Consider the following 115343-nt stretch of genomic DNA (forward strand, 5'->3'; position numbering starts at 1 on the left):
GGCCACCGAAACAATTCGGAAAACCTCATGGCCTTCATAGGAAAGAAGTTCTTTAACTTCCAGAGAGGCGGTTCCCGCATCGATACCCGACCAGGAAACCGAAAAAATCATTTTTTCCCCAACCCCAAAGGGAAGCGTCCGAGGTATTTTGGGTCTAGACCCATTGGTTTCTTCTGGATTTGCGGGTACAACAACCCGGGCTTCAAGAACAGATTTTCTTTCTGAAATAGGCGGATCAAACAAGCTTTGGGTAAATCCGGGCGAAACAGGACCTGAAATAATTCCACAACAAAGGACGGTAAGGATGGTACGAATTCTTAACATAGAACGTGATCCTCCTCTGCCTTAAAATTTTCAGTAGGTTCCGTTTGAGCTAAGGTTTTAACTTATATTACTCTACAAAATCTGTCAAGTAAGGAATTTCAATAGGTATCTGTATCAATCTAGCAGGTGGCCAAAAAGGCCAATTTCCTGAGAAATCCTCAATTCGTGTATCAATAAAGAATGTATTACTAAATCATGACAGACTCATTTCAACGACTCGAAGAAGTCTGATAATCTCTCCGACTTTTATATTGACAAAAACCTGGAAATGCCCTATTATCGGATTACCTTTTTAATTGCGCACTTTGTTACCTTACTGAATAATTTATAACCTTTTAGATTAAAAGGAGAGATGACTACCATGATTAAGAAGCCTTATTTTCTTGCTGGTTTTGTTCTACTGGCTCTTGTTTCCAACGTAGGCCTGGTTTTGGCTCAAACCCCTCCTGAAACTCCTTCCTGGAACGTAAATTATGAAACTTCCTACTATGGAGATACCCTACGGCTTCCTTATCCGCCTCCGGTACCTTATTCCCACATAGACCCTTCTGCCAAAGTATATCCGGAACCTTATCCTTGGCCATCTCGAGGTTGTTATCCTTCGCCGTGTTATCCACCAGGACCTTATGAGGGTCGGGGATATTTTAGTGAAAGAGGACTTTATAGCTATGGACTCAATCTTGTCTACAGCCACAGATGCGGGGAAGCCCTTCGGGTTTTTAGAGATTTTCTTTACTACTATCCTTACTCCAGTCTGGCAGATAACGCCGTTTATTGGACCGGCGAGTGTTATTATTATATGAAAAATTACCATCGCGCTATTCGCGAATTTGATAAGGTTATTCGGCGTATAGGAGGAAACAAAGTACCCGATGCCATGCTAAAAAAAGGCTATTCGTATCTCTCCTTGGGAAGGTATGACGCTGCCTTTAGAACTCTGGAAGATCTTATTTACCGCTATCCCCGGTCTCGACCGGCCTATCTGGCCAGAATGACTTTAAACCGCTATTATGGGGGATATTATCCTTATTACGGCAGATACTCCTATTACTTTCCACCTTCTTATTGTCGTCCTTGTTATGGTTACTATTAACTTTTGTAATAACAAGAAGTTAGCTAAAGGAGCGACGGGAACCTATTAAAGACAGGCAAGACACCTGTGTTCCCTGGTAAGGTGAAGGGGACGAAGCCATCTCTTCCCTCTTACTCCTCATCGAATTCCTATCGATTTTCCAGTACTTTCCTTGGGAGAGGGGGATAGGAATGGGGACCACAAACTATGCCGCTCTGTCTTTCCCATATATGAGGGCCAGGAAATTCCCTACCACTGGAGATGGGTTCTTTTAGTGGAGATAGATTAGTAAGTCCGCGAAATAGGGGGTACGGTAACGAGGATCCCGAATACTTACCCCTTATCCTTTAAATGGGAGATACGTTCTTTGGCCTTTTGAATTAGTTCTTCATCCTCGGAAGAAGTAATAATCTTTTCGTAGAGCTTGAGGGCATCGGTTTCTTTACCCAATTCTTCATTGATCCTTGCAACCTGGAATTGGGCCTGGATCACCCAATTTTTATAAGAGGAGTACATATACATCACTTTAGAGAATTCCCCCAGGGCTTTTTCAAGGTTACCCAAAGTTACATAACACTCTCCAGCTCTAAACAGAGCCTCCACTACCAGATCACTATCCCATCGGCTCTCTTCAACTTTTTCAAAAGCATTGACGGCCTCTGAGCATTTACCCAGCCGGGTGAGGGCATATCCCAATCTCAAATTGGTTTCGACATAAGTGGGATCTTGGGGATATTCCTCCGCGGCTCTCCGAAGGATCTCGGCAGCTTCCTGATATCGTTCGGTTTTGATTAACGACGTACCCCAACTTAATAAGACCTGGGGAGCTAACTTATATTTTGGAGCTTCCGATAAGACCTTCTGATACAGCTCAGCAGCTTTTGTGTAATCGGATAACTTAAAGTAAGAAGTTGCAGCGCCATACAAAGCATCGGCCCGGTACTCACTTTGGGGATACTGCTGAATCAATTTCTGAAATTCTTGAACTGCATTTTGATAATCATTCAGTTTAAAATAACACCAACCTATCCGGTATTGAGCATCATCCGCCCATTGGCTTTGACCGTATTTTTCGACAACCTGGCGATAAGCCTGCAAGGCCGAGGAATAATCTTCTTTCTGTAAATACTGTTCTCCCAATTGATATTGAACTGAAGCACTGAGAGGTTGATCGGGATATTTTTGCAGGAACTTTTGGGATGCCTCTATATAAGCATTCAGATCGCCCATTTTATAGTAGGTCAGTCCCAATCCATATTGGGCATCTATAGCTTCTGGGCTATCTGGAGCCGTTTCTATGATCCTTTGGTAATATTTCACGGCCTCTGCATACTCCTCCAGGTTATAATACGCATCGGCTATCTTTAAGAGAGAATTAGGTACCAACTCGCTCTGGGGATACTGATCCACCAGAGTTTGAAAAGAAGAAATAGCCTGACGAAAATTCCCCTTTCTAAAGTGAACCCATCCTAAAAGATTATAAGCATCGTCGACAAGATCGTCTTTGGAATGTTCCTGGATAAGCTGAGTGAGGGGGATAATGGCCCGATCATACTCTTCGTTTTTATAAAAGGCATAGCCCATTCGGTAAAGAGCACTTCCTGCCAGGGGATTTTGAGGGTATAAGTCCAATGCTTTTTGATAACTCTGGATAGCCTGGGAATACTGATTCCGGTTAAAGTAGGCATCTCCCATACGGAACAAGGATTCTGCTGCAAACTCACTATCTTTATATTGGGTAAAAACCTTTTCAAATTCTATTAGAGCCTGGTCCCACTTCTCTTGTTTATAGTAAGACCAGGCAATACCATACTGAGCCGCCGCTGCCAGTGAGCTTTGGGGAAATTTGGTCAACAGGGTTTGATAAGCTTTTAAAGCTTCCGGGTATTTTTTCTGATTAAAGTAAGTCTCTCCAAGCCAATAATAAATTCGATCAGCATAACCGGGTTCAAGCGTATCCGGAGAAGCCGCTAATTGAGATAATTCCTGGGCAGCTTTATCATAGTCTTTAAGATAAAAGTAAACCAGGCCTATTCGGAACAGCGTGTCCTGCTTCATTTTCTTATCCGGTTTAAGATCCAGGACTTTTTGATAGTAGGTTAATGCTTTTTGATACTCGTTTAAATTAAAAAGGCTTTCTCCGCTCATAAAATAAACAGAAGGAAGGTAAGAACTATTGGGGTAGAGGCTGGCCAGCTTCTGATAACCTTCCAGAGCTCGGGAGTAGTCCTTCTCCTGGAAATAAATCTGGCTTAATTGAAACTGAGCTTCTTCAGCATAGGAAGAGTTCGGGTATTGGGCAAGTAACTGATTTAAGGTTTTAATTGCCTCAGGAGTTTTCCCCATTTCGGCCTGTAAACTCCCTATTTGATAGAGGGTTGAGGGAATCAGCTCACTTTGAGGGAATTGACTCAGCAGTTCTTCAAAGGTAGAAAGGGCAGGCTCCAGTTTCTTCAAATTTAAATAACTCCACCCAATTCCATAGAGGGCGTTATCCTGGAAGTCTGACGACGCGGTGGGGGTTGATAGAAACCGTTTATAGGACTCGATGGCACGGTTGAAATCATTGAGATGGTAATAACTTTCTGCCAGCCAGAATGAGGCTTCACCTACATATTTATCTGAAGGGTAATTTTGAAGGTACTTTTCGTACGCTTCCGCAGCTTCCCGATACTGACCTGAATAAAATAGACTTTTGGCGATATTATAACTGGATGAAGGAACTAATTTGCTATGGGGAAATTTAGACAGAACCGTTCGAAAGTAGGTCAATGCCCCAGGGTAATCTTTAAGTTCCAGGCGACACCAGGCCAAGGAGTAATAAGCATAATCCCCTAATTCATGGTCGGGGAAGCTATCTACAAATTTTTTAAAAACATCCGATGCCTCCTGAAATTTGCCTTGCTTAAAGAGAGATTCCCCAAGCCAATAAGAAGCGTCTTTCTTTTTTTCACTTTGAGGGTAGGCCTCTAGGAGGCGTTGAAAGGTCGAAGCAGCCCCGGCATAATCTTCCAAAAGAAATTGAGACCGACCCAGTTTGTATAACGCCTGATCGGGGATATGGATGGCAGGATCCATTTTTTGCTTACTACTTTCAGCTTTCTGAAAACCTGCAAGGGCGGCTTGATAGGCTTTGATGGCTTCTGAATATCGTTTTTGAGCAAAATCACATTCCCCCATAAGAAATTGAACATAAGGGGCCCGAGGACTTTTAGGAAATTTATTTAAAAATTTTTGAGCCTGATCTTTTGCAGAATCGAAAAGACCGTCTTTATAAAGACCGCCCAGAATGGTATAAACTTCATCTTCGGTTTCAGCGGCCCATACGCTAACACTCAAAAAAAGGAAAAAGAGAATACCTCCTAGGACTTTACCGGATGTCATATTATTCTAGAATATCCAGATACCGCCGCGCATTGTTAGCCAGCTCACTTCCCTCGGGAGCCAATTTTAAAACCTCTTTAAATTGTTTAATAGCTTCTTCTCTTTCACCCAATTTCATATAAGCAAGTCCCAGATTGGAGTAGGGTTCCACGTAATTGGGATTGATCTCAACGGCCCGTTTAAATTTCTTGATGGCTTCATGGACCCGATTAAGACGAAAAAGAGCCACCCCATATTTATTCACGGCCCAATCAAAATCCGGGTAAAGATTGGTCGCGATCCGAAATTCTTCCAAAGCTTCCACCAAATCTCCTTTTTCCAATAAGGCATATCCGATATTGTAATGAGCCAGGGCCGGGGTTCGATATAGTGGATCACTTAGAGCAATGCGATACTCTTTAATAGCCCGGTCCCACATTCCCATTCGGGAATAGGCGGCACCTAAATTATTATGGGCTTCTACAAAATCCCCATTCAACTGGATCGCTTTCTGAAAATTCTGCGCTGCGGTATCAAATTTCTCTTCTCCAAAATAAACAAGACCTATAGCATTATAGATCTTGGGGTCGTGGGGATAAAGCGTTTTAGCTTTTTCTAAAGCGGCCAGGGCGTCTATCAGTTTTCCCCGATTCAGCAAAGATACCCCTAAATCGTAGTGCGCCTCGGCCTGTGCTCGTTGTTCTTCGACTTTTATTTGAGAGGCACAGCCTGTTATGATCAACGTTACAAAAATAGCCGGATAAACTACTAAAACTTTAACGATCATCCTAACCCTCCTCTCACAGTACTATACCGTCTAAACGCGCTACATTAATACTCTTACAGCCCTTACCTTAATTTTTACAGAACTCAACCGAATTTGTCAATAAAGTTTGTTGATAAATTTATCCCTTTTGGTTTAAAGCTTGCATATCTGATCTGGTCTAGATTTACTCGCCTTTGTGATCTTGACAAATCTTGACAAGGGTGAATCTCTTGAAGTAAGAATATTAAGAACCAGGCAAATACGTCAACGGCTTTTTGGACAGGATTGGACTTCTTTATGGAGTTAACAAAGCTTTTGAAGGAACTGAAAGAGGCCTTGTACCAAATCTACCGGAAAACTTTTGTGGTGTTTACCTCCATGGCTCTTATGCCAGGCAAGGGGAGGACCTGGAATCGGATATAAAGTTGCCATTGTCTAACCAGAGATGAGAAAAACCAGACGCATTTTCCTTGACGTTTTGACCTGCTGCCTGTATGTTAAGTAAGCGTTTAGTTGTGGGGGAGCCCTTATGAATACTCCAAAGAGAGCCCTTATTAGTGTTTCCAATAAACAAGGAATTGTAGAGTTTGCTCAAGCCCTTGATCAAATGGGATTTGACTTGATTTCTACAGGCGGAACGGCCACGCTGTTGTCAGAGTTCGGGCTTTCCGTGAAGCGGGTCTCGGATTTAACCCATTTTCCGGAAATCTTGAATGGCAGAGTTAAAACACTTCATCCTATGATCCACGGGGGGATTCTGGCGAACCTGGAAGACCCTCAGCATGTTAAGGAAATCTCGGAGCAGGGAATTTTACCTATTTCTCTGGTGGTAGTTAACTTGTATCCCTTTCGGGAAACCGTATCAAAACCGGCCGTTACTTTGGAGGAAGCTATTGAAAACATTGATATTGGGGGGCCGACTCTTCTTCGTGCAGCGGCAAAAAATTACCGAAATGTTACCGTCATCTGTGATCCCCGGGATTATGGAAAGGTTTTGAATGAACTTAAGCAGCATTCTGGAACGGTAAGTCTGGAAACCCGGTTTAAATTGGCCTATAAAGCTTTTGCCCATACGGCTTCTTATGATATCACCATTACCCGCTATCTTTCTTCCACCCTTACCTTTCCCGACTATTGGTTTTTGGATCTGGAGAAGGTACAAGATCTCCGTTATGGTGAAAATCCTCATCAGCGGGCGGCCCTTTACAGAGATTTATCTGTTGCAGGCCCTTCTCTAACCAAGGCCCGGCAACTTCAAGGAAAGGAGTTATCTTTCAATAATATTTTTGACCTGAATGCCGCCCTGGAATTAATTTTAGAGTTCACGTCGGAAGGAGAATTATTCCAACCGGCGGCAGCCATTATTAAACATACAAATCCCTGTGGTGTTGCTCTGGGACAGTCTCTTGCTGAAGCATATCGTCGTGCCAGGTCTTGTGATCCGGTTTCGGCTTTTGGGGGGATTGTGGCCTTAAATACCACCGTAGATGTAGAAACGGCTCAAGAACTGACCTCAACCTTTATCGAGGCGGTCATTGCTCCGGCGTTTGAGGAAGCAGCCCTGGCTGTTTTACAGAAGAAAAAAAATCTAAGGGTGCTCTGCTTGGATTTTTCTACTCTGGCCGGGGAAAAGTATGACGTTAAAAAAGTTTCAGGAGGTGTACTGATCCAGGAAAAAGATGTCTTAGATTTAAACCCTCAGGAACTTAAAGTAGTGACTAAGCGTCAGCCAACTCCTCAAGAGATGAAAGGATTACGGTTTGCCTGGAAAGTGGTAAAACACGTTAAATCCAACGGCATTGTGTATGCTACTGAAACCGAGACGGTAGGTATCGGGGCCGGACAGATGAGCCGGGTAGATGCTTCTAGAATAGCGATTATGAAAGCACAACGGTCGCTTCAAGGAACCGTTGTGGCATCTGACGCCTTTTTCCCATTTCGGGACGGGGTCGACGCAGCCGCAGAAGTAGGGGCTACGGCGATCATTCAGCCGGGAGGGTCTCTACGGGATCCTGAGGTTATTGCCGCAGCTGATGAACATGGAATGGCCATGGTTTTTACACAGGTTCGGCACTTTAAACATTAGGGTAAGGGTTCGTCGTCTTTCGTCCGTCGTTGAAGGTTTAGAAGGATGGGTTATTAACAACGGATAATGGAGGATGGACAACGGACGTTTATGGCTCCACATACCAAGCAAGATGTACAAATCGATGTAAAAGGTGGGTTTGTTAAATCCCTAGAAGATGGAAAAGTTCTCATACGAGCTCTGGGGTTTGAGATAGTTATTCGGATTGTATCGATCGGTCATACCTGTTTAAGACCTATCCAGATAGAGCTGGAAAATGTTGCAGGCAATCGGGTTCAAGTATTAGAAAAAGACCAGCTTATAAGCCCCCTAGAGCGAAGCCCTCGAAGTATTTGTTTTCAGGTAATACCCGGAATTAAGAAAGAGATAGTTGTTAAGACGGAGCTTCCTGAAGAAGATATTCGCTTTATCATCTTCGGAGATAATCATGCCGTTCTTCCTAATTTACGGGAAATTGTTGAGACTGCAAATCGGAATCAGGTCCATTTTGTAGTGCCCAATGGAGACCTGGTTCACAGCGGACGTGTAGAAGAATACCATGAGATCTTGAAGGAACTTAATCGGCTGGAAATGCCTTTTTTTACATCCATCGGGAATCATGATAAACGAGTTCGAAACGGGAGAAAAAACTATAAAAGCTTTTTGGGTCCTTTTTATTATGCCTTTGATTACGGGGAAGTTCATTTCATAGTCCTGGATAGCTCCAGGAAACGGGGGATTGATCGATTCCAGTATAGATGGCTAGAACGGGAGTTGGAGGCTTCTCGTGGAAAGCGGATTATCGTTTTTCTACACCGCCCGGCTTTTTGTCCAGGATATGGATACGCCTGTTTTTCAGATCCTTTTAATACCAGAAAGTTTGTAGATCTCATGGAGAAATACCGGGTTGAGGCTGTTTTTAGCTCTCACATTCATATTTATGAGAACTTTACCCGAAACGGGGTTCGCTATTTTGTGACAGGGGGAGGGGGGGGCGTCCTCTGGCAGACCAGCACTTTCCATCACTATCTGCAGGTTTTTGTTAAAAAAACCGGTATCCACGTAGAGGTTATCAAACTGCCGACTCCAGAAGCCCGGTTAAAAGAACGCCTAAAAGAAGGAATTAAGTTCAATCTGGAGTTTCATCTGAAGAAAAAACGCCAAATGCGAGCCCAGAGGCGAAAGAAATACTTGGAGTGGTTAGGACTTACTCTAGCTGGCGTAGGAATCCTTGGATTAAGAAGATTAAGAAGACGTCTTCCTATTCCTAAAAAATAAAGGGTGGTTATTTCCATATCTTCTCAATGGTCATAATTTCAGATGCCGTAGGATAAAGCCAAAGCATTTTGCTATCGGAAGCCATCACGGAGCATTCGGAATTTTTTTCGCTGGGATGACAACCCGGTTGATGAGTCAGGCCTAAAGCGTGGTACAGCTCGTGTTTTGTAACCGCTACCATGGCCGATTTTATTTTCTCCACAGGTTCTTTAAACTCCAAAACTTTATTATACCCTATCACGGTTAGATCCGAAAGTCCAAAAATAAAGGACTGAGGGTGTGCAACCAGGCATTCGATATAGTCATATTTATCATCTTCATACGTTGGATCGAGTCCCCAAAGTTTCCATTCTTTATCTACGATGAGGGTTATGCCAGGGTGCGTTCGGATCAAATTCAGAAGGGTTCGGCCTCGGGGTGATCCCTGTACAGCCTTTAAGTAGAAAGAGTCGTTATAAAGACCCAAAAACAGGTCTGCACCTTCTGTCCATTCTACCACAGATAGAGGAACGGCCGAGGTAAAAAGAATTTCTCGATCCAGCTCGGAGATGGCAGATTTAAAAATGTTATGGACATTTATCTGATAAACCTTCTCCTCCATTTTAAACTCTCGCATGGGAGGCCCCAGGAGAAACACACTAATCTGCCCTTGAGACTTCCACTTATGAATTCTCCCCAGAGGCATTTCTTGAGCGGAGAGGATGGAAGAATAAAAGCCCAGGATTAAAAGGATTATCCCAACCATTTTTATAAGATGTTTCATACCTTTACCCCCTAAGAAAACCCGATTCTAATTCTTCTCTGTATCCTTTTTATACTTTTTCAGATCCTTAAAGGATACAAAAACTCTAGAGGATACAAAGACTCTCCTGACAGGTTTGCCTTTAAATATATTTTATACCTTTTAGCTCGACAACGGTAAATCAGGTTTTAACCTTAAAAGCTCCATAGGAACCACTGGTTTGTAGCCACTAAGCCTGTAGGAGCGGCCTATGAAATTCTGGCATGGTTTTGATACCCGGTTTACTCCTCTGAAGCTAAAAGATCCGGGGGTGAGACTCTGTTGGCTACAAATAGACTGTCCTGCCGGTACTTTTTCGGTAATTTAACAGGGTTGAGTTAGATAGATCTATATTTTTGGGCCAGTCTCTGAAAATCTTCCCAGGCTTCCCGTTTTTTAGAGGGATCCCTGAGCAAGTAAGCCGGATGAAAAGTTGGTAACACGTCAGCATCCAGGGCTTCATATTTAAGCCATTTTCCTCGGATTTTGGTGATGCTTTCCTTTATCCCCAGTAAAGCCTTTAAGGCTGGAGATCCAAGCGTACAGATAATCTTTGGCTTGAGGAGTTTAAGTTGCGCAACCAAAAACGGATTACAGGCATTTATTTCGGCCTGGGTAGGGGTTTTATTATTGGGTGGTCGGCACTTAATCGCATTGCAAATATAAACTTCCTTTCTGGTTAAGTTGATGGATTGCAGCATCTTATTCAAAAGCATTCCAGACTTACCAACAAAAGGAATCCCCTGTCGATCTTCTTCTTCTCCAGGAGCTTCTCCGATAAAGACCAGTTTAGCTTGAGGATTACCATCTCCAAAAACTACCCGGGCATGACTGCAACGGGAACACCGAAACTTTTTAATATGGTCTTCAAGCTCCGAAAGGGAAGTAAACTCTTGCACAGGTAAATTGAATAAATCTCTATCGGCCATGTAAACAAGCTCCTAAGTTAAGCATCATAAGATTAAGGGTTACCGAACCTTGCTCGAACAACCACCGATTCTGGATCCCATAAGCTTCTTTCTCTCGCAGGGTCCAGCTTTCACAATCGCTTTTCCCATCGAATTTCCCACTTACCTGCTGAACATAATGCACAAGCTCGTGGAGCAAGACGCTACGCGCCAAAACACTTCCCTTTAGATCTAAAGTATCATCGAGATAAATTTCATTGGTTTCCAATGAAAACCATCCCAGAATTTGACAAGGCTTATGACAGGCCTTTTCCTCCAGAACCGCATGGGGAACCAGATGGACTATGGGGAGTTGCTCAGGAATAGGATACCCGCCTAATAGTTTGATCGATGAAAGCAAGATTAAGATCAATTCGTTCATACCAATACCTTTTGTTTAAGATTATATCACGTTTCATTTCTTCTTTATAACTTTTTTGTAAGTATGCAAGTGAAATGCCACAACTTATCCTGGGGAAGCTTATGCTGGATTAAGAACCTTTTTATTGATAAAAACAAAAACCCGTTTTCCTAAAGAAAACGGGTTTCTTTCTCTTGGACTCGAAGTATAAGAGTCTCTATCTACCTAGGAAACAGTTTCCTACAACCCTTGGGCTATCTTTACTAAAACTCATCCCCAGGCAATCTGGATTCTTTCCTATCTTAATGTCAGGAGATAGGCCAGAAGGTCGTTCAACTGCTGTTCGTTCAACAATTCAGAGTAATTATTTGGCATCAACGAGGTTTTGGATATGATCGTTTGTTGGATTTCGCCTTTGGGAATTGCCTGAAGTTTTCCATCTGCCGTTGCCAATTCCACCGAAGAATCGTCTTCAGCTTTCTTAATTCCGGTTATATTTCGTCCGTCTTTGGTTGTAATAACCGTGGTCTCGAAACCGGATACGATGACGGCACTGGGTTTTAAAATAGATTCACGAATATAGTCCGGAGATCGGCGACCTATTTTAGAAAGAACAGGTCCCACTTCACCGCCCTTTTCCTTAGCGATATGGCAATTGGCACAAGCCTCAGCTCCCAGGATCTGGGTATCGAAGAATATTTTTTCTCCGGCAGCCGGGTCTCCCTTCACAGCGGGGGTTTCAGGGGCTGGAGCGATACCTGCGGCTCCAGAGGTTTTGGTTGCCACATGTCCTTGGGGCCAATTCTTAGGTATATCCCATTGAGTTTCATCGGGCCTTCCCGGGGGAAGAATTCCTTCAGATCTGGCCCTTACGTAAAGATAGACATCCCGAATTTTTTCATCATCTAATAACGTTGCCCAGGCGGGCATTCCCTTCGGGACTCTCCCCTCTTTAACGGTTTTGAAAAACTCCTCATCGGTCAGTACTTTAACAGATTCCCTCAAATTCGGTGCCAGAAAACTCCCCAGGGCATCCACCCCATGGCATCGGTAGCAGTAAACATGCCAAAACTTCCATCCGGTATAGATCTTCTGATAGAGTTCTGGAGAAGATTCTTTAGCCTGCTGGGCAGCAGCTTCTGGAATAGGTTGGAACTGGCCGATGAAAAATCCTAAAATCCAAACAATCGTTGTAAGAATCAGGATGTTTTGTGGCATTGCCGGATATACCCTTTCAAAGGGACATGTGGAACCTTGATCGGCTGCTCGTTTACCTGTCATTGTGTATTCTCCTTTCCATCAATAAGTGGAACACCGTAATCCTCTAGAATTTTTCGGATCTCAGTTTTTTTCTTATCGAGTATCTCTTCTAATTTTGCTTTCAATTCTTTATCTGACTTTCTAACCCCTATGGAAATATCATAAACAAAGGGTTGGCTATCGGGGCCCCCATCCAGGAGTGGGACTATTTCGATAGGTATGGGTTGTTTTTTTGCAAAATAACCTGCAATAGCGCCCCATACAATGGCTACATCCAGTTTACCGGCGGCTAGATCGTCGATAATCTTTCCCGGATAATTCTCCTGGGGGTCATAAAACACTTCATAGCCCACCACGTTTTTGGTAATTCCTCGTTCACTCAGCGCGATATGAGGTGGGGTATTAACGTAAACGCCGATTTTAACCTCCTTGAGAATCGGATCATCCAGAGATTTAATCTGGAAACCTTTATTTTTTGGATAGGCAATTACATAACTGGTGCGATAATAAGGCTTGGTCCAGAGGACTGGATCATACCCTTTGGGGATTCCCATAACGATATCACACATTTTGGTTCCCAGGGTGGTTCTGATAAATCCGCGTCGTTGGGGCCACCAATAATAAGTCGGCGATTCGCCTAGTTCTTTTGCCATCAATTCGGCAATTTTATTTTCAAATCCCTCCAATTTTTGGTTGGAATAAGGTAGGTTATCTGGATCGGCGCAAACCCGAAATCCACCCTTTGCCGGACCCTGCAGGTTCTGATTTATCCATTCTTCTACGGTCCATGCCTTTGGCGCTAATAAAGGTAACAAAATAACCACCATGAGTATCCCTACAGGGTTTAACTTTTTTTTATTTTTAGTTTTCAATTTAAACAACTTCTCCACTTCCAAAAACGCCATCACCCCGCCGAAGCGAGGTGATGATCTGACATATTGTAGGATGAATTTTGAAAGTTCATCCTACAATACGTAGCAGGAAAAATAATTTTTACCTTATTGTTTCTTCTCCTCAGCGGGTTGAGCTTGTGCCGGCTGAGCTGAAGCGGTTTGTGTATCCGGCAGCGAGAATACGGTTAACACCCCACCCAGTGTTGTTACCTTATCTACATCTCCGAAGGCTCCCAGAGCTCCTAATCCTGCCGTAGGATCTTCTGCACCTATTCCAGCAGCAATTCCAATTCCGGCCCATCCACCGACCCCGGAGAGGATAGCAACGTACTGTTTACCGTCAGGACCTACATAGGTCATGGGGTTACCGATGATACCGGATGGAGTTTTGAATTTCCAGAGAACCTCACCGGTCTTTGCATTAACCGCTTTTAACCAGCCTTCCATAGTACCATAGAAAACGACATCCCCGGCAGTAACCAAAGCACCTCCATAAGCTGCCAGGTTCTCTTTAATTTCCCAGACCTTTTCACCCTTGGTGGGATCCCAGGCTATCAAAGCACCTCGGTGACCCCCTGGTCCAGGATACATACGCACAATGGCTCCCACATAGGGTTGGCCCTCTGAATATTTAACCTCAACCCCTTCATAGTCCATACAGATATTATTGGTAGGAACATAGACAAGACCTGTCTGGGGTGAGTAAGCGGCAGGTTGTTGATCTTTGAATCCAATAGCTGCAGGACAGATATCCTTGGTATTGCCTTTCGAGCTGGTCCTCTTAGCAGGATCTTCGATAGGTCGACCGGTATTCAAGTCTATACCTTTGGCCCAGTTAACCGGTCCATAGGGTTTTGCTACAATCAGTTTACCGTTGGTACGATCAATGGTATATCCAAATCCATTACGATCAAAATGCATCAGCGCCTTAACGGTCTTATCCCCGATTTTAAGATCGGCAAGGATATTTTCGTTTACTCCATCATAATCCCAGGCATCATGGGGGGTCATCTGATAAGCCCATTTGGCCATACCGGTATCTGGATTGCGGGCGAAAATCGTCATGGACCACTTGTTATCACCCGGTCGCTGATCCGGATTCCAGGTCCCAGGATTCCCGGTGCTGTAGTATAAAAGGTTCAACTCGGGATCATAGGAATACCAACCCCAGGTGGTACCGCCTCCCCGTTTCCACTCATCCCCTTGCCAGGTTGTTACACCCAGATCTTTACCTTGATGATCTGGATAAGGGGCAACAAAATCGGGACCGATCAACACATCAGAATCGGGACCTGCGCTGTAAGCACGCCAAACCTGTCGACCGGTAGCCACATCATTGGCGGTTACAAAACCACGGACTCCAAATTCACCTCCGCTGATCCCGCTAATGACGACGTTCTTAATGACGAGGGGAGCTCCGGTCATCGTCATTCCTTTCTTGAAATCACCCTGCTGGACCCGCCAAATCTCCTTTCCGGTCTTTGCATCCAGAGCCACCGTAGTCGCATCGAGGGTATTCAAGAAAATCATCCCGTGCCCATAGGCTAGCCCCCGATTTACAACATCACAGCAGGCAATCGGGATTACCGCCGGGTCTTGAGTCGGAGTATATTTCCATTTGATGGGCGCTCCTTCCTTGGTTAAGTCCAGAGCATAGACATGATTTGGAAAAGCGGTGTGAACATACATGGTATCCCCAATGACCAGCGGGGCACCTTCATGTCCTCTTAAGACCCCTGTGGAAAATGTCCAGGCAACCCTTAGATTTTTAACGTTTTCAGTGGTAATCTGCTTCAGGGGACTGAAACGGGTGTTGGCATAGTCTCTGGCCGGCATTACCCATTGCTTTTCATCCTGGGACATCTTGATAAGCTCTTCACTCCCATACACCAAACTAGGTAATAACACCCATGCTACCACTAATATAACCCATAACCGTTTTACCATACTCATAATCCCTCCTTCTTCAGATTAAGGACTATGAACCCCGACCTTTGCAGGATCATAACCTTGCTTTCACCCTTATCTGATAGAGTATGTAGCATCTTACCCGAAAGATACCTTGACTCTTTACCCTTCAAAAGAAATTTGTGCTATGATCCACCTCCTTTCTTAGAAAGGATTTACATCATCTGGCTAGAAAACCCACTTCAACTTCCTAAACTTTCTTTTATTAGGTTAGGACCCGGAATTAATTAGGATTAATTGGTCAAAAGAAACCGATTTTTGTAGAACAACTTCTAAGGAACGCAATTTTATAATAAGATACAATTCAAAACTGTCAAGACAAAAAATGCTGTTTTGGAGGATAAAAGAAAGCTAAAGACAAGAGATGCCGAGGGCCGGACTCGAACCGGCACGGGTTTTAGGCCCGGGGGATTTTAAGTCCCCTGCGTCTACCAATTCCGCCACCCCGGCAAGGGAAGTAAAGTACCGACTGAAAGGCTTTTACCCATCATCCGGTACTATTTAAGGCGGGAACGGGATTTGAACCCGTGAATAACGGTTTTGCAGACCGTCGCCTTAGACCACTTGGCTATCCCGCCGAAATCAAAAAGAGCAAAAAAAATGGAGCGGGAAACGGGATTCGAACCCGCGACACTCGCCTTGGCAAGGCGATGCTCTACCAGCTGAGCTATTCCCGCACCATATCTATCTTTAATCTAAAACTCACAGGAATAAATTACAAGATGAAAATGGCTTTGTCAATTGAAAATCAAACGAAAAATGAAAGTGCACCCGGCGGCCAGATCCCTATCCAAGAGGCCTTCCCTGGTTATCAAAGAGGGCAGCCCCGAAGGGTATACTCCCCCCTCCGCCCGTCCTTGCCGGACTTCTTCGATAGCTCCCTGTAACAGGGCCTTGTAATCAACCTTGTTCCCTACGCATTTTTTTCCTTTCAAGTTCCGAAGTATCGATCCCCAAAATCACCCAAACCCGGTACGATAAACTTCTGGGCATTGAGGTGATCATCAATGGCTGCCGTTACAATAGATACATCTGGATAGTGCTTTTGGATACGATCAATTCCTTCCCGGGCTGCTACAATACAAACCAAGGTGATTTGCCGGGCTCCTTTCTCTTTAAGGACAGCTACTGTTTCATCAAGCGACCCTCCCGTAGCCAGCATCGGATCCAACACGATCACCTGATGCGACGCAAAGAGTTTGGGAAGTTTCTGGTAATATTCCCGTGCCTGGGCTGTCTTCTCATCGCGTTCAAGCCCCATGAATCCTACTAACATGGCCGGCAGAAAGTCTTGAATGGCAAAAAGCATGGCAAGACCCGCTCGAAGTACGGGCACAACCACCACCTCTTCCTGAAGCTTTTTCCCCTCCATAGGAGCCAGCGGCGTCTCTATAGGTTCCGGGATTACTTTCAATTGTTTTGTCGCCTCAACCAACAGAATCTTTGAGATGATGCTGGCATGCCGACGAAACTCGGTCGTAGTCGTGTGTTTATTTCGTAAGATCGTCAAGGAATGTTCAACCAACGGATGTGAAACTTTGGTAAGTTTTTCCATAGAAACCATGAAAAAATGTTGTCTAACAAATAAAGTTCTTTTAAACTCTTAGTATAAAATGCCTCTCCGAGTCAAGGAGAAACCTCGATTTTAACAAAACTCTAAGCTGACCTCTATTTTTTAGAATTTGTTTTTTTACTTGCTTAGGGTGGTTTATAGGTTCCAGGAGGTATTATATTTTATTACATAAGAACCGGCTTTTCAGCCTTTTATATTCATGGGAATGTTTGGTTTTTAGATTAAGGATTCAATCCTATGGAACATGTTTACGTTTCAGATATTGCCAAATACGAAGGTCAAGAAGTAATCCTCAAGGGATGGCTTTATAATAAGCGTTCGAGCGGAAAACTCCACTTTTTACAGTTAAGGGATGGAACCGGAATTATCCAGTGTGTTGTCTTTAAGGGGGATGTTCCGGAAGAAATATTCAATTTAGCAGATAAAATTACCCAGGAGTCCTCCATCATTATCCAGGGAGTGGTCCGGGCGGATAAACGATCCCCCATCGGTTATGAGATAGGGGTAAAGGACTTAAAGGTTGTTCAGATGGCGGAGGACTATCCCATCACCCCCAAGGAGCATGGGGTCGCTTTTCTGATGGAACATCGGCATTTATGGCTTCGTTCCACCCGGCAACATGCGATTCTGCGAATCCGAAGTGAGATTATTAAGGCTTGTCGATCCTATCTGGATGATAACGGATTTATCCTGATTGATGCGCCCATTTTTACCCCGGCCGCCTGTGAGGGGACGACCACCTTATTTGAGACGGATTATTTCGGAGAAAAGGCTTACCTGACGCAGAGTGGACAACTCTATATGGAAGCTGCTGCCATGGCATTTGGCCGGGTGTACTGTTTCGGCCCCACATTCCGTGCAGAAAAATCCAAAACCCGACGGCATCTTACAGAGTTCTGGATGGTAGAGCCGGAAATGGCCTATTACGATCTCAATGATGATATGGATCTGGCAGAAAGTTTGCTTGAACATATTGTCAAACAGGTTCTTAAAAATAAACGACGGGAGTTGGAAACCCTGGAGCGAGATATTTCTGCGCTGGAAAAAATCGAGAAACCCTTCCCGAGGATTACCTATACGGAAGCTGTTGAGATTTTAAATAAAAAAGGTATGGCTATGACCTGGGGGGATGATTTTGGAGGAGATGAAGAAACGGTGCTATCCAAGGAATTTGAAAAACCCGTCCTGGTCCATCGATACCCTCTTCAATGTAAGGCGTTTTATATGAAAGCAGATCCGCAAGATCCGAGACTGGCTCTGTGTGTAGATGTCTTGGCACCGGAAGGCTATGGAGAGATCATCGGTGGAGGGCAGCGGGAAGATGATCTGAAAACGTTGGAGCAAAAGATTCGAGAGCATAACCTTCCCATGGAAGCTTTTAAATGGTACTTGGATTTACGCCGTTATGGATCGGTCCCCCATGCTGGATTTGGACTTGGAATTGAACGAACGGTCGCCTGGATCTGTGGATTACATCACGTCAGAGAAACCATTCCCTTCCCCAGGCTTATGGAAAGAATCACCCCTTAAACTGAATAAGCAATGAGCGGTGGGTAATGGACCGAAGCCTTAAAGGCCATTACCTATTGCCCACTGCCTGATAACCTTGCCTTCCCATGCGGAAATCGTTCTCAGGTTGATTTTAGCAGCTATTCTCGGTGGAATTGTAGGCTTAGAAAGAGAGCGACGCCATCAACCTGCCGGGTTTCGAACCCATATGATTTTATGTTTGGGTTCTACTCTGGCTATGATGGTTTCCATCCACGTCGCCCATACCGCCTATGTGAACGGGCCTCCTTATCCAGATCCGGCCCGGATTGCGGCCCAGGTCGTGAGTGGTATAGGTTTTCTGGGGGCAGGAGCCATCCTCAGATTGGGAGTCTCTGTTAAAGGATTGACAACCGCTACGAGTCTCTGGACTATGGCCGGAATAGGCCTGGCCATTGGAAGTGGATTTTATTTCGGGGGTTCCATTGCTACGGTCATTATAATTATTGCCCTGAGTGCCATGAGCAGAGTGGAAAAGGATTTATTCGGAAGTAAAGGAAACAAAATTTTAATCTTCACCGCAGAAGACCGTCCCAACTTGATACCGAAGGTAGAGGAAATCCTGCGTAAGCATAAGATTCATATCAATACCTTGAAAATTAACAGGAATCCCAATGGACTTTTAAATGTTCAGATCGAAATGCGATTACTCGAGGAACGACAAATTTCCCATTTCTCCGATGAACTCCTCGCCCTGGGGAGGATCTCAGAGTTGGAGATTCGTTAAAAAACCCCTCCCGGTTAGTCCTCCTCTTCTGGAAGGTTCTCTTTTAGAGATCGAAGTTCTTCCCACAGTTTTTTCTGCCTTCGAGCCAGGCTATACACATACCCAAATAAGACAACCCAAACCACGGTATATCCTGCAAAAAGAAAAGGAAATTTATCCATTGCTCCTTCTTCTCAGTTAGATCTCTCCTTGAGGGTCTCAACGTTTTGTTTAATTTCTTCGATTTCATCCTTGAGCTTCTCCAGGGAGATCCTTTGAGCCATGAGGTAAATATAAAACAGTGTAAAAGCTAACAGGCAAACCATTAAGGTTAAAGCCATCTCAAGAGCTAAACCGGAGGACCCGGGTTCCCCTCCAATCACCGGTTTGGGATGAATCGTCCGCCACCAGCGGGTAGACATATAGACCAAGGGTACATCCAGAAAAGCCAGAATTCCAAATACGGCGGTAAATCGAGAGGTCTTGGAACTCTCGCTGCTCGAACGTAACATCAAATAGGCCACATACATCAGCCAGAGGATAAGGGTGGTAGTTAACCGGGGATCCCAGGTCCACCAGACATTCCAGACCGGTCTCGCCCAAATGGGACCGGTTAATAAAACCAGAGAGCAGAAAACAACCCCAATTTCTGCGGAAGCATAAGCAATACGGTCCCATTTCCGTTCCCGTCGCCAGAGATAGAGGGAACTTGAAACGGCCACCACAAAAAAAGCTAGAAAAGAAGTCCAAGCCGACGGCAAATGAAAGTAAAAAATACGCTGAACGATTCCCATTTTCTGTTCGGTTGGGGCATACATAAAAATGAGATAAAGACCCACCGTCATGGTAAGAAAGGTCGCCCAACCCAGGAGATCCACCGGCGTATATCGAGGCGTTGATTTCATTTACTTACTCCTCTACAACAAACTCGAAAGTAAGAAAAGAAGCTACTAAAAAAATGATATCAAAGGCTATCAATAAATGGAGCCAGGAGGTGATGTCGGATAGAGGTTTCTGAGCTAAAATTCGGTCTGTTGCCTTAACCGCTCCGATTATAACAGGAACTACCACAGGAAACAGTAAGACCGGAAGCATCACCTCTCGGGTTTTGGTATGAATAGACATAGCTGAAAATAAGGTCCCTACCGAAATGAATCCAAGGGTGCTCAGTAAAATAACCAGACCTAGCCCGGGAAGCAAGCTCAACAGGTTCAGATTGAAAAAAACCATAAAGATAGGAAGCGCTATCAGCTCCACAACACTCATGAATAAAAGGCTTCCCAACATTTTACCCAGATAGATAACACCCCGGTCAACTGGGCACAGAAGTAATCCCTGGAAAGCTTCATTTTCTCGCTCCAGGATAAAAGACCGATTTAATCCAAGTACTCCTGCAAAGGTGAAGGCAATCCATAACGCTCCTGGAAGAGTCGTCTGAGGATCTGCACCCGGGTCGAGGGCGAAGTTAAAGATAACGATAACCAACAGCGTAAAGATAAACGTGGAAGAAAAGATCTCCCGGGTTCGCCACTCAGCCTTTACATCTTTCCAGGTAATGAACCAAACCTTCTGAAAGAAACCCATGAAAATTTTATTCCTAAAGAGCTATGGGAGTGTGAGGGTGCGGGAGTATGGGAGTATGGAAGTATGAAGGTAAATTCTCCTATACCTTCACATACTTTCACTCCCCTACTTCCACACTCCCACCCCCTCACCCTTTCATCACCTTCCGTTATCGAGCTTGTTCAACCCAGTAAAAGTAGGTTTTCCCGAAATCCTGGGTATCTATTTTCTGAATCGGTTCTAGATAAACCAATTTTCCCCTGACCAGAATACCCACCATATCCGATACTTCGAGTCCTTGAGAGATACTATGGGTAGTCATGATAACGGTCCTTTCCCGGGTGTGAACGGTCTGCAAGAGATCGCGGAGCATCTCAGCGGCATGGAGATCTAATCCGGTGTAAGGTTCATCCAGAAACATCACGGCGGGATCATGGAGAATGGCCCTAGCAATGGATAACCGCTGCTGCATGCCTCGGGAGTAAGTTCTTACCAGATCGTGCATACGGTCCTTTAAGCCTACATCTTCCAGAACCCGCTCGATGGTTGTCGGCAGATTTTGAAGGTCATACATCTTCCCATAGAACTTTAAGTTTTCATAGGCCGTCAGATTCGGATAAAGGTAGGTACTATGGGAGATTACTCCTATTTGTTTTCGAACGGACTCCCCATCTTCCCGGGGATCTAAGCCTGCGATTTTTATCACTCCGGAGGTAGGTTTCATGAGTGTGGAGAGGATTTTGATAAGGGTGGTTTTGCCGGCTCCGTTGGGTCCAAAAATGGTAAGAAATTGGCCTTTCTCCAGCTTTAAGTTTATTCCTTTTAAAGCCTTAAAATTTCCAAAGGATTTGGTCAGGTTCTGGATATAAACCAATGTGCCCCTACTTCTCCATTTCTAATAAGGTACGGGTCAATTCAATGAGCTTTTTCTTCTTGCGGGCCCGCTCCTTATGATAATTCTCCTCGGCTATATCTCCGGCCTCAAACCGATCATCCAGCTCTGCAATAATCCTGATCAATTCTTCCCGCTCTTGTTTTAAAGAAAGCCTGGGATTCCTGGGAGATCCTGATTTTCTCTTATTTTTGCCCAATCGGTTTTTAACATATACCGATAAAATCCCACCTACTATCAGAATACTTACAAGGACCGAAACGATCAAGCTCTGACGCTGATTATCCTGTTGTTCCTCGGGAGGTAATGGGACTATTCTGCTAGCATTTGAGTCGGGAAGTCCGGAACCCGGTTGCCCTTTTCCACTTCCCGGAATTAACTTAACCGGAATAACGACCCCTTTATCAAAATTTTCTCCGGCATATCGACGAAATAGCTGATCTCCCATTTGCACAGGAGGTTGCGCAACCAATTGGGGACTTTCTACCTGGGTATCCGAATCTGCTATAAAAACATCCAGAAGTTTGGTAGGATAACTGATTCTGATCGAGAGGGTATAAGGGAAAGATGAAATCTTCACATGGTAAGATACGGCCAACTTTAACTCACCTGGAGCTACCGGTTTATTATAATCAAATCCTCGATCGGTGACCGATACTGCATCGGCCATTTCTTCGAGAAATTGAGGTGCAAAGAAACCCTCTGGAAGGTTAAAACTTAATACCTTGCTTCCTCCAGTACTCACCAGAGTTGCTTCACTTCTATTATCCAGGATAAGAACCTCGGTGATCCGAATCATGTCTCCCAGAATACGCAGCACTACATGTTGTCCGGATACCGTGATGGTTTCATCGCTGGTTGTAGTTTTCGATTCTGCGGCTTGAACACCCGTAAGTGAAAAAAGAGCTAACCAGATGTAGAGTCCAAAATATCCAAGATAAATGAATTTTTTCAATTCTCTAAGAACTCCTCCCCTTTTATAAACTTGAAACTAACTTGTTTCCACAATTGGGACAAAACTTATAAGTAGCCATATAAGTTTGCCCACAACTCTGGCAACTAAATTGAACACGGGTTCCACATTCTGAACAGAATTTATCTTGAGCGGCCAGTAATTTATGGCAATTAGGACATTTTACTTCCAATGTCCCTGAAGAAGCATGGATTTGACTTCGAGCCTTTTTCTTTTTGCGAAAAGCCAGGATTTCCTTCTCGATTTGATCTTCCAGGCTTTCGCCGTATTGATTTTTCTCCAGCTCATCGATTTGTTGGAGGACAAGGGTTGCATCGACCTTCAGTTGCTGCCGGAGTTGTTGATAATCCCCTTCTGATAATTTACCCATTTTATAATCAAAATCGAGTTCTTTAATGGCTAAATAGAGATTTTCTTTTTTACGTTGGAGCTCTCGAAGGGAATAACTGGTCGTGGAAGATGAATCGATCCAGGAAGGTTTTTCTTCCCGTTTAAAAATCAAGGGATAGGTCACATAACAAATAACCCCCACCGAAAGAAGAATTACAATAAAGGCACTTAACATGTTATTTTATATCCTGTTAAAAGTTTAACTTGAGTCTAGTTTAAAAAATTTTGGCAGGTCTAAAACCTGCCGCCACAGGGCATTCATCCTCTGGGAGTAGGTATTTACAGCATGACCACTAAGCTCGACTCCATACTTTTGATCCTACCCTCCATTCCGGTTGCATGGCACGTTCACGTTCTTTAAGCTCTTCCAGGGTTGGAAGGGTAATAACAAAGGTTCCCAGCGTCATAAAGAGAAACCCGCCGACCCAGATCCAGAGAACCATAGGGTTAATTATGAATTTAAACACCGCCGTATTATCTTCCTCGATGGCTCCGAGAACCGTATAAAGGTCTTCCTTCAGGGTTGAATAGATGGCTACCTCGGTGGTAACCATTTGATCGCCCCGCAGATAACGATGTTTTTCGGGAACCAGACCGGAAATTTTCTCTCCCTGGCGATAAACGAGGAGATCGGCAGAGGCAACGGTTTTATTGGGATCACTTTTAAAGGAAATTCCCTGGTATTTAATTCGGTAATCCCCGATAATCGCAGATTCTCCTGGTTTCATGACCACTTCCTTTTCTATCTGGAAAGCGGAAGAACCTGCAATACCCACAAAGATCAATACAATGCCGAGATGGACAATATAGCCCCCATAGCGCCTGCGATTTTTAGAAATTAAGGTGAAAAAAGCGGTCAAATAATCTTCTCCGGTCATTTCTCGCCTGGCCAGAGTACCCCGGATATACTCGAGGAGGATGGTCCCGGCTACAAACATGGCGATAACAAAAGCGAGTAGGGCCTTGAGGTGGTGGACTCCTGATAGAAACAAAAGGACACCACCCAGCAAGGCTCCGAAGGTAGGATACATAAAGCTTCGCTTTAAATGTTGCCAGGAGGCCTTACGCCAGGGAATCAAGGGGCCTATGCCGGTTAAAAGGAGCATTAAAAGTCCGATTGGGACGTTAACTTGATTGAAAAAGGGAGGCCCAACAGTTATTCGGGTTCCCTGGATGGCTTCAGAGAGAGTTGGAAACATGGTTCCCCACAGTACGGTGAAGGCGATTCCTACGAAGATCAGATTATTGAGCAGGAAAATACTTTCCCGAGAGATAAAAGAGTCCAATTCATTTCTGCTCTTTAACAATTCCCACCGTTTAACAATCCAGAAAACGGAAAAGACCAGGACAAGGGTTAAAAAAACCAAAAAGTAATATCCAAGGGAAGATTGGGCAAAGGCGTGTACAGAGGAAACCACCCCACTTCGAGTTAAAAAAGTTCCAAAGATGGAAAGCATGAAGGTCAAAATAATCAGTGAAACGTTCCAGACCTTCAGCATATCTTTCTTTTCCTGGATCATGACCGAATGGAGGAAGGCTGTTCCCGTCAACCAGGGCATAAGTGAGGCATTTTCTACCGGATCCCAGGCCCAATAACCCCCCCATCCCAGTTCAAGATAGGCCCAATGAGCCCCCAGCAGAATACCTACACCCAGGAAGTACCAGGGGAAGATGGTCCACCGACGTGTACTCTTGATCCAGGTACTATCCAATCGTCCTGTGATAAGGGCTGCAATGGCAAAAGCAAAGGGTACTGTAAATCCGACATATCCCAAATACAGGTTAGGAGGATGAATGATCATGTAGGGATTTTGAAGGAGTGGATTTAACCCGGCCCCATCTGCAGGAACCCTGGAGGGAGGTAGTACTGCAAAGGGATTTGCAGCAAAAAGGATCAGAACTAAAAAGAATAGGGCCGTTGACATCAGAACCGAATACACGTACGGCATAAGTTCCCGATTCTTATAACGATTTTGGGCCACCACAATGGCCGAAAATACCGATAAGATCCAAACCCAGAATAAGAGAGAACCCTCCTGTCCACCCCACCAGGCAGTTATTTTATAAAAGAGCGGCATGGCGCGATTAGAATGTTCTGCGACATACCGGAGTTGAAAATTGTCGGTGATTAGAGAATAGATTAAACAAAACGACGCCAGGGTTAAAACCCCAAAAGCGGCCTGAATACCCTTTTCGGCACTTAATATAAAATGATTTCTCCGGGTGCGAGCCCCCAGAACAGAAATCACCGGCACATATATACAAAGCCCGAAGGCGATCCATAAGGTAATATATCCTATATCGGCCATGAATAGCAGGAGTTAAAAGTTAGAATTCAGAACTTTCCTTCTGACTTCTGACTTCTCCTAATAAGACTTTAATTGTTCTTTGGATATATACTGCTGCTTATCCTCAGGCACATATTTGGAAGGACAAGCCGTCATGAGGGTTTTTGCGTGAAAAGTGCCATCGGCATCATAGCGACCTTCTATGATGACATCTGCGTCATCTTTGAACATATCCGGTATGATTCCTTTGTAATAGACGGGGAGTATACCGGTTCCATCCTTGTCTTTGACGTTAAATTTTACCTCTGTGGGTTGCGGGCCCTTGACAATGGATGCCGGAACTACCTTACCGGCCACTCGAACGCCTTCCCCATGGAAAGACTTACCTTTAGCCATCAACTCATCCACCGTCATATAGTAAACCATGTTATTACGGGCGCCTGCAAAGACCATATAGGTAATAGCCAGGGCGATCACACTACCTCCGATTACAAATTTTAATTTTTTCTTTTTCATGAACCATTCAGCCACCAAGACATGAAGTTTAAAAAAGCGCTTACCACAAATTTTAGTAAGCCTTAGGGTCTCAATGTCTTTGTGGCCAATACCTTTAGCCCAGTTTTAACAACCAGGGAAACCATTCTGCCAGTTTACTGGCCAACAGAGTGAATTGATTGGTAAAGATGAGATATCCTACGAGGATTAAAAAGCTTCCACTAAACACCTCTACCACCGTAAAATACCGCTTAATCTTATTGAAAAAATCCATGAAAGCACTGGTTCCTATAGCCGTCAAAATAAAGGGGAGTCCAAGTCCCAGGGAATAGACAGAAAGAAGAACAATCCCCTTTAATACTGTTTCTTGCCCTCCGGCTAAAAACAAAATAGTTCCTAAGATGGGACCAATGCAAGGTGTCCAACCAAAAGCAAAGGCCAATCCCAATAAAAAGGAACGTACAAGCCGGGGTCTTTTTCTACCCGTTGGATGAAATCTTTTCTCATAATTTAAGAATTTTAATTTAAATAAGCCTATCAAATGCAATCCAAAAACAATCACGATAAGACCGGCTATTTTGCTCAAAATGTTCATTTGGGAAAAAACAAGCTGCCCAAGGGCCGTGGCGGTAGCACCTAATAAAATGAATACAAGGGAAAAGCCGAAAACAAAGGTAAAGGAGCTAATAACTGTTTTTTTTAAGATCTTTTTACGGTCCCTGGAGTTTCGCATTTCATCTATGGAAACTCCTGAGGTAAACGCTATATAGGCCGGAACTAATGGGAGAACGCAAGGAGATATAAAAGAAATCAGCCCGCCTATAAAAGCGGCCAGTACGGAAATCTCTCCACCCATACTCAGACTCCCCTTTGCAGAATTCGATTCAATTTTTTACGTAAAAGCTTTTCACTCACCTTATATCTAAAAGCTTTTTCGTTTTCAATGAAAACTACGGGAATTTCATATTGAAATCTTTGATACAAATCTGTATCGGAGGTTACATCCACTTCATAAATTTCCATTGTGGGATAATCGGCTTGAACTTTTTTGATAACTTCCTTAGCCGTCTCACAAAGACAACAATCCTTCTTTGTATAAATGGTCACTTTTACCATAAATAATTTACAACCTCTTTAAATTCCACCTTAAAGTCTATCAAATTTCTATAAAGCGTCAAGGAATTTTTCTTTAGCCCTGCCATTTTATAGAAACCCTGGCATTTTTGCTCCCCTCCCTTACTTTGTTTCCAGGCTCTGCTTTAATAGTATGGGTTGTAGAGTTCTTTTCATCTGTCTACCCCTGAAGCCATCTATGAGTTTTATTTGTGGGGCGTATCGACCAAGGTTTCCTCTCCCCGAGTCAGCCTTCGCACCCGGTCGCTCGTTAACGTTTTTAAAAACGCCTCTAGATCGCTTATTTCTTGATCGCTGAGATCGAGCCTGACAATATCCTTATCTAAATTGGAATTGGGTTCGCCTCCTTTATTGTAGAAATCAATAACTTCCCGTAAGGTCTTAAGACCTCCATTGTGCATGTAAGGGGCTGTTAACTCGATATCACGTAGGGACGGGGTCTTGAAAGCTCCCAGATCCTGAGGTTGATGGGTAACTAAAAATCGACCCAGTTCAGAAAATCCTTCTGTAAGAGATAATCGGTTCAGTTTTTCTTCGGTTAATTGTCCACTTTCGGCCAATACCCGAACTTGTTGGACCAGGTACTCGAAGTTTGGGGTGGCTTTCCTGCCGATACCGATGTTATGATACTTGAAGTCGGTGAAGAAAGGGGAAGAATCTTTGAACTCGTGACAGATATGGCAACGGGCTTTTTTCTGGAATAATTCCCAACCTCGTCGAGCTGCTTCACTAATAGCTGTTTTATCTCCATCGATAAATCGGTCAAAGGGTGAATCCCCTGAAAGCTGGGTACGCTCAAAGGCTGCAATAGCTTTTGCAATAAGATCAATTGTGACCGGGCTTTTGAAGACCAGTTGAAATTGCTCCCGATAAGAAGGGATTTGTTGGACCACATCGACTACAGCCTCATAGGATGGCATAGCCATTTCAACGGGATTGATGAGAGGCTGTTTAATCTGATCTTCTAAAGATTTCGCCCTTCCATCCCGGAATTGCTCAGGGTTAAATAGGGCATTTAAAATGGTTGGGGCATTGCGTGTGCCTTTTTTTCCACCAACCCCTTCAGACACAGGTTTTCCATCTGTGAAAGCGGCTTTAGGATCGTGACAGGTCCCGCAACTCACAGTTCGATCCACAGATAATCGCTTATCAAAATAAAGAGCTTTTCCCAAGGCAACTTTGGCTTCGGTCAGAGGATTATCTTCTGGAATAAACAACTCCCAGAGGTCTTCTGGAATACCCAGAGGGAATTCCATCTGAAACTTTCTGACTGGCTCAGGGGTGGCTGCATAGGTAGAAAATAATAGGAAGCTTGCTGGGTAAGTTACAAAAAATCCCAAACCCATCACCGTAGCCGCGATAACCACCGGTATGGTCCTTGGGAGAGGGGGTTTTCTCATGGTATAATACTTCTTCATACTTAGGCTTGCAGGACCGGTACGGTTAGATTATATTAGTTTTACCATCCGTTTTTTTATTTAATTTATTTCTGTAATTCTTACTTTTAAGTTATCACCGTCCTATCGGTTTTTTTATTCCTTAATAAAAAAATTTTTTATCCTGGGGAATAACTTGCCCTGCTAGATTGTGATTCCTTATAAAAAGGCTTATAAAAAGGAAGAGTTAATAAATTTTTTATTTGCGGACTGGCCTTGAGGCTTGTTTCATTGAATGAATGATTCAATATTAAGTTTAGCAGTCTTTACTTTAAGACAGATATCTATCAAATCTGGTTAATGCGAGTTCTCATATTTAACCGGAATGGTAGAAGGAGCATAAAGTTGTACTCATTGCCATGCTTCATCAAGCACCCGTATCGGAATAGGTTCTCAAAGCACCGCGAAAAGGACGATAATGATCGGGCAGGGTGAGGACAAGGAGGGGCAGAAAAGCATCGAGCAAGCCATTCTTGAGTATGTGGAGGCACTCTATGGTTATGCCATGTCCTTAGCACGAAACCCGGTGGAGGCTGAAGATTTAGTACAGGAAACGTATTTACGAGCCATCAAGGGAGCACGTCGCTCCATGCCCACCGGGGATCTAAAAGCCTGGTTATTCACGATCCTGCGTAATATTTGGATCAATCAACGGCGGCGTGCTCAGGGGTCAGAATTGCTTCTTGGAATAGATATAGAGGGTCTGGAATCAGAGAGTGAATGGACGGCCAAAAATCAACAGCGCCCGGATACAATATTTGAGCAAGGACTACTACGGGAAAATATTCGAATCGCTTTGGAAAGTTTACCTGAGGCCTTTCGTGAGGTCATTGTCTTGCGTTGTATGGAGGGATTCAGTTATAGCCAGATAGCTGAGATTTTAGGTTGTCCGGTTGGAACGGTCATGTCACGTATCAATCGTGCCAGAGCTGAATTACGCCGTCGGTTGAACAAATAGGCCGATGGATCTTTGTGGGAAGTAGGAGAGCTGTGAACGAACACGTTATTTATCAAATTCCACTTTACCTGGATAACGAATTACAGGGAGACGAACAACGTCTGTTTGAAGCGCACATCAACGCCTGTGCCAGTTGCTGGGCAGCTTTAGAGTATGAACGCCGACTGATTTTGGCAATTCATCAGGCACGTCCTTTATATTCTACACCAGAAGGGTTAAGGGAGAAGATTGAGCAGATCCTGCAAAATCATCAACCCATTTCGAAAAGATTTTCCTCTCGTACCCGGAGAGTCTTTGTGGCTATCGTGGTTGTTCTGGGCCTGATACTGGCCTGGTTTATTGCTCGTCCAACCCATATCCCGTTGGTACGACCTTCTGAATTTGCTCTCGTTGCGGTGGATACTCACCAGCGATATACCCGTAATCAACTTCCATTGGAAGTGATCAGTAGCTCTCCAGAAGAAATTTCCACGTGGTTTGCCGGTAAATTACCTTTTAACCTGAAATTACCTAATTATCCTGAAGATTTGAATCAGTCCAAGCCTTATGAAATCGTCGGTGCCCGACTGATTGGTTTCAAGCAAGATTATGCAGCCCATGTGGTCTATCGTTTGCACAATCGTCCCATTTCTTTAGTTGTTACTTCGGAAACTATTGCACAACCTGCCGGGGGGGAGAAAATTCCCTGGCAAGGACTTTTGTTCCATTTTGATGTGATTAACGGTTGGAAAGTCCTTACCTGGTCCGATAAAGGATTAACCTATGCCCTCGTGTCTGATTTTGAAGAGCACGGCCAGGCCTCTTGTGTAGTTTGCCATTCTGGAGGGCAGGATCAGCATAAATTTGAAGGTTTAAAATTCAGATAACCTCTGAAGGGGGCCAGACGCTTAAAATTTAATCCTGGAGTCTTGCATTAAAACCCGCGTGTTTCAATAACTCTACGGCTTGTAAGGCGTCCGACCTTAATCGGAAAGCGAGTCGTATAGTTCCGCCTTCCCCCTCCCGGATTTTGAGAATTTCCATATCACTGATATTGATTCCCGCTTCTGCAATGACCCGGGTTAAGGTGGCCAGGACGCCGGGTTCATCCTTGGCCACCAAACGTATCTCATGGAGAGGTTCCAAAAGTCCTTTATTGCTGTAAGGAATGGTATTGCGAACCTGTCGCGCCCTTTCAAGTTTAGAAAGAACACTTTCTTCGGAAATAAGGTTTTTGAGGGTTTGAAGATTTTGGATAAGAAGGTCTAGAAGTGGCAGGATCTGAGATTTATTGGATTGACAAATATCCACCCACATTTTAGGAGAACCCGAAGCGACCCGGGTCAGATCTCGGAATCCCCCTGCCGCTAGTTGGAGTAAATCCGGATGCTTTGCCTGCAAATCGGCAATTAAATTGACCAAGGATACCGATAAAAGGTATGGAAGGTGACTCACCGCGGCGACAATTTCATCATGGCTTACAGGATCCAGTACCAAAACACGTCCTCCGATTTTTTTAACAATCTTGCAAAGAATCGTAAACTCCGGCAAAGAAGGTTCCGACAGGCTTTCAGGCGCAGGTATTTGTTGATGATGGGTTTGCAGGGGAGTCAGTACATACACCGCGTTTTCAAAAAGGAAGGAATCTGCCGAAGTAACCCCACTCCGCTCAGAACCGGTCATGGGATGACCGCCTATAAAGCAGACGGTTTCAGGAAGATATTTTTGAGCCGTTTTGATAATCTCGACCTTAGTACTTCCCACATCGGTTACCAGGGCCCCCGGTTTAAAATGAGAGGCAAGGCGAGGAATAAGGGTTAGAATAGCAGAGATAGGGGTCGCCAAAACGACCATATCGGCTCCTCGAACCCCCTCTTCGGGGCTTTGATAGGTTTTATCTATAATTCCCATCTCTAAAGCCTTTGCTAAGACTTCCGGGGTATCCACGCCGGTGATTTCACCGGCGCAGCCCGTGCGCTTCAAGGAAGCAGCCAGAGAACCTCCTAACAAGCCAACTCCAATAATGGTAACTTTTTCAACTAACATGGTCCGTACCTCGGCTAACGAACACCCGACGAGAGTAAAAAATCTATTACTATTCTATTAAACTCCTCGGCATTCTCTTCCTGGGGGGCATGCCCGGTCTTTTCCAGAATAACCAGTTGAGAGGTTTTAATCTCCCGATGAAATCGATAAGCATGCTGTACTGGAACAATCCGATCTTCCCGACCCCAAATGAGAAGGGTGGGAATCTGAATCTGGTTATATAAATTTTCCAGGGGAGAGGGCCGGTGGAACCCAAACCTTCGAGCCATCAAAAGTTGTGGTCTGAGGTTTCGATCCCGGGTATAGGGCAGGTAATACCCTTCTACAACTTCTGGAGTAATTTGGGTTGAATCATAATAACAATTTCGAAGACCGCGCTCCAGGTCCTTTTTTCCGGCAAACTTGATCAAAATCTCTCCCAGAACAGGAGTTTCTAAGAGCTTCCTGAGAAGTTTGGAGGGGAGAGGATACCCGGTACTTGCCACCAAAACCAGTTGGGTAACCCGAGAAGGATACTTAAGAGCTGCCGTCAGGCTGATCATGCCGCCCATAGAACTTCCGATAAGGGCTGCCTCCGGGATTCCCAAAGTATCCATAAATCGGATAACAAAAGTGGCCATCCCTTCTGGAGAATAATCACTTTTTAAGGGCTTATCGGAGAAACCCAGGCCTTTTAAATCCAGAGCATAGACGTGAAAGAACTTGGCTAAAGGATCTAAGTTTTTCCGCCAGGAAAAAGAGTGGGCAGATAAGCCATGGATAAGAATAACGGGTTTACCCGATCCCCGGGTCAGGTAGTAGGTATTAAGACCTTCGACAGTAACCCACATGCCATTTAAATGATGCAAGGTTCCCATTACGGTAGCAAATCCTCAAGGGGTATAATTTTCTCAATTCTACGGCCCTTCCGTTTTCTTGGCAGGGCTTTGAGAGTTTCCTGGTCAGATTTCGTCGGTTTTTGCTTCTCCGCTACCAGAAGAAAGTCTATTTGACGTTTGGGCACATTCACAGAGACAACCTGAACTTTAACTTCATCCCCCAGCCGATAAACCTTATGGGTCCGTTCCCCGATCAGAGCATAACTATCTTCCTGAAAATGGTAATAATCATCATACATAGAACTGACATGGACGAGCCCTTCCACGTAAAAATCTTTGAGTTCCACGAAAAGTCCATAGGCCGTTACACCAGAAATAACACCTTCGTAAATTTCTCCCAGTTTATCCTGCATGAACTTAACCTTTTTAATGGCTATAATATCCCGTTCGGCATCCATGGCTATCCGTTCTCGCATGGAAGAGTGTTGGGCCATCTCTTCCAATAAGGCTTCCAGTTCTTCCAATCGCTCCGGTGAATAATTTTCTCCTTCCCAGGTTTTTTTCAACATACGATGAACCACAAGGTCCGGGTATCTTCGGATAGGAGAGGTAAAATGGGTATAACATTCCGATGCCAGTCCAAAATGGCCTTCATTGGTAGCCGAATAGCGGGCCTGCTTCATAGATCTTAAAAGTAGCGTATTTATCAGCTTTTCAAGGGGCTTACCCTTCACCTGTTCCAAAAACTTTTGAAGGGTCCGTGGATGGATGTTGGAAGTACCTTTCAGATTGTATCCCAGGCTTCGAACAAACTCTTCAAAATCGGCGAGTTTTCCCGGGTCGGGTTTTTCGTGGATCCGATAGATGGAAGGAAAGTTTAACCAGGCCATGTGAGAGGCCACCGTCTCGTTGGCTGCAATCATGAATTCTTCAATGATCCGATGGGCTATATTCCGTTCGGCCCTGACAATATTCTCAATATCCCCCTGAAGGTCCAGGATAATTTCGGGTTCTGGTAAATCAAAATCAAGACTTCCCCGCCGGATACGCTTTTCATAGAGGATCTGGGCAAGATCTCGCATCCTCTGGAGAGAAGGAATCAGGTTTCGATATTTTTTTAGCAGTTTCGGATCCTCCTCCTGAAGGATCTGTCGGACAAGGGTATAAGTCAATCGATAGCGACTTCGGATGACACTCTCAAAAATATCATAATGAACCTTCTCTCCCTGGGGAGTAAATTCCATGAAAACACTCACCGTCAGTCGGGATTTTCTGGGGACCAGACTGCACATATCATCGGAGAGTTTAGAAGGCAACATGGGAATCACCCGGTCTGGAAAGTAAACACTCGTCCCGCGTTGATATGCCTCCCGGTCGATGGTGCTTTGTTCCCGGACGTAGTAACTGACGTCGGCAATATGAACTCCCAGGCGATAGTGACCGTTATCCAGCATCTCTATGGAAACGGCATCATCAAAATCCTTGGCTTTTTCCCCGTCAATAGTCATCGTTAATAAATCCCTTAAATCTCTACGAAGGGTAATTTCTTTCCTGGGAATTCTATCTGGAATTGCAGCGGCTTCCTTTAAGGCCTGCGGGCTAAAGGCCACCGGTAATTCATACTCACGAATTACAATTTCCTCATCAATTCTGGGTGTATTTCGATCCCCAAGGATTTCGATAACCTTCCCGATAGGATTCCGACGCTGTTCCGGATACTCGGTTATCTCCACCACAACTATCTGACCATCCCGAGCACCCAGACTGTCCTCTTTTTCTACGTGGACATCGTAGGGAATTTTTGGATCTTCAGGGATGACGAATCCATATCCCTTGTGGGCCTCGTAGGTTCCCACCAATACCCGATGTCCGCGTTTGAGTATTCGAATAACTCTCCCCTCGACCCGACCTCTCCGCTCTCGCCGCTCAACCCGAGCCACCACTAAATCCCCATGGAAAGCCCCGGCCAGGTTACGAGCTCGAATATAAAGATCCGGAACCCCTTTCTCTTTAGGAATGACAAATCCATACCCGCTGGGATGCCCTTGAAGATACCCCACCACCAGGTTCATTCGACCTGGAGGGCCATAACGACCTTCACGGGTTTCTACAATTTCTCCCTCTTGAACCAGTTCTTTGATAAGCTTTTTAAAAGCAGACCTCTCCTCAGAATCGATCCCGAAGGCCTCTATGAGCTCTTTTAAAGAAAGGGGTCGGTATGAGGCATGTTGCATGAATTCTAGAAGTTGCGTTTTTGTAATCATAAATAAAAGTAGTAGATGATCCAGAGATTTTTCTTATATGAGATTGCCGGGTTATCATATAATATATCTCTTAATGGCAGAGGTTTAAAGTATTTTGATATAATTGAATAAAGGAGGAAAGATTCTATGAAATTTTCTTTTAATCTAGAGGGTAAAATCGCCGTAGTTACAGGGGCCGGTTCTGGGATTGGCGAAGACATAGCTCTCAAACTGGCCAAAGAAGGTAGTAAGGTGGTGCTAAACGGACGAAATATAGATAAACTCAATGGGGTGGCAAAGAAAATTCGAGAAATGGGGAAAGAGGAGTTGGTAGTAGCCGCCGATGTTTCCAAAGAAGATGAAGTAGAATCCTTATTTGATCGGGTTATAAAAACCTATGGGCGGGTCGATTTTTTGGTCAATAATGCCGGTATAAACATTCCCCAACCTCTGATTGAAATGGAAGAGAAGGTGTGGGACCAGATTATGGACATCAATGTAAAAGGAGCTTTCCTTTGCTCAAGGGCTGCAGCGCGACAAATGGTCAAGCAAAAATTCGGACGCATTGTAAATATTTCTTCCGTGGCCGCACAGAAAACCCATCCCGGTCGCGCTCACTACGGGGCCTCTAAAGCTGCCTTAGATTCCCTCACCCGAACCATGGCCCTGGAGTTGGCCCCTTATAACATTCGGGTCAACGCCGTTGCACCCGGTCTGATCCTTACTCCTTTAAGTGAAGGACTCCTGGATCAGGCCACTCGAGAACGATTCGCCAGCTTAAAACCCATGGGTAGACTCGGTCGTGTGGAAGAGATTTCCTACCCGGTGTTATTTCTCCTATCCGAGGGGAGCAGTTTTATAACCGGGCAGGTCCTCATCATTGACGGGGGGTTGAGTATTAAGTTGTGGTAAAACTAAGGGCCTGCCGATCCTTCCCGGGCGTTTATGGATCAATAGACCAGGGTATTTGATTTTATCAACCTTTTTAGTTTAGAAAGTCAAAACCAACCCCTGTCATCTTGACATTTTAAACCCTGTATGGTAAGTTATTCCATACCATTTTATTATTTTTAATTCAAAAAGGAGGTTCAGGAGTGATAAATAAGGATACCCTGATCGCCGTCGCCATGAGTGGCGGTGTAGATAGCTCGGTGGCCGCAGCCTTGCTCAAGGAGCAGGGGTATAACATCATAGGACTTTCTATGAAAACGACCCCCTGTGAGATGGAAGAGGAGCGGACGGAGCGCTACAACAGTTGTTGTTCCTTGCGACATCTGCAGGATGCTCGATACGTAGCGCACATGTTGGAGATTCCTTATCAGCTCTTGGACTTCCATAAGGAGTTCCAGGCCCTGGTAATTGATGATTTCGTTGATCAGTACAACCGGGGAAGGACACCGAGCCCTTGTGTGGTTTGCAACGAGAAGGTCAAGTTTGATCTTTTCTTCCGACGGGTTCGGGAGTTTGGGGCCGAGTATGTAGCAACGGGTCATTACGCAAAGGTCGAGTATAACCCGCAGTCCGGTCGATATATCTTACGAAGGCCAAAGGATCTGGACAGGGATCAGACTTACTTCTTGTATGGCTTGACTCAAGAACAACTCAGTCGGGCGATTTTCCCCCTGGCAGACTATACGAAGCCTGAGGTTCGAGAGATAGCCCGAAAACTCGGGTTAAGGGTGGCAGATAAGCCGGATAGCCAGGAGCTTTGTTTTGTGACCGATAAGGATTATCGGGACTTCCTGGCTAAGAAGGCTTCCAATCATATCAAGCCGGGTCCCATTGTAGACAGAGCGGGAAACGTTCTGGGCGAGCATCGAGGTATTCAGTTCTACACCATCGGTCAGCGAAAGGGACTCGGAATTGCCCTGGGTAAGCCGAAGTATGTTGTGGCTCTCGATGCCGAGACGAACTCAGTAATAGTTGGAGATAACGAAGATCTTTTCTCGAAGAGTCTGCGGGTACAGAATACTAACTTTATCTCTATTCCAACACTGATAGAGCCCATGTCGGTTTTGGTGAAAATCCGACATGTTCATGCGGGAAGTAAAGCAACCATTGTGCCGGGAAGTCAGGACCGTGAGGTCGAGGTGATCTTTGAGGAACCTCAGCGGGCTATTACTCCAGGGCAGTCTGCAGTCTTTTACGATGGAGATATTGTCGTAGGAGGCGGAGTTATTATTTAAAGGGGAAAGACAGAAGGCTGTTCCTCTCACCAGCTTAGAAAAGGCTTTAGTTTCATCGAAGGACAAAAGGCAAAAGGCAAAAATGAAGGGAGCCTTTTGCCTTTTTTTAATTTATACCCATTACACAGACGGAACCTCCTTCTTTAAAAAAGGACTAACTACTTAAAGTAGAGAGCATTGCCCTGAAATTTCTCGCTTTGTAATTATATAGGTTTTAGGGATATTTTTCTTGTAAAGAAGCAAGATAAACCCTTCAAGGAGACTCTTTGCGCCTTTGCGAGAAAATTTTCTAAATGAAAAGATATCGCTATTCGTTGCTGGCTGTAATTTTCATCCTGTTTATTTATTACCCGGCGCAGGCTCAAAAGCTGGAGGGCCGGGTTATCGAGCATAAATTGAAAAACGGGATTCAGGTTCTCATGCTAGAGCGACATGAGGCGCCGGTTGTATCTTTCCATGTGCTGTTTGATGTAGGCGCCTCCGATGAAAGTGTGGGCATAACCGGAATTGCCCATATGCTGGAGCATCTGGCCTTTAAGGGGACAAAAACCATTGGAACAACCAATTACGAAAAAGAAAAGCCTCTCCTGGAGAAGTTGGATAAAATTGTCATTCAATTAAGGGAAGAACGTGCCAGGGGAGAAAAGGCAGACCCTGCAAAAATTCAACAACTGGAGAAGGAATTTGCTGAAACCCAGGCGGAGGCCAATAAGTATGTGGTAACCGATGAATTCAGTAAAATTCTTCAAGTCAACGGCGGGGTAGGACTGAATGCAACGACCTCCCAGGATAGTACCCGATATTTTGTCAGCCTTCCGGCCAATAAAGTAGAACTCTGGGCCCTTCTTGAATCGGATCGAATCGCAAACCTGGTACCCCGGGAATTTTACTCGGAACAAGACGTGGTGCTCGAAGAAAGACGGCTTCGGACGGATTCTTCTCCGATTGGAAAACTTTTTGAGCAGTTTCAGGCCCTGGCTTTTAATGCACATCCCTATCATAATCCGACCATTGGATGGGAATCGGATATGCGCAACTATACCCGAGAGAAGGTCGAAGCCTTTTATAAAAAATATTATGTTCCGGCCAACGCAACCATTGCCATCGTCGGGGATATTAACCCTCAGGAAGTCATCGAGTTGATGGAAAAGTATTTTGGGGCCATCCCACCTGCCCCAAAACCTCCTAAAGTCGTCACCGTAGAACCTCCTCAAGTCGGTGAAAAGCGTATCCAGGTCGAATTGGATGCAAATCCCCACATCTTGATCGGTTACCATAAACCGGATATAAATCATCCGGATGAAGCGGTCTTTGATGTGATTACTTCCATCCTCAGTGAGGGTCGTACCTCCCGGTTTTATAAAAACCTGGTGGAAAAGCGCATTGCCACCAATGTTGATAGTTTTACCGGCTTTCCTGGAGATAAGTACCCAAATCTATTCTCAATCCTGGCAACTCCTCTAACTCCCCATACCAACAAGGAAGTCGAGGAAGGAATTTACGCCGAGTTAGAAAAGTTAAAGACCGAATCTGTCAGCGCAGAGGAATTGCAAAAGGTCATCAATAACGTAGAGGCTTCCTTTATCAGCTCCCTGGCTTCCAATAGCGGCCTGGCCAGTCAACTGGCCTTCTTTCAAGCCATAACCGGAGATTGGCGAAATCTCGAGAAACATATTGATCGGATAAAAGCAGTTACCCCTGAGGATATCAAACGGGTTGCTAAACAGTACTTTATCAAAACAAATCGAACGGTTGCCGAAATTGTAAAAAGGGAGAAACCTCAAGGATAATCCAGTGCAAGGAGAAAGGGGGGTAGGAGAGTTAAGAGAACATATTCTCTCATTCTCCTCCTCGAAATCACCTTATGCAAAGAGTAACAAAGCACTTTTTTATTCTATTAAATATCCTCCTTCTTTTCTCTATAGCTTCCCCCCTTCAGGCCCAAAGCTATAAGGACCTTAAGTTCAAGCCTCTGGAGTTTAAGCCACCTCCTGTAGATCGGGTTGAACTGGCAAACGGGATGATTCTCTTTTTAGCTGAAGATCATGAGCTTCCCATTGTGAATATTTCGGCTAAGATTCGAACCGGAGGTATCTATGAACCGGCCGATAAGGTGGGTTTGGCCGAGCTTACAGGGATTGTTATGAGAACGGGAGGAACCCAAAGTCGGACCCCAGAAGAAATCAACGAAGAACTTGAATTTATGGCCAGCACAATTGAAACAAGCATCGAGGATGAATCTGGTTCTGCGGGGCTTTTTACCCTCAAGAAGAATTTAGATAAAAGCCTGGAAATTTTTGCAGATATCCTGATGCATCCGGCCTTCGATAAGGATAAAGTAGAACTGGCTAAAGCCAAGGCACTGGAAGCCATCCGAAGACGAAATGATTCCCCTCAAGGGATTGCTCAGCGCGAGTTTCAAAAATTGATCTATGGAAAGACCCACCCTCTGGCCCGAACCACCGAAGTTGAAACCATTAACAATATCAGCCGTGACGACATGGTAGACTTTCACAAGAAATACTTTCACCCTAATACGATCCTGTTGGGAATTACCGGGGATTTCAACAAAGCCGAGATGATCGAAAAAATAGAAAAAGTCTTTGCCGGATGGGAGAAAGTAAACGTCGACTACCCTGAAGTACCACCGGTCGATACCCAGGTCAAAAGTACCATTGCCCTTTTTGATAAAGATATCAACCAGGCAAATATCATTATAGGGCATTTGGGAACTAAGATTACCAATCCGGATTATCCGGCCCTTCGGATTTTGGACGAAATTTTAGGCGGAGGTGGATTTACCAGCCGACTTTATAAGAAGGTTCGTAATGATGAAGGTCTGGCTTACGGTATTTATTCTAACTTTGAAGCCGGATTGCGAGATTACGGGACTTTTGAAGTAGTTCTTCAAACAAAAACAGAATCTACTCGGGAAGCCGTTGATGCCGTTATCGATCAAATTAAAAGATTAACCCAGACGGAGGTTTCCGATGAAGAGCTTCAGGTAGCTAAAGATCAGTATATGAACTCTTTTGTGTTCAGATTTGACACACGATCGAAAATTGTACAGCGTAAGATGCTCTATGAGTATTATGGGCTTCCCGCCGACTTCTTAGAAAAGTTCCGGGATAAAGTCCTGAATGTAACCAAAGCAGATGTACTTCGAGTTGCTCAACAATATCTTCATCCGGATAATTTGGTGATTATGGTCGTTGGAGATCGTAGTAAGATAGAAAAAGATCTGGCTTCGCTGGGGCCTGTGACTATCCTATCGAAAAGTTAAGAAGTCTCCTAAAACATACCCCTGTTTCCTCCAAGGGAGTTTAGGGAGGTTTCAGGCTGATGGATTATGTCAAATATGTCAGAACCCAAACTCATTCCCAGATCTATACTTTTCGGAAATCCGATCAAAACCAATCCACAAATCTCACCGGATGGAAAGCGGATGGCTTATCTGGCTCCGGTAGATAATGTGCTCAACGTGTGGGTAGGAACCGTTGGTAAAGAGGATTACAAGCCGGTTACCCAGGACAGAGATCGAGGAATACGGATATATTTTTGGGCAGAGGATAACCGGCATATTTTGTACCTTCAGGATGTGGGAGGGAATGAAAATTGGCGATTATACGCTGTAAATCTTGAAACGGGAGGGATCAAAGAACTTACTCCTTTTGAAAATGTCCAGGTTCAAATTGTAGCCCATAACAAACATCGCCCCCATGAACTTCTCATTGGAATGAACAAGGAAAATCCCCAGGTCCATGACGTATATCACTTGAATTTAACCTCCGGAGAACTGAGGATGGTCGCCAAGAATCCGGGGAGTGTTGCAGATTGGGTAACCGATGTAAATCTAAAAGTACGGGGTGCAGTGGTTTCTACTCCTCAGGGTGGGTTTGAGTTGATGATTCGGGAAAATGAAAATGCCGAATGGAAAAGGCTGGTTACCTGGGATCCGGACGACAGCCTGAACAGTGGTCCTGTGGGATTTTCTAAAGATGGCCGATTTATTTACCTCAAGGATTCTCGAGGTGCCAACGCCAGCCGTCTGGTCAAGATGGAGGTTGAGACCGGTCGTACGGAAGTTATCGTTGGGGATCCTCAATATGATGTAAATACCATAGTCATACATCCGGATACCTATGAAATCCAAATGGTATCTTTCACCAAAGCTCGAACCGAGTGGGTGGTTCTGGATCCATCTATTCGGGACGATATCGAAGCGATCCGCAATCTCCACCCTGGAGACTTTTTCCTGATCAATCGAGACCATGCAGATGCCGTCTGGTTAATAGGGTTCACGGTGGATACAGGAGCCGTCCCCTTTTACGCTTTCGACCGAAAAACCCGAAAAGGGACTTTTCTTTTTTATCATCGGCCCGATCTGAACAACTATACCCTGGCTCCCATGGAACCCATCTCCTTTAAGGCGCGGGATGGGCTAACCATCCATGGATATATAACCTTTCCTCCGGGAAAGGAAAGAAAAAATTTACCCATGGTCCTCCAGGTACATGGAGGACCATGGGCCCGGGATATGTGGGGTTTTAATCCAGAAGCTCAGTGGCTGGCGAACCGGGGATATATTTGCCTGCAGGTCAACTTCCGGGGATCTACCGGTTATGGGAAGGATTTTCTAAACGCCGGAGATCGGGAATGGGGTGCAAAGATGCAAGATGATCTGGTGGACGCCGTGCGTTGGGCTGTTGAACAGGGATTCGCCGATCCGAAAAAAGTAGCTATTTATGGAGGTTCCTATGGGGGATATGCAGCATTGGTCGGCGCTACCTTTACACCGGACCTCTTTCGTTGTGCCATCGATGTGGTTGGGCCCAGCAATCTGATCACACTGATCAAAACGATTCCTCCTTACTGGTCCACCTTTCTGGCGACTTTTCACAAGCGGGTTGGTAATCCGGATACCGAAGAAGAATTTTTGAAGTCCCGTTCTCCCCTCTTCAAAGTTGATCAAATCAAGATACCTATACTTATTGCTCAGGGAGCCAACGATCCTCGGGTCAAACAATCTGAATCTGAACAAATTGTTGCAGCCATGAAAAGTAAGGGCATTGACTACGAGTATCTGCTTTTCCCCGATGAAGGGCACGGCTTTGCCAAACCGGAAAATCGGATCAAGTTCTATGCTGTGGCAGAAAAATTTCTGGCCAAGCATTTAGGGGGACGCTTTGAGGAGTCTACCGATTCATGAATCAACCCTTGGCACAACAGGTAGGACGAATCGTTGATTTGTCCTGGGCGAAATGGCCTTTCGCCCTACCAGGTTACGTCAACAGCCTGGAGGGTTAGGGTCAATGGCCTTAAGGTTAAGGGTGGAAGTCCCGGCTAGAAGCGCCCCTACCTTATCCCCCCCCCGCTTCGCAGGGGAGGGGACTTTGACCGCAACGCTTCTTCCCGTGCAAAGCAAGGGAAGGTCAGGAAGGAGGCCTTAACTTAAAGCTATAGAAGGTGAGGGCGGGGGTCTACTTCCCTCCACTCCTGAAAAACTACTCCTATAAGGGAGTCGGGGAATTGTTCCAAATAAGCGGGTAATTCAGCTCTTTTATAGATTCATTGGAGAATTGGAGTCGGGATTGGGACCTCTGCCGGAAGGTCGTAAATAGGCTCCCGCTCCACGATTTTATCGATGGAAACTCCCATAGCTGCGTCGGTTTCCCGTTCGACCATGACTTCTACCAGAGCCGGCCTTCTTTGACGATTAGATTCTTTTACGGCCCACTCCAGAGCCGGCTTGATTTCATCCGGCCTGATCACCCGGCGACCCAGTGCTCCCATACCTTCCATTACCTTGACGTGGTCGATTCCCATACCGTCATAGGTAATATCCACTCCAAAATTCATCTCATAGAGGTATTTTTCCGGTTGTCGAATGAGGCTGAGATAGCCATTATTAACCATAACCAGGACGAAAGGAACCTGATATTGAACGGCTACGGCAACTTCTTCCATCAGAAATTGAAAGCTGTAATCTCCTACGACCCCAACAACCTGTTGATGTGGCCTTGCCAGCTTGATTCCAATACAGGCCGGAATTTCCCACCCCAGGGGGCCTGCCTGTCCGCAACAGAAATAATGTCTGGGCTTATAAATCTCTTGAAATTGGCCTGACCAGATTTGATAAAGTCCAATAGCCGTTACAAAAACCGTATCCCGGTCGAAGAATTCATTCAGCTCTTTGTAAACCCGCTGGGGTTTAATGGGAATGTTATCAAAATCCATCTTTCGACCCATCCGACGTCGGATATCCGGAATACTCTGGACCCAGGGTGTTGGTTGACGCGGTGGAGTCATCTCTCGAGCTGTTTGCAGGAGGGCTTGCAGGGCCAGCTTGGCATCTGAAACAATACCCAAATCCGGAGGGAAAACTCGACCCAGTTGAGTCGGTTCGATATCAATATGGATAAACTTTCTTCCCTTCGTATAAACATCCAGAGCCCCGGTATGCCGTTCTGCGAATCGGTTTCCGATCGATAGGACCAGATCTGATTCCAGAAAGATTTTATTACCCGAGCGGGTAGTCGTCTGAATACCGACCAGGCCGGCATATAGGGGATGGTCCGCCGGAATACCCCCCATAGCCATATAGGTAGGGATAACCGGTATTTGTAGATACTCGGCCAACTGGATAAATTCCTGGGTCGCATTGGCTAGAATAACGCCACCCCCCATCATCAGGATAGGCCGCTCAGCCTGGAGAAGCATCTCGATGGCTCGACGAATTTGCTTCATATTGGGGCCGGGTTTAAAAATCGGCAAAGGCTCATCGATATCAGGATCATATTCTACCTCCCCCCGCTGAACATCCAGGGGGAGATCGATATGAACTGCCCCGGGTCGCCCTTCTTGGGCAATTTTAAAGGCTTCCCGGAAGACAAAGGGAACCTGAGCCGTTTCCAATACCAGATAACTTTTTTTGGTAACCGGCCTCACAATTTCAGCGATGTTAACGGCCTGAAAAGCCTCTTTGTGTAATACATTCCGAGGAGCCTGTCCGGTGATGCAAATCAATGGGATAGAATCCGCTTGGGCCGTATAAAGTCCTGTAACCATATTGGTCCCGGCCGGACCTGAAGTCCCTATGGCAATGCCTACCTTGCCCGTAGCGCGAGCCCATCCATCTGCAGCGTGGGTCCCCCCTTCCTCATGCCGAACGGTCAAGTGTTTAATCTTTTTGGATTTGCTAAGGGCTTTGTAGAGAGGAAGAATAGCCGCTCCTGGAATCCCAAACACATATTCTACTCCTTCACTCTCTAAAATTTTTACCACAGCTTCCATTACGGGCATTTTAGGCATAAGCTACCTCCTTAAAAGAAAGATGGAGTAAATGGAATCCCCCCATCCCCCATCCTTCCTGTTATTTTTATCCTAACTGCTCCGGTTTTCTTAAAACCTTACAACGGAGTTGTAATCATAAAAGATTATCAAAATCTACCAGGGGTGTCAAGGAGAAGTTAATATCTAGTAATTATACCAATTTAGTAGGTGTCACTTTTTCTGTCTGAACACCCTCCCATCCCCCCTTCAGGGGGGACTGACATAGGGTTGCTGCTGCTGAATCCCCCCTGGAGGGGGGGGATGGAAGGGTGTTTCTTTTTCCACCTACTAAATGGATACGGATACTAATATCTAAGTAACTGTGATAACTTCCTACGAAAATCATCCTACGATTTTCATGCTTTGTGGTAACCCAACAGGTGAAAGAGGCTTTGGAATAACTTTCTCCTTGACAACCTTTGTAGATTCGATAATCCTTACTAAGGGACTAGGGACTATCAGCCCATTCGCTATTTGCCATGTACCACTTGCCGCCTGCCCTGTGGATTCGATAATCCTTACCAGGAACCGTCAACCCAGAGAGGAGAGAGAAATATGGATATTCGACAACTAACCAACGAGGTCATGGCTCGTCTGGATGAGCTCGCAACTTACAGCGAAGACCCCTGTGGCCTTACACGAGTTTTTTTAAGTCCTGAGCAGAAGCGAGTCAACGAATTAGTGCTGGGATGGATGAAGGAAGCGGGTATGGAGGTCTGGATAGACGGGATTGGTAATGTGGTGGGTCGGTATGAAGGGATAAGTTCCGGCCTCCCTGCTTTGATGTTGGGCTCACATTTGGATACGGTTCGAAATGCTGGAAAGTATGATGGTCCCCTCGGGGTTGTTACGGCGATTGCCTGTGTCAAAGCCCTGCATCAGAGACAAGAACGATTACCTTTTGCTATCGAAGTAGTCGGCTTCTCAGACGAAGAAGGTACCCGTTTCCAGGCAACCCTGCTTGGAAGTCGGGCTATAGCCGGTACTTTCGATTATACGGTACTCCAAAATGTAGATGATAAAGGGATAAGTATGGCAGACGCCATGCGGAATTATGGACTTGATCCGGATAAAATCGTTCAGGTAGCCCGGCGCCCTGCTGATCTTCTGGCCTATGTTGAGCTTCATATCGAACAGGGCCCTGTACTCGAAGCTGAAGACCTCCCAGTCGGTATTGTAACTTCCATTGCCGGGGCGACCCGGTTGATGGTAACCCTTACCGGTAGCGCCGGACACGCCGGAACTGTACCCATGTCTTTACGGCGCGACGCCCTGGTGGCAGCCGCCGAGGCTATCTTGTTTATCGAAAAACGTTGCTTGGGCAAGTTGGGGATACCCCCAGATAATCTGGTTGGAACGGTAGGGCAGATTCAGGTTTTACCGGGTGCCAGCAACGTTATCCCGGGTACGGCAAAGTTTTCCGTGGATGTACGTGCCCCAACCGACTCGGATCGTCTGGAGGCCGTCAGGGATATTGTAAAGGCTATTCAGGATATTTGCTCCCGGCGCAGGATTGAATATGAGATCCGGAAAGTCCATGAAAGTCCAAGCTCTTTTTGTGCTCCCTGGCTTATGACCCAATTCGAAGCGGCTATAGTGGCAGAAGGCCTTCAACCGCGCTATTTACCCAGCGGTGCGGGCCACGATGCCATGGCAATGGCCGCGATCACGGATATAGGAATGCTATTCATCCGCTGCAAGGGGGGGATCAGTCATACACCGGATGAATCCATTACCCCGGAGGATGTCGAAATCGGTATCCGGGTGTTGTTGCGTTTTATTCGACAGTTTAAACCCAGGGTCCGTTGTCCTTAGTCTTTCGCCCGTTACTTTTGATTGATGATCCCTCGTAGGGAGTCTTGGACAAAGGACAACGGGCTAAGAACAGACGGGCTAAGAACAATAACTATAGATAAATGTCGGCTAATTTTAAAAAAGAGATCACCGAGTTTCTTAATCAAAAATGGGAAGAGGAAGTCCAATTTCTGGCCGAACTGGTAAAGGTACCTTCCGATAACCCACCCGGAGATTGCGTACCCCACGCAGAGCGAACCACTGCGCTTTTAGAAGCATTGGGATTGACCGTGGAGAAGTATCCGGTTCCTGAGGAACTTGTAAAAAAGCAGGGTATGGTCCGGGTTACAAATCTCATTGTCCGCCATCGGTTTGGTGAGGGGCCCATTGTAGCCTTAAATGCCCATGGAGACGTTGTTCCTCCGGGTGAGGGATGGACCGCCGACCCCTATGGGGCAGAGATCCGAGATGGAACCATGTATGGTCGAGGGGTGGCAGTCTCAAAATCGGATTTTGCGACCTATACTTATGCTCTGTTAGCCCTTAAGGCCATCCAGGCGCCCCTGAAGGGAAGTGTTGAACTGCACTTTACTTACGATGAAGAAGCCGGGGGGCAAGTCGGTCCGAAATGGCTGCTTGAACAGGGTCTTTCAAAGCCTGACTTTGTTATTTCGGCAGGCTTCTCCTACGCCGTAGTAACGGCCCATAATGGCTGCCTACATCTGGAGGTTCAGGTCAGAGGTAAATCGGCCCATGCGGCCCGTCCGGATACAGGTCATGATGCTCTGGAAGCAACCACGGCAATCCTTACAGCACTTTATAACCACCGGAAGAGCTATACCGAAATCCGTTCAAAGGTGGAGGGAATCGACTCACCAACCCTGGTGGTTGGTCTTATCCACGGTGGAATTAACACCAATGTCGTCCCAGATTTGATTACTTTCCGCCTCGATCGTCGCTTAATCCCTGAGGAAGATGGGGATAAGGTCGAACAGACGCTGACCAATTTAATAGAACAAACCGCTGCCCTTTTTCCGGGTATAAGTATCCAGGTCCGGCGTATCCTGTGGGCCAAAAGCTTCACTCCGGTGCCCGGTTCTGAAAAACTGTTGAAGATTCTCCTGGATAATGCCTGTGAGGTCATGGGAGAGAAGATTGGCAGTCAGGGGGTTCCCATTTACACCGATGCCCGACACTACGCCGGGATGGGTATTCCAACTGTAATGTACGGTGCGGGCCCTCGAAGTCTCCTGGAAGCCAATGCTCACCGTGCCGATGAACGCTTAAAACTGGACGACCTTAAAAAGGCAACCCGAGTCGTAGCTTTTACGCTTCTCGACCTTTTACGGGGAACTCATGCATGATTCACCAAAATCAGAATAAGTTTTTAGGCAGTCCGGGAAGGGAATTTGCCTAAAAATCAGGCAGGTTTAAACAAAATCAAGGAAAAACTCAAGAATATCCAGGCATCTAATTCCTAGACAAGCTGGCATTTAAGTTGCTTTTTTAGAAATGGATCTCCCGGAATGATGGGAAACCCCACGGGTTTTATGATTCTTTCTTAGAATGGGCAAATTCAAGTTCTTTACAGAATGGCTCTGCCAGGTATTTATTCACCTGTGACGGTAATATTTTCCTTGACAGGTTTAAGGATATTATTATCTGATGGAGAAAGTGGGATAAAATCCAGGGGTTAGGAGGAGATAGTTTAACCTTAGCATCCAAAAGGAGGTAAAATAGAATCATGAGAGATTTCAGAAGAAGCTTATTCTTGGTGATTTTAGGGATATTTCTAAGTGCTGTGGCGTTATCATTTTCTTTTGAAAAAGCCGTTGCCCAGGAAAAAGTTCTGAAAATTGGTCAATTGGGTGTGATGAGTGGTCCGGCAGCATCCTGGGGATTGGTTAATAAATATTGTATTCAGGCGGCTGCCGAGATGATTAATGAAGAGGGAGGTGTAGAGATAGACGGAGAGAAATATAAAATTGAGTTTGTCAGTATTGACGATAAAATGGATCCCAAGCTGGCTGTATCCGGCATGGAAAGACTCGTTTACCAGGAGAAGATCAAATACATCATCGGCCCTAATGTGGATACTACGGCCGCCAGTGTAGTGCCTGTAATCGAGGCAGCCGGAGCCATTAATATTCCTTATGCTTTTTCGAAGGCATTATATTCCCCTCCCCATGGCAATTCAATCCTTGGAATGATCGCCTCCTATCAGGCAGGTCCTGTAATTTATAAGTATTTAAAGGAAAACAAAGGGGTTAAGTCCATTAGTTTTATTGCAAGAAATGATTCTGATCCTCTCAATCAAAGGGATGAAGGGGTGGAAGCGGCCAAAAAACTTGGGTTAAATATTATTTCTTCGACCGATACTTACGAGCCAGGAACGACAGATTTCTTCCCTGTTATGTCCAAGGTGGTCAAGGGAAACCCGGATCTTATTGTTCTTTCAGGAGTTGCCCCTGCGGACGCTCCCCTACTCATCAAAGCTGCCCGTGAATTGGGTTATAAAGGATTGTTAAGTACTGAGACGGCCCAAGACATCAAGATTTTGAACGAAGTGGCCGGAAAGTATGCAGAAGGTTTTATCTCTGTGGGTGGGGCCAGTACTCCTGAAATCCAAAGTGATTATATGAAGAAATTCGTCGAGCGTTATAAAAAAGTAGCCGGTGAGTGGAATGATGAAGCTGGAACTAAAGTCTATGCCCTGCAGATGATCATCTACACCCTTCAAAAAGCTGGCAAGGCTGCTCTGACCGATGTGGAAGTTTTCAAAAAAGCAATTCCGGAAGTAAAGGTGAGGAATCCCTTTCTCAAAGAGGAGAGGATTTTGAAGTATGTAGGCACGGCCTATTTTGGTCAACCTCGTCAAATCGGTGTTCCCATGGTAGTTAATGAAGTTCGTAATGGGAAGTTTGAAACCCTTTTCATTGGAAGTGTAGAAGATTAACCCTTTTGTCCGGAGTCCTATGTCGGGTGGCTTATAACAAATCATAGACATGGATTCCGGACTCTGAACCCTCGCGATATTTCTCCATGTCCCAGATGATCATTAACGGAATGGTTCTGGGGATGATTTACGCCCTCATTGCCCTCGGACTTACCCTGATCTTCAGTATTATGAACGTAGTTAATTTTGCCCATGGTCAGATGTATATGCTGGGGGGATTTGTGGTTTATTATCTTTACGGTGTTTATCAGTGGAATTATTTTCTGGCTTTAATGGTAGCTGCTTTGGCCCTGGCTGTTATAGGAATTATCTTTGAAAAGTTCTTCTTTCGAAGGGTTATGCGATTGGCAAAACGGGAAGAGAATACCATGCTTCTTGCTATGGGTACGGCTCTGCTCCTCGAAAATCTGGCTTTATTCTCCTTTGGAGAAAAGCAGCGAGGGGTTCCGCCGGTGGTTACCGGAGTATATGAAGTAGGTGGGGGTTATCTACCTGCCGGAAGAGCCCTTGTATTTTTTGTGGCCTTATTTTTGGTCATCGGCCTGTTATTATTTGTCCAATATACCAGGCCGGGTCGTGCCATGCGGGCACTGGCTCAAGATAAGGAAGCCACCTATCTGCAGGGAGTAGATATCAATCAGGTCTCAGCACTGGGATTTGCCATAGGAGCTGCTTTAGCCGGACTGGCTGGAGGGTTGTTGATAACCATCTTTGCGATTAATGCCGGATCAGGCACCGCCGTTTCCACAAAGGCCTTTACCATGATCATGATCGGGGGGGCCGGAGTCGTTTCCGGGGCTATTCTTGGAGGCTTTGTATTGGGTTTCTGTGAGGCAATAGGTTATGAAACCCTGCCAGGTTCTACTACTTACCTGATTATCTTTATTGCATTGATTCTTTTCTTAATTGTTCGTCCTCAAGGAATTATGGGGAGACCTCAAGGATAAGGCTGTAGAGAAGGAACCATAGAATGGCTACAACTCAAAAAGAAGGCAAAAGGGAAGAGGAGAAAGTGAGAGAAGGTGGAAAAGGAAAACCGGGTATCTTATCTTCGGTTCTTCCTTTTTCCCTTTCTTCCGTTCTCTTGTTTTTCCTGGGGCTGATCTATCTGGTCATCTTTCCGCTTCTTTATCGGGATTCCAGATACGTGCTGGGAGTGGTTATCAATGCTTCCATGTTGAGTGTCATTAGCCTGGGAGTCTGGCTTACCTTTACGATTGGTCGTACGAACATCAGTCAAGGGGCTTTCGCCCTTATCGGGGGATACACAACGGCTATTTTATCGGTTAGATATGGCATCTCTTTCTGGCTTTGCCTTCCTCTATCCGGACTCATGGCTGCACTGATTGGTGCTTTGATCGGCTGGCCCATATTGCGCCTGAGGGGAGTCTACTTTGCCATGATTACCCTCAGCTTAACAGAAGCAACCAGACTTGCTTTCTTAAATGGCGGAGATTTTACCAGAGGAGGTACCGGAATTGTAGATATTCCAAGACCTGGAGCCTTATCCATCGCAGGAATAACCCTTATCCCGGCCTTTAAAGGATCAGACCCTTTACCCTTTTATTACCTGGCAGCTTCTTTACTCATTCTCACCCTTATCAGTTTACGACGCCTGACCCAGAGTCGAATAGGCTGGGTCTTTAGATCCCTCCGACAAAATGAAGAGCTGGCTTCCAGTATTGGAATCAACGTGGCCAAGTATCGGGTCATGGCTTATGCTATTTGCTGTTTTATCGGGGGGTTGGGAGGCTCGTTTTTCGCAGCTTTCCAGCAAAATATCTATCCGGCAACCTATACGGTTACCGACTCCATCTACTTTATGCTCTACTGCTTCCTGGGTGGACTTGATTATTTGTTTGGGCCTGTTGTGGGGGCCTTCTTACTTCTTATCAGCTTTGAACTTCTCCACAGTATTCAAACCTATCAAACTATGATTTATGCCATTATTATGATCACCTTTATGTTGTGGTTACCCAATGGGATTCTAAGTTTGAGGTTTAAGAAATAATCCTCTACATCCGTTACCTAAACAAGGGACTATAGATGACGGGATGAATATGAGCCTGCTTCAGATCAAGGATCTTACCAAACGGTTTGGAGGGTTAACGGCCGTCAATGGAGTAAGTTTTGAGGTGAAGGCGGGAGAAATCCTTTCCGTTATAGGTCCGAACGGCGCCGGGAAAAGTACACTTTTCAAGTTGATTACTTCCTTTCTAAAACCCAGCCACGGAACCATTACCTTCAAAGGAGAAGATATTACCCATTTACCTCCCCATGTTGTAGCCAGGAAAGGGATTGTCCGCACTTTTCAGGAAACCAACATCTTTAAAGAGATGACGGCTTTACAGAATGTAGTTCTTGCCCATCATCTTCGATGCCGGGCCAGTAGTTGGGGGATTTTTTTCAATAGCCATCAGGCACGAAAAGACGAAATAGAATTTCATCAAAGTGCCCTGGAAATCTTAACATATCTCGGATTAGCCGCCCTCAAAGACGAGGAGGCCAGGAACTTACCCCACGGACATCTCAGGGCCCTGGAAATAGCCGTAGCTTTGGCGGCCAATCCTACCTTGCTCCTTCTCGACGAGCCCTTCACAGGAATGAATCCCGAGGAGACCGATACAGCCGTCGAAATGGTTCGAGGGATCCGCGATCGTGGTGTAACGGTTATTCTGGTCGAGCATGATATGCGGGCGGTTATGAAAATCAGTGACCGTATCGTTGTCCTTAATTTTGGCACCAAGATCGCCGAAGGAAAACCCAAAGAAATCCAGCAGAATCCGGCTGTAATCGAAGCCTATCTTGGAAAAGAGGATGACGAGGCCGGCTTTTAAAAAAGAAAAAAGGAAGAAAATAGGAGAGAGGAGAAAATGTACTTTGAAACCAGGAATATCCGGGTGCTTTATGACCGGGTCATAGCCCTTCGAGGGGTTTCCATAGCTTTGGGGCAAGGCGAGATTGTGACTCTAATTGGAGCCAATGGGGCAGGAAAAACAACGACCTTGCGTGCCATTACCGGTTTAACTAAAATCAGTTCCGGCGAAATCTGGTTTAATGGACGACGTATTGACGGTCTCCCACCTCAAAAAATTGTTGCCTTGGGAATCTCCATGGTACCCGAAGGAAGACATATATTCCCTTACATGAATGTCAAAGATAATCTCCTCATGGGAGCCTATCTCCGGAAGGATAAGAAGGGTATTATGGAGGATCTGGAAAAGATCTATGCCCGTTTTCCCCGTCTCAAGGAGAGACTGCGCCAGCAGGCAGGCAGCCTTAGTGGCGGTGAACAGCAAATGCTGGCCATTAGTCGGGCCTTGATGGCAAGACCCAAGCTCCTCCTGCTGGATGAACCTTCTTTAGGCCTTGCCCCTATGATGGTCAGGGAAATCGCCAGGGCTATCCTGGCTATAAATAAAGAAGAAAACGTAGGTGTTATCCTGGTAGAACAAAACTCCCGAATGGCCTTAAAGATCTCATCCAAAGGATATGTCCTGGAAAACGGACAGATTGCACTGGAAGACGCCTCCCGGAATCTTATCCATAACGATCATGTGAGGAGGCTTTACCTGGGAGGATGAGTTTTTACTTCCAGGCCATAGCCTCCCCCCCTATAGTTCTGAGAATCCCGACAATATTCTTAATCTACTTCCTGTTTCAGGGGAAAAGGATTACCTTAAAGAAGGGTTTCATTTAAAAAAATGAGATTTATCTTATTTAAGAGAGCTATTTAAGTTCATACCCCTGCAAGGATAAGTTAAAATCCCATTAACGCCTAAGCTTAGGGAGAGGAGGAAGTTTATGAGTTTATCCATCTCCAGTTTACTGGAACCCATCACGGAGCCAGAAGTCCTGGAAAGTATTAAGGCCCTTCCTACCGAGGACGATCTGCCCTACGATGATGGAGAGCCTATGGAGTCAGACCAACATCGGGAGCAGATGAATATTCTGATCGACTCCCTCAAGGTACATTGGTCGGATCGTGAAGATTATTTTGTAGGTGGGAATATGTTTTTGCATTATGATCCAGAAAATAGAACCAAATTTCGAGGTCCAGATTTTTTCTTGGTCCTTGGGGTGGAAAGAAGAAAGCGAAGGAAGAGTTGGGTGGTATGGCGAGAGGGAATGAAGTTTCCAAATGTAATCATAGAGTTATTATCGGACAGCACGCGGAACGAGGATAAAGGAATGAAGAAGGAATTATATGAGAAAGTATTTCGGACGGAAGAGTACTATCTCTATGATCCCCATAGCCAGGAGTTTATTGGGAATCACTTAAAGGTCGGGCGATATGAGGAAGTAATGCCCGATCAGGAGGGGAAGATTTATTCGCCTGTAACCGGTTTGTATCTGGCTGTCCGGGGAGAATGGCTGAGATGGCTGACCCCCGAGGGGGTTATCTTACCGACCCCTATGGAATTAGCAGAACAAGAAAAACAACGGGCAGAACAAGAAAAACAACGGGCAGAACGAGCTGAACAATTACTTGAAGAATATCGACGTCGTTTCGGTGACCTGAATCTATAGGCTTTGATTACCTTTCCGATTTTATTCGATTTTCACCCGTCCGGTATTGTTGACTATGACTTTTCGTTGTTCACCTTTGGAGTTTTGAAGAATAATAGTACCTGTGCTCGCGCCACCTTTAGGAGTAAAGGTAATCTTGCCTGAACTGGGAGTACTAACAATGAAAATTTCCTTATACTCCGCATCCAGCACTATTTGTCCGATAGAATCTAGAATTCGATTAACTCCGCCAGGGTCCTGGACGATCTGATAAAAATTCCCCTGGTTTTTGTCTTTGATCTGGAGTTGATAAGAAACCCCTTCGTATACCGCCGAAAGCCGGGCCTGACGTAGATGATTGGCCAGTGTATAGGCGGCTGTTTTAAGCCGATATGTATGAAGCCAGTCTGTAAAGTTAGGAACCGAGATGACTAAAAATAATCCGAGGATGGAGAGAATAAGGATGAGTTCTAAAATGGAAAAACCCCGGGTTTGGTCAAACGAAAACATGAAAAGAGGATAAATCCTCAAGGTTTTTAAAAACCTTAAAGGTTTATGGATCTGTCATCCACAAATTAACATAACTCCTTGGATCCTGGAGTCCTTTCAGGTCTATACAAGGATCTAGGTTGGATCCTTCTTTGTTCGGTGCTAATTTTTCAATACGTTCGTGATACGATAAACTCCCCAAGCTCTCGCAAAGGTTGAGCCGATTCTCCAAAACTTATGAGGGCTTGTTGAGCTTTTTTGGCCAGCTCCTGGGCCAGCTTCTTAGATTTCTCCAACCCGTATAGAGCCGGGTAAGTGGCTTTTTCCCTCGCTGCATCGCTTCTGACATCTTTTCCGGTTTCCTCGGTCGTTCCCTCAACATCCAGAATATCATCTACAATCTGAAAGCAGAGGCCGATACAGGTACCATATTCGGTAATGGCTTTGAATTGCTCTGCAGTAGCATCCGCCAGCAAGGCCCCTACGCGCAGAGAAGCTAAAAGTAATTTACCGGTTTTATGGGTATGGATATACTCGAGGGTTTTAGGGTCCAGGTCTCTTTTCCCTTCCGATAAAATATCCATAACCTGACCCCCAATCATGCCGAGAGTACCTGCAGCCAGGGAGATTTCATGGATAGCAGATAAAAGGGTTTCGGCTTTGAAGGTTTTCAGATTTTCGGGTTGAGAGAGGACTTCAAAAGCCAGAGTCAGTAAAGCATCCCCTGCCAGAATCGCCATGTTCTCTCCAAAAATCTTATGATTGGTAGGTTTGTTCCGCCGGAAATCGTCATTATCCATAGAAGGCAAATCATCATGGATGAGGGAATAGGTATGAATGAGCTCGATGGCACAGGCTGCAAAAAGGACCGATTCTGGATTTCCTCCGACCGCTTCGGCGGCAGCTAAAGTAAGAATAGGTCTGAGGCGCTTGCCCCCTGCAAATACACTGTAACGCATGGCCTGGTGAATGATAGAGGGATATTTAGATTCTTTAGGAATATAATGTTCCAGGGCCCTATCAACCAATTCCCGTCGTTGGGTCATGTAGGTTTTTAAATCCACTTTTTGTAAGGGTGAAGAAGGAGGAACGATAGAGAGATCTACCCTTCTTCCTTCCTCCTTTATCCTTTACCCTTTGTGCAGGCTGTGATGGTTTCCAGCAGCCTTGCTTTTTTTATAGGTTTGGTCAGATATGTCGTACACCCGGCCTTCAGACTTTTCTGCTCATCCTCCTTAAGGGCATGGGCAGTCAATGCAATGATGGGGGTAGGGGCAGGTTTCAAACCCAACTTTATCTGCTCACTCTCCCACTCCCGGATCATTTTGGTGGCCGTATATCCATCCATTACAGGCATTTGCATATCCATCAATACAAGATGGTAGTCTCCGGATTTAAACTTTTCAACAGCTATCTCACCATTTTCAGCTACCTCTAATTGATAAGGGGTTTTTTTGAAATAAGATTGGATGAGTAGCCGGTTATCCGGGGAATCTTCGACCAACAAAATACGAAGGACCGGCAGGGATTCTTCTCCCTGTTTGGGAAAAACTTTACCTTCGTCCCAGGCCTGTGAAGGGATCGTATCACAAGTAAGCCTGGCACCTGGGACGGCAAGGTTATTCTGTACAGAGGGATCTTTCCATTCAACAGGTCTCCCCTCAGGCATGGATCTTCTTGTTTTATCGGTACGATTTAAAGCAGTTAGAATGGTCTCCAGTAAATCCGATCGTTTGATCGGTTTAAGCAGGCAGTTTGTGATTCCCAGCTCTCGGCACCGAACCATATCCCGGCCTCGATTATCTGAAGTAAGCATCAAGATGGTCGCAGGGATAATTCCTGGAATTTTCCGGACTTCTTCCATAACTTGAAATCCGTTCATACCCGGCATGCGACCATCGAGTAGCAGCAATTCATAAGGGACTCCAGCTTCTCCAGCCCGTCGAAGCTCTATAAGCCCTTGTTCCCCATCTTCAACTTCTGTTACCTGAGCCCCCCATCTCTTAAGGGTTTCCCTCAAAATCATGCGATTGGTTGCATTATCATCCACTATCAAGGTTCTGAGTCCTTTTAAATCTGTAACAGAACTGGATGGCTGCGCCGATTCTATGGGAGAGATCTCCCCTTTCTGGGTTTGAATTTCAAATCGAGCCGTAAAGGAAAAGGTACTTCCTCGACCCATTTCACTTTCCACCCAGATATGACCTCCCATCAATTCCACCAACCGCCTGGAGATGGCAAGTCCAAGTCCTGTTCCTCCATATTTACGGGTGATAGAAGAGTCGGCCTGGGTAAAACTGTCAAAAATTGTATCGAGTTTCTCCGGTGGAATCCCTACGCCTGTATCTGAGACGGAAAACAGCAAAAAGACCGAAGTCCCAACATGGAGATCCGAAAATAGAAACTCACCTTCAGAACTTTTAACTCTGGATTCCGGATTTCCGACCCTTTCAATACGTAATACGATTTCCCCCCGTTCGGTAAACTTGATGGCATTACCCAGGAGGTTCATGAGAATCTGGCGTAAGCGATGGGGATCCCCCATGAGGTGAACAGGTACCTCCGACCCAATCTGATAGGCCAGTTCAAGACCTTTTTCCTGGGCACGTAGAGCTATTAGTTCAACAGTTCTTTCTATGAGTTTTTCCAGATCAAAGTTAATATTTTCAAGTTCAATATGGCCGGATTCTATTTTAGAGAGATCCAAAATATCGTTAATAAGAGTGAGAAGTGTGTTTCCGGCTTTCCTTAAAATACCTACATACTCTTGCTGCTCGGGTGTTAAGGGGGATTCCCAGAGCAGGTCGGCAATACCGATAATGGAGTTCAAAGGGGTGCGGATTTCGTGGCTCATATTAGCCAGGAATTCACTCTTGGCACGGCTGGCGGATTCGGCAGCTTCTTTGGCCTTGTGTAATTCTTCTTCCGCCCGCTTCCGTTCGGCCAGTTCCTGCTGAACCGAGGTATATAAGCGGGCATTATCCAGAGCGAGGGAAGCTAGCTGGGCAAATTGGCTTAACAATAAGATTTCATCCTCTTTGAAGATGCGACCTTCCTTCACATAAGCCAAACCAATAACTCCCACAACTTGAGAATTGGATCGAAGCGGTGCTGCCAGAACCGCATGGAATCCGGCGGTATCAAAAGCCGACAGACGACCGGACCAGGTCTGATAATCTTCCACGGCCAAAGGCTGACCGGTCTGCCAGATGGTTCCGGCTACACCCTCCCCCGGTCTCAGGCGATAACCGACATATTTATTGTAAACACCTATCCCCACCTTCAAGACCATCTCGGTCCCTTCCGGCTCAGCCAGATAGATAAATCCATGGGGTGTACCCAGAAGGGCTCCGGCACGTGCAATAAGAACTTCAAGGAGATTTGCCAATTCCAGATGATTCATTAAGGCGAGGGTGGTTTCATGCAGAGCAGCCAGGTATTCATTCCGTTGAAGTAGATTTTCTTCTATCCGTTTCCGTTCCATGATCTCACGCCCGAGCTTTTGATTGGCCAGTTCAACTTCTCCGGCACGAAGCCGCGCCATCTGAATCAGATGAACCGTCCAGGCAAGCAAAAAAGTCATTACAATTCCCACACCGAGTCCTACTTTAGGAAGAGAAGACTGCTCCATAGCCAGTAACTTCGGTCTCGGCCATACCCGTATTCGCCAGGTAACCCCATAAAGATCCATTTCCGTTTCATGACCCCATTCTTTTTCATATAGCCTATCCTTATCATAAAAACCATAAATTTCTTCTTTATTTTCGAAAATGGCCAGAGAGTATTTAGAGGTTATATCAGGGGATAAGATAGCATTCAGCAAGGCAGGAATATGAAAAACACCGGTTATAAATCCCTCAAAGTTTTTTCCTCTGAAGAGAGGTAAATAAACCGAAAACCCCTTACCCCCCTGGACCAAATCCACCGAAGGGGTAAAGGTTATTTTATGATGGTCCCGGGCCCTTTCCAAGGCCTGCCGCTGTCTTTCCTCAAATCCGAGATTCAAACCCTGCAGGGCCTCATTTCCTTCCAGGGGGGCAACCCATTGTATGTAAAACGAGGGATCTACCCATCCCAGGGCAAGAGAACCGGAATAATGACCAATATAAAACTCTGCCTCGGACTCCCAATATTCTTTAACCGGCTTTCCTTCTCTCTCCCAGCGGTTGGCTATATGGACAAGACCCAGGATTCGGGTTCTAATTTCCGATGTGATTTGATTTTTGATGGTGATTGCGGTTGTTTCAATCATCTGTTCAATTTGAGCATGGTCCTGTACCCGAAGGGCCTGCCATAAAACAAGGGCAATTGTTAAAGTACCGATACCGACAGGAATCGGAAGCCACCGGGGTAGGCGAGTTCTCTCCATTCTACTATCGTGCCATGCAAAGGCAAAGATACCCAGACTGAGAACTACAAATCCGATTGCTGTGTGAAGGGCCATATGACGCCACCAACCATAAAGTTCCTTCATATTAATGAGATATCCTAGAAGTGCCATTATTCCAAGAGCACCGATAATGGAACTCAAAAACCCTAAAATGAGAGGACGTTGCTTGAGCCGTATGGGTATGCCTGTAAGTAATAAGGCAACTCCGGTGAATACAAAGCATAGAGCAGTACTGGAAGCCATAACTATGGGGTAGGGCACATCGATCTGGATATCAGGACTTGTCAGAAGCCGGTTACTCCCTAACTTTGCATCAAAACTATTTTGAATGAGGGTTAGAAAACCTATCATCAAAACTATTCCCCCACAGATCCGGGTCAACCAGAGCTTACCCAAAGCTACGGCCAATAATCCCAGGCCACAGAGAAGAAACCCCAGAGCAGTATGATAATGCATGGGTATAAAGTTCGGTGATATCTGCAATAAGGTCAGGTTATGGGTATACCATCCTGTTAAGACCACCAATCCTAACAGGGTAGAGGCAATACCCACAGCTAGCACTATGAAATCAGATCCATAGGCAAATATTTTTTCTCTTCTCATAACGTCTTTTCGAAAAGGCGGGATAAAGGAGTCAGTCTTAATATTCCTGCCTTTTGATCCAGGATTAATCCTATAGTTCTCTGGATTCTTTGGAACTCAGGGCAAGATATCGCTTATAAAAGCCATAAGGAGATCCGGGCCTCTTGGAAGGTCAGATAGTCTTCAGATCACAGGAAGCGAAGAATGGAGGCGTTCCCTAAAAAAGAAGATCCTTCGAGTTATTCAGGGAGGATTTCTTCTTCCTGAATTTCATAGCTCTCGGTCAAGACCTCTTTGACTTGAAAGGGTATTTTTTCCGGTTTTCCATCCTTGATATTTAAAAGCAGTTCGATCCGTTGTTCAGCTTCTTCCAGTTGTTTTGTACAAAGCCTGGATAGTTTGATTCCTTCCTCAAAGATCTCTAAAGATTTATCCAGAGGTAAATCCCCGCGTTCCAGTTGCTCAACGATCTGTTCCAGTTTTTGTAAGGCTTCTTCAAATTTCATGGTTTTTCTCCTCTACACGACAAATAACTTTGCCTTTGCTTAATTGAACAATGACTTTATCATTTATTTGAACCTCCGTGGCATCCTTCAAAGGGGTTGGATCAGAGACCTTATAGCATATGGCATATCCTCGCCCTAGCATAGCCAGAGGGCTCAGGGCCTCCAGCTTTCCCAATATCTTCTCCAATTGAGATCGCTTAGTTTCAAGAGAATAATGTTGACTTTGAACCAGTCGTACATGCAATTCTTTTACCTTTTGGAGAAATTGTCGGAGAGGTTCCAGGGGATTCTTTAAAATCAGGCTTCGATACAGGTAGAGGTTTTTATCCTGGGAGTGTTTCAATTTGTGTCGAAAGTTAAGAACCAATCGATGCTCCAGGTCATCTACCCGTTGTTGGTATTCACTGATCCGCTGACGAGGATCCCTAAGCCCCTTCATGACTTCACCGAGGTGACTTTTCGTCAGTTGAAGTTTCTTCCGGCAGGCATTTTTCAATCGGATGGTTAAGGCATCCAATTTTTCTATGAGATCGGCTTTGTTTTTAACCACCATTTCCGCAGCGGCGGAAGGGGTTGGAGCCCGCAGATCTGCCACTAAATCGGCAATGGTAAAATCAATTTCATGTCCTACGGCTGAGATGACAGGAATGCGGGAGGCGTAAATACTCCTGGCTACAATCTCTTCGTTGAAGGCCCATAAATCTTCAATGGAGCCACCTCCACGCCCTACGATTAAAACATCCACTCCCTCTAAGGTGTTAAATTCTTCTATGGCTTTGGCAATTTCATAAGGAGCGGTTTCCCCCTGAACATGGACGGGATAAATAAGAATCTCGACATTAGCGAATCGTCGCTGAATCACTTTTAAAATATCGCGGATGGCTGCCCCTGTGGGGGAAGTTACAATTCCTATCACTCTGGGAAAGGCTGGAATAGGTTTTTTATGGGCCGGGTCAAACAAACCCTCCGCGGCCAATTTCTTTTTTAACTGCTCAAAAGCTAATTGAAGGGCCCCTAATCCCTTAGGCTCCAGATACTCTACGATAAGCTGGTATTCTCCCCGGGGTCCATATACCGAGACGATTCCTCCAGCTATAACCTCAATGCCATCTTCTGGTTGAAATTTCAGATGATTCATCCGGCTCCGATAGAGAATAGCTTTTAATTGGCTGTCTTCATCCTTTAAAGTAAAATAGACATGCCCCGACATGGGAGTTCTAACCCCGGAGATTTCTCCGGTAACCCAGACCCCTTCAAAATTGGCTTCGAGAATATCTTTAATTTCGTAAGTCAGTTCCGTAACGGTATAAATTTTTCGCTCAAAAAGTTCGGGTATCATGCATTTCTCCAGGAATATAATATAATGTTCTGTTTAACTATCCTATCTACTTAGGGCTTATCATGCTTAGAGTACCTTGTCAATGAATTTCGGCATTATAATCCCAGGCTCGTGCAAATGGTGCTTGACATCTATCAACTTTGATGGCATCGTTGTAATGTATGCAAAGTTAATGGCCCATCACCTTTATTTCAAAGGATCAGGGAGGAGGATAGCATTCATTGGCAAATATCGTTGTGGTAGGTCTACAATGGGGAGATGAAGGGAAAGGAAAGGTCGTAGATATCCTTTCCAGGCAGGCCGACATTATTGCCCGTTATCAAGGTGGTCATAATGCCGGGCATACGGTCGTTATTAATAATGAAACCTTTGTCTTACATTTAATTCCATCAGGCATTTTACATGAAGGTAAACTCTGTGTCATCGGGAATGGCGTGGTGGTAGATCCGGAAGCTTTGATAGAAGAACTTAACCATTTAGAAAAGCGAGGGATTAAAATTCAGAACCGACTTTTTATCAGCTATCGAGCGAACCTTATCATGCCCTATCACCGGACTCTGGATCAGGCTAAAGAGAAGGCCGTGGGGACTCGAAAAATCGGTACTACGGGTCGTGGCATTGGGCCGGCTTACGAAGATAAAATGGCCAGATTGGGAATTCGGGTTGCCGATCTCTTGCAGGATAAGATCTTTAAAGAGAAGCTGAGGGAAAATTTAGCCCTGAAAAACGATCTCCTCCGTCATTATCAAGCCGAGGAGATGTCCTTCGAAGGCATTTGCGAACAGTACCTCGGCTATGCTAAATTCCTTCGGAATTACGCCGCCGACACCTCATTTCTTATCCATCAAGCCCTTAAAAAGGGACAAAGTATTTTATTTGAAGGGGCCCAGGGGACCATGCTGGATGTCGATCATGGAACCTATCCCTATGTCACATCCTCTAATGCCGTTGCAGGAGGAGCCTGCACAGGCTTAGGGATCGGGCCTACCCACATTCATGGCGTTTTAGGTATCATGAAGGCTTATACCACCCGGGTAGGAGAAGGTCCTTTCCCGACGGAACTAAACGATGAAATAGGTCAGAGTATGCGGAGATATGGGGCTGAATTTGGAGCTACGACCGGGAGACCGCGTCGATGCGGGTGGTTTGATGCTTTGATTACGCGCTATGCCGTACGGATTAATGGTGTAAGTTCCATTGCGGTGACCAAATTAGACGTTTTAGATCATTATGAAAAGATTAAGGTTTGTGTAGGCTATCGGTATAAAGGGGAGATCCTGACAGAGTTTCCGGCCTTACCGGAGGTCTTAGAAGAAGCCGTTCCCATGTATGAAGAACTGGATGGATGGAAAACTCCAACCACCGGAATCGATTCCCTGGAAAAACTTCCTTATCTGGCTCGGAAGTATATTGATCGTCTCAGCGAACTCTCCGAAGCCGAAATCTCGATCATTTCAACGGGACCTGAAAGACAACAGACCATCTACGTGCCCGGTTCCCAAGTAACAAAATGGTTTAACCTGTAGAGCCTAAAATCCAAAGTCCAAAGTCCGAAGTTAAGCTAACTCAGGACTTTGGGCTTTAGACTTTGGACTTTGGACTTTGATTGTATGAAACTTATTAATGCGGCCCTTACTAAAGCCAGAGATCACATCAAGACCCACCTTTTCTTAAAAGGTTTGCTCCAGTTGATTATTCTTGCACTGGCTGTTCTGTTAATGGGCATCCTGATATATGTCTCTATCCCACCCTCCTTCTATCTTAATCTGATCTTCGATATTCTTGTCGTACTGGCTTTTCTGTATGTTTCTCTTAAATCCCTCATCTTACCTATCCTGCGGAAGCTTCCCGATGACTCGGTCGCCCTGACCATTGAAGAAAAGTTTCCGGACCTTCAAGATAACCTTATCAACTCGGTCCAACTCTCCCGGGAGCTCAAAAAAGGTCCTCAAGGGATCTCCCTGGACTTAATTCGTAAATTGATTGCCTCTACCGAGGAACAGGTCCGTAAGTTAGACATCCAGAACATTGTGGATCGAACCGACTTACGTAAATATGCCCGGTATAGTGGGATCGGTGTGGTTGTTCTGCTGGCTTTGATTCTCTGGAGGCCGGGGATTCTAAAAGACACCCTTAAAAATTTTCTTCACCCGGCGGAAGGGGCCTTATTAGCTCAGAAATTAAATCTGGAAATCGAGCCTAAAAATACCACGATTTTAAGGAACAAACCCCTTAAAATCGTGGCAAGATCTGCATCGGATGTTTGGAAAGAAGTTCAATTAAACTATAAGTTTGAGAAAGAACCCTGGAAGCAGATCCAGATGAGTAATCTTGAAGCAAAGAAGGTCTTCCAGCATGAAATGAAATCTGTCCAGTATCCCTTCCAGTATTACGTTTCAGCCGGGAATTTTACTTCAGAGACCTATCAGGTTCAAATTGCCGATCCACCTGAAATTGGAGATATCACTCTGATTTACCAATATCCCCAGTATACCCGAATTGAGCCTAAAACCATAACAAACAGTGATGGGAACATAGAAGGTATTAAGGGAACCCAGGTGCATATCATTCTTAAAGCCAATAAAAAGATTATTAAGGCGCAAATCGTAACCGACGATGGGACCCAAATTCCTTTGCAAATCACCGATGATGTTAAGCTGGAGGGAGATCTGATAATCACGAAAACCCAAACTTATCATATAGAAGTAGTCGATTCAGAAGAATTCCAAAATCAAGATCCCATTGAATATCAAATTACTGCACACCCCGACGAATATCCTACCGTTGAAGTTCTGAAACCGGGACAGAATTTAACCGTCGGAAGTCGAGATGATATAGAATTGGCCTTTTCTGCAAAGGATGATTTTGGCCTTACAGCTGTTTATCTTGTTTTCCAGGGCCAGGCGGAAGAAACTCGGGTTTTGATAAAAAAGTTTTCTCCCGGTGGTACCGACGCTTCGTCCGGGCGCACCTACCTGGATAAGTTTACATGGCGTTTAAGCAATTATACCTTTCAACCGGGCCAGATCGTTAATTACCATTTAGAAGTCGAGGATAATGATACCATTTCAGGTCCCAAAAAGGGGAGTTCGGCTACTTATTCCTTAGAGATCTACAGTGAGGAGAAGCGGCATCAAGATTTAGTCAAGGCACAAGAAGAAGTTCATCAAAAACTACTGGAGTTGTTAGCCGATCAGGTCGAGGCTCAAGCCCTGACCGAGGAGATGAGATCTGCTTTTCAAGAAAATCCCGGCAATCCCCGTATATCCCCTCAGGATCTCCAAAAAGCTCATCAAGCCCAACAGGCTATTTCTGAAAAAAGCCAGGATCTTACCAAGAATTTAAAGGACATTTTAAATCAGATGGCCAAGGATCCCCTGAGCAATTTAGGGAGTTACATGGAGCTGAATCAAATTGGAAAAAACCTGGAAGATCTCCATGATTCGAAAATGGTGGAGGCCCAGGAGAGTCTAAAAACGGCCAGGGAAAGTCCTGTTCGTTCTGAAAAGTCCGATGCACTGGATCAAGCGGCTCAAAAACAAGAAGAAATTGCCAGTGAGTTAGAAAAACTGGCTGCATTTTCAGATAACTTATTAAAGAAAGAACGAATGCAGGATGTGGTCAAAACCAGCGAGAAACTCACAAGGACCCAGGATCAGTTCTTAAAAGATCTGGAAAAACTGGCCCAAAACCCGCAGGACCAGCAGCTTCTCGACCAACTCATGAAGGAATTAGAGAATCTCTCCCAGGCGCTTAATGCTCTTATGAACCAGCTTTCTCAACTGGCCAATCAGTTACCCGATGAATTTTTAAATAATCCCAACGTAAAAAATCTGGAATTGGGTAACATGTCGGAGGCTTTGGAGAAAATTAAAGAGGCCCTTCAGAAGGGAGACCTTCAAAAAGCCCTGGAGGAGGCCCGGAAGTTGATGAGTATGTTATCCCAGATGAATATGATCTTCCAAAATGCGGCCAACCAAAGCATGGCGAACATGATGCAAGGAGCGCAATCCAAAGCCATGGAGATGGCTAACAAATTGGGAGAGCTGGTGGAAAATCAAAAACGGGTTATTGAAGGAACCGAAAAGGTGGACAAAGCTTTGAAGGAAGCCTCTCAGCAGGAGGTAAACAAACTTTTGAAGGATGCTTTGGAGCGGATGAAGAGGATCGCATCGAAGATTCCGGGTCAAATGTCCAGGGCAGAAGGGGAGATGCAGACCGTTCCCGACATGTACTATTCGACCTATAATCAATTTCAAGATATGCAAGAGCAGCTCAATAAAATCTTGAACGGATTGAATCAACCCAGACTCGGAGAGGTTAAAGAGGCTGTAGAAGAATCCCTTCGAGATGTAGAAGCTGCAGAGGTCCTGGCTAAACCCTTCACCCGGGGAGTTCCTCAGCTCCAGAAGAAACTGGATGAACTGAAAAACCTGGAAAGCCTTTACCAGGCCCTAAACGAAGAGCTGGATCGATTAGGAGGTGTCGAAGGCCAGGCTATGAGTCCTTCCCAGGAATCTCAAATGAAGGGTCTGGCAAGCAAGCAAGGCCAACTGCAACAGGATACTGGAGAACTGAAGGAAAAGCTGGCCAACCTTTCCAAACTAACTCCGTTCCTCAGCCCTGATATTGCTGATAACTTGGGAGAGGCTCAAGATCAAATGGGATCTGCTAAAGAAAAATTGGGGAATAAAGAAGCTGGAAAAGCCCTTTTGCCTGAGAGAGAAGCTCTTTATCGCCTGGAACAGGCACAGCAAGGTCTCCAGCAAGGTATGCAGCAGATGGCTACCATGCAACAAATGGGCGGCATGGCCATGCCCCAGTTTGCCATGAGACCGGGTATGCAACCTGGAAACTTCCCCAATTTCCAATTCCCGAATCCCAATACCGCTCCCAACAGCGGCGGGATTATGGGTAGCTCCACCGAGGATATTGAAATTCCATCCGGAGCCGATTTCCAGGTTCCAAAGGAGTTTCGAGAAGAGCTGTTAAAGGCAATGAAGGAAGGGATTCCTCAACCTTATGAGGATCTGGTGAAGGATTATTACAAACAGTTATCGCAGTAGAAGTATAATACTTTTCAGACGAAGTGGAGTTAGCATAATTCTCTGTCCCTCCCCCCGCCCCACTCCTTCCTCCCCGCATGCGGGGAGGGAGAGAGGGAGGGGCCGGGAGGGGAACCGGCAGATCTTCAGGCTAACTTCCCACAGGAAGTTGCCACCGTTTGCCTTACCCCCACGCTCCCGGGTAACAGGAGGAAATAAAAAAACAAAAAGTCCCAGAATTTTCTGGGACTCTAATTTTTAATTTTTAAGGGACTATAATTCTACTTGTTAGAATGACCTTGTTGCTCACGCAAAGCGGCTTTGCGGCTCAGTCGAATCTTTCCCTGCTTGTCGATTTCCAGAACCTTAACCAGAACCTCATCCCCTTCTTGCAATTCATCGGTGACAGTACGAATATGACGATCGGAGATTTGAGAGATATGAAGGAGTCCATCGGTTCCAGGTAAGATTTCGACGAAGGCACCATAATCAACAATTCGCTTAACGGTTCCCAGATAGATTTTTCCTTCTTCAACCTGTTGAGCTATTCCTTGAATGATACGAAGGGCCTTGTTGGCAGATTCCTCATCGGCAGAGAAGATGTTAATTTTACCATCGTCATCGATATCGATTTTCACCCCTGTTTCTTCCACAATACTCCGAATAACTTTTCCACCTGGCCCAATGACATCTCGAATCTTGTCCTTATTGATATAGAAGGTCAAAATACGAGGTGCATAGCGGGAAAGCTGTTTTCTAGGTTCAGCCAGGGTTTCTGCCATCTTATCCAGAATGTAAAGTCTTCCTTCTCGAGCCTGGGCCAGAGCTTGGGTAAAGATTTCCCGGGTAATCCCTTTAATCTTGATATCCATTTGAAGCGCAGTAATACCCTTGCGGGTTCCCGCTACCTTGAAGTCCATATCCCCCAGATGATCTTCGATTCCAGAAATATCGGATAAGATCACGACTTTATCTCCTTCTTTGATAAGTCCCATGGCGATTCCGGCTACAGGGGCCTTAATAGGAACCCCCGCATCCATTAAAGACAAAGTACCTCCGCAAACGGTTGCCATGGAGGAAGAACCGTTAGATTCCAAAATATCCGAAACAATCCGAATAGTATAGGGGAACTCTTCACTGGTGGGAATAACCGGGGCTAAGGCTCGCTCAGCCAGATAACCGTGACCTATTTCCCGTCTGCCAGGTCCTCGAAGGAATTCTACCTCACCGACGCAGAAGGGAGGAAAGTTATAATGGAGCATGAATCGCTTAGAAGCTTCCCCTTGTAAATCATCTAGCCGTTGTTCATCCTCCGCAGTCCCTAAGGTAGATACTACCAGGGCCTGGGTTTGACCTCGGGTGAACAAAGCGGATCCATGGGTCCGGGGTAAAAGGCCTACTTCACAGGTAATGGGACGAATATCCTTGGGTCCTCTCCCATCCGCCCGTCTTCCTTCCTCGAGAACCGCTTTACGAAGCACCTCTCTCTCTGTTTTATGGAAAGCTTCCTTGATCTCCAGGGATAAAGCTTCCAACTCTTCTTCTTCAAATCCGGCAATGGTATCCTCATAGATTTTTTTAATCTGATTCTGGTATTCCACTTTATCCGGGTAACTCTCGGCCAAATAAACCGCTTGACGGATCTTATCCATAGCCAGACTACTGACCTTCAAGGCAATGCTTTGATCTTTCTCTACGGGCTTTATCTCCTGTTTGGTCACAGGGATCTGTGCAGCCAAGTCTTTCTGAAGCTTTACAATTTGCTTGATTTTTTCCTGTCCATACTCAATGGCTTCTAACATGTCTTCTTCGGGTACCTCCCTGGCATCTCCCTCCATCATAACCACAGCGTCTTCGGTCCCGGCCATCACCAAATTAATATCACTCTTCTCCAACTGCTTGTAAGGGGGATTCAGGACCCATTTCTTATCAATACGACCTATCCGAACAGCTCCTATAGGACCCATAAAAGGAATATCTGAAATGGTAAGAGCTGCAGAAGCTCCAATAATAGCCAGGATATCCGGACTGTTGATTTGATCTACAGACAGGACGGTTGCAATGATTTGAATTTCATGATGATAACCTTCTGGAAAGAGGGGTCGTACCGGTCGATCGATGAGTCTGGAAATTAAAACTTCTCGGTCACTGGGTTTACCTTCTCGCTTGATAAAACCACCTGGAATTTTACCCGCTGCATAGGCTTTCTCTCTGTACTCAACCATTAGAGGAAAGAAGTCAATGCCTTCCCGAGGTTCTTTACTTGAAACTGCCGTGACTAAAACAATGGTATCTCCCGATTGAACCCATACGGCCCCGTTGGCCTGCTTAGCCACTTTGCCGGTTTCCAGGGATAATATTCTTCCCTCTAAATCTAATTCTACTCTATACATTCTTTAAAACGCCTCCACGTTATTTACGTAATCCAAGTTCTTTAATAATAGCTTTATATCGCTCGATATCTTTTCTTTTAAGATATTCAAGAAGCCGACGTCGTTTACTCACTAACTTTAAAAGACCCCGCCTGGAGTGGTGATCTTTATGATGGATTTTAAAATGATCGGTTAAGTGATTAATTCGTTCAGTTAAAATAGCTATTTGGACTTCTGGGGAGCCGGTGTCGGTATCGTGCGTTTTATGGTGCTGGATAATTTCCTGCTTTCGCTCTTTAGTAACGGCCATGGATTTCTCCTCCTCTCTGAAATTTTAAGGCTTGAAAAGTAAAATTATTCTCATTTCAATATACTCGTAAAATTTTTCTTGTAAAGAGAAAACTGTATAAATCTTGCATTAACCCTTTATGAAAAAGATAGTTGTACCACCCTGAAGTTACAACGGATAAATAACTTTTACAGGCTGTACCATCCAATCTCCCTCGGGATTCGGTACAAGCTTTACCACTGCAAAAAAATTACCCCTTGCCTCATACCCCCGGTAATAACCCGGGGAAGGGTAACTATCCTGTTGGGATTGAAGAGACAAAGAAGGCAAAAGATTAAGGGACCCTTTTGATCGGTCCAACTTTACAAAGGCCCCCCGGGCCAGAAGCCGGCTTGTTTTTTCATCAAAATAAAGGGCAGGCAGAGTTGCTAAAGCCTTATCTATGGAAATCAAATATCTTTCTGCAATCCGCTCCGGGGAAAGGGATCTTAAAGTTTCAAAGGGTACGGCCTCATCCAGCCCAAAGGATCCTACGCGGGTTCTCCTCAATTCCCAAACACAAGCCCCGCATTTTAACCGCTCACCTAAGTCTGACACTAAAGTTCGTATATAAGTTCCAGGGGAGCAGGTAACCTGAAAACTTACAAAAGGAAAACGAATCTCCAGAATCTGGATCTCATAAATGATCACTTTCCTGGGAGGACGTTCAATTTCCTGATCCTGTCTGGCCAGTTCGTAAAGTCGCTGACCCTTTATCTTAATAGCCGAGAACATAGGAGGAATCTGCTTTATTTCTCCCACGAAGCTTTGGATTTGCTCCCTTAGTTCCTCCTCAGTGACAACCACGGGCTTTTCGCATAAAACCCGACCCGTGAGATCCTGGGTATCAGTGGTAACTCCCAACTTCATGGTTACCCTGTATTCTTTGGTTAACTCGACCAGAAATTCGACAATTCGGGTCGCTTTCCCTATACATAGGACTAAAACTCCCGTTGCATAAGGATCGAGAGTTCCTGTATGACCGATCTTTTTAATTTTGAGAAGTCTTCGAACTTGAAGAACGACTTCATGGGAAGTCAACCCCGCAGGTTTATCAATGGGAAGCACACCGTCCATACGACCTATACCTCATTCACTTATTGATTACCTTATATTATACACTCCCTGTTCAACAAAAGGCGATCTTCCGAATTTTTTTAATCTCTGGAGATAACGATCCATTCGGCTCCCTCAACGGTTTTATTGGGAATAACATGGAGCTTCCCTTCGCTGTCCATAATTCGGGTTTTTCGAATGTCGATACGCTGGATAACTCCCTCGACCCCGGCGGCTTTCACTTTATAGCCGATTTCAAAGTCGTCATCGGTGACTAAGAACAACCCGGCAATGATATCTGCCGTGGTTCCAGAGGCAGCATTGGCAACGGCCAGAGCTACAAGGGCCACAGAACCTGAAACCGCCAGGGCAATCTGACTGAGCCCGAGAACCTGAAATAGGGCAGAAATCAGAATGATCCAGGCCAATATCGTCACTCCCGAAACCCCTAAAGAAACAATACTCGGAGAGATTCTTAGAGAATTTAAGATCCGATGGATAAACTTTGTAAGGATACGAATTAAAAAGCTACCGATAGCTAGCGTAATGAGGGCCCCAAGAATTTTAGGGAAATAACTGAGAATTTCATAGGCAAGAACTTCTATTCGATCCATACTTACCTCCTGATGGGATGATAATAAAAACTTCCTTTGAGACTCCAAAGCCGAAATAACCTCCTACCAAGTTGCATTATAATTATTACGAGGAGCAAAGCAACAAAACAATCCCTACCTGGAAAGATTGCTTTCGCGGAGTTTAACTCTGAGGTATCGAAGGGTTCACAATCACAACATCCTTTAAAAGGACAGGGGTACAAATCATTATAGTACTTACCTCAAGGTTGTAAAGTTTCTCTTCAAAGTATGTAACTATACCAATTTAGTAGGTGTCACTTTTTCTGTCTGAACACCCCCCATCCCCCCTCCAGGGGGGACTGACATAGGGTTGCTGCTGCTGAATCCCCCCTGGAGGGGGGATGGGGGGTGTTTCTTTTTCCACCTACTAAATGGATACGGATATTCAAAGTATCGGTACTTCATAATTTCTTATTGACACTGCAATTAAACCATTGAAGTATAGAAGGGATGAAAGTGTTTGGCAAACCAACCAGAGACTCCACTCTTGACGGCAGACGAAGACTTTGGTGAATGAGCTTTTCGTCAACGTCCTGTTTTTATGGGCGTAGACTGCTACACCTGGTCGGATTATCCACCGGCAGTAAAAGCGGAAGTGGGTTCCGCGAACATGCTACTAAACTTTTGGAGTGTTTACGAGTACACTGTTTACTTAATTTTGACCTCATAGGGCTGCTTTCACCCCTCAGCTCCCCTCTTCCGCAGCATGGGAGAGGGGCCGGGGGTGAGGGTCACTTAAACATTAAGCAAAATTAAAGTAACAAAGCACTAGTACCTTGTAAAGTTAATCTGGATAAATCCTTAAAAGCTCCGTCAGGAGCTGATTGTTTGGGGGCAGAAGAATGAAAAAGCCAAAACTTGATCACTGCGTGATTACAGTTTCCGATTGGGAACGCTCGAATCGTTTTTATCGCGATGTACTCGGCGCGGAACTTGTGCCACTTACAACGGGCTGGGCCTACCGCTTTGGTACAGAGCAACTGAATGTTCACGGTCCGGGGGTGCCTGGCGACCCAAATGCACGTATTCCGGTCCCTCCGGGCGGTAGCGATCTGTGCTTTGAGTGGTTAGGATCCATCGAAGAAGCGATGGAACATCTGCGTGGGCAGAAAGTACCTATTGAAGTTGGACCAGTCGTAAGAACCGGTGCGAAAGGCAAGGGTATCAGCATCTACTTTCGAGATCCGGATGGATCGTTAATAGAGTTTATCTCGTATGAGAGCTATCGCAAGATTGAAGAAAGAGCCTAACCGGGTGTCAGAGCCAAGCTTCCAGCCGTCGTACCCATAAGCTAAAAATTTAGACTATCACCTATCCCTTTAAACTTATTTTTGTATCGACAGGATAAGGAGGTGTTTTACTATTTTTAGATGAACATCTTTTCTATTACAAAGGAGAGAGTTACAAAGTAAAGTAATGGATTAACCAGATGGATAATAGAAGCGTACAAACCCGCCGGACGGAAGTTTGGGCGAGCGGAGCTACCTATGAACTTGCGGGATACGCTAAAAGATAGGATTCAGACGACGGGGAAAATCAGGGATGATCTATATGATTACATGGCGTTTAAGGGAGTACGGTAAAATCAGCTCTCCGAAGTAACCGTTAGCTCAATCTGAATTCTGAGGACTTGGAACTTACTCCTTTGGTGGAATCCCTTGCTTTTTTATCTCTTTCTCCGCTTCAGATTTGATCCGATCTCGCTCCCCTACGGCTTCTTGCCGAATTTTCTCAGAACAGGATTTACAAATGGAAGTAGTTTCCACCTCCACGATCCCACAAATCATACAAAGCTTTTTTTTAGCTTTTTTATTTTTATCCATTTTTTGGAGTCCGTTGTCCTTTCCGTGATCCGTTGGGGTTCATTACTTCCGATTATTTTTCTGGATCAGAGCTTATTAATCCCGGACGAGGGGCTGAGGACTCCGGACTACTAAAGGTTTAAACGCTCTAAAGGTCTGGACACCTTCCTCAACCAGGCTTTTATTATTTAAAACATCATCTTCTAAATCCACGAAACGTTGAAGTTTTAGAAAACTCTTTTCTTTTAATAAAGGGACTACCTGGGATTTATTGACGTGTTGGAGGGGAACCACATATTCGACATCCCGGACCCATTCCCAGGGACTTTGGTAGGTAGACAGGTAAAAGCCCTTATCGGCAAAGTCATCGTAGAGTTGGATAAGATTCTCTCGATGAGCTTCGGAATGTGGTCCCTGGGTCATAAGAGCAAATATAAAATAGTGACCCCACCAGAGCATCCATCGAAAGGTTAAGATATTTACTTTGTTGAAACACTTGGGATAATCCAGATAAATATAAGGAAATCCCCGATAGTGCTCCCCCTTAACAAACTGGCTATTCTTCAAATCAAATTCGGGAGGGGCAATAAACTGAAGGTCCCGAACTTCACTTTTGAGCCGTTGATGAAGCTCCGTTAATAACGTCAGGACTTTTTGGGTAATCGAGGTTTTTAACCTGAAGAACTCAATATTTCTTAAAACTGCTTTCTCTTCCGGGGTGAAGGTTATGAATTCAGAGTTCATGTAAGATCTATACCTTTGCAGCGGTTTTAGACTTTTGTTAACTTTTAAGATCTTATCAAAAACTGCAAAGGTATAGCTAAACCCTCCCTTTACAGGCAGGATTAATCGGCTATATAAACATCCGATCCTTCTACTTTAACCCTATAGGTTTTAACCTTAGACGCCGGGTTTATGGTATTGATCCCGGTACGTACATCAAAGCGCCATCCATGCCAGGGACAGGTCACCACCGTACCATTTAAGGAACCTTCTCCGACAGGACCTCCCCGGTGGGGACAGACGGCACCAATGGCATAGCAAGTTCCATTGATCTTGAAAAGACCGACCTCTTCGCCGTTGAAATCAACAATCATCCCTTGATCTGCTGGAATCTCCTCGATTCTTGCAACCTTTACGAATTCACTCATGTTAAATCCCTCCTTCTCTTTTGGAAATCCGTTTTTCCCTGAGAAAACGGATTTCCCTGGCTAGGGAATCATAATCACCTTCATCGCTTTCTTCTCTGTTAAAAGTTGGATACCTTGAGAAAAGTACTCCAGGGGGAGCCGATGGGTAATCAGAGGGGTTACGTTGATCTTTCCAATTTCCAGGTACTTTAAAGCATGGGCCAGATCTGTGGGAGCTGAAGAATAACTACCGTACAGCGTAATTTCTCGATGATAGAGAACATTAGGATCTAAGAGAGCCATGGAACCGGGCGAGACACTGGCAAAACTATTGATCACCCCTCCATCTCTTACCAATTCCAGGGACTGCATCAAGGTTTCTCCGGTTCCTGCCGTAAGTATCACAGCATCTACCCCACGTCCTTCCGAAAGCTCCAGAACCGTTCTTTTAATTTCTTCCGGTTGAGCTTTCACAACTTTAACTGCACCGGCCTGAAGGCCCATTTCAAGCCGATAATCTACAAGGTCCACACCGATAACTTGAACCTGGAACAGGCCCATCAACTGAACCATCATAAGGCCCATGGGGCCTAACCCTACAACCAGGGCTGTATCACCCGGTTGAAAATTACATCGCCTGATGCTTTTAAGGCAACAGGCCAGCGGTTCCATAAAAATCGCCTGATCATAGGATAACTGCGGAGGAATCAAAAAGGTAGTTTGATTGGTATGAAGTTCTGGAACGCGGATGTACTCAGAAAATCCGCCAGGATCTACATTTGAGGCCTTGTAGAACCGACACATGGCGTAATTTTGATGTCGGCAATAATGACAGTTGTAACAGGGGACATGATGGGCAACTACGACACGGTCCCCGACTTTAAATCGTTTGACCTGAGTCCCGGTCTTTACGACTTCACCGGCTATCTCATGGCCCAAAATGGCAGGGGGGGTAACTTTCCGGTTTAAAATTTTGACCAGGTCTGTCCCACAAATACCGCTCGCCCGGACCCTGACCAATAATTCTCCTGGACCGATTTCCGGCTCTTGCAAATTCTCAACCCGAATATCCTCTTTATCGTAATAAACCGCTACTCTCAAGTTCCGAAACTTTTTATCAATCAGTATGGGAGACTAGGGAACCAGGCTATAAAAATAGCTGCCTACACCCTCGACCTCCCACACTCCCATACGCTGAGCCCTCTGCTAGCTCACAGCCTGACTTCGTTGATACTCCCTTGCAAGCCTTTCCTGTTCTCGGGGATTCGAGATGAATTCCCAGGGCAAAGGGGTTGAGGAAAGATTAGATCTTCCGGCCAGGCAGGCTTCCCAATTCAACCCTATTTCTTTAGCGGCCCGTTCCCAGTTTCCCCGACATGCATGGATGGCTATTAGAAATTGACCCATGCTTCGGTCTCCACGGGACAAAATTCCTTCCAGATAGGCCGTTCGCAAACTCTCTGGTTTTAATTCAACATTCCTGACCTGACCCAGTCTTTTCCGAATATACTCCAGTTTACGTTTAACCTCCTTCATACTGACCATGGGACTCCACTGAAAAGGTGTGAGGGGTTTGGGAATAAAAGGATTAATGCTTAGGCTGAGCTTTCCGAGCTTCCCAGTGGTTTTGGCTTTTTCTAACATTTTCTGCCGGATTTTTAAAGTAATTTCAATCAAACTGTCTAAATCTTCATCGGTTTCTGTGGGAAGCCCGATCATAAAATAAAGCTTTAAATTGGGAACTCCCCGGTCCAGAATTCTCTCAGCTCCTTCTATCACTTCCTCATCGGTCATCTCTTTTCGGATAACCCTTCTCAACCTTTCTGAACCGGCTTCTGGCGCAATAGCCAAAGTCTGAATACCACTATACGCGATGGCATCCAGGAGCACATCCGGAAGCCGATCAATACGAAAAGAAGACACAGAAACCTTGACACCTAACTCCCTAAGCCCTTGACAAAGTGTATCTAATCCCCGATAATCACAAATATCTGAACTCACCAACCCTACCTTTTGAATCGGTGGAAATCCTCGTTCCGCATCCATCCGAAGTCGCTCTCGAATAATATCAATAACAAAATCCGGTGGGAGCATCCGAAACTTGGGGTAAACATAACTTACGGCACAAAAACGGCAGAGTAAAGGGCAACCTCGGGATACCTCGATAAGGAACATCTCGCTGAACTCCGTTTCATCGGTAATAATGGCCGAGTAAGCAGGATACAACTTAAAATCAGAAACTTTTTGTTTCTCGATGGTTATGCGGGAAGAAGTCAGAGAGGGAACATATACACCCGGTATCTGAGCAGCCCGTTCCAGATGTTTTTTTCTTGGAATCCCCCCATCCTCCAGGAATAGGGAGAGATATTCCTCTAAAACCTCCTCACCATCCCCGATGATCATCAGGTCGGCAAAATCTGCCAGGGGTTCCGGGTTGATGTAGGTAATCGCTCCTCCGATTAGAATAAGGGGATAACGCTCATCCCGATCTACTGACTTAAAAGGTATGCGGGCCAGCTCCAGGATTTTGAGAAGATTCACATAATCATTCTCAAAAGAGACTGAAAAAGCCAGAATATCTACGTCGGTTACCAACCGTTGAGATTCCAGGGTTAGAAGAGGAATATTCTGACGCAGGTAGATGTCCTCATCCTCCGGGTCCGGGAGAAAAACCCGTTCACAGCGGGTATCCGGTCTCAAATTAAGGTACTTATAGATGGTCTGGAATCCTAAATTAGACATGCCCACATAATAGGTATTGGGGTAAGCTAGGGCAAGGGTTAAAGAAGATCCCATCGAATCTTTAAAGGGCATGGACCTTTCTTTACTTAGCAGAGCCTGATATTTCTTTTTTAATTTCCAGTTCATGGCTATACCATCGGTCCCTTACCTATCACTTCCGGTTTATCCCCCTATTTGAGACATGGTCCGGGTCGTTCGTTTAAAGGAGTTGTCGTTGATATGATGTTTTAACTCTTTTCCTTTCACGGCCTTAAGTAGAATTTGTTCTAACTCCTCATCTGAACAGCCATTTCGGAGAGGGGTCCTCAGGTCAGTCTCCACCTGGGAGAATAAGCAGGTACGGAACATTCCGTCTGCCGTCATCCGGATTCGGTTACACGTGGAACAAAAGGGTTCACTGACCGGATTAATAAAGCCAATCTGACCAATACCATCCTCAAACTGATAATTTTTAGACGTAGAGCTGGGATCCTCTCCCCCCAGGGGAACCAATTTCATATACGTAGTGTTAATCTTCTCCAAAATTTCCTTCCCCGTCAGGACATCTTCTTTCCTCCAAATTCGATCCGCTTCCAGTGGCATAAACTCTATGAATCGAATAATGTAAGGTTTCCTTCTGGCCAGCCTGGCAAAATCAATGATTTCATCTTCTGTAAATCCCCTCATGGCCACCACATTCACCTTAATAGGCCGTATTTGCGGGTACTTTTCTAGCTCCTCCAAACCTTCCATGACTTTATGAAGGGCATTTCGTCGGGTAAGCTTGAAAAATTTTTCCTTAACCAGGGAATCCAAACTCACATTGATGCGTTTAAGTCCGGCAGCGGCCAAATCCCCCGCCAACTCCTTAAGAAGAAAACCGTTGGTCGTTAAACTTAAATCTTCAAGGCCTTCAATTTGAGATAATCTTCTAATGAGATCAGCAACCCCTTTTCGAACCAGGGGTTCTCCACCGGTTAGACGAATCTCCTTAACCCCCATCCTTACCACAATCCGAACAATTCGCTCAATCTCATCAAAGGTCAACAGCTTCTTACTATCAAACCAGTCTAATCCTTCTTCAGGCATACAGTATACACATCGGAAATTACAACGGTCGGTTATCGAAACCCGCATGCTTCCCATCTGTCGATTATAACTATCGATTAGCTTTAATTGCATAAATCCTGACCGCCTCCTGGAGATTCGTGCTGGTGATAAATCTCAAAATTTTTATCTTCTTCCAAGGTTTTTGATAAGAATTTACACCTTTATGTTAAGATAATACCTCATCATTCTGGAGAGTAGATCGGTTCTATAAGTCGTCGTGAAAATGCAGGAATTTTAAAGGAGATCAGAAAATCCGAGCTTGCTTGAGCCTTTAAGTTTAACTGTAAGAACCTTATTTGACCAGAATGCGCTTTAAAGAAGTTAAGATCCGAATTTGTAAGGTAGAAGGGCCTACTTCCGGGTAGGGCAAGTATGCCATTAAGATGGAGGTTGAGTTTTTACTTTCTCCGGTTTGGATTCAGCCACTTCTACCCCTTTCGGTTGCTTGTTGGTCGATCCGGGTTTCTGAAAGCGTCCTTTACTACGTTTTTTGTTGCGCTTTTTGAAAGACTTGGGACCTTTTTTAGCTTCAGCCTCCTCAGGATTCGATCTATATTTACCATCTACAATCATCTTAGCTAAGGGAGAATCGGATTCCTTAGCCGCTTCCAATAATTTCTTTCCTAAGCTTTTCATTAAAATTTGCCTCCTAAAAATGAATTTTCTAAACTCAAGGTGTTAAGTTCTCTCGCTTGTCAGAAGACCATTTCCTTATGACGATGGGCATGGCAATCCAGGTTCACGGCGACAGGGAGGCTTGCTATATGGCAAGGAAAAACCTCCATATGAACGTCTAAAGTCGTCACCCTACCTCCCATGCCTTGAGGACCTATACCCAGGTTATTAATTTTTTCAATCAATTGTTCTTCTAACTGAGCATAAAAAGGGTCCGGGTGTCTTTGGCCCAGAGGCCGAAACAGGGCTTTTTTGGCTAGAAGAGCACTCTTCTCAAAGTTTCCACCAATTCCTACCCCTACGACCAGAGGGGGACAGGCGTTAGGACCGGCCTTTTTTACCACCTCCAACACAAAATTCATAATACCTGGAAGACCATCGGCAGGACGTAGCATCCTTAAGGCGCTCATATTTTCCGCTCCCCCGCCTTTGGCCGCAACCATAATTTTTAATTTATCTCCAGGTACAAGATCAATATGTACAATGGCCGGCGTGTTATCCTGTGTGTTTTGACGCCGTAAGGGATCACGGACCATGGATTTTCGAAGATAACCTGTCTGATAGCCCTCTGCAACTCCTTGATTAATCGCCTCGATCAATCCAGATCCCTCGAAGCATACTTCCTCTCCCAGTTCTACAAAGACTACAGTAACACCCGTATCCTGACACATGGGAACAAATTCTGCCGTAGCAATTTGTGCATTTTCTATAATCTGGGTCAATACTTCTATTCCAATAGGAGATTCTTCCTGTTGCAGAGCCTTTTGAAATCCAATGCTCATCTCTTCGTTCACCAAACAACAGGCTTCCATACACAACCTTTTTACAGCTTCTGTAACTTCCGACAGCCTGATTTTCCGCACGCTTTACTTATCCTCTCCTCCAACCCTTTGTCCCTGCAGGGAAGGAAGTTTCCCCTGGTCCCTGGTAGCAGGTCCGGTGAGTTTAATTTATAATCTTGAGCACGGATTTCTCATAATTTACCATACTTAATTGAGCAGCCATGGCTTTGGCAATTTCCATAAACTGTCGGGCTTGCTGGGAATCAGGATGGGATTTAATAATGGGAATACCTTGATCTCCTCCAACGGGAATATCCGGGTTAAGGGAAATTTCCCCCAGAAAAGGAATTCCGTATTGCTGGCTGGCCCTACGGCCCCCCCCATGCTTAAAAAGATCAATCCTTTCATGGCAATGGGGACATTCCAGGTAGCTCATATTTTCGATAATACCTAAGACCGGAATATTTACCTTCTTGAACATATTAACGGCTTTAATCACATCGAGAAGGGCCACATCTTGAGGGGTTGTCACCACCACGGCTCCACTCACAGCAACCTTCTGAGCCAGACTTAACTGAGCATCCCCGGTACCCGGAGGTAAATCCACTACCAGGTAATCCAGCTCTCCCCATTCTACATCGGTTAAAAGCTGATCAACCGCTTTACCGACCATAGGTCCGCGCCAGACGACCGGGGTCGAAGTATCAGGTAGAAGAAATCCCAACGAAATAAGCTTTACTCCATAACGGATCGGGGGAATCATTTTATTTCCATGGGAAGGAGGAAGATCTTTAGAACTTACGCCCATCATCATCGCCAGACTGGGTCCATAAATATCTGCATCCATAAGTCCTACCGAAGCTCCACACTCGGCGAGAGCCACGGCCAGATTAACTGCTACGGTAGATTTTCCAACTCCCCCCTTACCGCTTCCCACCGCGATAATATTTTTGACCCCTGGAACCGGTGAATGGTCACCAAATCCAGCCGATTGCACCCGTGAGGTCATCTTGACCTCCACTTGGGTAACCCCGGGAATCGCCATCACAGCATTTCGAGCTTCACTCTCAAGCTTCGCCTTGACCGGACAGGCCGGCGTGGTTAACTCTATGGTGAAACTTACCTTAGAACCCTCGACAGAAAGATCCTTAATGAAGTTTAGAGAAACCAAATCACGATGTAAATCAGGATCTTTCACTTGACTCAAGGCAGCTAAAACCTGAGCCGGAGTAATCCCATTTCCGGATAGCTCTTGACCATTTCCTGTCGGTTTCTCTCCCGACGAAGATTTTTTCGACCAGAACATGCCCATCGATTTATCTGACCTAAAGCCTCATACAGAATCCGGGGAATTTCCTGATCATCTTCCCATGACCTCTTCCTCTTTAATTCCTGTATGGCGCTTTAGATCCTCGATTAAGGATCCTTTAAAAAATCTCTTAAATTTTATCCTCTCTCCGTATTTATCTCCTAGACCAGATCCCGGTCCCTTCATCCTCTACTTTAAAACGGCTGGATTGTAGAAGAACTGGAATTTTTTCTCACCTCGGTTGATCTTCCACTGCAGGTCTGGTCGGGTTAAATCCATGACTTGACTCTTTTCGGAGTTGGAGTATGGAAATTCGGGGAGATCTTCACTGACTCTCCTGTATTAGGATACGGTCAGGGACGGTTTTTGTCAAGGAAAAGAAATCCTACTTGACAAAGCAAAGTCCAAGCTGTTAATTTCATAGCTAACAAAGATATTTGCTAAAACTTCATGCGTAATAGATAGAGCGGCAAATGGCTTATCTATCTATTAGGCAGGACTGAGATCATAACCTTTTCATGGAACCCTTACCAATCGGTATCGATGCACCTCGATTCTCCCTTCCGGCAACAGGTGGAGGAACCGTAGCCCTGGAAGATTTTTTGGGTCGAAAAAATCTGGTTCTCGTTTTCTACTGCAAAAATAAAACCCCAGGGTGAAATAGACAACTCTCATCCCTGCGGGATGACAAGGAACAATTCGAACAATTGGATACGGAAATTCTAGGCATTAACCCGGGTTCTCTTAAATCCCATGAGAATTATGTACGGGATCTTCAACTCAATTTTAAACTCCTGAGCGATTCTCAATGTACCATGACCAGGGCCTATAATGCCCTCAAAGAAGATGGTAAAAGTGTCCAGAGAACCGTTTACATTATAGATAAAACCGGAAAGATTCGATATGCAAAACAGGGTATGCCTTCAGATCAGGAACTTTTAGAAACTCTTAAATCCCTGGGTTAAATCTTTGAGACTTTTGAAAAGCTTGAAAAGATGGAATGGCGTGAACTAAATCGGTTAAAGAAATTCTCTGACGAGAAGTTTCAAAAGATCAATGTGTTTGAAAGCGAACGAATGTTTTGCGATATTTACTGTTTCAAACCGGGCCAGGAACAAAAAATCCATAAACATGAAGGCTCCGACAAGATTTATTACATCTTAGAAGGGCAGGGTCGCTTCAAAGTTGGATCTGAAGAAAAAGAGTTTCGAGCCGGAACATCCATCTGGATTCCCCCAGGAGTTGAACACGGAGTCAGAAACTCAGGATCGGACCCTCTGGTTACCCTGGTCTTTATGGCTCCTAAACCCTCCCACTAAACTTTATAGATAACAGGGGCTGATGAACTGAGGAAATGGCTGCAAAAATTTTCACTCTTGAAGAAGCTAACCGATTAATTCCGCAATTACGGGCTATCTTAACAGGAATCATGGAGAAGCGAGACAAAATCGCCGCCCGGCAAAAGGAAGTTTATGCGATTCGCAGGATTATAGACGGTAATGGGCATAATCCAGAAGCTTTAGGCTTCGCGGCCAAGGAACGGGAGTTAAAAGAGCTGATCAACCAACTCAATGAAGATATTGAAAAGATCAACAGTTTAGGATGTGAACTTAAAGATATTCACCTGGGTTTAGTGGATTTTCGCTCTATTCGGGAAGGACGAGAGGTTTACCTGTGCTGGAAGTTCGATGAAGATGAGATCAGTTTCTGGCATGATCTCCACACCGGATTTGCCGGTAGACAACCCCTTTTTTGATAAATGAAGATATAAGAACATGGGGACTGGGAGATGTGGGGGTTTTGGAACACGGAGACGCGGGGACTGGGAGACGCTTCAGATTTCCCCGCGTCTCCGCGTACCTGTGTCCCCGCGTTCCAAAATCCCGCGTCTCCATATTATATATTATTTCATTGAATCTTCCCTTTAAAAAACAGGTTCTTATTTGCGTGGGTCCCCATTGTGGGGGTCGGCGTGGCTCAAGTAAAATTCGATCTGCTTTTCGCCAGGAGATCCTGGTGAGAAGGCTTCACGACGAAATCAAAGAGACCCAGTGTATTTGTTTTGGATTGTGTAATTTCGGTCCTAACATTGTTATCTATCCCGATGGGATCTGGTATCACGGAGTTACCCCGGAAGATGTTCCTGAAATCATAGAAGATCATCTCATAGGTGGAAAGGTTATCCAGCGACTTCTGTTTAACGAATCTACTTAAATCTGAGGTGAGAACAGGCAGAAATGGGTAGAAGGGATCGGCCGGGCTGCCTTACTACCCAGTTCCTAACTAAAGATCATGCCGTATGACTTGTTACTTAAGAATGGAATCCTCACAACGGATTATGGGGTCTTTAAAGCCGACGTAGGAATAAAGGACGGGAAGATAGCTTTTCTAGGAAATCTGGATTCGCCCTTTCCAGGGGAAGTCCGGGAAACGATAGACCTTCAAGGTAAATACCTTTTCCCCGGTGTTGTAGACCCTCATTGCCATTTCGGTGAACCCGGCACAGCCGAGCGGGAAGATTTCGGTACAGGTACTCGAAGTGCCGCAGCAGGAGGGGTTACGACTGTTATTGAAATGCCGCTTTGCTTTCCCCCCACAGATAACCCTGAGCACTTCTACCTCAAGCTAGCCCTGGCCCAGGAAAAAGCTGTGGTGGATTTTAGCTTGTGGGGAGGTCTGGTTCCGAATAATCAGGAAGAAATCCCAAAGCTTTTTGAATTGGGAGTTCAGGCCTTTAAAGCCTTCATGTGCTATACTTCTCACTATCCTCAGGTCACAGATGGAGAGCTCCTGCAAGGGATGAAAATAATCGCCGATCTGGGCGGGTTAGTTGGTGTTCATGCCGAGAATGATGGAATTATCAAATATTATACCCAACAGCTCAAAAAAGCCGGACGTACCGATGGTAAAGCCCATGCTGAAGCACGTCCTCCCATTGCAGAATATGAAGCCATCTCCCGGGCCATTCTTTTGGCTAAAGAGGCTGAAGTAAATCTGCACATTCTCCATATGGGAATTGCCAGTGGAGCTAAACTCATCCACGAAGCAAAACAATCGGGAATTCCCGTAACTTTTGAAACCTGTCCCCATTATTTAACCCTGACGGAGGAGGATCTTCTTCGACTGGGGCCTTATGCCAAGTGCAATCCGCCTCTGAGGAGCCGGGAAAATGTAGACGCACTTTGGGAGTATGTTCTCAATGGGACCCTGGATATGATCGTCTCCGACCATGCTCCTTATACCATTGAAGATAAAAATAAGGGTTGGCAGGAAATCTTTGCAGCTCCCTCGGGTATTAACGGAATCCAGACTCTACTGCCTCTAATGATCAGTGAAGGCGTCCACAAACGCGGCTTGAACCTCGTTCACTTAGTCCGTCTCGTCTCGACCAATCCTGCCAGGCGGTTCAAATTGTATCCTAAAAAAGGAACCATCCGTATCGATTCAGATGCAGATCTGGTAGTTGTGGATCTGGATGCCCCATGGACGGTTAAAAAAGAAGATCTCTTCTATAAAAATCTCTGGAGCCCTTACGAAGGATGGACCCTCAAGGGAAAGGTTCTTACGACCTTCGTCCGTGGAAAAAAAGTCTTCGAGGAGGGGAAAATCCTTGCAGAACCCGGCTACGGTAAATGGATAGCCATGGGAAGCAGCTAAACGCTCATTCTAGAAATCGTTCTTTCAATTCCGGGGTCGGAACCCGGCACGTTTCCGTTTTACCAAACCAGCTATAACGATTTCTGGCAATGAAGTCATAAACCGCATCACGAATAAACGGTGGAACTACAATAAAAATGTATAACAGGGGCCAGAGTCCCTGTAACCTCTTGGCTATTCGCAGAGCCGCTGCCGATCTGGTATAAAACTTTTCCCCCTCTATAAGAATCAGGGTATCCAGGGCTGTTGGGGAAAGATTAAATTTTTTCAATAATCTTTGACCGGCTTCGGATTGTAAAGGCGCAAAGCGAATATGTTTTTCTGGATCTCGATCCATGACAAAGTTTACACTGGCATTGCAAAAATTGCAAACCCCGTCGAATAAAACGATGGCCTGGTCCATACCCTGTCTTTTTACTTTAAACGTTCCCAAACCAGGATCAGAATCTGCTGATCACCGGCTTGCTGGAAGGGAGGGGTTTTAAGTGTCAATCGATCTCCGGAAAACTCGAAGAATCGTTTCTGATCGGTGCCGATCCAATTGGGATACATACTGAGCTTCAAATGATGAACCACAAAACCTCCTTTTTCGTTAACTTCGTAAGTACCGCAGTAGGCAAAATACCCCTCGAAAGCTGACTTTATCTCTTCGGGAGTCCCCCCTAAAAAGTTATTGGAAGCAAACTTTGGGCGATTGGCACGGGTCAGTTGTACACACATGTGACCTTTCCCATCATACATGATCCAACCATCGGCATCGGGACCCATAGGATAGCTTACCTCTCCATTGGATTTTACCTGTTGGAAAGAAACCAGCTTCCAGGTCCCTGTAAATTGTTCCTCTGATTTTCCCAAAGACTTGGGGGAACCTGAAGAAGATTCCTGTTGGCCCAGGGCATAATTTGTAACCAAAATGAAACCCCCAATAAGAACCGCTATATGGAGATATTTCTTCATAGACCTATCCCTGTCGTTACCCTCCGGGGAAACGCCTTCAATCCTCTACCTGAAAGGAGGCTGAGGGAGTTCCTGAGGTCATATTCATCTATCTTTTTAACTCCAGGCCTTCATCCCCAGCCTCCCCCAGGCGCCAAGACAAGAAGGTTAGCCCCGGCGGGGCAACCTGTTTCCCAGGTCGCTCCTCTGGAACCTGAAAAAAATTCTGACTGACTGAAACCCCCGACTTGCGTCAGGGGCTACCCACGGTTCGCCCCTGACGGGGCTTTTCAGCTTAACCTGGCGCATAGGGGGTGTAGGGGCGAAGGTAGAACAGTTATTCAATTTAACTCTCGGCTTTGGTTCAGCATAAATAACAGGAAGATTTTCGATTACAAAGTCCATAGGATTATTCTACCACCAATTTCTTCACCATCTCGTATAACATCCGGGTGCCGAATCTTACATTTTCTACTGAGATGCGCTCATCGTTTCCATGGAAGAGGGCCAGATCCTGGTCGGCAAGTTTAAAAGGTACGAATCCATAGCTGGGAATCCCCTTTTTTCGGAAGTAATGAGAATCGGTAAATCCGACCAGAAGGGGTCTGGTCACTACCGCTCCGGGATGGTATTCTTTGGCAATCTCCCGAATGACTCGGATGAGTTCTGAATCGGCCGGAGAGGCACTGGTTGGGGTAAAAGCCAGAATAGGTTCAATGTTGATGGAGTCATCTTTAATAACCTTCCGAATCTCTTCCAGAAAGGCTACAGGATCCTCGCCGGGGAGGAGTCGGACATCAATCTGAGCGGAAGCTTCCGGTGGAATAACATTGATTTTGTTCGAGCCTTCCAACATGGTTACTGAAATAGTATTCCGAATTTCAGCGTTTGAACGGAGGTTCCTGGTAAACTGGGCGACAAAAGCGGGATCCTGGAGGGCCGATTTCAAATCCTTTAACTTTTCTCGAAAAGGCCCGGGTGCAAAATCGGCAAGATCGGCATAAAAACTCTGAACATCCGGGACTACCTTAATAGGGGTTTGATATTCGAGGAGTCTATGGAGCGCCTCGATTAATTTATTTACCGATGAATCGGCTCTGGGCATTGACCCATGACCAGGGGTACCTGTAGCCGTCAATCTTAACCAGAAGGGGGTTTTTTCAGAGACTGCTATACCATAATGTTCAACTTTTCCATCCCTCACGTAGATCCATCCAAACTCGTTCAATACAACCCCTGCATCCCGGATAAGGTCGAAGTGTTGATCAATCATGTAACCGACACCGTAGCGACCTCCGGCTTCTTCATCGGCTGTTCCCAAGAAGATAACGTCTCCTTTCAAAGGAATCTCCTGGCGTTTTAGAATCAAGACGGTCATGAGTTCTAGAATTCCCATTCCCTTCATGTCGATGGCTCCCCGTCCCCAAATATAGCCATCCTGGATCACGCCACTGAAAGGTTCCATGGACCAGAACCGCCGATCTGCCGGAACGACGTCCATATGATTCAACAAAATGATCGGTTTCTTCGAGCCATTTCCTTTAAGACGAACATAGATGTTTCCTCGTCCAGGTGCCGACTCAAAGATCTGGCTTTCGATTCCTTCCCGATCAAAAATAGATTTGAAAAATTGGGCGGCCAGAATCTCGTTTCCAGGTGGATTGGTCGTGTCAATTTGAAGATACTGGCTTAGAAGAGAAATGGCTTCTTCTTCCAACGCTTTCCAATCTGGACTGCCTTCTTGGTACTTTACCATAGGACCTCCTTCTCTATTATAAACCCTTCTATCGGTTTCCAGAAGTACTTCCCTTGTTTATCGGCGGTTATTTCCAACGCTCCCAAATTAAACGCGAACTTACCGTATCACCGGTCATGGGAAAGGTCAGGATTAACCGATCCTCAGAAACCTGGAAAAACCGTTTTCGAACGGTATTTACCCAGTTCGGAACCAGACTACCTTCCAGATAGTGTGTTACACTTCCCTCCTCCTCGTTAACCGTATAAGTACCCCAATAAGCAAGATATCCCTCAAATGCCGCTATTTTTTCTTCTGAAGTGGCTGCCAAAGGATCATTTGAGGTAAACTTCCGAAGATCGGTACGCATCAATTGTACCGACATGTGGCCCCTTCCATCATAACTGATATAACCCTTAACTTCTCGTCCCATGGGATAAACCGGGGTTCCATCTGCTCGCTGTTCCTCAAAAGAAACCAATCTCCACGTACCTGCAATAGGATCTCGAGTTTTTATATCTGAATTCACACTCAGTCGATAAAAGAAGAAACACATCCTTCTTCCCCCCAGGAGGGATTTACGGGATATCCCTCCTGCTGCCCCCTGGAGGGGAAGGTAAGGGTAACTCTCTCTCCTCACCCCCGGCCCCTCTCCCACGCTGAGGAGAGGGGCCGGGGGTGAGGAGAGAGAACTCTACTCAAACCGATACAAATACCTCTTTTCTTATACTATGTGACTCCGACCCTGTCAAGGAGGATTTAGGACTCAGGTAACAGTCCAGCAGTACCGTTTTCTACGGGTTAAAACAAATAAGGGCACGCGGTTGCGTGCCCTTAGACCCGGCTTTATAGGTTGCAGAAGGATTCTTTGTATTTTCTTACGCCTTCTTCATACTGGTAGCTTTTTTCGAGCTGGTAGACTTTTTTGAACCGGTGGTGCGGCGGATTTTTACCGTTTGGGCAACCTTGGAGCCACCTTCCTCTTTATACCAGACGGTTACCTGTTCGCCTGCCTTAAGGTCCGCAGTGCTACCCCCTCTTACTTTGGTCTTGTCAGTAAGGGTAATAGAGATAGGTTCCGGAGTCGTAGCACTTTTGCCCTTCGCCGGCGTTAGGGTAAGGGTATTCCCAGAAACCTCTTTAACAGTTCCATAGACCTTTTCAAGACCTGTAGATTTTTTCTTTTGACGGGGAGTTGTAGCTTTCTCACCGGTTGCAGTTCCAGACTTCATCTCAGGCTGTTGACCGGGCTGTGCAGATGGCTGGCTCGTCTGACCCGCCGGATTACTACTCTGGCTACTCGGTTGTTGAGCATAACTTATCCCTATCCAGGTTACGGTTACAACTAAAACTAATGTTAAGATCCCTAATTTCCTGATCATTTTTTCCTCCTAAATGGCTTCAGATAAAAAATCACGTGATGTGATCTTTTCTCCAAAGATGTTGGTCTCCTGTGATTGTTTTACACCAATTCCTTATAGGAACCTGCCGTCAGAAATTTCCTTCCTCTGAAGGCTGGTTTCAGAATGGAATTGGTATCAGAAATACGCTTCAGATTAAGAAATCTAGGTATGTTAGATTTCCTACCGGATTTAAAAGCTAGTTTTGTGCCAGCCCCCATAAAGCAACAAATTATTTATAAGCTATTATAAATTAAAAGCTTATTGTAAAGGTTAAAACTATCAGTAGGGTAAATTCCTCCTATAAACCTCTAAATCTCCAGGCTAACAGATAGATTCCCAAAAGGTTTACCAATAAAACCTGATCAGTTTGGCCGAAGAAGGTCATGGCTTAAATAAGGTATGGAAACCTTAAAAGAGGTATAACGTCCCTCTAAAATAAACCTCCCATCTGGTGAAGAAAGTGTCTTCAAAATTTGTTGATTTATCGTTGAATTCTCAGATTTATCGTAGTAAACTTTCCAACAGGGTTTCTTATTTAATCGGATAGCCATTTCAGATGGAAAGCTGTAAATCCCTTTCCTAGGCCCTTCGACTTTGCTCAGGACAGGCCTGTCGAAGCAGGGAGGGTATTTACCCTTGGCTAGGCTTTAGATAAAGAGGGAGGAGCCATCTGCCTAAGCCGATGATCAAAGTTTTTTATTTTCCAGGCTATAAGCAGATTACTCCAGTGGGGGTAAACCCCGAGACTTATCTACAATCGATTAAATAAGTATTCATATTGGACATACCCCGTGGAATTATTTAACCAGGAGGCGTACTGTTATGAGGAATCAAAACTTATTACAATTACTAGCGGCCCGTGCCGAATCTGGCAATCCACTCCGGGTTGGACTTATTGGGGCCGGTAAATTTGGGACCATGTTTTTGAGTCAAGCCCTTCGCGTGAAGGGCCTGCATGTATTAGGTATTGCCGATTTATCGGTAGAACGTATTCGCAATGCCTTACTTCGTGCAGGCTGGCCCCCAGAGCAATTTACAGCTAGTAGTTTCGTTGAAGCGTTCAAAACGGGTAAGACCTATTTAACCGATAATAGTGAAAAGCTCATTCAGGCTGAAGGGTTAGAGGTTTTGGTTGAAGCAACGGGGATTCCCACTGTTGGGATAAGGCATGCCCTTAAGGCCTTTGAAAATGGCCGCCATGTGGTCATGGTCAATGTAGAAGCCGATGTATTGGCAGGACCTCTGTTGGCCGAGCGTGCAGCTACAGCAGGCGTTGTTTATAGTCTGGCTTATGGAGATCAGCCCGCCTTGATTTGTGAGTTGGTGGAATGGGCACGGGCTTGTGGCTTTGAAGTTATCTGTGCAGGTAAAGGAACTAAATATCTTCCACTTTACCATACTTCGACCCCGGATACAGTGTGGGAGTATTTTGGCATCAAGCGGGAAAGGGCTCTGGAGGATAATCTCAATCCACGTATGTTCAATTCCTTCCTGGACGGAACCAAATCAGCTATTGAAATGGCAGCTGTGGCCAATGCGACCGGGTTGATTCCCCAACCGGAAGGTCTGAACTTCCCACCTTGTGGAGTAGATGATTTAGCCCATGTATGTCGCCCTCGAAGTGAAGGAGGTCAACTCAGTCATCCTGGTACGGTAGAAGTGGTCTCCAGCCTGGAGCGAGACGGGCGACCTGTCTTTCGGGACTTACGATGGGGAGTTTATGTGACTTTTGCGGCCCCCAACGACTATGTTAAACGTTGTTTTGTCGATTATGGCTTAAAGGTCGATTCCACAGGACGTTATGCGGCCATGTATAAGCCCTTCCATCTCATTGGATTGGAAGTCCCGATCAGTGTTCTGAGAGTAGGCTTACGTAGGGAAGCGACAGGTACTGCGACGGGATTCCGAGGAGATGTTGCAGCCATTGCCAAACGGGATCTGGCCGTCGGGGAGATCCTGGATGGAGAAGGGGGTTATTGCATCTATGGTCGATTGATGCCGGCCACTCAGGCTCTGAAATCAGGTACCCTTCCCATAGGTCTGGCCCACCACCTAAAACTCAAAAATAAGGTAGCCGCAGGCCAACCGGTTCGCTGGTCGGATGTGGAATACGATGAAACCGACCTGGCAGTGCGAATTCGGCGGGAAATGGAACAGAGATTTGGTAGCCAAAAACCCGATACGCCACTACGAGAGGCTCTTTGATAAAGCTCAAAAATCCCCTGAACTTATCAAAGGAGGATAAACCCTTTCATGAAGCAATCTCGGCTCGTTTCAAGGGATTGCTTCATGTGTAGATGGGTCTTCGCAAGATTTATATTCAGGATCCAGACAATTCCATAGATCAACCCTGGGGAATGATATATTCCATCACCTTATAGATTTGAACCGGGCCATCCCGATAAACTTCCTTAAAAAGGTCCTTTGCCTGCTCAAATTTCTCTAACCCCGCTTTGGGATAAGTCCTTCGCTCGGTGTTTCCAATATAGATATAAGATACATCATATTTTAATAGCAGTCGCAGGATATGTTCTAGGTTAGAACTGCTATAGATGGTTTGAACGGCCTGTCTTCGCTCACCGGATAGTCCCCAGTGTTCCCGTTGTTCGGCGTGGCTTGGCCATCCCAGAACAGTAGGTAATCCCGTATTTGAAGAAATACGATTGAACTCATAGAGGTAATCATCTCCAACCGCCTCCAGGATAACCGGACTTCCTTCAACCTGTTGATTTAACCAGGCAATAGCCCGATATTCCCAAGGATCTTTTACTTTCAGGTAAGCGAGTCCGTCCCAGGTGGGAGGAAGATGAATCCGGTTATAGTTATCGTGGTATTTCCGTCCGTAAACTCCCATTACGGTAAAAACCAGGGAACCTCCTATCAAGATGAATAAACCGGCCCACCAGACAGGTTTAAGACTTCGAGCAATTACCCTGAAAGGTAATCGGGCCAAAACCCCGGATCCGGGACGCTCGGGTAATCCCAAAAGCCAGTAAGGGGATATACGAAATTCAGAAGAGGTGGAAAGAACTCCTGAACGGTTAAAAAGGAGGTAAAGCAGGTAGGTGGAAGCAAGGGATAACAGAAACCAGGCCTGCATATAGAATTTAAAAATGGTATTCATACGTCGCCATTCCCCGTTGTATTCGGCTATAGTCAATTCAAGCATCTTAAAAGACTTAAAAAAGGGAATCGTTTGTCTCCAGATTTCTTCTCCCTGAAGAAAATCCCGGACGAAAATCCACTCACATCCTAAGGGAATGATCAACCCGAGCATCAAGCAAAGAAATATAAACCCATCGGATAGGGACTGAATCCGTCGTGGAAAAATAAACAGGACAAGGGCTAAAAGAAAAAGCAGCAGAACCGTAACCAGATAAGATACATCGGAAAGTAAACTTATGGAAAACCCCACCAGGAAAAGAATAAGCAGGCTATAAAAGACTTTCTTAAATCGAGGGGAATCTTTAGAAAGGGTAAAACCGGTCTTCAAGAAATAGGAAAGGATTATAAAGATAAACAGGCCAAAGAAAATGAGAAAGGAAGAAAGGGGTGTGACGGCTTTTCCTACAAGCCCTAGACCCATTTGTTGACGGTAAAAGTTTTGATAAAAAGGTAGATAAAGTAGAAGACTGAGCGGGACTAATATTCCAAATACACCTGTTATCGGTTTGAGCAGGAACCGATATAGTTTATAAAAAAATCCCTTACCCGGGAAAGATTCATAAAGGTAGGAAATTCGGCTTTGGTAAAGAGCTACAAACAACAGGAAGATAACCGCTGTGGGATAGTCCCAACTGCTGATAACGGAAAGGGTACCCAGGCCAAGAGCGTAAATCATCCAGGAGAGGAGACTTAACGGTACCTGTAACGAGGCCAAACGGGGCCAGGAGGGAATTTTCTCTTCTTCAAATAGAAGCTGAAGCCCGATCAATAGAATAAAAAGAAAGAAAGGCATGTTCAGGACATGGGCATGGAGGTCTACGAAAATGAAACTCCAGAAGGGAAATTCATGAACCGTATAAGGAAGGACCTCGTGGGCACTCCGAAAGAAGCGAAAAACGGCTTCCTTACCGCGATAAATATCGTATAACTGAACCAGTCCATCCAGATTGCCTAGGACACAGGAGAATAGAACTCCTAGAAGACCGTATCGGTATTTAGAGGTCAGGTTAAAGAGCAAACTAAAAACTTCAGATATGACCAGGGCCGGGATCAGCGCAAAGGCCAGGTTGTAGGTAATCTGGGCAGGAATTCCGGTAAGTTTGGTCAGGGTTGCAACCAGGTAGTGACCAAAGTAGTAGTAATTCAACGGAAAGCCTGATAACCAGGGATCTTGGGGAGGAAACCACTCGGATCGAATGACTGAGTTAATAAAAGAAAAATCCATGGAGCTTTCACTCCAGAATATATCGGGATTGTAAGCCCGAAAGATGAGGAAGCCGATAAACGCTGTTAAAAAAACGGCTTCGTTTATGAGAAAGTGAGAGATACGACGAGGGAAAAAAGTGTGGAGAAAATCTCGTGTAAGGCAAGTTATATAAACAGAGATTACTAGGCATAATCCCAGGGTACCCAAGATGAGGATTCTGGAATATCTAAATATACCCCAACTGACCGTAAACCAGGTTAAATAGGCCGGGATGAGAATCCCTAAAACTTTCGCTAAAGGATATCCCCCATCTGGAAGTTTTCGAAAAATCAGCACCGTGATAGGTAGAAAAATGAGCCCCATCAGTTCGATGGTTACCAGCCAGAGGATCCAACCATATCGCTCATAAAAGGGCGTCAAGGGTTCAACTTCCATTTCCCCTTTTGGAGTTCCAGGTTTAACGAAAAGGTTTTGTGAAGGATTTTCAACCTGCCGACCCAGATCTGAACGGGAGCCAGATCTGGGGCTGGTCTCCAGGGGAGTTGGTCTTAAACCCATGGACCCTGCCCCGGTATCTGTAACCGGAGGTTTCAAACCTCCTCCTGTTGTTGTGGTACCTTCGAGTTCTTCGAAGTTCTCTTCCAGGTCTTCGAAACCCGTAGGGAACAGAAGCTCCAGGGGAGGTTTTTCAACGGTCAACATTCTACTTAACAGGGCAAAGGAATCATAAACAGGGGCTGCTTCCTTTAGAATAGTTTGAATCTCAGAAGCCGACAGGTTTTTTGTTTTCTTAAATAAGAGGATCTTAGGATGATCGTAAACTGAAAAACTCTCATCGGCAAAACGGTCCTTGAAGGTTATGCGCCAGCCGGTCTTTTGAAAGGAAAGGGTCGGATATCGCGTAACGACTTCTACCAGACTAAATCCGAGTTTCCCCTCGAAAAGGAGTTTATAGTATTTAGATGTAATAGGATATCGATCTGGAACTCGCAGAATCGAGCCGTAAACCCGTTGACTGGCCAGAGCTACCAGGGTGGCACGGGATAATTTTTGAGAAAGATCCTCGAGCTTTCTCGTGTCATCGGGATGATAAAGACTTAAGGAAATTACCTGATAAATCCTGGGATCCAATCCATCGATGGGAATTGGGAGAGTTAGATCCCAATCTTCTCCAAGGATAATAGAGCCCGGTGGAATATTTACATAGATCCATTTGGAAGCAGTCGCCCGGGTATTTTCTTTTCCATAAATGGAAACAAAAGCAACGGCATAGACAGCAGAAAACAGAAACACCCCCATACCCAGAACGAAAGCAACACGATTCTTCAGGATCCTTCTTCCGGTCAGGGAAGGAACTTCCCCTGTTTTCTTGAGGTGACTTTCCCACTCTGCCAGAGCAACAGCACCCAACAAACAAAGGAAGGGGAAGATAGGGAGCAGATATCGGATAAATTTAACCTGAAGTCCGGCTGTTAGAAGAAAGTATCCCACCGTCCAGGCCAGGATGAGAGTATTAATTTTTTGATAGACTGGAGAGTTTTGATCTCTCCCCGGAAACCCTTCCGACATCTTAAACCCATAACCCCTTGCCAGGAGACTTTGGATGGGGAACTCCGGAACCCGTCTATTATCTTTGAAGACCTGAACCCATCTCTTGAGGGTCACAAAGCTCATCCAGGCAACACCGGCCAATGTTAGAATGCCCAGGAGGATCCCCATGCTATAACCGGTGAGATTTCTTAGATGATAAAAATAGGGAACCGTTTTTTCGTATTGAAGAGTATAGGGATACTGAATCACGCCTCGGACCAGATCGCTCTGTTCTTTAACCTGCCGGAAAAATTCTGAATAATCCAGTAACGCATAGGGTTGCGTGAGGAGGGCGGTTATTCCAGCAGCAAGAAAAGCCAGAATCAGAAGACTCAAACCTTTGAGAGAAAGAGCCTTTTTAATGAAAAGGAAAGTCTGTCCTGGGCCGAGAAAGGCCAGGATATGAGCCAAAACCAGAACTCCAAAGAGGGAAAGAGCACTGAACTTGGTAGCCAGAGCCATTCCTGTAAAAATACCGGTTAAAATATAATATCGAGCCTGTGCAGGTTGCTCAATTAAGCGGGCTCCAAAATAAACGGCCACCGTAACAAAGAAGGTGAGCATTCCATCTACAGTCAAAAAGTGAGAAAGCTGAATGTGAAGGACCGTCACAGCCAAAAAGGCCGCAGCAAAGAAACCTACTTTCCAGGAATAAAATTCCTTCCCTAATCTATAAAGAACCAGTAATGTGGCAGATCCCAATAAGGCCGAGAGGGCCCTTCCGGCCAGGAAGAAAGCTTCATAAGGAGATAGGCTAGGAAAAAATAGAAGGGTAAGCTGTTGACTGAGTTTGAGTAGATAGATCGGTAAGGACCCATAAGCAAAGAAGTGAGGATTCAGATTTTTCGTTGAAATTTCCTCAACGGCATAGAAGAGTCGAAGCTCATCGGGATGAAAGGCATAACTCGGGGCTCCCCAGTTCAATCCATAAAAACGAAGAATAACCCCTAACAACAAGATTAAACAAAAAAGATAATTCCGTTTCATAGTCAACGCCAAGATATCAGGTCCAGGAAATTACGTCAAGATTTTCCTGGGGAAGGGTTTAAATTTGAAAGTCCTGGAATTTAAAATTTTATTTTCCTACTTTCCAAAAAAAGTCTTGACGCTATATTATACTGTGTAGTAATTAACCTTCAATCCATTTCAGATAGAAAATCTCTCAATTTATAAATACGTGAGTCAGGAGGATAAATGGAAACCGCTCCGACAGGTGGGGCAACTTAGCTCGCTGGGAATAGCAATGGCCATGTCCATTGTCATTGGCGTTGCTATTGGACTGTATCTGGATAGTCTCCTGGGAACTAAACCCTGGATGTTTTTACTTTTTATGATCTTTGGAATTGCGGCAGGGTTTAGTATCGTCATTAAAGAGGTAACTAAACTTGGTAAAGAGGACTCCCGTGAAAAGTTCGAAGGAGGTGACAAACCCCCGACAAGGGATTAGCATCCGACAAATCGAAGTAAACTACGCCCGGCTATTGGTGGCTGTGGTAGTGGCCAGCTTAATTTTTCAAAATCTTTACTTTACGCTGGGCATTTTAATCGGAGGGGGAGTTTGTCTACTTAATTTTCGAGGACTTACCTTCTCGGTGCGAAGGACGTTAATTCCTCATCGAATTCCTGCAAAGGTTAACCTTCTTTATTTTCTTGGATTCTTCTTTCGATTCGGACTGATTGCCCTGGCAACTCTCTATGTTTTTAAACTCAAAACAGGCGGGTTGATAGGCTTTATTTTGGGACTATCCTTAATTCTGATGGCTATAACCCTGACGGGAATCGGTCAGGCCATTCAAGAACAGAGGCAAAAGAAATCACAACGTTTGTAATGCCTTGTAAAGTTAAATTTGAATAGCTATTCTGCCCTCCCCCCCAACCCCCTCGCCTGAGGCTTCAGGCGAGGGGGTTGGGGAGTTGACCCGGAGATCTTCTCGCTCTCCTCTTCGCCCCTACCCCTTCCTTCCCCGTCCACGGGGAGGGTGAGGGAGGGGGAGAGGGGTCGGGGGTTAGGGCTACTTAAAAGTCAAGCAAAACTAAGTAAACAGAGTAGTAACAACGGACATTGTTACTACCTTCAGGGTAAAGATCATCCAAAAGAAATGGAAAAACTCGAACATCCGACACTCATCGGTACTTTGTTGAGCTGGATTGGTCTACATATACCGGAACATGTGCTCATGACGTGGCTGGTCATGATCATTTTAATAGGCTTGGGGTACTTTATATCCAGGAATATCACTTTTATTCCTTCACGGCTTCAATCGGTTATTGAGATTTTAGTCCTGGCCCTGGATAACTTATTAGAAGATACGGTTGGGCCCAAAGGAAGAAAATATCTACCTCTGGTAGGAACACTGGCTTTGTATATTTTTCTCTCCAATATTCTTGGGCTAATCCCCGGTTTCAAGTCTCCGACCAGCAGTTTAAATACAACGGCATCATGTGCTCTGGTTGTTTTTATTTACTACAACTATCAGGGAATTCGAGAGCATGGGGCCTGGAATTATATCCGGCACTTTATGGGACCTGGTCTTGGGGAGAAAAACATTCCCTGGTTGGCTCCCCTGATGTTCCCGGTGGAAATTATTAGCCATGTTGCCCGACCTCTTTCTCTGTCGATGCGTCTTTTTGGCAATATCATGGGTGAGGATCTGGTTCTTGCCGTACTCATGGTTTACATTACCCCCCTTGTGGTTCCCCTACCCATGATGTTTATGGCTGTTTTCACGAGTCTTATTCAGACCTTCATCTTCGTTCTTCTAACTTGCCTGTACCTTGCCGGTGCTGTAGCTGGGGAGGAAGAACATTAAAAGGATAAGGGAGGAATAGAGGGATCTGGAGTATCTATTTCTCCCTTATCCTTATATAACTAGAAAAAAGGAGGAAAACACGTGTTCTCAAAGAAAACCCTTGTTGTAACTGCCTTTGTAATGTTGATTGCTTTTGTTGCATTACCGGTTTTGGCTGCTGAAAAAACCGCTGAGGAGTCTGCGGGCGGGGCTAATCGAATTACTTACTTTTCCGTAGCCGTTTTTACCGGTGGATTCGCCATGGCCATCGGCTCTTTGATTACCAGTTTAAGCCAGGGACGCGCCATTGTAAGTGCCTGCGATGGAATTGCCAGAAACCCTGGGGCAGCACCACGAATCCAAACGGCTATGATTATCGGTCTGGCCTTTATCGAATCTATTGCTATTTACGTGTTGGTTACCGTACTGATTATCTTCTTTGTCGATCCCTTTGGTTTACTGGGTTAAATCCAAGAAATACGGAAGTGTGGGAGTCCTCCCACACTCCCAAACTCCCATACCCCCATATCCCTACACTCCCATACTTACTTAGCTTTGGTTTTCTTCCGGCTGAGTTTTTCCACGTATTTCTTGAGGGAAGTAACTTCTTCAGGGGTTAAGAACCGATAGCTTCCCTTCTCAAGTCCTTGCAGGGTTAAAGGCCCCAGAGCTACCCGTATCAACCGAGAAACAGGATGTCCCACCGCCTCACACATACGTCGAACCTGGCGTTTTTTACCTTCATAAATTGTTATTTGAAGCCAGGCATTTTTCCCGGTTGTTCGTAAAAGCCGGACTTTAGCCGGTTTTGTTTTCCCATCTTCCAGTCGGATTCCTTGGGATAGCCGATTGAGATCCTTCTCATCGGGAATGCCATGTACCCGTACCTCATAGGTTTTAGGAACTTCAAATTTAGGATGTTGGAGAATATAGGCCAGCTCTCCATCATCGGTCAAAAAGACCAGGCCTTCGGAATTAAAATCCAGTCTTCCCACGGGAAAGACCCGACCCTTTAGCTTGGGAAGCAAATCGGCCAGGGTCGGCTTGGTTTCATCTGTTTTGAAGGTTGTCAAATACCCAGCCGGTTTATAGAGGAGGAGGTAATGGTAAGATTTTTTAAGAGAGATCTGCTTTCCGTCTACCTGGATAATATCCTGGGTTGGGTCTACTTTGGTTCCCAGTTGGGTAACAATTTTACTGTTGACCATAACCCGACCCTCTTTAATCAGCCGCTCACTCTCCCGCCGAGAAGCAATTCCTGCCCTTGCTAAAACCTTTTGTAATCTTTCCATCATGATACCATTTCTTCAAACTCATCGGGCTCAGGCAGCTCGGATAAATCATTTAACCCGAAGTGTCGGAGAAATTCTGGGGTTGTTCCGTACACAGCCGGTCGGCCCGGCACTTCCTTTTTACCGATAATACGGATCAATCCACGCTCTAAAAGGGTTTTGATAACCCCATCAACATTAACACCGCGAATCTCTTCGATCTCGGGCTTTGTAATGGGTTGTTTATATGCTATAATCGCCAGGGTTTCTAGAGAAGGAAGAGACAATTTGGAGCGTTTTTTGAGGATATTTAACTTTTTGATCCAGCGGGCATACTCGAGTTTGGTTGCCAATTGATAACCTCCTGCCACTCGAACCATTCGAAACCCTCGTCCCGGCTCCTGATACTCCCGATCTAACTGGCTTAGCATGGCGGAGATACTCTGGGGGTCTACCCCTTCTAAAACCTCGCAGATTCTATCCAAAGTAAGGGGTTCTGGGGATGCAAAGAGAAGGGCCTCAAGGGTAGCTTTAATTTCCTGGGTATCCATATTCCTTCGGACGTTGAAACTTTTTAAGATTAAAGGTTGAGAACTTATTACTTACAAAATAAACCTTTGTCAAGGGTTTTGGTCTTTAAAATTGTAGAATCAGGAATTGAGAGTGAAAAAGGTATTGACAAAATCGAACCAGGAACCCTTATATAGTAAAGGGAGACAGATATTTTGGCTATAAGATTCACTCACTAAAACAATCAGTTAACTAAGGACCTCGAATTAAGAATTAACATCGTAAGCAGGTAGGGAGATGATGGGTATAGGGTTCTTCTTGTTTACTACAATCCTCTTCTCCCTGTTCTCTACCTTCAGCCAGGCAGAAAATTCTCCTTCCCCTATACTGGCTAAAATCGACGGGATTGAAATAACCGTAGAAGAGTTTAAAGCCTCCTTTGATAATCTTCCGGCAGAAACTAAAAAGAAGTACTCCACCCCAGAGGGCAAGGAAAAATTCTTGGAAGAGTTGATAAATCAAAAAATTCTCTTAAAAGAGGCAGAAAGTCGAGGTATTCCTGAAAGGAAAGAAGTTATTCAACAAATTAAGGAGGCCACTGCACAAATTATCATTGTCAACCTCATAAATGAGCTCAAACGGGATGTTAAAATCACCGAAGCCGAAGCGCGCCAATACTATGAAGAGCACAAGGATGAATTCCGCACCATAGACCAGGTTCGAGTTCGTCATATCTTGATCAGGCCAGCTTCTGCAGATTCAGATGCCGATACAAAAGCTAAGGAAAAAGCCGAAAAAATTCTAGAGTTGATTCGAAGTGGAGCTGACTTCGGCACCATGGCCAAGCAGATCTCGGAGGATAAAGTTTCCGGTCAAAAAGGAGGAGATTTAGGCTATTTAACCCGGGAGCAGATGGATCCCGAGGTAGCCAGATTCGTCTTCTCTATGAACCCTGGAGAAATTGCCGGACCGATCAAAACCAATGTGGGTTATCATATTATCAAATTAGATGAGAAAAAGTTGGGAGATCAGTTGGATTTTGAGAGGGTTGAGAATAAGGTACGGGATAGAGCTTTGCTGGACAAACAATCCCGAGTTGCCGGTGAACTTCTGGCCTCTTTGAAGAAAAATTTAAAAATTGTACTTGACAAGGAGCAGTTAGATTTGATTAAGTAAACCTTTGTAAGGAGATGTTTCAAAGTTACTTTAAGTTAGAAAGGAGGTGATAGGGGTTAACTTTTGTTAAGTCAAGGGTTTAAAGTGTGCGTCGTTTGTTTATTTATTAATGTTACCGGTGTTTTAATGTTTCAAAGGTGATAATCAAGGAGGTGCCTTATGAAGATCAAACAGGTTGTTGCTTTGATCCTCGCTATTCTAGCTATTTCCTTTGTTTTTTCTACCGGCAAAGCAAGTGCTGCAGAATCGGCCAAGTTTGATAAGTTATATTGTGTTAATTTTGCCACTCTGGCAAATTATCCGTTAGATGCTCTATTATTTGGAGTTGGAAGAGGCGAGAAAGTCAATGTTCCTTTCCAGCTTTGCCTTGCCAAGAGCGGAAATACGGTGGTAGCCCTGGATTCTGGCTTCACCAACATGGAAATAGGTCAGAAATGGGGTGCTAAAGATTACGTTGATTATAAAACTGCCTTTGCAAAAACCGGCATTAAGCCCGAAGATGTTAATTACGTAACCATTGGACATGCTCACTGGGATCATGCCGGGGGTACTGGCGCTTTCCCCAATGCCAAGTTTATCATCCAAACCAGGGAATTGGAATTTGCAGCGGGCTCTATGACTCAAAATAAACAAGCTAAAGCAGGTTTTGAACCGGCCGACATCCTGAACCTGGTCAAATTGAACTGGGAAGGAAGAGTGATCCTGGTCGATGGAGATGTTCAAGATGTTATTCCCGGTCTAAGCGTCTATCTGACTCCAGGTCATACAGCCGGAACTCAAACTGTCTGCTTAGAAACGACCAAAGGAAGAGCCTGCTATACTTCGGATGCCGTTTATATGTACCGGAATATAAATGAAGACATTCCCCTTGGATTCGGTTTAAATTTGTATCAAATGGTTGAATCTTATAAGAAGATTCGTGCGGCAGTCGGTAACGGTTTACTCATTCCCGGTCATGAACCCCTCCTTTACTCTGAACCTGAGAAACATGGGTTCAAGAAAATTGACGATCGTACTATCGCAGTCGTTGAATAAGCAAGGGTCTTTTCGATAGAGAGCAATGGGTCCATGACCCCTTTTAGAAATTCGTCTCCCTTTAGTTTTGAGGGAGACGAATTTTTTTTCGAGTATATTTTTAAACCATGAAGGTCACAGAAATTATTCTTATTCTAACCCTGGGAACTGTAATGTCCTTTCCACTCCTTTTCGGATGTAATTCCGATAAAGCCGGAAAGCAAACTTCCGAAAAACAAAAAGGGTCCTCTCCCGGTGAACAAAAGGTTGACAAAACCGCTTCCCAGAATGTAAACTCGGTAAAGGAGTCGGATACTTCTCGTACGAATTTAACCGCCGAGCGGGAAAAATGGCTTGCTCAGGTTAAGGCACAATCCAAAGATCCTCAAGTTTATTTGCAGCTTGGGTTAAGTTATTACCAGGAAGCCCAGGCCTTAAACAATCCTAAAAGGGAAACTTTAGAAGAATTATACAAACAAGCTATTGAAAACTTAGAAATGGCTAAGTCCCTCTTTGAAGATAGGAAACAACCCCTTCAATTATATCAGGCATTATGGGAAAGCTATCGGAATTTAGCTTATCTTCCCGTTACTTTTAATCAAGGCACAGACCCCGATTATGGAGTGGTCCCTTTCAACATGAAAAACATGAAAAAGGCTATAGAGACTTACGAAGAAGCCAAAGCCAGGTATCCTTCGGACCCTGCTACTGCTCCAGAAACAGGAAACCGGCTTTCCACAGATCTGAAGAATCTAGAAGCTGTTTATCTGGCCAACGTCCAGAGACAATGGAACGAAATGAATGAATCGGGTTATCGTAAACCGGAGACCTATCAAGAGAAAGTGCATCGTTAAGACCTTTCTTTTAGAAGCATACCTGGAAGAAACGAGAGTTAAAAGGTTATGCCGTCTAAAAGTTTTTTTTCCAAAGTCGTTCCCCTTCTCATTTTAATTCTTTTATTTATCCTGGTGGTATTTACCTTAAAACCGCGGTCCATTTCCAGGGTTCCTGAAACAGGTGAAAAAGGAATTGCCTTGGTTGAAACGGCTCGGGTGGTAAGAGGAAACCTGGAACCTCTCTTCTCAGCCCTGGGAAGTATTGAACCGCGCCAGCAGGCCAGTGTCTTCTCCCTGGTAACCGGACAGTTAGACAAAGTTCTGGTTAATGTAGGGGATAAAGTGCAGGCTGGAGATGTGCTGGCGGTTATCAATTCCAGCGGAATCGAAGCAGAGCTCAAGCGAGTTGAAACAGAACTGGAACTTGCAAAAGCGGCTCCCATAACCGAATTAGATCCCTCGAAGGATGGTTTTTTACAGGCCCTTCGAATAAAACAACAGGTGGCACGGGAAGCCGAGTTACGTCAAAGGTTAAACGATTATACAATTCGGGCTCCCATTTCCGGCATGGTGGTAAAGAAAAACGTCCATGCTGGAGATACCGTGGCCGCTTTGGGGACTGTAGCTTCTCCTGAGCCACTTTTTGTAATTGAAGATATAGAATCGGTTTATGCTCGGGCTGGAATTCCGGAGAAATTTATTTCCCAGGTTCAGGTTGGAATGAAGGCAAAGGTTCGGGTAGGGGCCTATCCCCTGGAGAACTTTCCTTTGGCGATCTTTCAGGGACAACTGGCCCGTATCAGTCCCACCATCAATCCAGAAACCCGAACCCTGGATATCTGGGTAGAAATTCCCAATAAAGATGGTAAGCTCAGACCCGGTATGTCTTCCGAAGTGGGATTGGTGATCGAGCATTATAAAAATGTCCTTCTGGTTCCCAAGGAAGCTATTGTTAAATCAGAATTTCAAGCAACTGAAGCAACCATCGTGTATGTTATAGAAGATAAGGAAGCCATTGCTCAGGGAAAAAGTTCTCCGGTGGTAGCCCGAGGGGTTAATCTGGGGTTAAGCGATGGAGTCAACTATATGATTGAAGAAACAGGTAAGGCTGGAGCTCAAGAAAAAGAGACCAGTTGGTTAAAGGAAGGAGATCTTGTGGTCACTATCGGAGCTCCTACGCTCGTTGACGGACAATTGGTCCGGGCCATTCGGTAAGAACAAGATCCGGTCTGAAGTCTAAAGTCTGAAGTCCGATATCTGAACTTCAAACTTCGGATTTCAGACTCTCAAACGTTTTCCAGTGTATCTTTCGGATTTATCTATACGACAGCCTGTACTCACCACCATGGTGACTGCTGCCTTGATTGTCCTCGGCCTGGTTTCGCTTTCTCTGTTGAGCGTAGAGCGTTTTCCGGATGTTTTCCCTCCTGTGGTTTTGATTACCATTCAATATCCCGGCTCCAGTGCCGAGGAAATTGAAAACCTTATTACCAAGCCTGTGGAAGAAGCAGTAGCCCCCATTGGAGGGGTTACCAATATCCTCTCGACTTCCAATGAAGGAGTTGCCGAGGTGAAGGTTGAGTTTACCCTGGAAACCCCTAAAGATCAGGCGGCAAACCGGGTACGAGAGGCTCTTTCTGCCATCAGGCATATCCTGCCTCAAGGAATTGAGGAACCTAAAATTCAAAGATTCGATCCAGCTTTCCACCCTATGATGCTTTATGCCTTAATGGGAGAAAGCGATGATCGGACCGTTGATCAACTTTGGGTTCTTATTCATCGGTACATAAAACCCCAACTGGAAAGTATAGAAGGAGTGGCGGCGATAGATATCATGGGAGGATTGGAAAGGGAGATCCAAATCAACCTGGATCCCAACAAATTGGCCGTCCGAGGAATTCCGTTTCAGTTGGTTGTGGACCGGGTTAGGGAAGAAATGTCGGTTGTCCCAGGAGGACGGATTAAAGAGAGGAAGAAAGAACTGGTTTTGAGAACGCGGGGTGAGATAACCGATCTTGCGGAACTGGATAATATCATCTTAAAGTATGAGAAGGGATCTCCCATTTATCTGAGGGATGTGGGATATACGTACGATTACTACAAAGAGGTCCGCTTATTAACCCGTGTCAACCGAGACAAAGCGGTTGCCTTTGGAGTTCGAAGACAACAGGGGAGTAATGCCCTGACCGTAGCCCAACAGGTACGTACAAAATTGGCCGAACTCTCCAAAACCTTTCCCTCGGATGTTAAGGTCTTATTGATGCGGGACGATTCTTTAAGGATTGCCAGCTCTGTTCGGGATGTGTATTACAGTCTCTTGATCGGTACGGCCCTGGTGGTTCTTATTGTATTTCTTTTCATGCGGGATTGGCGAAGCACATTTATCGTCTCGCTAACCTTACCGACAGCCGTCATTGCAACCTTTACCTTTATGTATTTTCAGGGTTATAGTATTAATTTAATGACCCTGATGGGGTTATCCCTGGCTATAGGTCTCATTGTAGATGATGCCATTGTAGTCCGTGAAAATATCTTCCGGCATATGGAAATGGGGAAAAATCCTTTTCAAGCGGCCCGGGAAGGAACCGCCGAGGTGGGTCTGGCCGTTATGGCCTCCACCTTTACCATTGTTGCCGTATTTGTACCTGTTGTTTTCATGACCGGTACCGGGGGAAGGTTCTATAAAGAACTGGGAATAACGGTCATCGTTTCGGTTCTTTTATCCCTCTTTGTTGCTTTTACCCTGGATCCGATGCTTTCATCCCGTTTCATGAAAGTCATGGGGAAGAAGGGGGCAATAGGAGAATGGGAGAACGGGAGGGTGGAGGCACGTCCGTTCATCCATTCTCCCCCTCGCCCCTTTTATCTCTCTCTTTATGAACGTATTTTAAACTGGGCACTGGATAATCGGGGAAAGGTGCTTTATGGGGCCGGGGTTATGTTTTTGTTGAGTTTACTCTTAATTCCCTTCCTGGGAAGTGAATTCCTTCCCACTCCTGATAGTGGAGAATTCAGTATTTTGCTGGAATTACCCCTGGGGTCTACCATTAATCAAATGAATGATGTGGTCTACGATGTAGAAGAGTTTTTGGATGCAGACTGGAATAAGTCCTGTGTTCCCTGCCGGGATATCCAGGATATACTCTCCATTGTAGGATCTACCTCAGGGGTTGAGCGAACCGAAATTAAAGTTAAACTGAAACCACCCTCTGAGAGAAAAATGTCCCAAGACGAAATTATTACCCAACTTCGGAGAGATTTTCCTAAATTTCCCGGCCTGAGGGTTGCCTTTATTCCTGTCGGGGCTTTTGGAGAGGAAATCCAGGAATTTCCGATCCTGCTCCATCTTCGAGGTGAGAAGCTTGAAGTCCTGAGAAGTCTGGCCAATGATGTTTTTAAAGTATTGGCAACAACTCCAGGTACAGCAGATATTAAAATTCTGTCGGCCAGAGGACGGCAAGAATTTGAAATCAAGATCGATCAGAAAAAAGCGGCTGATTTCGGCCTTGGAGTGCGGGAAGTGGCCAACTTGATCCGCTCTATGGTAGAAGGAGTTGTCCCGGCTAAATTCCGGGAAGGTGGTTATACCCATGATATCCGGATTCACATACAGGAATCGGAGCGACGTTCAACCGAGGATCTGGGTAAATTAACTATTTTAACTCCTAAAGGAGAGAAAATCCAACTCCAGGACATTGCCACCTTTGGTTATTCATCCGGGGTGACCCGAATTGAGCGGCTCAATCGAACCCACCAGATCACCCTCGCCAGTCAAGTGGCTGAAGGCCGATCCCTGGGAGAAGTAGTTAACGATCTCAAGGCAAGACTAGCCCAGATAGATTTTCCGCCGGGTTATTCCTATACCTTTGGAAGCCAGGTACGACAAATGGTGGAATCCTTCCGCTCTTTGTACTTTGCCCTTTTCTTGTCGGTCATTTTTATTTATATGGTTTTGGCTTCACAATTCGGTTCCTTTATCCATCCCTTTACCATTATGCTTTCACTCCCTTTAGCCATTATCGGGGCCCTGTTGGCACTTTTCCTGGCAAGACAGACCCTTAACCTGATGTCCCTGATCGGAATGGTTCTCTTAATGGGACTGGTTACTAAAAATGCCATTTTGCTGATCGAATTTGCCATCTCGTTGAAAGAACAAGGTCTACCTCGACGAGAATCTGTCCTATCTGCAGCCTTAATCCGCTTTCGCCCCATCTTGATGACCTCTTTAACGACTATTTTTGGTATGATTCCTTTGGCCGTAGGACTGGGATCCGAGTTTGAAATCCGCCAACCTATGGCCATAGGTATTATCGGAGGAATGTTGAGTTCTACCTGCCTGACCCTGGTGGTTATACCGGTAGTTTACACTTTAATCGATGAAAAAATAGAAAAATGGTCCATGGTCCGCCGTCCGTTGTCCGTTGTCCGGGATCCTTTGTCCCTTTCGACAGACAATTGATGAGACGGTTGATTGAAGCCTTATGGAATATAAGTATCATAAAACTTTTATATGTGGCTTTTTAATTTCTTTGATCTTTTGTTGGATTGAAACTCCTCAACCAGTGCTGGCCAAACACTACGAAGGCTTTGAATTTGATACAGCTAAATGGACGGAAACCTTAATCCATGTGGATTATGATGGGAGAACCCTGGATACAGTCACTTCTAAAATTTGGATCAAAAATGGAGGTAAACTGGAGCGAATTGAAAAAGTTAGGGAAGTTACCTCCGCACCCAATCAACCCAAGGGGTTAAGTTTTATTATTATCCATGACCATGATAAGTATACCTCTACCAATACCTATAGCGATGGGACCATAAAATTGACCAAAACAGATTTGGAAGCGGAATCTGTACTTTATGATGAAAAATGGATAACCAAAAAGAACCTGCAAAAGGTGGGGACAGAAACCGTCGATGGAAAAGAGTGCGAGGTCTATACCTACGATTCAGAACATAATCTAGGGGGGTTAGTAACGATTCGGAGTAGTGTTAAAGAATGTCGATGGCGTGGGCTTTCTTTGAAAACGATCTCTCGTATGCTACCTCCTCCAGATGGCTCTGGAGATTCTTACATTACTATTCTCAAAGATGTAGAGGTGAATATTCCTATTCCTGATGATCTCTTTCAACTCCCCCCAGGTGCCCAGATAGAGGAAAAAGTTTTGCCTACTCTCAATCCACCCCCATTGAAAAAACAATGAAAGATGGCCTATGTGGAGGATTCTTAAACTTTTAACCACGCAGGGAAGAGCTAAGGTACCGGGGGGCTCTCTCTTCCTCTGCCTGCTCTTAGGTGTGATCATAGAGGTACTTTCGACTACCCCGTCTAAGAGCTTCGGCCATGATAGTTCCAACCCTCAAGCTCAAGCCTTTGAACTTGCCAAGGACTTTAACGGAAAGATGGATCCCCTACTCGCGGTAGGTTTAAGAATGGGTGAATATGCCATGAAAAAATTGGGAGTTAAAAAACATGAACTCAAGGTGATTGCCGAGCTTAATTTAGAACCCCCCCAATCTTACATCCTGGATGGTCTCCAGATTATCACAGGGGCTACCTTCGGTAACCGACAGATTGAAGTGCTACCTTCGGCTGAACCTAAAATTACCTTTATTAACCTCAATGATGGAGGAGGAAAAGTGACGCTTACGCTATCCAAAAACTTTAGTGAAAAACTAAATGGGTGGATGAAGGATTGGGGTGACGCGGAGATTGTTTCCTTGTATATTTATACCCTGCCGACTAATGAGGATATTTTTCAAGAAGTTCCTTAGGGGGTTGCTTCTCCGGGGAGTCGTGGATCAAACCAAAAGATGTCAGATCGGCCTTTAACTTTTCGGCTTTTCCTACCAACTCTCTATAACAGGCTTCTCGAGTCGAGCCACAGGCAAAAAGGGTGCAAACAGGTTCTCCTTTGTAGATAAGCTCCCCTTCCAGGGGAATATCCCGGATTCCCTTCTCAAACCAATCTCTTTGAATGGGGGGGACTTTCAAATCTTTTTCGGCAAAGAGAATAGCCTTACCCCAATATCCCTTCTCCAGATAGGTCATAAGATTAAAAGCCGGCAGGTAACCTTCCAAAGAATTCAGATGGGCCTCCACAATCGGCAGATGGTAGGCTTTTTCAATCAGCTCCATGGCTGCCGTGTAACGAGGGTTGACTTCTAAAAGATAGGGGACTCCATCTTTTAAGATAAAATCGATTCCATTAGCTCCCCGGAGTTTAAATTCCCGGGTTAAAAGGGTCGTAATTTCTGCCAGCTCTCCCAGGAGGTGAGGGCCTTCAGTTTCTCTCCAGACCTTTCCCAGGATGTTTCCACAGTACCTGAATCCCCGGCTACCAAATTCCTCAAGGCCGATAAGTTGTTCTGTTAAGCCGATCAATACACTATCTTGACCGTTAGCCAGGAACAGGGCAGAGCAAGGCAGACCCGGGATATACTCCTGGATAACCTGTCGAGCTTTTTTTTCTGGCGCGCTTATCTGGGTAATCCCAAACCCACCCCCGCTACAAATCGGTTTTTGTAAGAATATAGATTGCGAAAATCCAGGATCGCTCTGTTCAATCTTCCCTTTTCGATCTTCAAAATAGGTTTTGGGGTGGGGAATTTCGGTTCTTTCCAGAAAGGGGAAGAAAATCTTGGGATTACGAATTCGGGAGAGGGTTTTAGGGGAATTACCCAGCAGAATACTCTTACGCTGAAATTTCTTTAGGAGGGAGGGATAATTTTCCAGATTTGAGGTATAGATAACCGCCTGGAAAGATAAATACTGACTGGCAGAAAACAGATTCGAAGCCGTAAAGGGCCTGGAGAAGGTCCGTTTAAGGGAGTAATTCTCACAAAGTCCCTGCAAGTCGTAATCACCGAAGTAATCCAGGGAGAGAATCTTCCGGGCAGGAAGACTTTTCAAGGCGGATTCGACCATTGCCCGCGTGCTGACTCCAGTTAAAAGGATTCTCATGGAATTCGACTTAATCCCCATAGGTTGACTCAGATTTTAAGCTTATCCAGAATCTGAAGAGAAGGATCTCTTTTTATCCAATTTTTATCGTCTTCAAAGCTCCAACATAGTCCCTTCGATTCCCGGGATGAGCTGAAAGGTTAAATCAAAAGAGTTTTGGACACCCTGGATGAGGTAATCTAAAAGGAAATCTGTATGACTGGGGTCATGGTGGAAGGTAACAAGCCGTTTGACGCCTGTAACGGTAGCAAATTGGATGGTATGGGAAATGGCGCTGTGTCCCCATCCGATACGCTTAGAATACTCCTCCGGCGTATATTGTGCATCATGGATGAGAAGATCCACCCCTTCGGCCAGGCTAAATCCGGATATCCAATCCGGTTCTCCTGGAAATTCTTTCGCCCCGAGAGCTGGTTCATGATCCGGCAAGTAGGCGATTGAAGTAGAGCCTTCGGTAATCCGAAAACCCAAGGTCGGTCCGGGGTGACAAACGAGAGAGGCCATAATCTGAAATCCTCCAATCTGGAAACTGCCTAGAGAGATGTCATGAAGTGTAAGTTGGCAGGGTAAATCCCGTAGCCATACCGGAAAAAGGGGGGGTGAAAGGTATCGGGCCAGGCGGGCATGTAAATCCAAGGTTATGGAGGGAGGCCCCCAAATATGGACTTCTTGATCGGGCTGATCTAAGGGTTTGAAAAATCCCAATCCCTGGATATGATCCATATGAAGATGGGTCAGGAGAAGATCGATACGGGGTACTTCGGGTCCGATAGTGGCCCCCAGACGCCGGATGCCGGTCCCTGCATCCAGAACTAAGAGAGTCCCATCGGCTCCCCTTACCTCCACACAAGAAGTATTACCTCCGTAGCGGACAGTTTCAGGACCTGGAGCTGCCAGGGAGCCCCGGGTTCCCCACAGGGTGATTCTCATAAAGGGTTCTCTTCCTCCCAAAAGATTGCCACGGCACCTAGATGCCGATTTCCTTCTCCTTCCAGTGGAAATGCTGTCACTGCAATTCTTCTGAAAATTCCATCCAGACTTCGGATCCAGAATGAACGATGGTCTGCTCGATACTTCTGGAGAGCAATGCTCAGGGGGAGATCCTCGGGGGAAATAGGAGAACCATCTTCGGCCGTTGGAGTGAAAATGGTAGACCACTCCTCAAAAGGCATTTCACCGGTTTCATTATATCGATGGCCCAGAAGCCTTTCGGCGGATTCATTGTAAAAAAGCAGGTTTCCGACCGGATCTACCAGGAAGATCGACATGGCAAGATAACTTGAAAGCTGTCGCATGAGGATGACTTCTATACACCTGGAAACTTTGAGGTTTTCTACGTTTTGGGCAGCATTTACTACCTGCCTAGGTAGAGGATTTACCTCCCAGAAGATGGATACCGCACCCAGGTATCGACCCGCCATTCCCTTTAGGGGGAAGGCGGTAATCTTAATTTTTTTGAAGAGGTTGTTAAAGGTACGAATCCAATAGGCCCGATGGGTTGCCTGGTGCTTCTGAAGAGCGATTAGTAAGGGTCTGTCTTCCATGGGGAGGGGTGAGCCTTCCTCGGTAATTGCCGGAATCATAGAAGACCATTTTTGCAGAGATACTTCCCCGATTTCTTTGTATTGACAACCCAGCACTTCTTCAGCCGAACCATTGCAAAAAATTAAGGTTTCACCGGAATCTGCAATAAGGGTGGGTATGGCAAGATAACTCGCAAGTTGCCGCATTAGAATAATTTCAATATCTTTCTGGGGCATAAATCCCCTTTCCGCTCATGGAGGCTTTAGCTGGTCGGGTGGTTTAAGGATATGTTACTTTAAAGTAGAGACGTTGTTGGCAACGTCTCTACTTTTTATCCCCCAAAAAGTTTACCAAAAAAGCGGGTCAGTTTAGCTAACAAACCTGCGGGGGCCTCTGTTGGTTTGATTTCCTCGGGTTTTACTGGTTCAGCAGGCTTTGTTTGCTGAGGGGGACCGGCTTTTTCAGCAGATTTTGAGGGTTCTTGTTGGGTATCATCTAAGGCTGCTTTTTTAATGGGGGATTATCCCCCATCAAGCGAAGGGGTGTTTGGCCGTGTCCTTCTTGGCCAGTACTTCATCGATACTCGGTTCATTTTTCATGGCTCGGGCAATCGCTTGTTTGGTCGCCTCGTAATTATAATCGTAAATTTTCTTCTTATCCTTGGCATCCCAGTGAATAAATACCCCGACCACAATCACAATATCTTCGACCAATCCTTTAGGAATTACACCGGCTTCAACTGAATCGGCAACGGCTTTAGCCACTGCTGCCTGGGCCGGACCAAACATCAATACCGCTTGGTCTCCCCCCTTGATGGTAACCTTATTCACAATAACGGTCGCCGGTTTTGGTTGGAGGTTTGGGGTTAAGACGGCCAGAAGAGCGGTATGACCCATTCGCGGCGATACAAGGGTTTGGGCAAAGGCCTGACCTACTGGACCTGTTTTGGAACCTATCAGCAAATCTATATGGGCTACTTCATTTCCATCCCCAACTAGGGATTCACCGATACGCATATCCATAAGAAGTCCCTCCTTTTCTTTAATTAGACCAGACTGGTAAAGATCCAATAAAGGGCGCTCCTAAAATCTATACCAGCCCGGTAAGGGTTTACAAATTTGTAGGAAAAGCCCATCAGGCTACCTACACCAGGATCTGATGCGCCCATCAAAGATTCTCTTTTTTATAAGTAGAGACTCACTTTGCTGCTAAAGTCGTTTTTTCGCTGCCTCATAGGCAAATTGAAAATCAACAACCGTCATTTTCTCTGCCGTTCTTATCTTATCCAGCATGTCCATTTCCACCTTGTATTTTAAGTCTCCAATAACTAAGGCTCCGATGCCCAAGATGCCTGGAACAATCTCGGCTAAATCTTGATTAGAGGCAAGTCCCTCAATCCCTGACGGAGGTACGGCATTGACATCTGCCACGATTTTACCCGGTGGGAGCTTTTCCAGAATAGCTTTGGAAAGAACCTGAATACCGGCTTTAGCCGTTGAGAAGATAAGATGAGCCTCTTTAAGAATATCCAGTTTCTTCTCAGGAGTCCAGGCATAATCTCCCTCTACCGAGACCCCATATCGCTCCTTAAGGGTTTTGGCAATCGTCTCGGCAAATTCCGGACTTCGAGAAGGATCGGTCTCTACAATCTTCGTATGACAACCGTTTTTTGCACACAGCACAGCAGCTATACGACCGACCGGGCCGGTACCGCCCAGTATAGCCACATTCTTACCCGCTAAATTACCCATTTTGCAAACTTCAAGGGACTTTTCAACCTTGGCCAGCAAAGCAGAGGCTGTCGAATAAGCTCCTTTGGGATCAATCATGATGGAAACCTGGAAGGGTGGAAACATGTTTTTCTCCACGGCTTTCCAGATATCCTCTGCTAAATTGAGATCACTTCCTCCTATGAAAATACTTGAAAATTTAGTCCCCCCGACACCCCGAGAAAAAATAATATCTTGAGCCAAAAGCCCGCCGATTTGGGGAGTTACATGGGTATAGGGGATAACAATATCGAATCCCACATCATAGGCCATATTAATATCGAAGGGACTTGCATAATCATCAGTTGTAAACATATACAAAAGGTGTTTTCTTTCCATAGGTGAAAATTAGTCTCCCTTTTGAAATTCAAAGTTTAGCACATCCACCAGCTCCTTACGGGACTCGGTGAATAATCCCCATATCCTCATATCGGGAAGGATGAAATTTCAGGATAATCTGGATGTCAGAAATTAAATCTTAGAGAAAATTAAATAAAGAATCTCAAGCCCTGTCAAGATAATTTTTTGAATTTTTTACCCAGAGGATATACCCGTCCTGCCGAATTTGGCATATTTTAATAAAAGGGGTTACTTGAGGAGTTGCCTGCTCTCTATAGTATTCTAGCTATCTTGTTCCAGGGGAATAGTAGGGGGTATCAACCAACGGAGGACATAAACTTTCCATGAAACCTGTAAGAGATATTCAAGGAATGCGACCTAACGTTCCTATCAGCTTAAGTCGCGTCGGGGTGATAGGAGTCAAGAAAATTATTCCCATTAAGCATGATCGGGGAGCGGATCTTTTTTACTCGGAAATGGATTTGTATGCAGACCTGTCTCCTGAGCAAAAGGGTCTCCATATGTCCCGATTCAGTACCATCGTCAATGAGATCATCGATGAGGTGATACGATCGGCTTCCATGGATCTGGAATCCTTTGCAAAAACCGTTGCAGAGAGAATTAATCGAGAACAGAATACCCTGAAATCCGAAGTAGTCATTCGGGCTAAATATCCTAGAGACCGTCAAACTCCTGTATCTAACCAGGTTTCTCAGGAAATCTATTCTTTAATCAGTATTGCCGTAAGCACGAAGAACCGAACCCGGACCATTGTGGGTGGGGAAGCCCAGGGTATGACGGTATGTCCCTGTGCGCAGGAAATGGTCCGGGAACATTCCAGGAAAAAACTCTGGGAAGCCGGATTTACCGAAGAGGACATTGAAAAAATCTTAGCCACCGTACCGCTTTCCTCCCATAATCAACGAGGAGAAGGAACCCTGTTTGTCGGAACAGACCTGAAAATCAATGTGGACGATCTGGTAGATATTGTAGAAGCCTCCATGAGCTCTCAGATTTATCAACTTTTAAAAAGACCGGACGAATTCTTTATCGTACACAAAGCCCATACCCATCCCATGTTTGTAGAAGATGTAGTCCGAGAGATGCTTCGAGCGGTCCTGGTTAAATACCCGAACCTCTCCGATGAGAGTTTTCTCCTGGCCAGGCAGCGAAATTTTGAAACCATCCATAGCCATGACGTCTTTGCAGAACGATACGGTACGGTCAAAGAGATCCGCGAAGAACTCTTTCAGGGAAAGTATCTTACCCGACATACTACCCTGCGGAGCTGGTTGGAGGATTAAAAACCCGGTAGCACATCGGATCTGTTTTTCTTTCAAAACCATTATCCAAAGCAAAGAAAGGAACCAAAAAGTTCGCAACTTTTAAGCCTTTCGTAAGAGATTTTTACCGAATAGCTTCCAGATCCTCCCGGGTAATCCTCCCATTATGGAAAGCGGTAGCAATTAAAGCTCCTCTAACCCCCAGTTCCTTTAAGGAAATAAGGTCTTCTACTCCCCTGATCCCTCCTCCTACCAGGAGCGTGATATCGGGGTGTTCTCGAAGAATATCCTTGAGGAGCTCCCCGGCTATGCCGCTCTCTGTTCCAACTTTCGCCAACTCCAGGAAGATAAATTGCCCTATACCCATCGACTTAATTCGATGGATAAGCGAAACAGGATCCAAACTTCGAAGTTCCTCGGATTCAGAAAGGACTTTTCCCTCTTTCATATCAAGACTGAATAGGACCCGATCAGAAGGCACCTCTTTTAAAATAGAAGCAAGTTCCCATAAACCGCTTAACGTTTCAGAACCCACGATCAATTGATGAATTCCCAAACCCATTACCTGTAAAGCCGATTCCAGATTATTCACTCCCGCATCTACCATGATCTGACCGTCCGGCAGGTTCTGCACAATCTCTGACAAAATCTTATCAGGCTTTCTTTTCCTTTGAATGGCATCCAAATCGGCTATATAAAACCGGGAACATCCCAGTTTATCTTGAAAAGCCTTTAGTACGGCAAGAGGTTCTGCGCTATCCACCAAAATACTTTGAATTTTCTCATATCGGTCACGTTCTCCTTTTTTAGCATGGACCACGTAACCACCCTTGAGATCTATCACCGGAATGACTTGCATAACCGATTTACTCGTTTGTATATTTTTCGGTCTGTTATTCCTTGTATTCTATTCTCCAGGACCTGACGGCTTATAGGGGTAAAAAGAGAGTTAAATGGGTTTTCATCTTAACTCAGGACGTCTTCGAGTGTAACAGCGTTGAAATAAAAGTCAACCTTATTTTTAGAACCTTTCTGATTCTTTAATTGACAAGAACCGGGAAAGGACTTTAAATTTCATCCAAATGAAAATCTTTGTCCATGAATTTATAACAGGGGGTGGATTGATAGGGGAAGAGCTACCGGCCAGTCTTATGAGAGAGGGTGCCTGGATGTTGGAGGCGATTTTACAGGATTTTTTATTACTCCCCCAACATCAGATTTTCACATCCTATGATGAACGTTTGCGTCTGACATTACCGGTTCATCAAAAAGTTCCGGTAAAGAGGGATGGTTACCTGGAAACTTTTTTATCTTTGGTTCAAGCAACCGATGCCACCCTATTGATTGCACCGGAAACAGACGGGATCCTTGCAAAGCTAACCAGATGGGTAGAGAAAGAAGGTAAACTTTTATTGGGTTCTACGGCAGAGGGTATTGAATGGACCGGGGATAAGCTATCGACTTATAAACGATTCGAGGCCTTGGGGATACCCTTTCCTAAAACCCAGGAAGCCAATTTTGGGGAAAACCTTTTGGAAAAAGTCAAGGTCTTGGATCTTCCCCTCATTCTTAAACCTGTAGATGGGGCTGGCTGTTCCGGAGTATTCCTCCTGAGAAGGATCGAGGACATCCCATCGATCCTTGCCCAACTGGCCCAGGAAACCCGTCACAACCGGTTTCTTATCCAGGAGTACATTGCCGGTATTCATGCTAGTGTCTCCGTAATTTCCAACGGAATTCACGCCGTTCCACTTACATTGAATGCCCAGTTTATCGAGGAATCCCAGCGATTAATCTATAAAGGTGGATTGGTGCCACTTCCTCATCCTTTAAAGCAAGAAGTTTTTCGCCTGGTCCGGAGTTTACCCACCTGGATTAAAGGTCTTCAGGGTTATCTGGGCGTAGATCTGATTTTAACCGAAGATCGGCCCGTCTTCATCGAAATAAATCCGCGTTTAACCACCTCTTACGTGGGAATCCGGCAGGTACTCCCTTTCAATCTGGCTGAGGCCATTCTGCGTGCCGTTATGAAGAGAGAACTCCCTGAGGAGGTGGAGGTTAGAGGTCAGGTGAAATTTGCCTCATGATTACCGTAATAGGTTGGGACATTGGAGGGGTTAATACGAAAGGTGCCATTCTGAGATATGAGAAAGGACAAATAGTAGATTTTAAAGTAACCAGTCGGTATTTTGAAATATGGAAGGATTCAACGGCCCTTGCTTCCGTGCTTAAATCTATAGAACAGGAACTGATAGAAGGGAATTCCGAATCCCGGATTGCTATGGCTCTGACCATAACGGCAGAATTGTCCGATATTTTTAGGACCAAGCGGGAAGGGATTGAATTTATCTTAGATTGCATTCAAAATACCTTTACCGAAACATCCCTTTATGCTTTGGATATCGAAGGGCAGTTGATCAGCTTACAGGAGATTAAAGATCCTGTACGTCTGGCCGCAACGAATTGGCTGGCAACGGCTTTGTTCCTGGGTAAATGGTATAAGAACGGTTTACTGATAGATATCGGAAGTACCACAACGGATATCATCCCCCTGAGAGATGGAAAAGTAGCCGCGCAAGGTCGAACGGATATGAATCGGCTTATAACGGGGGAGCTGGTCTATACCGGGGTCCTGCGGACTCCGATTAGCTCGGTGGTTTCACAGGTTCCTGTAAGAGGCGAGTTTTGCCGTATTTCCCCGGAGTACTTCGCCATTTTGGGGGATGTTTATTTAATCCTTGGATATATTCAGGACTCCGATTATGTATGTGAAACCCCAGATAAACGTCCCAAAACCCGGCAATTTGCCGGAGAACGGTTAGCCCGAATCGTTTGTGCCGATGGAGAGATGCTGGGTGAAGAAGAGATTACCACACTAGCCCGTTATATCTACGAAAAACAAATCCAACAAATCACAGAGGCTTTGATGCAGGTTCTCTCCCGTTTCCCAGACGCCTACAACTTCCCGGTGATTACCTGTGGTCTAGGAGAGTTCCTTGCTAAAAAA

General features: G+C 45.2%; 100 protein-coding genes and 3 tRNA genes (2 of these 103 cut by a window edge). 43 read left to right on the forward strand and 60 right to left on the reverse strand.

Going from position 1 to position 115343, the window contains the following annotated elements; genetic code table 11:
- Window positions 1-324 carry the start of a DUF3108 domain-containing protein gene (locus VNM22_16660; GenBank protein ID HWP48790.1) on the reverse strand. Its footprint begins 564 nt before the window's first position, so only the first 324 of its 888 coding nucleotides appear in the window; its start codon is at window positions 322-324; its stop codon lies off the left edge, out of view.
- Between the two features lie 352 nt (window positions 325-676).
- On the opposite strand from VNM22_16660, the gene VNM22_16665 reads away from it, so the two are divergent.
- The gene (locus VNM22_16665) at window positions 677-1417 is read left to right on the forward strand and encodes a tetratricopeptide repeat protein (GenBank protein HWP48791.1); all 741 of its coding nucleotides are present in this window, start codon (window positions 677-679) and stop codon (window positions 1415-1417) included.
- A gap of 312 nt (window positions 1418-1729) precedes the next feature.
- On the opposite strand, the gene VNM22_16670 is transcribed toward VNM22_16665, so the two are convergent.
- Window positions 1730-4780: a tetratricopeptide repeat protein gene (locus VNM22_16670; protein ID HWP48792.1), complete on the reverse strand. Its 3051-nt coding sequence runs from the start codon at window positions 4778-4780 to the stop codon at window positions 1730-1732.
- Between the two features lies 1 nt (window position 4781).
- Complete coding sequence (locus VNM22_16675) at window positions 4782-5546, reverse strand: tetratricopeptide repeat protein (GenBank protein ID HWP48793.1); 765 nt, start codon at window positions 5544-5546, stop codon at window positions 4782-4784.
- Window positions 5547-6054: 508 nt separating this feature from the next.
- On the opposite strand from VNM22_16675, the gene purH reads away from it, so the two are divergent.
- Window positions 6055-7611, forward strand: a complete 1557-nt coding sequence (gene purH, locus VNM22_16680) for a bifunctional phosphoribosylaminoimidazolecarboxamide formyltransferase/IMP cyclohydrolase (protein HWP48794.1) — start codon at window positions 6055-6057, stop codon at window positions 7609-7611.
- Window positions 7612-7701: 90 nt separating this feature from the next.
- Window positions 7702-8868 carry a metallophosphoesterase gene (locus tag VNM22_16685; protein HWP48795.1) on the forward strand — a complete coding sequence of 389 codons (1167 nt, stop codon included), beginning with the start codon at window positions 7702-7704 and terminating at the stop codon, window positions 8866-8868.
- 7 nt (window positions 8869-8875) lie between these two features.
- Here VNM22_16685 and VNM22_16690 read toward each other — a convergent pair whose 3' ends face one another.
- The 10 genes from VNM22_16690 to upp all read right to left on the reverse strand — a co-directional run bounded on the left by VNM22_16690 (window position 8876) and on the right by upp (window position 16633).
- A complete protein-coding gene (locus VNM22_16690) occupies window positions 8876-9631 on the reverse strand; it encodes a hypothetical protein (GenBank protein HWP48796.1) in 756 nt (251 codons plus the stop codon).
- A 356-nt stretch (window positions 9632-9987) separates the two neighbouring features.
- On the reverse strand, window positions 9988-10578 hold the full coding sequence (locus tag VNM22_16695) for a uracil-DNA glycosylase (protein HWP48797.1): 591 nt from the start codon (window positions 10576-10578) through the stop codon (window positions 9988-9990).
- A complete protein-coding gene (locus tag VNM22_16700; GenBank protein HWP48798.1) occupies window positions 10568-10978 on the reverse strand; it encodes a hypothetical protein in 411 nt (136 codons plus the stop codon). The genes VNM22_16695 and VNM22_16700 overlap by 11 nt, the downstream gene beginning before the upstream one ends.
- A 276-nt stretch (window positions 10979-11254) precedes the next feature.
- Window positions 11255-12238: a c-type cytochrome gene (locus VNM22_16705; GenBank protein HWP48799.1), complete on the reverse strand. Its 984-nt coding sequence runs from the start codon at window positions 12236-12238 to the stop codon at window positions 11255-11257.
- A complete protein-coding gene (locus tag VNM22_16710; protein HWP48800.1) occupies window positions 12235-13089 on the reverse strand; it encodes a substrate-binding domain-containing protein in 855 nt (284 codons plus the stop codon). Before VNM22_16710 ends, VNM22_16705 begins: the two co-directional genes overlap by 4 nt.
- Window positions 13090-13215: 126 nt before the next feature.
- Entirely contained in the window at window positions 13216-15063 is a 1848-nt protein-coding gene (locus VNM22_16715) for a methanol/ethanol family PQQ-dependent dehydrogenase (GenBank protein HWP48801.1), read from the reverse strand.
- Between the two features lie 380 nt (window positions 15064-15443).
- Window positions 15444-15528: transfer RNA gene (locus tag VNM22_16720), tRNA-Leu, on the reverse strand.
- Window positions 15529-15582: 54 nt separating this feature from the next.
- A tRNA-Cys gene (locus tag VNM22_16725) sits at window positions 15583-15656 on the reverse strand.
- 23 nt (window positions 15657-15679) lie between these two features.
- Window positions 15680-15755 (reverse strand) — tRNA-Gly (locus tag VNM22_16730).
- A gap of 254 nt (window positions 15756-16009) precedes the next feature.
- The gene (gene upp, locus VNM22_16735) at window positions 16010-16633 is read right to left on the reverse strand and encodes a uracil phosphoribosyltransferase (GenBank protein HWP48802.1); all 624 of its coding nucleotides are present in this window, start codon (window positions 16631-16633) and stop codon (window positions 16010-16012) included.
- A 255-nt stretch (window positions 16634-16888) separates the two neighbouring features.
- Between upp and asnS the strand changes: the two genes are divergently transcribed.
- Window positions 16889-18181, forward strand: a complete 1293-nt coding sequence (asnS, locus tag VNM22_16740; GenBank protein HWP48803.1) for an asparagine--tRNA ligase — start codon at window positions 16889-16891, stop codon at window positions 18179-18181.
- A 76-nt stretch (window positions 18182-18257) separates the two neighbouring features.
- Entirely contained in the window at window positions 18258-18926 is a 669-nt protein-coding gene (locus VNM22_16745; protein ID HWP48804.1) for an MgtC/SapB family protein, read from the forward strand.
- A 14-nt stretch (window positions 18927-18940) separates the two neighbouring features.
- On the opposite strand, the gene VNM22_16750 is transcribed toward VNM22_16745, so the two are convergent.
- From VNM22_16750 to VNM22_16800, 11 genes are all read right to left on the reverse strand, one after another.
- Window positions 18941-19087 carry a CcmD family protein gene (locus VNM22_16750; GenBank protein HWP48805.1) on the reverse strand — a complete coding sequence of 49 codons (147 nt, stop codon included), beginning with the start codon at window positions 19085-19087 and terminating at the stop codon, window positions 18941-18943.
- Window positions 19088-19099: 12 nt separating this feature from the next.
- Window positions 19100-19810 carry a cytochrome c biogenesis protein CcsA gene (gene ccsA, locus VNM22_16755; protein ID HWP48806.1) on the reverse strand — a complete coding sequence of 237 codons (711 nt, stop codon included), beginning with the start codon at window positions 19808-19810 and terminating at the stop codon, window positions 19100-19102.
- 4 nt (window positions 19811-19814) lie between these two features.
- A complete protein-coding gene (locus VNM22_16760; protein ID HWP48807.1) occupies window positions 19815-20489 on the reverse strand; it encodes a heme exporter protein CcmB in 675 nt (224 codons plus the stop codon).
- 148 nt (window positions 20490-20637) lie between these two features.
- Complete coding sequence (gene ccmA, locus VNM22_16765; GenBank protein ID HWP48808.1) at window positions 20638-21342, reverse strand: heme ABC exporter ATP-binding protein CcmA; 705 nt, start codon at window positions 21340-21342, stop codon at window positions 20638-20640.
- Window positions 21343-21349: 7 nt separating this feature from the next.
- The gene (locus VNM22_16770; GenBank protein HWP48809.1) at window positions 21350-22315 is read right to left on the reverse strand and encodes a hypothetical protein; all 966 of its coding nucleotides are present in this window, start codon (window positions 22313-22315) and stop codon (window positions 21350-21352) included.
- A 22-nt stretch (window positions 22316-22337) separates the two neighbouring features.
- Window positions 22338-22898 (reverse strand): zinc ribbon domain-containing protein, encoded by a 561-nt coding sequence (locus VNM22_16775; GenBank protein HWP48810.1) that lies wholly within the window; start codon window positions 22896-22898, stop codon window positions 22338-22340.
- A gap of 118 nt (window positions 22899-23016) precedes the next feature.
- A complete protein-coding gene (locus VNM22_16780) occupies window positions 23017-25032 on the reverse strand; it encodes a heme lyase CcmF/NrfE family subunit (protein ID HWP48811.1) in 2016 nt (671 codons plus the stop codon).
- A gap of 57 nt (window positions 25033-25089) precedes the next feature.
- Entirely contained in the window at window positions 25090-25527 is a 438-nt protein-coding gene (locus VNM22_16785; protein HWP48812.1) for a cytochrome c maturation protein CcmE, read from the reverse strand.
- 94 nt (window positions 25528-25621) lie between these two features.
- Window positions 25622-26362 (reverse strand): cytochrome c biogenesis protein CcdA, encoded by a 741-nt coding sequence (locus VNM22_16790; protein ID HWP48813.1) that lies wholly within the window; start codon window positions 26360-26362, stop codon window positions 25622-25624.
- A gap of 2 nt (window positions 26363-26364) precedes the next feature.
- Window positions 26365-26622 carry a glutaredoxin family protein gene (locus VNM22_16795; GenBank protein ID HWP48814.1) on the reverse strand — a complete coding sequence of 86 codons (258 nt, stop codon included), beginning with the start codon at window positions 26620-26622 and terminating at the stop codon, window positions 26365-26367.
- Window positions 26623-26825: 203 nt separating this feature from the next.
- A complete protein-coding gene (locus VNM22_16800) occupies window positions 26826-28040 on the reverse strand; it encodes a cytochrome c peroxidase (protein HWP48815.1) in 1215 nt (404 codons plus the stop codon).
- A 454-nt stretch (window positions 28041-28494) separates the two neighbouring features.
- Between VNM22_16800 and VNM22_16805 the strand changes: the two genes are divergently transcribed.
- Together VNM22_16805 and VNM22_16810 are read left to right on the forward strand one after the other, a co-directional pair.
- Window positions 28495-29034 (forward strand): sigma-70 family RNA polymerase sigma factor, encoded by a 540-nt coding sequence (locus VNM22_16805; GenBank protein HWP48816.1) that lies wholly within the window; start codon window positions 28495-28497, stop codon window positions 29032-29034.
- Window positions 29035-29066: 32 nt separating this feature from the next.
- Entirely contained in the window at window positions 29067-29900 is an 834-nt protein-coding gene (locus VNM22_16810; protein HWP48817.1) for a zf-HC2 domain-containing protein, read from the forward strand.
- A gap of 28 nt (window positions 29901-29928) precedes the next feature.
- On the opposite strand, the gene VNM22_16815 is transcribed toward VNM22_16810, so the two are convergent.
- The 3 genes from VNM22_16815 to rnr are packed head-to-tail and all read right to left on the reverse strand — an operon-like array spanning window position 29929 to window position 34141.
- The gene (locus tag VNM22_16815; GenBank protein HWP48818.1) at window positions 29929-31059 is read right to left on the reverse strand and encodes a prephenate dehydrogenase; all 1131 of its coding nucleotides are present in this window, start codon (window positions 31057-31059) and stop codon (window positions 29929-29931) included.
- A gap of 14 nt (window positions 31060-31073) precedes the next feature.
- Window positions 31074-31916 carry an alpha/beta fold hydrolase gene (locus VNM22_16820; GenBank protein ID HWP48819.1) on the reverse strand — a complete coding sequence of 281 codons (843 nt, stop codon included), beginning with the start codon at window positions 31914-31916 and terminating at the stop codon, window positions 31074-31076.
- Complete coding sequence (gene rnr, locus VNM22_16825; GenBank protein ID HWP48820.1) at window positions 31916-34141, reverse strand: ribonuclease R; 2226 nt, start codon at window positions 34139-34141, stop codon at window positions 31916-31918. The genes VNM22_16820 and rnr overlap by 1 nt, the downstream gene beginning before the upstream one ends.
- A 126-nt stretch (window positions 34142-34267) precedes the next feature.
- Here rnr and VNM22_16830 point away from each other — a divergent pair, with 126 nt between their 5' ends.
- The 5 genes from VNM22_16830 (at window position 34268) to VNM22_16850 (ending at window position 41515) form a co-directional block, all read left to right on the forward strand.
- Window positions 34268-35032, forward strand: a complete 765-nt coding sequence (locus VNM22_16830; protein HWP48821.1) for a 3-oxoacyl-ACP reductase family protein — start codon at window positions 34268-34270, stop codon at window positions 35030-35032.
- Window positions 35033-35214: 182 nt separating this feature from the next.
- Window positions 35215-36306, forward strand: coding sequence for a tRNA 2-thiouridine(34) synthase MnmA (gene mnmA, locus VNM22_16835; GenBank protein ID HWP48822.1), 1092 nt, complete (start codon window positions 35215-35217; stop codon window positions 36304-36306).
- 293 nt (window positions 36307-36599) lie between these two features.
- Complete coding sequence (locus VNM22_16840; protein HWP48823.1) at window positions 36600-38096, forward strand: pitrilysin family protein; 1497 nt, start codon at window positions 36600-36602, stop codon at window positions 38094-38096.
- A gap of 74 nt (window positions 38097-38170) precedes the next feature.
- Entirely contained in the window at window positions 38171-39589 is a 1419-nt protein-coding gene (locus tag VNM22_16845; GenBank protein HWP48824.1) for a pitrilysin family protein, read from the forward strand.
- Window positions 39590-39664: 75 nt separating this feature from the next.
- A complete protein-coding gene (locus VNM22_16850; GenBank protein ID HWP48825.1) occupies window positions 39665-41515 on the forward strand; it encodes a S9 family peptidase in 1851 nt (616 codons plus the stop codon).
- Between the two features lie 359 nt (window positions 41516-41874).
- Here the strand turns inward: VNM22_16850 and gcl are convergent, their stop codons facing one another.
- Entirely contained in the window at window positions 41875-43617 is a 1743-nt protein-coding gene (gcl, locus tag VNM22_16855; GenBank protein HWP48826.1) for a glyoxylate carboligase, read from the reverse strand.
- A 576-nt stretch (window positions 43618-44193) separates the two neighbouring features.
- Between gcl and VNM22_16860 the strand changes: the two genes are divergently transcribed.
- From VNM22_16860 to VNM22_16895, 8 genes are all read left to right on the forward strand, one after another.
- Window positions 44194-45453 (forward strand): allantoate amidohydrolase, encoded by a 1260-nt coding sequence (locus VNM22_16860; protein ID HWP48827.1) that lies wholly within the window; start codon window positions 44194-44196, stop codon window positions 45451-45453.
- 101 nt (window positions 45454-45554) lie between these two features.
- Complete coding sequence (locus VNM22_16865) at window positions 45555-46796, forward strand: ArgE/DapE family deacylase (protein ID HWP48828.1); 1242 nt, start codon at window positions 45555-45557, stop codon at window positions 46794-46796.
- Window positions 46797-47176: 380 nt separating this feature from the next.
- On the forward strand, window positions 47177-48388 hold the full coding sequence (locus VNM22_16870) for an ABC transporter substrate-binding protein (GenBank protein ID HWP48829.1): 1212 nt from the start codon (window positions 47177-47179) through the stop codon (window positions 48386-48388).
- 86 nt (window positions 48389-48474) lie between these two features.
- Window positions 48475-49335 (forward strand): branched-chain amino acid ABC transporter permease, encoded by an 861-nt coding sequence (locus VNM22_16875; protein HWP48830.1) that lies wholly within the window; start codon window positions 48475-48477, stop codon window positions 49333-49335.
- Window positions 49336-49358: 23 nt separating this feature from the next.
- Window positions 49359-50399 carry a branched-chain amino acid ABC transporter permease gene (locus VNM22_16880; GenBank protein HWP48831.1) on the forward strand — a complete coding sequence of 347 codons (1041 nt, stop codon included), beginning with the start codon at window positions 49359-49361 and terminating at the stop codon, window positions 50397-50399.
- A gap of 49 nt (window positions 50400-50448) precedes the next feature.
- Window positions 50449-51225: an ABC transporter ATP-binding protein gene (locus VNM22_16885; protein ID HWP48832.1), complete on the forward strand. Its 777-nt coding sequence runs from the start codon at window positions 50449-50451 to the stop codon at window positions 51223-51225.
- Between the two features lie 36 nt (window positions 51226-51261).
- Window positions 51262-51972: an ABC transporter ATP-binding protein gene (locus VNM22_16890; protein HWP48833.1), complete on the forward strand. Its 711-nt coding sequence runs from the start codon at window positions 51262-51264 to the stop codon at window positions 51970-51972.
- Between the two features lie 220 nt (window positions 51973-52192).
- Window positions 52193-52918 carry a Uma2 family endonuclease gene (locus VNM22_16895; protein ID HWP48834.1) on the forward strand — a complete coding sequence of 242 codons (726 nt, stop codon included), beginning with the start codon at window positions 52193-52195 and terminating at the stop codon, window positions 52916-52918.
- A 21-nt stretch (window positions 52919-52939) separates the two neighbouring features.
- On the opposite strand, the gene VNM22_16900 is transcribed toward VNM22_16895, so the two are convergent.
- The 5 genes from VNM22_16900 to xseA form a co-directional block, all read right to left on the reverse strand.
- A complete protein-coding gene (locus VNM22_16900) occupies window positions 52940-53407 on the reverse strand; it encodes a GspH/FimT family pseudopilin (GenBank protein HWP48835.1) in 468 nt (155 codons plus the stop codon).
- Window positions 53408-53556: 149 nt separating this feature from the next.
- Entirely contained in the window at window positions 53557-54432 is an 876-nt protein-coding gene (locus VNM22_16905; protein ID HWP48836.1) for a farnesyl diphosphate synthase, read from the reverse strand.
- Between the two features lie 77 nt (window positions 54433-54509).
- Window positions 54510-58379: a response regulator gene (locus tag VNM22_16910; GenBank protein ID HWP48837.1), complete on the reverse strand. Its 3870-nt coding sequence runs from the start codon at window positions 58377-58379 to the stop codon at window positions 54510-54512.
- A gap of 218 nt (window positions 58380-58597) precedes the next feature.
- Window positions 58598-58864 carry an exodeoxyribonuclease VII small subunit gene (gene xseB, locus VNM22_16915; GenBank protein ID HWP48838.1) on the reverse strand — a complete coding sequence of 89 codons (267 nt, stop codon included), beginning with the start codon at window positions 58862-58864 and terminating at the stop codon, window positions 58598-58600.
- Complete coding sequence (gene xseA, locus VNM22_16920; GenBank protein ID HWP48839.1) at window positions 58854-60203, reverse strand: exodeoxyribonuclease VII large subunit; 1350 nt, start codon at window positions 60201-60203, stop codon at window positions 58854-58856. Before xseA ends, xseB begins: the two co-directional genes overlap by 11 nt.
- Window positions 60204-60424: 221 nt before the next feature.
- Between xseA and VNM22_16925 the strand changes: the two genes are divergently transcribed.
- Window positions 60425-61729, forward strand: coding sequence for an adenylosuccinate synthase (locus VNM22_16925; GenBank protein HWP48840.1), 1305 nt, complete (start codon window positions 60425-60427; stop codon window positions 61727-61729).
- Window positions 61730-61813: 84 nt separating this feature from the next.
- Window positions 61814-65269: a DUF4175 family protein gene (locus tag VNM22_16930; GenBank protein HWP48841.1), complete on the forward strand. Its 3456-nt coding sequence runs from the start codon at window positions 61814-61816 to the stop codon at window positions 65267-65269.
- Between the two features lie 260 nt (window positions 65270-65529).
- Here VNM22_16930 and pnp read toward each other — a convergent pair whose 3' ends face one another.
- The 4 genes from pnp to VNM22_16950 form a co-directional block, all read right to left on the reverse strand.
- Window positions 65530-67641 carry a polyribonucleotide nucleotidyltransferase gene (pnp, locus tag VNM22_16935; protein ID HWP48842.1) on the reverse strand — a complete coding sequence of 704 codons (2112 nt, stop codon included), beginning with the start codon at window positions 67639-67641 and terminating at the stop codon, window positions 65530-65532.
- A 19-nt stretch (window positions 67642-67660) separates the two neighbouring features.
- Window positions 67661-67930 carry a 30S ribosomal protein S15 gene (gene rpsO, locus VNM22_16940; GenBank protein ID HWP48843.1) on the reverse strand — a complete coding sequence of 90 codons (270 nt, stop codon included), beginning with the start codon at window positions 67928-67930 and terminating at the stop codon, window positions 67661-67663.
- Window positions 67931-68077: 147 nt separating this feature from the next.
- A complete protein-coding gene (gene truB / locus VNM22_16945) occupies window positions 68078-69025 on the reverse strand; it encodes a tRNA pseudouridine(55) synthase TruB (GenBank protein HWP48844.1) in 948 nt (315 codons plus the stop codon).
- An 80-nt stretch (window positions 69026-69105) separates the two neighbouring features.
- Window positions 69106-69618 (reverse strand): mechanosensitive ion channel domain-containing protein, encoded by a 513-nt coding sequence (locus VNM22_16950; protein ID HWP48845.1) that lies wholly within the window; start codon window positions 69616-69618, stop codon window positions 69106-69108.
- 863 nt (window positions 69619-70481) lie between these two features.
- Between VNM22_16950 and VNM22_16955 the strand changes: the two genes are divergently transcribed.
- Entirely contained in the window at window positions 70482-70889 is a 408-nt protein-coding gene (locus VNM22_16955) for a VOC family protein (GenBank protein ID HWP48846.1), read from the forward strand.
- A 387-nt stretch (window positions 70890-71276) separates the two neighbouring features.
- Here VNM22_16955 and VNM22_16960 read toward each other — a convergent pair whose 3' ends face one another.
- From VNM22_16960 to VNM22_17000, 9 genes are all read right to left on the reverse strand, one after another.
- The gene (locus tag VNM22_16960; protein ID HWP48847.1) at window positions 71277-71462 is read right to left on the reverse strand and encodes a hypothetical protein; all 186 of its coding nucleotides are present in this window, start codon (window positions 71460-71462) and stop codon (window positions 71277-71279) included.
- Between the two features lie 75 nt (window positions 71463-71537).
- The gene (locus VNM22_16965) at window positions 71538-72185 is read right to left on the reverse strand and encodes a hypothetical protein (protein ID HWP48848.1); all 648 of its coding nucleotides are present in this window, start codon (window positions 72183-72185) and stop codon (window positions 71538-71540) included.
- Between the two features lie 101 nt (window positions 72186-72286).
- Window positions 72287-72592, reverse strand: a complete 306-nt coding sequence (locus VNM22_16970) for a Rieske (2Fe-2S) protein (protein HWP48849.1) — start codon at window positions 72590-72592, stop codon at window positions 72287-72289.
- Window positions 72593-72652: 60 nt separating this feature from the next.
- The gene (locus VNM22_16975) at window positions 72653-73672 is read right to left on the reverse strand and encodes an alcohol dehydrogenase catalytic domain-containing protein (protein ID HWP48850.1); all 1020 of its coding nucleotides are present in this window, start codon (window positions 73670-73672) and stop codon (window positions 72653-72655) included.
- A gap of 105 nt (window positions 73673-73777) precedes the next feature.
- Window positions 73778-75439: a radical SAM protein gene (locus tag VNM22_16980; GenBank protein ID HWP48851.1), complete on the reverse strand. Its 1662-nt coding sequence runs from the start codon at window positions 75437-75439 to the stop codon at window positions 73778-73780.
- Between the two features lie 36 nt (window positions 75440-75475).
- Entirely contained in the window at window positions 75476-76474 is a 999-nt protein-coding gene (gene moaA, locus VNM22_16985) for a GTP 3',8-cyclase MoaA (GenBank protein ID HWP48852.1), read from the reverse strand.
- 306 nt (window positions 76475-76780) lie between these two features.
- Window positions 76781-77038 carry a hypothetical protein gene (locus tag VNM22_16990; protein HWP48853.1) on the reverse strand — a complete coding sequence of 86 codons (258 nt, stop codon included), beginning with the start codon at window positions 77036-77038 and terminating at the stop codon, window positions 76781-76783.
- Window positions 77039-77097: 59 nt separating this feature from the next.
- Complete coding sequence (locus VNM22_16995) at window positions 77098-77940, reverse strand: fumarate hydratase (GenBank protein ID HWP48854.1); 843 nt, start codon at window positions 77938-77940, stop codon at window positions 77098-77100.
- Window positions 77941-78022: 82 nt separating this feature from the next.
- The gene (locus tag VNM22_17000) at window positions 78023-79165 is read right to left on the reverse strand and encodes an Mrp/NBP35 family ATP-binding protein (GenBank protein HWP48855.1); all 1143 of its coding nucleotides are present in this window, start codon (window positions 79163-79165) and stop codon (window positions 78023-78025) included.
- A gap of 521 nt (window positions 79166-79686) precedes the next feature.
- On the opposite strand from VNM22_17000, the gene VNM22_17005 reads away from it, so the two are divergent.
- The 5 genes from VNM22_17005 (at window position 79687) to allB (ending at window position 82825) form a co-directional block, all read left to right on the forward strand.
- The gene (locus VNM22_17005) at window positions 79687-80133 is read left to right on the forward strand and encodes a peroxiredoxin (protein ID HWP48856.1); all 447 of its coding nucleotides are present in this window, start codon (window positions 79687-79689) and stop codon (window positions 80131-80133) included.
- A 30-nt stretch (window positions 80134-80163) separates the two neighbouring features.
- Window positions 80164-80487: a cupin domain-containing protein gene (locus VNM22_17010; GenBank protein HWP48857.1), complete on the forward strand. Its 324-nt coding sequence runs from the start codon at window positions 80164-80166 to the stop codon at window positions 80485-80487.
- A 35-nt stretch (window positions 80488-80522) separates the two neighbouring features.
- Entirely contained in the window at window positions 80523-80924 is a 402-nt protein-coding gene (locus tag VNM22_17015; protein HWP48858.1) for a DUF2203 domain-containing protein, read from the forward strand.
- A gap of 260 nt (window positions 80925-81184) precedes the next feature.
- A complete protein-coding gene (locus VNM22_17020) occupies window positions 81185-81382 on the forward strand; it encodes a hypothetical protein (protein HWP48859.1) in 198 nt (65 codons plus the stop codon).
- Window positions 81383-81460: 78 nt separating this feature from the next.
- Complete coding sequence (gene allB, locus VNM22_17025) at window positions 81461-82825, forward strand: allantoinase AllB (protein ID HWP48860.1); 1365 nt, start codon at window positions 81461-81463, stop codon at window positions 82823-82825.
- 4 nt (window positions 82826-82829) lie between these two features.
- Here the strand turns inward: allB and VNM22_17030 are convergent, their stop codons facing one another.
- The 5 genes from VNM22_17030 to VNM22_17050 form a co-directional block, all read right to left on the reverse strand.
- Entirely contained in the window at window positions 82830-83228 is a 399-nt protein-coding gene (locus VNM22_17030; GenBank protein HWP48861.1) for a thiol-disulfide oxidoreductase DCC family protein, read from the reverse strand.
- Between the two features lie 11 nt (window positions 83229-83239).
- The gene (locus VNM22_17035; protein ID HWP48862.1) at window positions 83240-83782 is read right to left on the reverse strand and encodes a lipocalin-like domain-containing protein; all 543 of its coding nucleotides are present in this window, start codon (window positions 83780-83782) and stop codon (window positions 83240-83242) included.
- Window positions 83783-84170: 388 nt separating this feature from the next.
- Window positions 84171-85517 (reverse strand): M20/M25/M40 family metallo-hydrolase, encoded by a 1347-nt coding sequence (locus VNM22_17040; GenBank protein HWP48863.1) that lies wholly within the window; start codon window positions 85515-85517, stop codon window positions 84171-84173.
- Between the two features lie 67 nt (window positions 85518-85584).
- On the reverse strand, window positions 85585-86052 hold the full coding sequence (locus VNM22_17045; protein HWP48864.1) for a lipocalin-like domain-containing protein: 468 nt from the start codon (window positions 86050-86052) through the stop codon (window positions 85585-85587).
- Between the two features lie 322 nt (window positions 86053-86374).
- Window positions 86375-86878 carry a DUF5666 domain-containing protein gene (locus VNM22_17050; GenBank protein HWP48865.1) on the reverse strand — a complete coding sequence of 168 codons (504 nt, stop codon included), beginning with the start codon at window positions 86876-86878 and terminating at the stop codon, window positions 86375-86377.
- 843 nt (window positions 86879-87721) lie between these two features.
- On the opposite strand from VNM22_17050, the gene VNM22_17055 reads away from it, so the two are divergent.
- Complete coding sequence (locus VNM22_17055; protein ID HWP48866.1) at window positions 87722-89104, forward strand: SAF domain-containing protein; 1383 nt, start codon at window positions 87722-87724, stop codon at window positions 89102-89104.
- A gap of 139 nt (window positions 89105-89243) precedes the next feature.
- Here the strand turns inward: VNM22_17055 and VNM22_17060 are convergent, their stop codons facing one another.
- Complete coding sequence (locus VNM22_17060; GenBank protein HWP48867.1) at window positions 89244-93848, reverse strand: DUF2298 domain-containing protein; 4605 nt, start codon at window positions 93846-93848, stop codon at window positions 89244-89246.
- Between the two features lie 190 nt (window positions 93849-94038).
- Here VNM22_17060 and VNM22_17065 point away from each other — a divergent pair, with 190 nt between their 5' ends.
- The 4 genes from VNM22_17065 to VNM22_17080 all read left to right on the forward strand — a co-directional run bounded on the left by VNM22_17065 (window position 94039) and on the right by VNM22_17080 (window position 96118).
- A complete protein-coding gene (locus VNM22_17065) occupies window positions 94039-94308 on the forward strand; it encodes an AtpZ/AtpI family protein (GenBank protein ID HWP48868.1) in 270 nt (89 codons plus the stop codon).
- Window positions 94265-94690: an ATP synthase subunit I gene (locus VNM22_17070; GenBank protein ID HWP48869.1), complete on the forward strand. Its 426-nt coding sequence runs from the start codon at window positions 94265-94267 to the stop codon at window positions 94688-94690. The genes VNM22_17065 and VNM22_17070 overlap by 44 nt, the downstream gene beginning before the upstream one ends.
- 270 nt (window positions 94691-94960) lie before the next feature.
- Window positions 94961-95671, forward strand: a complete 711-nt coding sequence (locus VNM22_17075) for a F0F1 ATP synthase subunit A (protein HWP48870.1) — start codon at window positions 94961-94963, stop codon at window positions 95669-95671.
- A gap of 81 nt (window positions 95672-95752) precedes the next feature.
- The gene (locus VNM22_17080) at window positions 95753-96118 is read left to right on the forward strand and encodes an ATP synthase F0 subunit C (GenBank protein ID HWP48871.1); all 366 of its coding nucleotides are present in this window, start codon (window positions 95753-95755) and stop codon (window positions 96116-96118) included.
- Window positions 96119-96195: 77 nt separating this feature from the next.
- Here VNM22_17080 and VNM22_17085 read toward each other — a convergent pair whose 3' ends face one another.
- Together VNM22_17085 and scpB are read right to left on the reverse strand one after the other, a co-directional pair.
- Window positions 96196-96945: a pseudouridine synthase gene (locus VNM22_17085; protein HWP48872.1), complete on the reverse strand. Its 750-nt coding sequence runs from the start codon at window positions 96943-96945 to the stop codon at window positions 96196-96198.
- Complete coding sequence (gene scpB / locus VNM22_17090) at window positions 96942-97472, reverse strand: SMC-Scp complex subunit ScpB (protein ID HWP48873.1); 531 nt, start codon at window positions 97470-97472, stop codon at window positions 96942-96944. Before scpB ends, VNM22_17085 begins: the two co-directional genes overlap by 4 nt.
- Window positions 97473-97728: 256 nt before the next feature.
- Between scpB and VNM22_17095 the strand changes: the two genes are divergently transcribed.
- The 7 genes from VNM22_17095 (at window position 97729) to VNM22_17125 (ending at window position 106232) form a co-directional block, all read left to right on the forward strand.
- Entirely contained in the window at window positions 97729-98607 is an 879-nt protein-coding gene (locus VNM22_17095) for a peptidylprolyl isomerase (GenBank protein HWP48874.1), read from the forward strand.
- Between the two features lie 159 nt (window positions 98608-98766).
- Window positions 98767-99642: an N-acyl homoserine lactonase family protein gene (locus VNM22_17100; protein ID HWP48875.1), complete on the forward strand. Its 876-nt coding sequence runs from the start codon at window positions 98767-98769 to the stop codon at window positions 99640-99642.
- 107 nt (window positions 99643-99749) lie between these two features.
- Window positions 99750-100475, forward strand: a complete 726-nt coding sequence (locus VNM22_17105; GenBank protein ID HWP48876.1) for a hypothetical protein — start codon at window positions 99750-99752, stop codon at window positions 100473-100475.
- Window positions 100476-100523: 48 nt separating this feature from the next.
- A complete protein-coding gene (locus VNM22_17110; protein HWP48877.1) occupies window positions 100524-101672 on the forward strand; it encodes an efflux RND transporter periplasmic adaptor subunit in 1149 nt (382 codons plus the stop codon).
- An 85-nt stretch (window positions 101673-101757) separates the two neighbouring features.
- Window positions 101758-104916 carry an efflux RND transporter permease subunit gene (locus VNM22_17115; protein ID HWP48878.1) on the forward strand — a complete coding sequence of 1053 codons (3159 nt, stop codon included), beginning with the start codon at window positions 101758-101760 and terminating at the stop codon, window positions 104914-104916.
- Window positions 104917-104938: 22 nt separating this feature from the next.
- Window positions 104939-105661, forward strand: a complete 723-nt coding sequence (locus VNM22_17120) for a hypothetical protein (protein ID HWP48879.1) — start codon at window positions 104939-104941, stop codon at window positions 105659-105661.
- A gap of 10 nt (window positions 105662-105671) precedes the next feature.
- Entirely contained in the window at window positions 105672-106232 is a 561-nt protein-coding gene (locus tag VNM22_17125; protein ID HWP48880.1) for a formylmethanofuran dehydrogenase subunit E family protein, read from the forward strand.
- On the opposite strand, the gene VNM22_17130 is transcribed toward VNM22_17125, so the two are convergent.
- From VNM22_17130 to VNM22_17150, 5 genes are all read right to left on the reverse strand, one after another.
- Complete coding sequence (locus VNM22_17130; GenBank protein HWP48881.1) at window positions 106201-107421, reverse strand: ATP-grasp domain-containing protein; 1221 nt, start codon at window positions 107419-107421, stop codon at window positions 106201-106203. The genes VNM22_17125 and VNM22_17130 overlap by 32 nt on opposite strands.
- 93 nt (window positions 107422-107514) lie before the next feature.
- The gene (locus VNM22_17135; GenBank protein HWP48882.1) at window positions 107515-108351 is read right to left on the reverse strand and encodes an MBL fold metallo-hydrolase; all 837 of its coding nucleotides are present in this window, start codon (window positions 108349-108351) and stop codon (window positions 107515-107517) included.
- A complete protein-coding gene (locus VNM22_17140) occupies window positions 108348-109181 on the reverse strand; it encodes a PAS domain-containing protein (GenBank protein HWP48883.1) in 834 nt (277 codons plus the stop codon). Before VNM22_17140 ends, VNM22_17135 begins: the two co-directional genes overlap by 4 nt.
- Window positions 109182-109475: 294 nt before the next feature.
- Window positions 109476-109967, reverse strand: a complete 492-nt coding sequence (gene fae / locus VNM22_17145; GenBank protein ID HWP48884.1) for a formaldehyde-activating enzyme — start codon at window positions 109965-109967, stop codon at window positions 109476-109478.
- Window positions 109968-110153: 186 nt separating this feature from the next.
- The gene (locus VNM22_17150) at window positions 110154-111053 is read right to left on the reverse strand and encodes an NAD(P)-dependent methylenetetrahydromethanopterin dehydrogenase (protein ID HWP48885.1); all 900 of its coding nucleotides are present in this window, start codon (window positions 111051-111053) and stop codon (window positions 110154-110156) included.
- A 344-nt stretch (window positions 111054-111397) separates the two neighbouring features.
- Here VNM22_17150 and mptA point away from each other — a divergent pair, with 344 nt between their 5' ends.
- Complete coding sequence (mptA, locus tag VNM22_17155; protein ID HWP48886.1) at window positions 111398-112357, forward strand: GTP cyclohydrolase MptA; 960 nt, start codon at window positions 111398-111400, stop codon at window positions 112355-112357.
- Window positions 112358-112460: 103 nt separating this feature from the next.
- On the opposite strand, the gene VNM22_17160 is transcribed toward mptA, so the two are convergent.
- Window positions 112461-113195, reverse strand: coding sequence for a HisA/HisF-related TIM barrel protein (locus tag VNM22_17160; GenBank protein HWP48887.1), 735 nt, complete (start codon window positions 113193-113195; stop codon window positions 112461-112463).
- Window positions 113196-113418: 223 nt separating this feature from the next.
- On the opposite strand from VNM22_17160, the gene VNM22_17165 reads away from it, so the two are divergent.
- Window positions 113419-114423, forward strand: a complete 1005-nt coding sequence (locus tag VNM22_17165; GenBank protein HWP48888.1) for an ATP-grasp domain-containing protein — start codon at window positions 113419-113421, stop codon at window positions 114421-114423.
- On the forward strand, window positions 114420-115343 hold the 5' portion of the coding sequence (locus tag VNM22_17170; GenBank protein ID HWP48889.1) for a hydantoinase/oxoprolinase family protein. The gene runs 135 nt beyond the window's last position; the window shows 924 of its 1059 coding nt (coding positions 1-924); its start codon is at window positions 114420-114422; its stop codon lies off the right edge, out of view. Before VNM22_17165 ends, VNM22_17170 begins: the two co-directional genes overlap by 4 nt.

Source organism: Candidatus Limnocylindrales bacterium (genome assembly GCA_035559535.1).
Taxonomy (GTDB): domain Bacteria; phylum Moduliflexota; class Moduliflexia; order Moduliflexales; family JAUQPW01; genus JAUQPW01.

What these genes read in the sequence shown, in the direction of transcription:
- VNM22_16665 (HWP48791.1), top strand. Translation starts at nt 677, where the DNA reads ATGACTACCATGATTAAGAAGCCTTATTTTCTTGCTGGTTTTGTTCTA.
- VNM22_16670 (HWP48792.1), bottom strand. Translation starts at nt 4,780, where the DNA reads ATGACATCCGGTAAAGTCCTAGGAGGTATTCTCTTTTTCCTTTTTTTG.
- VNM22_16675 (HWP48793.1), bottom strand. Translation starts at nt 5,546, where the DNA reads ATGATCGTTAAAGTTTTAGTAGTTTATCCGGCTATTTTTGTAACGTTG.
- purH (HWP48794.1), top strand. Translation starts at nt 6,055, where the DNA reads ATGAATACTCCAAAGAGAGCCCTTATTAGTGTTTCCAATAAACAAGGA.
- VNM22_16685 (HWP48795.1), top strand. Translation starts at nt 7,702, where the DNA reads ATGGCTCCACATACCAAGCAAGATGTACAAATCGATGTAAAAGGTGGG.
- VNM22_16690 (HWP48796.1), bottom strand. Translation starts at nt 9,631, where the DNA reads ATGAAACATCTTATAAAAATGGTTGGGATAATCCTTTTAATCCTGGGC.
- VNM22_16695 (HWP48797.1), bottom strand. Translation starts at nt 10,578, where the DNA reads ATGGCCGATAGAGATTTATTCAATTTACCTGTGCAAGAGTTTACTTCC.
- VNM22_16700 (HWP48798.1), bottom strand. Translation starts at nt 10,978, where the DNA reads ATGAACGAATTGATCTTAATCTTGCTTTCATCGATCAAACTATTAGGC.
- VNM22_16705 (HWP48799.1), bottom strand. Translation starts at nt 12,238, where the DNA reads ATGACAGGTAAACGAGCAGCCGATCAAGGTTCCACATGTCCCTTTGAA.
- VNM22_16715 (HWP48801.1), bottom strand. Translation starts at nt 15,063, where the DNA reads ATGAGTATGGTAAAACGGTTATGGGTTATATTAGTGGTAGCATGGGTG.
- upp (HWP48802.1), bottom strand. Translation starts at nt 16,633, where the DNA reads ATGGAAAAACTTACCAAAGTTTCACATCCGTTGGTTGAACATTCCTTG.
- asnS (HWP48803.1), top strand. Translation starts at nt 16,889, where the DNA reads ATGGAACATGTTTACGTTTCAGATATTGCCAAATACGAAGGTCAAGAA.
- VNM22_16750 (HWP48805.1), bottom strand. Translation starts at nt 19,087, where the DNA reads ATGGATAAATTTCCTTTTCTTTTTGCAGGATATACCGTGGTTTGGGTT.
- ccsA (HWP48806.1), bottom strand. Translation starts at nt 19,810, where the DNA reads ATGAAATCAACGCCTCGATATACGCCGGTGGATCTCCTGGGTTGGGCG.
- VNM22_16760 (HWP48807.1), bottom strand. Translation starts at nt 20,489, where the DNA reads ATGGGTTTCTTTCAGAAGGTTTGGTTCATTACCTGGAAAGATGTAAAG.
- VNM22_16775 (HWP48810.1), bottom strand. Translation starts at nt 22,898, where the DNA reads ATGTTAAGTGCCTTTATTGTAATTCTTCTTTCGGTGGGGGTTATTTGT.
- VNM22_16780 (HWP48811.1), bottom strand. Translation starts at nt 25,032, where the DNA reads ATGGCCGATATAGGATATATTACCTTATGGATCGCCTTCGGGCTTTGT.
- VNM22_16785 (HWP48812.1), bottom strand. Translation starts at nt 25,527, where the DNA reads ATGAAAAAGAAAAAATTAAAATTTGTAATCGGAGGTAGTGTGATCGCC.
- VNM22_16790 (HWP48813.1), bottom strand. Translation starts at nt 26,362, where the DNA reads ATGGGTGGAGAGATTTCCGTACTGGCCGCTTTTATAGGCGGGCTGATT.
- VNM22_16795 (HWP48814.1), bottom strand. Translation starts at nt 26,622, where the DNA reads ATGGTAAAAGTGACCATTTATACAAAGAAGGATTGTTGTCTTTGTGAG.
- VNM22_16800 (HWP48815.1), bottom strand. Translation starts at nt 28,040, where the DNA reads ATGAGAAAACCCCCTCTCCCAAGGACCATACCGGTGGTTATCGCGGCT.
- VNM22_16805 (HWP48816.1), top strand. Translation starts at nt 28,495, where the DNA reads ATGATCGGGCAGGGTGAGGACAAGGAGGGGCAGAAAAGCATCGAGCAA.
- VNM22_16815 (HWP48818.1), bottom strand. Translation starts at nt 31,059, where the DNA reads ATGTTAGTTGAAAAAGTTACCATTATTGGAGTTGGCTTGTTAGGAGGT.
- VNM22_16820 (HWP48819.1), bottom strand. Translation starts at nt 31,916, where the DNA reads ATGGGAACCTTGCATCATTTAAATGGCATGTGGGTTACTGTCGAAGGT.
- rnr (HWP48820.1), bottom strand. Translation starts at nt 34,141, where the DNA reads ATGATTACAAAAACGCAACTTCTAGAATTCATGCAACATGCCTCATAC.
- VNM22_16830 (HWP48821.1), top strand. Translation starts at nt 34,268, where the DNA reads ATGAAATTTTCTTTTAATCTAGAGGGTAAAATCGCCGTAGTTACAGGG.
- VNM22_16840 (HWP48823.1), top strand. Translation starts at nt 36,600, where the DNA reads ATGAAAAGATATCGCTATTCGTTGCTGGCTGTAATTTTCATCCTGTTT.
- VNM22_16845 (HWP48824.1), top strand. Translation starts at nt 38,171, where the DNA reads ATGCAAAGAGTAACAAAGCACTTTTTTATTCTATTAAATATCCTCCTT.
- VNM22_16850 (HWP48825.1), top strand. Translation starts at nt 39,665, where the DNA reads ATGTCAGAACCCAAACTCATTCCCAGATCTATACTTTTCGGAAATCCG.
- gcl (HWP48826.1), bottom strand. Translation starts at nt 43,617, where the DNA reads ATGCCTAAAATGCCCGTAATGGAAGCTGTGGTAAAAATTTTAGAGAGT.
- VNM22_16860 (HWP48827.1), top strand. Translation starts at nt 44,194, where the DNA reads ATGGATATTCGACAACTAACCAACGAGGTCATGGCTCGTCTGGATGAG.
- VNM22_16865 (HWP48828.1), top strand. Translation starts at nt 45,555, where the DNA reads ATGTCGGCTAATTTTAAAAAAGAGATCACCGAGTTTCTTAATCAAAAA.
- VNM22_16870 (HWP48829.1), top strand. Translation starts at nt 47,177, where the DNA reads ATGAGAGATTTCAGAAGAAGCTTATTCTTGGTGATTTTAGGGATATTT.
- VNM22_16875 (HWP48830.1), top strand. Translation starts at nt 48,475, where the DNA reads ATGTCCCAGATGATCATTAACGGAATGGTTCTGGGGATGATTTACGCC.
- VNM22_16880 (HWP48831.1), top strand. Translation starts at nt 49,359, where the DNA reads ATGGCTACAACTCAAAAAGAAGGCAAAAGGGAAGAGGAGAAAGTGAGA.
- VNM22_16885 (HWP48832.1), top strand. Translation starts at nt 50,449, where the DNA reads ATGAGCCTGCTTCAGATCAAGGATCTTACCAAACGGTTTGGAGGGTTA.
- VNM22_16890 (HWP48833.1), top strand. Translation starts at nt 51,262, where the DNA reads ATGTACTTTGAAACCAGGAATATCCGGGTGCTTTATGACCGGGTCATA.
- VNM22_16895 (HWP48834.1), top strand. Translation starts at nt 52,193, where the DNA reads ATGAGTTTATCCATCTCCAGTTTACTGGAACCCATCACGGAGCCAGAA.
- VNM22_16900 (HWP48835.1), bottom strand. Translation starts at nt 53,407, where the DNA reads ATGTTTTCGTTTGACCAAACCCGGGGTTTTTCCATTTTAGAACTCATC.
- VNM22_16905 (HWP48836.1), bottom strand. Translation starts at nt 54,432, where the DNA reads ATGACCCAACGACGGGAATTGGTTGATAGGGCCCTGGAACATTATATT.
- VNM22_16910 (HWP48837.1), bottom strand. Translation starts at nt 58,379, where the DNA reads ATGAGAAGAGAAAAAATATTTGCCTATGGATCTGATTTCATAGTGCTA.
- xseB (HWP48838.1), bottom strand. Translation starts at nt 58,864, where the DNA reads ATGAAATTTGAAGAAGCCTTACAAAAACTGGAACAGATCGTTGAGCAA.
- xseA (HWP48839.1), bottom strand. Translation starts at nt 60,203, where the DNA reads ATGATACCCGAACTTTTTGAGCGAAAAATTTATACCGTTACGGAACTG.
- VNM22_16930 (HWP48841.1), top strand. Translation starts at nt 61,814, where the DNA reads ATGAAACTTATTAATGCGGCCCTTACTAAAGCCAGAGATCACATCAAG.
- pnp (HWP48842.1), bottom strand. Translation starts at nt 67,641, where the DNA reads ATGTATAGAGTAGAATTAGATTTAGAGGGAAGAATATTATCCCTGGAA.
- rpsO (HWP48843.1), bottom strand. Translation starts at nt 67,930, where the DNA reads ATGGCCGTTACTAAAGAGCGAAAGCAGGAAATTATCCAGCACCATAAA.
- truB (HWP48844.1), bottom strand. Translation starts at nt 69,025, where the DNA reads ATGGACGGTGTGCTTCCCATTGATAAACCTGCGGGGTTGACTTCCCAT.
- VNM22_16950 (HWP48845.1), bottom strand. Translation starts at nt 69,618, where the DNA reads ATGGATCGAATAGAAGTTCTTGCCTATGAAATTCTCAGTTATTTCCCT.
- VNM22_16955 (HWP48846.1), top strand. Translation starts at nt 70,482, where the DNA reads ATGAAAAAGCCAAAACTTGATCACTGCGTGATTACAGTTTCCGATTGG.
- VNM22_16960 (HWP48847.1), bottom strand. Translation starts at nt 71,462, where the DNA reads ATGGATAAAAATAAAAAAGCTAAAAAAAAGCTTTGTATGATTTGTGGG.
- VNM22_16965 (HWP48848.1), bottom strand. Translation starts at nt 72,185, where the DNA reads ATGAACTCTGAATTCATAACCTTCACCCCGGAAGAGAAAGCAGTTTTA.
- VNM22_16970 (HWP48849.1), bottom strand. Translation starts at nt 72,592, where the DNA reads ATGAGTGAATTCGTAAAGGTTGCAAGAATCGAGGAGATTCCAGCAGAT.
- VNM22_16980 (HWP48851.1), bottom strand. Translation starts at nt 75,439, where the DNA reads ATGAACTGGAAATTAAAAAAGAAATATCAGGCTCTGCTAAGTAAAGAA.
- moaA (HWP48852.1), bottom strand. Translation starts at nt 76,474, where the DNA reads ATGCAATTAAAGCTAATCGATAGTTATAATCGACAGATGGGAAGCATG.
- VNM22_16990 (HWP48853.1), bottom strand. Translation starts at nt 77,038, where the DNA reads ATGAAAAGCTTAGGAAAGAAATTATTGGAAGCGGCTAAGGAATCCGAT.
- VNM22_17000 (HWP48855.1), bottom strand. Translation starts at nt 79,165, where the DNA reads ATGTTCTGGTCGAAAAAATCTTCGTCGGGAGAGAAACCGACAGGAAAT.
- VNM22_17010 (HWP48857.1), top strand. Translation starts at nt 80,164, where the DNA reads ATGGAATGGCGTGAACTAAATCGGTTAAAGAAATTCTCTGACGAGAAG.
- VNM22_17015 (HWP48858.1), top strand. Translation starts at nt 80,523, where the DNA reads ATGGCTGCAAAAATTTTCACTCTTGAAGAAGCTAACCGATTAATTCCG.
- allB (HWP48860.1), top strand. Translation starts at nt 81,461, where the DNA reads ATGCCGTATGACTTGTTACTTAAGAATGGAATCCTCACAACGGATTAT.
- VNM22_17030 (HWP48861.1), bottom strand. Translation starts at nt 83,228, where the DNA reads ATGGACCAGGCCATCGTTTTATTCGACGGGGTTTGCAATTTTTGCAAT.
- VNM22_17035 (HWP48862.1), bottom strand. Translation starts at nt 83,782, where the DNA reads ATGAAGAAATATCTCCATATAGCGGTTCTTATTGGGGGTTTCATTTTG.
- VNM22_17040 (HWP48863.1), bottom strand. Translation starts at nt 85,517, where the DNA reads ATGGTAAAGTACCAAGAAGGCAGTCCAGATTGGAAAGCGTTGGAAGAA.
- VNM22_17045 (HWP48864.1), bottom strand. Translation starts at nt 86,052, where the DNA reads ATGTGTTTCTTCTTTTATCGACTGAGTGTGAATTCAGATATAAAAACT.
- VNM22_17050 (HWP48865.1), bottom strand. Translation starts at nt 86,878, where the DNA reads ATGATCAGGAAATTAGGGATCTTAACATTAGTTTTAGTTGTAACCGTA.
- VNM22_17055 (HWP48866.1), top strand. Translation starts at nt 87,722, where the DNA reads ATGAGGAATCAAAACTTATTACAATTACTAGCGGCCCGTGCCGAATCT.
- VNM22_17060 (HWP48867.1), bottom strand. Translation starts at nt 93,848, where the DNA reads ATGAAACGGAATTATCTTTTTTGTTTAATCTTGTTGTTAGGGGTTATT.
- VNM22_17075 (HWP48870.1), top strand. Translation starts at nt 94,961, where the DNA reads ATGGAAAAACTCGAACATCCGACACTCATCGGTACTTTGTTGAGCTGG.
- VNM22_17085 (HWP48872.1), bottom strand. Translation starts at nt 96,945, where the DNA reads ATGATGGAAAGATTACAAAAGGTTTTAGCAAGGGCAGGAATTGCTTCT.
- scpB (HWP48873.1), bottom strand. Translation starts at nt 97,472, where the DNA reads ATGGATACCCAGGAAATTAAAGCTACCCTTGAGGCCCTTCTCTTTGCA.
- VNM22_17095 (HWP48874.1), top strand. Translation starts at nt 97,729, where the DNA reads ATGATGGGTATAGGGTTCTTCTTGTTTACTACAATCCTCTTCTCCCTG.
- VNM22_17100 (HWP48875.1), top strand. Translation starts at nt 98,767, where the DNA reads ATGAAGATCAAACAGGTTGTTGCTTTGATCCTCGCTATTCTAGCTATT.
- VNM22_17105 (HWP48876.1), top strand. Translation starts at nt 99,750, where the DNA reads ATGAAGGTCACAGAAATTATTCTTATTCTAACCCTGGGAACTGTAATG.
- VNM22_17110 (HWP48877.1), top strand. Translation starts at nt 100,524, where the DNA reads ATGCCGTCTAAAAGTTTTTTTTCCAAAGTCGTTCCCCTTCTCATTTTA.
- VNM22_17120 (HWP48879.1), top strand. Translation starts at nt 104,939, where the DNA reads ATGGAATATAAGTATCATAAAACTTTTATATGTGGCTTTTTAATTTCT.
- VNM22_17125 (HWP48880.1), top strand. Translation starts at nt 105,672, where the DNA reads ATGTGGAGGATTCTTAAACTTTTAACCACGCAGGGAAGAGCTAAGGTA.
- VNM22_17130 (HWP48881.1), bottom strand. Translation starts at nt 107,421, where the DNA reads ATGAGAATCCTTTTAACTGGAGTCAGCACGCGGGCAATGGTCGAATCC.
- VNM22_17135 (HWP48882.1), bottom strand. Translation starts at nt 108,351, where the DNA reads ATGAGAATCACCCTGTGGGGAACCCGGGGCTCCCTGGCAGCTCCAGGT.
- VNM22_17140 (HWP48883.1), bottom strand. Translation starts at nt 109,181, where the DNA reads ATGCCCCAGAAAGATATTGAAATTATTCTAATGCGGCAACTTGCGAGT.
- fae (HWP48884.1), bottom strand. Translation starts at nt 109,967, where the DNA reads ATGGATATGCGTATCGGTGAATCCCTAGTTGGGGATGGAAATGAAGTA.
- VNM22_17150 (HWP48885.1), bottom strand. Translation starts at nt 111,053, where the DNA reads ATGGAAAGAAAACACCTTTTGTATATGTTTACAACTGATGATTATGCA.
- mptA (HWP48886.1), top strand. Translation starts at nt 111,398, where the DNA reads ATGAAACCTGTAAGAGATATTCAAGGAATGCGACCTAACGTTCCTATC.
- VNM22_17160 (HWP48887.1), bottom strand. Translation starts at nt 113,195, where the DNA reads ATGCAAGTCATTCCGGTGATAGATCTCAAGGGTGGTTACGTGGTCCAT.
- VNM22_17165 (HWP48888.1), top strand. Translation starts at nt 113,419, where the DNA reads ATGAAAATCTTTGTCCATGAATTTATAACAGGGGGTGGATTGATAGGG.